The organism is Pseudomonas sp. NPDC089758 (assembly GCF_044748705.1).
GTDB classification, from domain to species: domain Bacteria; phylum Pseudomonadota; class Gammaproteobacteria; order Pseudomonadales; family Pseudomonadaceae; genus Aquipseudomonas; species Aquipseudomonas putida_X.
On sequence record NZ_JBIVGN010000003.1, the window covers coordinates 113,606 to 228,948 of the forward strand.

Below are 115,343 nucleotides of genomic sequence, written 5' to 3' on the forward strand. Positions count from 1 at the left end.
AAGTCATCGAGTAAGGGATAGTGCCTGCCATGCATCAATTGACCCTGGCCGAGATCGCCCGCGGGCTCGCCGACAAGTCGTTTTCTTCCGAAGAGCTGACCGGCGCCCTGCTGGCGCGCATTCAGCAACTCGACCCGCAACTCAACAGTTTCATCAGCGTCACCGAGGAGCTGGCCCTGGGCCAGGCCCGTGCCGCCGACGCCCGTCGCGCCGCCGGTGAGACCGGCGCACTGCTGGGCGCCCCCATCGCCCACAAAGACCTGTTCTGCACCCACGGCGTACGTACCAGCTGCGGCTCGAAGATGCTCGACAACTTCAAAGCGCCGTACGACGCCACCGTGGTCGCCAAGCTGGCCGAGGCCGGCATGGTCACCCTGGGCAAGACCAACATGGACGAATTCGCCATGGGGTCTGCCAACGAATCCAGCCACTACGGCGCGGTGAAGAACCCCTGGAACCTCGAACACGTGCCTGGCGGCTCGTCCGGTGGCTCCGCTGCGGCCGTGGCCGCCCGCCTGCTGCCGGCGACCACCGGCACCGATACCGGTGGCTCGATCCGACAGCCGGCGGCACTGACCAACCTCACAGGCCTCAAGCCGACGTACGGTCGTGTTTCGCGCTGGGGCATGATCGCCTATGCCTCCAGCCTCGACCAGGGTGGCCCGCTGGCCCGCACCGCTGAAGACTGCGCGCTGCTGCTGCAGGGCATGGCCGGTTTCGACGCCAAGGACTCCACCAGCATCGACGAGCCGGTGCCGGACTACAGCGCCAACCTCAATGCCTCGCTGCAAGGCCTGCGCATCGGCCTGCCAAAAGAATACTTCGGCGCCGGCCTCGACCCGCGCATCGCCGAATTGGTACAAGCCAGCGTCAAGGAGCTGGAAAAGCTCGGCGCAGTGGTCAAGGAAATCAGCCTGCCGAACATGCAGCACGCAATCCCTGCGTACTACGTGATCGCGCCGGCCGAAGCCTCTTCCAATCTGTCACGCTTCGACGGCGTGCGCTTCGGCTACCGTTGCGACGCGCCCAAAGACCTGACCGACCTGTACAAGCGCTCCCGTGGCGAAGGCTTCGGTGCCGAAGTCCAGCGCCGCATCATGGTCGGCACCTACGCCCTGTCGGCAGGCTACTACGACGCCTACTACGTCAAGGCGCAGCAGATCCGCCGCCTGATCAAGAACGACTTCATGACCGCCTTCGAAGGCGTCGACCTGATCCTTGGCCCGACCACGCCGAACCCGGCCTGGAAGCTCGGCGCCAAGAGCAGCGACCCGGTCGCGGCATACCTTGAAGACGTCTACACCATCACCGCCAACCTGGCGGGCCTGCCGGGCCTGTCGATGCCAGCCGGCTTCGTCGATGGCCTGCCGGTCGGCGTGCAGCTGCTGGCTCCGTACTTCCAGGAAGGCCGCCTGCTCAATGTCGCGCACCGCTACCAGCAGGTCACCGACTGGCACACCCGCGCCCCCAACGGCTTCTGAGGAATTCACACATGCAATGGGAAGTTGTGATCGGGCTGGAAATCCACACCCAGCTGGCCACCCAGTCGAAGATCTTTTCCGGCAGCGCCACCACCTTCGGCTCCGAGCCGAACACCCAGGCGAGCCTGGTTGACCTTGGCATGCCTGGGGTATTGCCGGTACTGAACCAGGAAGCCGTGCGCATGGCCTGCATGTTCGGCCTGGCGATCGATGCCCAGATCGGCAAGCGCAACGTGTTCGCGCGCAAGAACTACTTCTACCCCGACCTGCCCAAGGGCTACCAGATCAGCCAGATGGACCTGCCGATCGTCGGCAAGGGCCACCTGGACATCGCCCTGGAAGACGGCACCATCAAGCGCATCGGCGTAACCCGCGCGCATCTGGAAGAAGACGCAGGCAAGAGCCTGCACGAAGACTTCAGCGGCTTTACCGGTATCGACCTGAACCGGGCCGGCACGCCGCTGCTGGAAATCGTCTCCGAACCGGACATGCGCAGCGCCAAGGAGGCCGTCGCCTACGTCAAGGCGATCCACGCGCTGGTGCGCTACCTGGGCATCTGCGACGGCAACATGGCGGAAGGTTCGCTGCGCTGCGACTGCAACGTCTCGATCCGGCCCAAGGGCCAGGCCGAGTTCGGCACACGCTGCGAGATCAAGAACGTCAACTCGTTCCGCTTCATCGAGCGTGCGATCAACAGTGAGATCCAGCGCCAGATCGACCTGATCGAAGATGGCGGCAAGGTGGTTCAGGAAACCCGCCTGTACGACCCGAACAAGGACGAGACCCGCTCCATGCGCAGCAAGGAGGAAGCCAACGACTACCGTTACTTCCCCGACCCGGACCTGCTGCCGGTGGTGATCGAGGACAGCTTCCTCGAGACCATCCGTGCCGGCTTGCCGGAGCTGCCACCGCAGAAGGTCGAGCGCTTCCAGAGCCAGTATGGCCTGTCGGCCTACGATGCCAACGTGCTGGCCTCCAGCCGTGAACAGGCAGACTACTTCGAGCAGGTGGTGAAGATTGGCGGTGACGCCAAACTGGCAGCCAACTGGGTCATGGTCGAACTGGGCAGCCTGTTGAACAAGCTGGGCATCGAGATCGACCAGGCACCGGTCAGCGCCGAGCAACTCGGTGGCATGCTGCTGCGTATCCGCGACAACACCATCAGCGGCAAGATCGCCAAGACCGTGTTCGAGGCCATGGCCGCCGGTGAAGGCGATGCCGACAGCATCATCGAGAGCAAAGGGCTGAAACAGGTCACCGACACCGGCGCGATCGACAAGATGCTCGACGAAGTGCTTGCCGCCAACGCCGAGCAGGTCGAACAGTACCGTGCTGCCGACGAAGCCAAGCGCGGCAAGATGTTCGGCTTCTTCGTTGGCCAGGCGATGAAGGCCTCCAAGGGCAAGGCCAACCCGGGGCAAGTGAACCAATTGCTCAAGGCTAAGCTCGAAGGGTGAGCTGAAACCAGCGGCGAGGGCTTTGCCCTCGATCGCCGACAAGCCGGCGCCCACCTGTTCAACGCCGCCCCATGGGACGGCGTCTTGCTGTGGAAGCCGGCTTGCCGGCGACGGGCCGCACAGCGGCCCCACTCGCAGCACCGGAGCTCCTGATTTGCTAAAACGATCCCTCGGCACCCTGGCCCTGTTTTCCCTGTTGGCCGGCTGTGCCAGCCACGACATCGATCCCCGAGGCTACAACCAGACCGGCACCGCCTCCTATTACGGCGCCCGCCACCACGGCAAACGCACCGCCAGCGGCGAAGCCTTCAACCAGCATGGCTTGACCGCCGCGCATCGCAGCCTGCCCTTCGGCAGCCGGGTACTGGTCACCAACCTCGCCAACCAACGCAGCGTGGTGGTCCGCATCAATGACCGCGGCCCGCACACACGCGGCCGGCTCATCGACCTGTCGCGCGCTGCAGCAGAAAAAATCGGCATGATCCGTAGCGGAACGGCGCGCGTGCGGGTACAAGGTCTAAGCGACTGACGCAACGGAGTTACAACCATTTTCGACCTGGCCACCCTCCCCACTTTCAGCCTCCTGCAACTGGGCATAGCACTGCTGTTGCTGGTGGCCGGCGCCGAACTCCTGGTGCGTGCCGCCCTTCGCCTGGCCCAGCGCGTGCACGTACGCCCGCTGATCATCGGCCTGAGCCTGGTGGCATTCGGTAGTACAGCGCCACAGCTGACCGTCAGCCTGCAGGCCGCCTATCAGGGCGCGCCCGATGTCGCCGTCGGCAGCGTGATCGGCAGTAATATCTTCAATGTCCTGGTGATTCTCGGCCTGGCGGCTTTGATCATCCCGCTCCGCGTCTCGCGCCAACTGGTGCGCCTGGACATCCCCCTGATGATCGTCGCCAGCGCACTGGTCTACGCGCTGGCCGCGAACGGCCACCTGGGGCGGGTGGAAGGGTTGGTGCTGCTCTCGGGCCTGTTGGGCTATCTGGTCATGCTCTGGCACCAGTCGCGCCACTATGCCCGCACCTACCCTGCGCCACGTGCACTGGCCAGCAGCGCCGGTCGCTTCTGGACCGGTACGCTGCTGCAAGTGGCGTTCGGCTTCGGCCTGCTCAGCCTGGCCGGCCACTTGCTGCTGGAAGCGGCGGTCGAAGTCGCGACGGACCTCGGTTTGTCTGAACGCATCATCGGCCTGACCGTTGTCGCGGTGTGCACGTCCCTGCCCGAGCTGGCTGCGGCGCTGATTGCCGCTCTGCGAGGAGAACGGGAGATCGCTGTGGGCACGGTGATCGGCAGCAACCTGTTCAACCTGCTGGCAGTGCTCGGCCTGACCGCACTGACCGCACCCGAGCCGCTGACCATATCGCCAAACGCACTGGGCTTCGACCTTCCGGTGATGCTCGGCGTCGCGGCGCTGAGCCTGCCGGTGTTCTACTCCGGGTACCGGATTACCCGCGCCGAAGGGTTGGTATTCCTTTGCCTGTACCTTGCCTACGGGCTGCACGTGGTGGCGTTCACCACGGGCATGCCGCTGGCCGGCCGCCTGGAACGGCTGATGCTGTTCTATGTATTGCCAGTGCTTGGCCTGGTGCTGCTGTACACCACCGTGAGGGCATGGCAGCGACAGCACTAACGGCGGGAAGGTCGTGGCGCGGCAAAGGGCATGTTGCGGGTAGCGCGCCTGGCCACCCACGACAGGCCCCATGACTCAAGCCTGCCGAGCTTTCTTCAAGCGGAACGCCACCCACAGCAGCGCAATCCACCCGGGGATCAGCATCACTGAAATACGGATCGGCGGGGTCAGGTACATCACCACCAGAATCAGCACGATGAATGCCAGGCACAGGTAGTTGGTGAACGGGTGCCCCCAGCTTTGATAGAACGGGGTAATACCTGCCGCCAGCTTGGCCTTGCGGAACTTCAGGTGGGTGATGCTGATGCTCGCCCAGTTGATCACTAGGGCCGACACCGCCAGCGCCATCAGCAGGCCGAATGCCTCACCCGGCATCAGGTAGTTGATCACCACGCACATGCCCGTAGCGAATGCCGACACGCCCAACGCAGTCAATGGCACGCCGCTGCGGCTGACCTTGAGCAACTGACGTGGTGCATCGCCCTGGCTCGCCAGGCCGAACAACATGCGGCTGTTGGCGTACACGCAACTGTTGTAGACCGACAGCGCAGCCGTGAGCACCACGATATTGAGGATGGTCGCCACCAGATCGCTGTCCAGTTCGTGGAAGATCATCACGAACGGGCTGCCACCCTGAACGACCTTCTGCCACGGGTACAGCGACAACAGCACGGCCAGCGCGCCGATGTAGAAAATCAGGATGCGGTAAACCACCTGGTTGGTAGCCTTGGGAATGCTCTGGCGCGGGTTGTCCGCTTCGGCGGCCGTGATACCTACCAGCTCCAGGCCACCAAAGGAGAACATGATCACCGCCAGGGCCATCACCAGCCCGGTGACGCCATTGGGGAAGAACCCACCGTATTGCCACAGGTTGGCCACACTGGCGTCCGGGCCGCCATGACCGCTGCTCAGCAGCCAGGCGCCGAAGCCGATCATGCTGACGATGGCCACTACCTTGACCAGTGCGAACCAGAACTCCATCTCGCCATAGACCTTCACCTGGGTCAGGTTGATGAGGTTGATCACCACGAAGAAGATCGCCGCCGTGGCCCAGGTCGGAAACTCCGGCCACCAGTACTGCACGTAGATGCCCACGGCGGTAAGCTCGGCCATGCCCACGAGCACATAGACCACCCAGTAGTTCCAGCCCGAGACGAAGCCTGCGAACTCACTCCAGTACTGGTGTGCGAAGTGGCTGAAACTGCCGGCGACCGGCTCTTCGACCACCATTTCGCCCAACTGGCGCATGATGAAGAAAGCCATCAGGCCAGCTATGGCATAGCCCAGCAAAACGGAGGGGCCCGCCAGCTGGATGGTCTGGGCGATGCCCAGGAACAACCCGGTACCGATGGCACCCCCCAGCGCGATCAGCTGGATATGGCGATTCTTCAGCCCGCGCTGCAACCGCTCGGGCGTGCTCTGGTCTTGCATGAAGTGTCCTTAAGCTCAGTGAGGCAGTGTTTTTGTGATGTATGCAGTCAAGGATCTAGATCCATCCGCCCCACTGCAAGATGAAAATACCAATATTGGTGGTGATCGCCGCCATTAGCGTAGTAATCACGATGATCGAGGCCGCCAGTTCGTGGTTGCCGTTGGCTGCCCGTGCCATGACATAACTGGCCGCCGCCGTTGGGCTGCCGATGTACAAGAACAGAATGCCCAGCTCGGCCCCGCGAAAACCGCAGAGCCAGGCACCGAGCGTGCCGAACAGCGGCAACCAGAGCATCTTCACCAGGCTGACGTCGATGGCCAGCTTGCCGCTGTCGCGCAGGGCGTTGAGCGACAAGGTGCCACCGATACAGATCAGCGCCAGCGGCAGGGTCATCTGCGCGAGGTAGTCACCCGAGGTGAGCAACCAGTTGGGCAGGGGTACCTGGCCGTAGGCCATGGGCGTGGCCAGCAGCACGCTGATGATCAGCGGGTTGCTGATAATGCTCTTGCAGATGCTCCACGGGTCGGATTTCAGGTCCGGGCTGTATACCGCCAGCACGATGGCTGAAAGTGAGTTGTACAGCAGGATCACCAGGCCGGCGAGCACTGCCCCCAGGGAGATACCGTAGTCCCCGTAAAGGCTCGCGGCCAGGGCCAGGCCGATCACGCCATTGTTGCCGCGGAACGCCCCCTGGGTGTAGATGCCGCGGTCGGCCAGCGGGCTGCGCCAGATGGCCAAGCCCCAGGCCAAGGCGAAACCGACCAGGGTGGCAGCGACGAAATAGAGGATGACCCCCGGTTTGACCGCCGCTGCCAGGTCGGCATGGTAGATGCCGAGGAACAGCAACGCAGGCATGCAGACGTTGAACACCAGTTGCGAGGCAACACGGTTGAAATTGTCGTCGATCAGGTGAATGCGTTTGAGCAGCACGCCCAGGAACAGCATGGCGAAGACGGGCGCCGTGATGTTCAGCGTCTGGATAAGAAGGGCGAGCATGCGCTAGCGATCCTGAGGAGGTTGCCGTTAGGGGGCTAATGATACGCCAACAGGCCAGGAGTTGCGGGGATCAGCTGCAATATAAAGAAATTTCTGCAAGGCCCTATCGCCGGCAAGCCGGCCCACACCATGGACTGCCCCCAGGAAGTTGAACACCAATTCACTAGCTTGGGGCAGCCCACTATGTCAAAGCCTGCGCCGCACCTGTGGGAGCCGGCTTGCCGGCGATAGGGCCGGCACTGCCAGAAATAAGCTCAGCGCCGCACAGGCCGCTTCTGCAGTTTGCGCTGCAATGTGCGCCGGTGCATGCCCAGCGCCCGCGCGGTCGCGGAAATATTGCCCTCGTGCTCGCTGAGCACGCGCTGGATGTGCTCCCACTGCAGGCGGTCCACCGACATGGGGTTTTCCGGCACCAACGTGTCCAGGTCCGTATGCTCCGAGAGCAGTGCGGCCAACACATCATCGGCATCGGCGGGTTTGCACAGGTAGTTGCATGCCCCGCGCTTGACCGCCTCGACCGCCGTGGCAATGCTCGAATAGCCGGTGAGGATCACCACGCGCATTTCAGGGTCCAGTTCCAGCAGCTTTGGCAGCAGTACCAGGCCGGAGTCGCCTTCCATCTTCAAGTCCAGCGTGGCGTAGTCCGGCAGGTCGTTCTGCGCCAGGGCCAGGCCTTCCTCGGCGGAGCCGGCAGTGCTCACACGGAAACCGCGACGGCTCATGGCACGGGCCATGACCCGCGTGAAGGTGGCATCGTCATCCACCAGCAGCAGGTGCGGCAGCTCTTCGCTTTCGACCTGGTTTTCTTCGCTCATCATTCATCTCCTCGCTTGCCACGGGGCAGGCGCAGTTCGGTCAGGGTGCCACCCTGCTCATGACTATAGAGTTTCACCGAACCACCCGCACGGGTCACGCTGGCTTTGCTCAAGAACAGGCCCAGGCCGAAGCCTTTGCCTTTGGTGGTAATGAAGGGTTTGCCGATCGCTTCGGCAATGGCCGGCGGCACGCCGGGGCCATGGTCGCGGATGCTGATGACGATATCCTGGGCGTCCCAGTCCAGGCGCACCTCCAGATCGTCAGGGCACGCATCGGCGGCATTGTTCAACAAGTTCAGCAGTGCCTGGGTCAGGTCCGGTGGCGGGGTCAGGCGCGGTACCTGGCCATCGCGCAGACGCTGGAAGCGGTAGCTGGCTTCGGGGCGCATCAGGTGCCAACGGTTCAGCGCCTCATCCAGCCATTCGGTCACGTCCTGCTCCACCACCGCAAGGCGGCGGTTGGCTTCGGCGGCACGCACCAGCTGCTGCAGGGTTTCCTTGCACAGCTTGACCTGGTCCTGAAGGATCTGCAGGTCCTCCTGCAACAATGGGTCGGCGTGGTCCTGGCGCATTTCGTTGAGCAACACGCTCATGGTCGCAAGCGGCGTGCCCAGCTCGTGGGCCGCACCGGCGGCCTGGGTGGCCACGGCCAACAGTTGTTCGTCGCGCAGGCTTTCTTCGCGCCGTTCAGAGCGCAGTTTTTCCTGGCGGCGCAGCTCTTCGGCCATGCGCGCGGCAAAGAAGGTGATCACTGCAGCCGCCAGCGCGATGCTCAACCACATGCCGTAGACCTGCATCTTGTCCCGCGCCATCGGCAGCCCCTCGAGCGGGTAGAACTGGACCAGCAACAGGCTGTAGGCGGTCAGGGCGATACCCGAAAGAATCAGCGAGTAGAGCCAGGGCAAGGTCACGGCGGCGATGGCCAGCGGCACCAGGTAATAGGAAACGAAAGGGTTGGTCGAGCCGCCCGAGTAATACAGCAGCGCGCTGTGGATCAGCAGGTCGCAGGCCAGCTGCAGCGCGTATTCCAGTTCGGTGACCGGCAGCGACAGGCGCAAGCGCAAGGCGGTGAAGGCGCACAGCAGGGACGACAGGGCCAGGGTCGCAGCCAGGGAAAACCACGGCAGCGGCAGCAGTTCGGTCCAGTAGGCGACGCCCACCGAGCCTGCCTGAGCGGCCAGGACCAGAACGCGAATGACAGTCAGACGCCAGAGGTTCTGGCGGGTAGCGGACAGCGGTTGTGCGGCGGCGAGCATGAGCTCTCCTGATGAGTGCTCCAGGACAATCGGCTGGAGTATACCGAAGCCAGGCGCCGAGCTGCAGCGATGCGGCAAAGCGCCACAGTTTGTCACAGGTTCATGATGGCACTTTTGAACCCACTACACTGATCCCGGTCTCATGGGCCATGCGTGGGATGGATGGCCAGAACCCACGCCTTTCATTGCCAAGGAGTATCACATGCCTAACCCTCGTCGCGGCGCTGCCCTGATCCTTTCCTGCGGCCTGCTTGCCAGCCTGCCGGCGCTGGCGGCTGATGAGCCGCGCTACAACCAGGTATCGCTGCGTGCCGAAGTCAGCAAGGAAGTGCCGCGCGACCTGATGGTCGTGACCCTTTATAGCGAAGCGCAAAACACCGACCCGGGCAAGCTTGCCAAACAGATCACCGAAACCATGAACAAGGCCGTGCAGCAGGCCCGCCAGGTCAAGGACGTGAAGATCAGCCAGGGCAGCCGTAACAGCTACCCGGTCTATGACAGCAAGGGGCAGAAGATCACCGGCTGGCGCGAGCGTGCCGAAGTGCGCCTGGAAAGCGCCGACTTCCCGGCCCTCTCTCAGCTCAGCGCCGACCTGCTGCAGGACCTGAAGATGGGCGGCATGGACTTCTCTATCGCCCCAGCCACGCGCAAGGCCAGCGAAGACGCCTTGCTCAAGGATGCGGTCAACGCCTTCAAGGCGCGCGCGCAACTGGCGACCGAAGCCTTGGGTGGCAAGGGCTATAAGGTGGTCAGCCTGAACCTCAACAGCAGTGGCTACCCACGCCCCTATCTGCGCAGTGCGCCGATGGCCATGAAAGCCATGGGTGCCGACGAAGCAGCACCGGCGCCGGATATCGAGGCAGGTACCAGCGAAGTCAGCATGAACGCTGACGGCCTGATCGAAGTGCAGATGCCTTGATCAACGCTGGCGATTCACGGGGCGCTTAGCGCCCCAGCAGCACCAGTAAAGGTATTTCCTACGCACTGAAATAGTGCTTCCTACAAATTCCCTCCCGCGAAACATCCTGCAAAAAGCCATCATTTCGCCCTCGCAAACGTTCAACTTCATCGAAAGTTATACAAATGCGACATCCATGTACGCTCGTACTACTTTTCTGACGCCAACTATCCTTAGCAGTGTTGCATTGGGAACACACCCTGCATAAGTATCCGCAGGTCGGCTCACGAGGCCACCTCGAACCAGAAAAATGACAACAATGAGGCCACCATGCTCAAACACGCAGTCATTCCGTTCCTGCTCGGCGCAGGCTTGCTGACCGGCGCTCCGCTCGCCCACGCCGCGTCCAACCTGGTGTTCTGCTCCGAAGGCAGCCCCGCCGGCTTCGACCCGGGGCAATACACCACCGGAACCGACTTCGACGCCTCGGCCGAGACCGTGTTCAACCGCCTGACCCAGTTCGAACGTGGCGGTACCGCTGTCATCCCGGGCCTGGCAACCAAATGGGAAGTGTCCGACGACGGCAAGACCTACACCTTCCACCTGCGCGAAGGGGTCAAATTCCACACCACCGACTACTTCAAGCCAAGCCGCGAATTCAACGCAGACGACGTGCTGTTCACCTTCAACCGCATGCTCGACAAGAACCACCCCTTCCGTAAGGCCTACCCCACTGAATTCCCCTACTTCACCGACATGGGCATGGACAACAACATCGCCAAGGTGGAGAAACTCGATGAACACACCGTCAAGTTCACCCTCAACCAGGTGGACGCAGCGTTCATCCAGAACCTGGCCATGAGCTTTGCCTCCGTGCAGTCGGCCGAGTACGCCGACCAGTTGCTCAAAGAAGGCAAGGCTGCAGACATCAACCAGAAACCGATCGGCACCGGCCCCTTCGTGTTCAGCAAGTACCAGAAAGACGCCCAGATCCGCTTCAAGGGCAACAAGGACTACTGGAAGCCAGAAGATGTGAAGATCGACAACCTGATCTTCGCCATCACCACCGACGCCTCGGTGCGCATGCAGAAGCTGAAGAAGAACGAGTGCCAGGTGACCTTGTTCCCGCGCCCTGCCGATATCGAGCCGCTCAAGGCCAACGATAAGCTGCAGATGCCGCACCAGGCCGGGTTCAACCTGGGGTACATCGCCTACAACGTGATGGACAAGCTCAAGGGCAGTGACCAACCCAACCCGCTGGCTCAACTGAAGGTGCGCCAGGCACTGGACATGGCCGTCGACAAGCAGAAGATCATCGAGTCGGTGTACCAGGGCGCCGGTCAGCTCGCCGTCAATGCCATGCCGCCGACCCAGTGGTCCTACGACGACAGCATCAAAGACGTACCGTACGACCCGGAAAAGGCCAAGCAACTGCTCAAGGAAGCCGGGATCAAGGAAGGTACCGAAATCAGCCTGTGGGCCATGCCGGTGCAGCGCCCGTACAACCCCAACGCCAAGCTGATGGCCGAGATGCTGCAGGCTGACTGGAGCAAGGTCGGCATCAAGGCGAAAATCGTCAGTTACGAATGGGGCGAGTACATCAAGCGCTCCAAAGGCGGCGAACAAGGCGCCATGCTGATCGGCTGGAGCGGCGACAACGGTGACCCGGACAACTGGCTAGGCACCCTGTATGGCTGCGATGCGGTCGACGGCAACAACTTCTCCAAGTGGTGCTACAAGCCCTACGACGACCTGATCAAGCAGGCCAAGGCCACGCCTGACCAGGCCAAGCGCACCGAGCTGTATCAGAAAGCGCAACATATCCTCAAAGAGCAGGTGCCGATCACGCCGATCGCCCACTCCACGGTCTACCAGCCGATGAGTGCCAAGGTTAAGGACTTCAAGATCAGCCCGTTCGCACTGAACTCCTTCTACGGCGTCAGCGTGGAGAAATAGCGCCGGGCACTCGCAGCACCCTCGCCCACTTCTACTGTTCACACTCACCCCGGCGCTACCCGCGCCGGGGTTGGGGGCCTGTTGCCGCATTTCGTATCCCGAAGCGGCAAAAACAGACGGAAAAAAGGATTTGCCATGCGCCATACCTCACTGGTTTCCACACTGCTCGCCTTGGGCCTGCTAAGCCAGGCGCCGGCCCTTCAGGCCGCTAACCTGGTGTTCTGCTCCGAGGGCAGCCCGGCTGGGTTCGACACCGCTCAATACACCACTGCCACCGACAACGATGCGGCAGAACCGATCTACAACCGCCTGGTGGAATTCGAACGCGGCGGTACCGCTGTGCACCCCGCTTTGGCAACGAAGTGGGAAGTATCCGATGACGGCCTGCGCTACACCTTCCACCTGCGCGAAGGGGTGAAATTCCACGCCAACAAGGCATTCACACCCAGCCGCGACTTCAACGCCGATGACGTGCTGTTCACCTTCAACCGCATGCTCGACCGCGAGCACCCGTTCCGCCAGGCCTACCCCACCGAGTTCCCCTACTTCGTCAGCATGGGCCTGGACAAGAACATCGCCGGCATCGAAAAGACCGGCCCGATGACCGTGGTGTTCACCCTGAACAAGGTCGATGCCGCTTTCGTGCAGAACCTGGCGATGAGCTTCGCGTCGGTGCTGTCGGCTGAATATGCCGAGTATCTTTTGGCGAGCGGGCGCCCCAGCGACATCAACCAGCAGCCCATCGGCACCGGCCCATTCGTGTTCCAGCGTTACCAGAAGGATTCGCAGATCCGTTTCAAAGGCAACAAGCACTACTGGGCACCGGATGAGGTGAAGCTCGACAACCTGGTGTTTTCGATCAACACCGACCCCTCGGTGCGCATCCAGAAGCTGCGCCGCGGCGAATGCCAGGTCACCCTGCACCCACGCCCGGCCGACCTGCCAGCACTCAAGCACGACAGCAAGCTGCAGGTGCTGCAACAACCAGGTTTCAACCTCGGCTATATCGCTTACAACACCCAGCACCCACCGTTCGATCGCCTGGAGGTACGCCAGGCCCTGGACATGGCAGTGAACAAGCAAGAGATCCTGCAAGCGGTGTATCAGGAGTCCGGCCAACGCGCAGTCAACGCCATGCCACCGACCCAATGGTCTTACGACGACAGCGTCAAGGACGCCCCCTACGACCCTGAAAAAGCCCGCCAGTTGCTCAAGCAGGCGGGGGTCAAGGAAGGCACCGAAGTCACCCTGTGGGCCATGCCTGTGCAGCGCCCGTACAACCCCAACGCCAAGCTCATGGCCGAGATGCTTCAGGCCGACTGGAGCAAGCTCGGCTTGAAGGTGCGCATCGTCAGTTATGAATGGGGCGAATACATCAAGCGCATGAAAAGCGGCGAGCACGACATCGCCCTGATCGGCTGGACCGGAGACAACGGCGACCCGGATAACTGGCTGGGCACCCTCTACAGCTGCGATGCCATCGGCAGCAACAACTACTCGCAGTGGTGCGACCCGCAGTACGACAGCCTGGTCAGGCAGGCCAAGCAGGTAACCGACCGTGAGCAGCGCACGGTGCTGTACCAGCAAGCCCAGCAACGCCTCAAACAGCAGGTGCCGATCACCCCGGTGGCGCACTCCACCGTGAACCAGCCGCTCAGCGTCAAGGTGGCCGGGTTCAAGGTGAGCCCCTTTGGCCGCAACGACTTTTCCGGAGTGAGCGTCGATTGAACGCTAGCCCGTAACGGCCCGTTGGCCGGCAAGTCGGCTCCCACACACATTGCACCAGGCCGGGGATCTCTAGCGATCCCCGTGGGATCCGGCTTGCCGGCCAACGGGCCAGCACTGGCCACACAGCTCCACCCGATTGGCCCGGCAACCCCGGGCAACCCAGGCAACACCGTAACAACCCGGCCCACAAGGCCAGGCAATAACTAAAAGAACAGAAAGGGAGCTTTCAACTTGAGACTATTCACGCTTACCGCACTGGCGTTATCCATCGCCACCTTCAGCGCCGTGGCCCAGGCCGACACCCAAAGCCAGGACTACGTACCGTTCAGCCTCAAAGGCACCAGCGAACAGGATGACGCCAAAGGTTTCATCGACGGCCAGAGCCTGTCCGGCAGTACCCGCAACTGGTACGCCCGCGAACGCGCCACCCGCGCGCCGTTGTTCAAGTACTACAAAAGCGACGGCACACGCCATGACAGCCACAGCCGCGACAACTGGCTGCAGGGCACCATCCTCAACTACAGCTCGGGCTTCACCCAAGGCACCGTAGGCTTTGCCGTGGAAGCAGCCGGCTACAACGCCATCGCCCTGGAGCAAGGCCGTGCCGCAGTCGCCGGGCCGAACAACCGTACCCTGACCCATAGCGATGGCGACCCCATCGGGCAGTGGAGCAAGATGGGCCTGGCCAACGTCAAGGCCCGGGTGTCCAACACCACCCTCACCGTCGGCCGCCAGTCGGTGGACACGCCCATGATCGCTTACATCGGCAACCGCGCCCTGCCCTCAAGCTTCCAGGGCGCATTCCTGCACAGTGCCGAGTTCGACAACCTGTCATTCGACCTGGGCACCTTCGACCGCGTCTCGCCGCGTACCGAACAGAGCCTGAGCAAGTTCCGCAGCGAGTATGGCGCCGCTGGCGTGGAAACCGACCGTGCCAGTACCGCGGGGGTCAACTACCAGCCGCTCAAGAGCCTGACCACCAGCCTGTACGCCACCAAGGTCGACGACTTCTGGAACCAGTACTACTTCGGCGCCAGCCACGTGCTGGGCGATAGCGCGGTGCTGAGCCTGACCACCGGCCTGAACTACTACAAGACCGTGGACGCAGGCAGCCAGAAGATGGGCGATATCGACAACGACACCTACAGCCTGTCGTTCGGCCTGACCCACCAGGCCCACACCCTCAGCGCTTCGTGGCAGCAGGTCAACGGTAACGAGTACTTCGACTACCTGCACGAAACCAACGGCATTTATCTGGCCAACTCCCTGCTCTCGGACTTCAACGGCCCGAACGAGAAATCCCTGCAGATTTCCTACGTGCTGAACATGGCGCCGTACGGCGTGCCGGGCCTGAAGTTCAACCTGTACAACGCCCGCGGCTGGGGCATCGATGGCAGCCACTACCGCGGCACGGCCTATGACGTGAACGGCCTGGATGGCGAAACCCACTATGAGTGGGGTATCGGCACCAGCTACGCGGTGCAGAGCGGGCCGCTGAAAGACACCAGCATCCGCGCTACCTACACGGCGCATCGCGCCAGCAAGGCACAGGCCGATGGCAGCCTGGACGAGTTGCGCGTGGTGACCACCATTCCGTTCAACATTCTCTGACCACGTGCGCCCAGGCCCGCTTCAGCGCGGGCCCGGGCGGCTACGCTGGAATCATTGCAAGCAAGGAGGACACATGACATCGCTACCGCTCCGCGCTGCCCTGGCAGCAGTCATCCTGGGCGCCGCCAGCAACCTGGCGGCCAAGCCGCTGGTGGTGTGCACCGAAGCCAGCCCGGAAGGCTTCGACATCGTTCAATACACCGCGGCGGTCACTGCCGATGCCTCGGCTGAGACGGTGTTCAACCGCCTGGTCGACTTCAAGCCAGGCACCACCGACATCCAGCCAGCCCTGGCCGAACGCTGGGACGTCTCGGCCGATGGCCTGACCTACACCTTCCACCTGCGCCAAGGGGTGAAGTTCCACACCACCGACTACTTCAAGCCTACCCGCGATTTCAATGCCGACGACGTGCTGTGGAGCCTGCGCCGTCAGCTCGACCCCAACCACCCGTGGCACGCCAAGACCAGCGTCGGCTACCCGTATTTCGAGAGCATGGCCTTCAAGGACCTGCTCAAATCGGTGGACAAGACCGACGACCACACCGTGGTCATCACCCTGACCCGCCCGCAAGCACCGTTCCTGCGTGACATGGCCATGGCCTTCACCTCGATCTACTCCGCCGAATACGGCGACCAGTTGCTCAAGGCCGGCAAGACCGGCGACCTCAACAGCAAGCCGGTTGGCACAGGCGCGTTCATCTTCCAGCGCTACAACAAGGACGCCCAGGTGCGCTTCAAGGCCAACCCGGACTACTTCCGCGGCAAACCGCCGGCCGACACGCTGATCTTCGCCATCGCCACCGACAACAACGTGCGCCTGCAGAAGCTGCGCGCCAACGAATGCCAGGTGGCCCTGTACCCGAAGCCGGACGACGTGCCATCGATCAAGGCGGACCCCGCGCTGAAGGTCGCCGAGATCGAGGCCCTGGTCACCGGCTACATCGCCATGAACACCGAGCACAAATACCTCAGCGACGTGCGCGTGCGCAAAGCCATCAACATGGCCTTCGACCGCCAGACCCACGTCGACCAGCTGTTCGGCAAGGGCAATGCGCTGGTGGGCGTAAACCCTTACCCGCCGACCATGATCGGCTACAACAATGACAACCAGAACCCACCCCGTGACCTGGCCAAGGCCCGTGAGTTGCTGCAGCAAGCCGGCGTGCCGCAAGGCACGGTCATCACCCTGTTCACCCGCAACGGCGGCGGCCCGACCAACCCCAACCCGCGGTTGTCGGCGGAAATGCTCCAGTCCGACCTCGCCAAAATCGGCCTGAAGCTGGACATCCGTGTGATGGAGTGGGCCGAGATGCTGCGCCGTGCGAAAAACGGCGAGGCCGACCTGGTCTCCACTGGCTGGGCCGGCGACAACGGCGACCCGGACAATTTCCTCAGCCCCCTGCTCAGCTGCGAGGCTGCCAAAAGTGGCGAGAACTACGCCCGCTGGTGCAACTCGAAGTTTCAGGACCTGATCACCCGTGCCCGTGAGGTGATCGACAATGACGAGCGTGCCAGGCTCTATGCCGAGGCATTGAAGGTGTACGATGACGATCAGCCCTGGATCAGCATGGCGCACCCGAAGATGTTCACTGCCATGCGTGACAACGTGGAGGGTTATGTGATCAACCCTCTGACCAACAACAACTTCGCCACCACCAAGGTGAAGTAGAACAACAACGACCGCCGGCAACCCACACGGGCACCGGCGGCACCGCCGTACAACGGCTGATGAGGTAACCCTGACAATGTTGAGTTTTATTGCCCGGCGCCTGGGCCTGCTGATACCGACGTTTTTCGGCATCACCTTGCTCACCTTCGCGCTCATACGCCTGATCCCCGGCGACCCGGTGGAAGTGATGATGGGCGAGCGCAGAGTCGACCCCGAAATGCATGCCCAGGCCATGGAGCGCCTGGGCCTGAACAAGCCACTGCCCGCTCAGTACCTGGATTACGTGGGCAAGCTCGCCCAGGGGGACCTTGGCGAGTCGCTGCGCACCCGTGAAAGCGTATGGCGCGAGTTCCTCACCCTGTTCCCCGCCACCCTGGAGCTGGCCTTCGCCGCGCTGCTGTTCGCCGGCATCGTTGGCCTGCTGGCCGGCGTGATCGCTGCGCTCAAGCGGGGCTCGCTGTTCGATCACGGGGTCATGGGTATCTCCCTGGCCGGCTATTCGATGCCGATTTTCTGGTGGGGCCTGATCCTGATCATGTTCTTCTCGGTGAGCCTGGGCTGGACGCCGGTCTCCGGGCGTATCGACCTGCTGTACGACATCGAGCCGAAAACCGGCTTCATGCTCATCGACACCCTGCTCAGTGACGAAGAAGGCGCGTTCAAGGATGCGGTGATGCACCTGATCCTGCCAGCCATCGTCCTCGGCACCATCCCCTTGGCGGTGATCGCCCGCATGACCCGCTCGTCCATGCTCGAAGTGCTGCGCGAAGACTACATCCGCACCGCGCGCGCCAAAGGCCTGTCGCCAGCCCGGGTGGTGTTCGTGCACGGCCTGCGCAATGCGCTGATCCCGGTGCTGACCGTGTTCGGCCTGCAGGTGGGCACGCTGCTGGCCGGTGCGGTGCTGACCGAAACCATCTTTTCCTGGCCGGGCATCGGCAAGTGGCTGATCGAAGCCATCGGCGCCCGTGACTATCCCGTGGTCCAGAACGGCATCTTGTTGATCGCCTGCCTGGTGATCCTGGTCAACTTCGTCGTGGACATCCTCTACGGCCTGGCCAACCCACGCATCCGTCATCAGCGCTGAGGCCTTCGTCATGACTAGCCCGATTCCCAATTCCGTGACACCGGCCAGCCCGGTGGACCAAAGCTTGCTCTACCCCTCGCCCTACAAAGAATTCTGGCATGCCTTCTCGCGCAACAAAGGTGCGGTGATGGGCCTGGCCTTCATGTGTGTGGTGGTGTTCTGCGCACTGTTCGCCCCATGGGTAGCGCCGCATGACCCGAGCGAACAGTACCGTGACTTCCTGCTGACCCCGCCGGTATGGCTCGAAGGTGGTACCTGGCAATTTATCCTCGGCACCGACGAACTGGGCCGTGACATGCTCTCGCGGCTGATCCAGGGCGCCCGGCTGTCGTTGCTGATCGGCCTGTCGTCGGTGGTGATGTCGCTGATCCCGGGCATCCTGCTGGGCCTGTTTGCCGGCTTCTTCCCGCGCTTGCTCGGCCCGTCGATCATGCGCCTGATGGACGTGATGCTGGCCCTGCCGTCGCTGCTGCTGGCCGTGGCGATCGTCGCCATCCTCGGCCCTGGCCTGATCAACACCGTGATCGCCATCGCCATCGTCTCGCTGCCGTCCTACGTGCGCCTGACCCGTGCTGCCGTGATGGGCGAACTGAACCGCGACTACGTGACCGCCGCGCGCCTGGCTGGCGCAGGGTTGCCACGGCTGATGTTCGTCACCGTGCTGCCCAACTGCATGGCGCCGCTGATCGTGCAGGCGACCTTGAGCTTTTCCTCGGCCATCCTTGACGCCGCTGCGCTGGGCTTCCTGGGCCTGGGTGTACAACCCCCGACCCCGGAGTGGGGCACCATGCTGGCTTCGGCCCGGGACTACATCGAGCGCGCCTGGTGGGTCGTGAGCCTGCCTGGCCTGACCATCCTGCTCAGTGTGCTGGCAATCAACCTGATGGGCGACGGCCTGCGCGATGCGCTGGATCCGAAACTCAAGAACGCCGCCTGAGGAGAACGCCATGCCACTTTTACAGATCGACAACCTCAACGTGCGCTTCGGCGATGCCAATGCGGTGCCCGTGGTGGACGGCCTTGACCTGATGGTCGACGCCGGCGAAATCCTGGCGATCGTCGGTGAGTCCGGCTCGGGCAAATCGGTCACCATGATGGCCCTGATGGGCCTGATCGAGGCCCCCGGGCGCATCACCGCCGACGCCCTGGCATTCGACGGCACCGACATGCTCAAGCTCAGCGGCCGTCAGCGGCGCAAGGTGGTGGGCAAGGACATCGCCATGGTCTTCCAGGACCCGATGACCGCGCTTAACCCCAGCTACACCGTAGGCTTCCAGATCGAGGAAGTGCTGCGACAGCACCTGGGCCTGAAGGGCAAGGCTGCGCGCCAGCGTGCGCTGGAGCTTTTGAAGAAGGTCGAGATCCCGGCCGCCGAAAGCCGCCTGGACGCTTACCCGCACCAACTGTCCGGTGGCATGAGCCAGCGGGTGGCGATTGCCATGGCCATTGCCGGCGAGCCGAAGCTGCTGATCGCCGACGAGCCGACCACGGCGCTGGACGTGACCATCCAGGCGCAGATCATGGAACTGCTGGTCAACCTGCAGCAAGAGCGCAACATGGCGCTCATCCTGATCACCCATGACCTGGCCGTGGTCGCCGAAACCGCCAAGCGCGTCTGCGTCATGTACGCCGGCCAAGCCGTGGAAGTGGGCCAGGTGCCTGAGCTGTTCGACGTGCCCGCGCACCCGTACAGCGAAGCGCTGCTGGCGGCGATCCCTGAACACAGCATCGGCGCCGAACGCCTGGCCACGCTGCCCGGCATCGTCCCCGGCCGTTACGACCGCCCGGCCGGCTGCCTGCTGTCGCCACGCTGCCCATACGTGCAGGACAACTGCCGGCGCCAACGCCCGCCCCTTGACCCTCAGGCCCATAGCCTGGTGCGTTGCTTCTACCCGCTGAACCAGGAGGTGGCGTGATGAGCGTCGTTCTAACCGCTCGGGAGCTGACCCGGCATTACGAAGTGTCCCGCGGGCTGTTCAAAGGCCACGCCCTGGTACGCGCACTCAATGGCGTGTCATTCGAACTGGAAGCCGGCAAGACGCTGGCCGTGGTGGGTGAGTCCGGTTGTGGCAAGTCCACGCTGGCGCGCGCACTGACATTGATCGAAGAGCCCTCCTCCGGCTCGTTGCAGATCGACGGCACCGAGGTCAAAGGTGCCAGCAAAAGCGAGCGAAAGCAGCTACGCCGCGACGTCCAGATGGTGTTCCAGAGCCCCTATGCCTCGCTCAACCCTCGGCAGAAAATCGGCGATCAGTTGGCCGAGCCGCTGCTGATCAACACCTCGTTGAGCAAGGCCGAGCGCCGCGAAAAAGTGCAGAAGATGATGGAGCAGGTGGGCTTGCGGCCTGAGCACTACCAGCGCTACCCGCACATGTTCTCGGGCGGCCAGCGCCAGCGCATCGCCCTGGCCCGGGCGATGATGCTGCAACCCAAGGTGCTGGTGGCCGACGAACCGACCTCTGCGCTGGACGTATCGATCCAGGCGCAGGTGTTGAACTTGTTCATGGACCTGCAGAAGGAGTTCAACACCGCCTACGTCTTCATCTCGCACAACCTGGCGGTGGTGCGGCATGTGGCGGACCAGGTGCTGGTGATGTACCTGGGGCGGCCGGCAGAGATGGGGCCGAAGGAAGATATCTACGAAAAGCCGCTGCACCCGTATACCCAGGCACTGCTTTCCGCGACACCGGCGATTCACCCGGACCCGTTGAAGCCGAAGATCCGCATTGCCGGTGAGCTGCCCAATCCGCTCAATCCTCCGGATGGGTGCGCATTTCACAAACGCTGCCCGTATGCGACCGAGCGATGTGGCAAGGAAGAGCCAGCGTTTCGGCAGGTGGGGAGCCGGCAGGTGGCGTGTCATTATGCCGAGCAGTTTCTTTAACCGTTAGAAAACTGGGTAGCCATCACTGCGGAAAACAGCAGTTGGTGCGCTGCCCAGTCATGTTTCCTGACAGGAGGTTGCGCCGGGATAGCATTCAAGAAACTCTGGAGCGAATGATGACATATTACATACAACTAACTTGGTATTTCCCTGCATCTACATGCCTACAGCTAAAAAAAACGCCACGGGTACAGCCACCAACAAACATGCATTTTTGTATACCACAAAGTGTCACCCAAACAGATGCAGAAGCAGAGCCCCTGACAACACTAAGCTAACACCAGCGATCTGGATGCCTGACAGCCGCTCGCGAAAAAAATGCACCCTAGAATCGCGGCAATACCACCCGACAAAGTGCTGATGACGGTGACGACGGAAACCGAGCCATTCAGAGCCCCAAAAGAAAACGCTGAAAACCCTCCCAAGTTAAAAAGACTGGCCCCACACAGTGAGCCATAGGTTTTCAGCATTATGGTCGTATGGTCCCGCAGGAACTTGACGGCTTCGGGGATCAGGAACATGACCCCTACTGCGTACCCTAGCGCCAGCATGTTCACCGGCCCCAGCGCCGGCAAGGCGAATTTCCCCTGAATCCAAAAGCTGATCCCGTAAAGCATGGCCGCCAACAAGGCAAACCACACAGACATCGTGCTGGTGACCTTCCGATCGAAGCTGCTGCCGTTATCGCTGCGGCAAGCCAACAGCACGCCGAAAAAGCAGATAAGGATACCGACCACCTGCCAGGCTGAGAGGGCGTCGCCACTCAACCAAGCCAGTAGCGTCGTAAAAACACCATACGAAGTGACCAGAGGCGCCACGACTGCTGTCTTGCCGATAGCGAAAGCTTTCGAAAGCGCCAGCGCACCTACTACGGTGCATAGAGAGGCGACAATTCCTAACCCGATAGCATGCCAAGGCGCAAATAAGAGCTTTTGCCACTGATCGACTGAAATGGCGATAATGATCACCATCAATATAAAACCTAGCAACTGACCGAAAAATACCGCCCGCTTCACTCCGACCGCTCTTGCATTCACGCCGACCAAGAAGTCGGTCGCTCCCCAGAACACCGCAGCCAGCAACCCCATGAATACGTCCATAGTAATGGCCCTTGAATAAGGAACAAAAAATTATCACGGGGAAAAATCTAAAATCAAGCAATAATATCCGGTAACTTTTCCGTAGGAAGTGCCTTACAAGTAGTGTTAATTGTTATGTTTCACCCACCGCATAGAGAAGCGCAGTAAATCCCATACGTCACCTGCGCTATAGCACATAGAAACAAAAAATCTCAAACTTACCCATCCACATTAGGCTTCTTATCTCACTACGATCCGAACATCCCCCAACCAGCATGGACATCAGGAATGAAGCAAGTGCCAGTTGCAGATAAACCACATTCATAAAAATCAAAAGGTTTGCCGTGCAAAACCCAAAGTGCTGGTGGCCGACGAACCGACTTCTGCGTTGGACGTATCGATCCAGGCGCAGGTGTTGACTTGTTCATGGACCTTCAGAAGGAATTCGACACCGCTTACGTATTCATTTCGCACAACCTGGCGGTGGTGCGGCATGTGGCGGGCCAGGGGTTGGTGATGTACCTGGGGCGGGCGACAGGTGGCGTGTCACTATGCCGAGCAGTTTCTTTAAACGCGCTTAACCTCCATCGCCGCAAGCCAGCTCCAGATAGTGCACTGCTTCTTCAACAGCGCTGGACCTGGAGCTGGCTTGCCGGCGATGGGCCGCACTGCGGCCCCTAATGCCTCAATGCATGAATATCGCGATCAGAATGATCACCGGAATCGGTACCCCAAGCATCCACAGCAGTATCGAGCGCATAGTGATTCTCCTTGTTTAACGTTGAACGGTGCGGTGTGGAACGTAGTCGCCCTCAACCCACTGCACCCGGTCACGCAGACGACCGCCATACAAGGCAGCCAAGCTGGCGAAGAAGGCCCCACACAGCAACGCGACGAAGGTCCACAGCGCTGTCCAGGCAGCGACCTTGGCAGCGGTGTCGGCTGCTTGTTTGGCATCGGTCTTCAGTTGTTGTACCTGGGCCATCACCTGGTCCACGCGCGCTTCAGCTTCGGCCTGGCTCAGGCGGGTACGCTGTGCGACCAACTGCGCCAGGTAGGCGCGGTCCTCGGAGGGCAACGCACCGTCTCCTGCAATACCCTTAGCCAGAATGCGTGCCGCTACGCCATTCGCAGCATCCTCGCTGACCGGCGCCGGACCGTCGCCACGGAACAGGCTATCGACGAAGTAGCCCATCGAGTCATTGTCACTACTGGTGGCCGACGAAGCACCTGCGGCGGCAGATACGGTGGCCGCCTGGGAAGCCGCACTGGCACCTGCGCCCACCAGGTTACCGGCAGCACCCAGTATCAGCATCGCTGCTACCAAAGTGGCCACCGCCCAGGATAGGAAGCCATGGGCGGTATCACGGAAGTACACTTCATCGCCGTGCAAGTTTGCCCACTTCACACGCAGCCGACCCGCGATGTAACCGCCGAGGCCTGAAGCAATGATCTGGGTCACCAGCAGCCAGACGATGGTCGAAACGCCCAGCGCTTTTGCACTCGCGCCTTCGTCAGCCCACGGCGAGGTGGCCGCAAAGCCAAGGCCAGCGCCCAGTACCACAAGTATCAGGGACACCGACGCAGCGGCGGCCGCGCCAGCGAAGATCGCCGCCCAGGAAACACCAGAGCGGCTTTGCGTATCTACAACGGGATAGTCGGCAGGGGTGATCATGATGTGTGCGCCTTTATGTTGTTAGCGAAAATTCCATTCGCGCATTAACCATTGCAGCGGCTGTGCCAGTTGTGTCAAAAAATGACATGTAGCCAAATCAATGGCTTAGCTCAAGCGCGCGTCCTAGGACCGTGCAAAACACCCGAATCGAGGCACGCGACTCAGGGTTTATGCAACGCTCGCGAAGACCGGCCACACGCATTCCAGGGCCCACAGGCTTGCCTGCTTGCCCCCTCCCCGGCACTATCGCCCCATGACCCCAATCCTCCTTGCCGACGGCCCTGAGCAAACGCCCATCACCGCCGAAACCGTCCTGCGCTACCACCTGTGCTGGAAGCACCGCGACCTCGACGGGGTGATTGCGCTGTATCACCCGGACGTGCAGTACCACGACTTTTTCCAGAACCGCGTACTCGGTTACGACGCGTTGCGTGACTACGTCCGCGCCAGCCTGCCCCACGAGGCTGGCGAGGACATCGTCCATGGTGACCGCATCCGCGTAGACGGCAGCACGGCATTCATCCAGTACCAGGTCACGGTGCAGGGCGGTGAAGGCTTGGTGGCCTTTCAGTCCAGCGAAGCGATCACGGTCAAGGACGGGCTGATCTGGCGGGTCAACGAGTACGCCACCCTGGTGCGCCATGGCAACACTGCCACGGTCAGCCATGGCCCGCGCCCGGCGACCAGCCGCCTGGGCCTGTCACCGCGGCAGCTGTCGACCATGGCCCAGGACCTGGAGCACTACTTCCAGCGCCAGCGCCCCTACCTTGACCCAGACCTGGACCTGCAACAGGTCGCCGACGCCAGCGGCTACAGCCGCAACCAGATCTCCTACCTGCTCAACCAGGTGCTGGGGCAAAGCTTCTACCGCTACGTCAACCAGGCCCGGCTGCAGCACCTGATGGCCAGCCTGGATGACGCAAGCGTCGAGGCGCCGATCGACGACCTGGCGTTCAGCGCGGGCTTCAACTCCCTGTCGGCGTTCTACAAGTGCTTCCGCGAACATACCGGGCTTACGCCCAAGGCCTATCTGAAGCAAATTTCCCTGCGTGCACGCACGTAAGACAGCCATCCCCCAACGCCACTAGGATCGCCCACAGACCTTGACGGATGTGGAGCCGAACCCGATGCAACCTTTGCGCACGCTCAGCCTGTGGATGGACCAGCTCGAAGAGCCGCTGTGCGCCCGCCCCGCCCTGCGCGAAGACCTCGACGTCGATGTGTGCATCATCGGCGCGGGCTACACCGGGCTGTGGACCGCCTACTACCTCAAGCGCCAGGCGCCACAGCTGAACATCGCCGTGATCGAGGCCAACATTGCCGGCTTTGGCGCCTCTGGGCGTAATGGCGGCTGGCTGATGGGCAACATGCTCGGTGAAGACCGCCTGCTTGCCACCCTGTCGCCGCAACAACGCCGCGCCAGCATCGACCTGCTGCATGGCATCCCCGACGAAGTCCACAGCGTGCTGCAACGCGAAGGCATCGATTGCGACTACCGCAAAGGCGGCGTGCTGTACTGTGCGGCGCGCTACCCGGAACAGGAGCGCAGCCTGCGTGCGTACCTCGATGACCTTTACCGCCAAGGCATGACCGAGGATGACTACCGCTGGCTGCGCCCCGAGCAACTGGACCTACAGCTGCGCGTGAGCAACGCCTACGGCGCGATCTACAGCCCGCATACCGCGACCATCCAACCGGCCAAGCTGGTGCGTGGCCTGGCCCGGGCGGTGGAAGCGCTGGGCGTACCGATCTACGAAAACACCCCCGCCGTCGACTGGCAGCCCGGTGAAGTCCGTGCCCCCCTGGCGCGCATCCGTTGCCAGTGGATGGTCCCTGCTGTGGAGGGCTACGCTGCCAGCCTACCACCGCTGGGCAAGCATCAACTGCCGGTGCAGAGCCTGCTGGTGGCCACCGAGCCCTTGCCCGAATCGACCTGGGAGCAGATCGGCCTGTCCCAGGGCCAGGCCTTCAGCGAAAGCAGCCGCCAGGTCACCTACGGCCAGCGTACCGCCGACAACCGCCTGGTATTCGGCGCCCGCGGTGGCTACCGCTTCGGTGGCAGGCTGCGTGAAGACTTCACCCTGACTGAGGCCGAAGTCGAACTGCGCCGCTACCTGTTCAGCGAGCTGTTCCCACAACTCAAGCATGTGCGTATCACCCATTCGTGGGGTGGCAACCTGGGCATGGCCCGGCGCTTCCGCCCGCACATGCTGTGTGACCGCCAGCGCGGCATTGCCCTGTCCGGCGGCTATGGCGGAGAAGGTGTCGGCGCCACCAACCTCGGTGGGCGCACCTTGGCCGCGCTGATCCTCAACCAGCACAACGAGCTGACCGCACAACCCTGGGTACTCGACAACCGCCCGCTGTCGAGCCTGGCCAGCTGGCCGCCCGAACCCTGCCGCTGGCTGGGCTACAACGCGATCATCCAGAGCTTCGTGCATGAAGACCGAACCCTCGCCAACCCCGCCACAGTGCCATGGCGGCGGCGCCTGGCCAGCTCGCTGGCGGACTTCATGGAAGGCTTCATGCGCTGACTTTCCTTTCAACCACACAGGATCCAACGGTAATGAGCATCACCCAGTTCAAACACACCGAAAGCGCCGTGCTGGACAGTTCCAACCCGGTTGCGGTGCCGCTTGGCGACCCCGTGGCAGTGACCTCGGTCACCTGCGTGGAGCGCAGCGATGGCGTGGAAACCGGCATCTGGGAATGCACGCCCGGGCGCTGGCGGCGGCAGATCGCGCAACAGGAGTTCTGCCACTTCATCAAGGGCCGCTGCACGTTCACCCCCGACGGCGGCCAACCCCTTCACATAGAAGCCGGAGACGCACTGATGCTACCGGCCAACAGCATGGGCATCTGGGATATCCAGGAAACCGTGCGCAAGACCTACGTACTCATCTTCTGATCCGCTGATCGCCTGCCTTCGAAAACAACAGACAAAGCAAGGTACTCCCGACATGCGCACCCTCCTCCTCGCTCCACTGATGCTGGCCGCCAGCGTGGCCAATGCCGCCGACTCGGTAAAAATCTACAACTGGTCCAGCTACGTGGCCCCCGACACCTTGCAGAAATTCCAGCAAACCACCGGCATCACCCCGACCTACGACGTGTACGACAGCAACGAAACCCTCGACGGCAAGCTGATGACCGGTAACTCAGGCTACGACGTGGTGTTTCCCTCCAACCACTTCATGGCCCGACAGATTCAGGGCAAGGCGCTGAAGAAGCTGGACAAGTCGCAGCTCCCCGACTGGAAAAACCTCAACCCGGTGCTGCTCAAGGCGCTGGAGGTCAACGACCCTGGCAACCAGTACGGTTTTCCATACCTGTGGGGCAGTACCGGGATCGGCTACAACATCGACAAGGTCAAAGCCGTGCTCGGTGACAACGCCCCGGTGGATTCGTGGGACCTGATCTTCAAGCCCGAGTACATGAGCAAGCTCAAGAGCTGTGGGGTTGCCGTGCTCGACAACGGCCCTGAACTGCTACCCATCGCCCTGCACTACCTGGGGCTGCCGCACCACAGCAAAGACCCGAAGGACTACCAGAAGGCCAAGGACCTGCTGATGACGGTGCGCCCGTACATCAGCTACTTCCATTCTTCCAAGTACACCGGTGACCTGGCCAATGGCGATATCTGCGTGGTTGTAGGGTTCTCGGGTGATGTGCTGCAGGCGAAGAACCGCGCCGATGAAGCCAAGAATGGGGTGAAGGTCGGCTACTCGATCCCCAAGGAGGGCGCGCCGATGTGGTTCGACATGGTTGCCATGCCAGCCGATGCACCGGATGAGAAGGCGGGCTATGCCTACATGAATTACCTGTTGCAGCCGCAGGTGATGGCCAACATCAGTAACCATGTGCAGTACGCCAACGGCAACCTCAAGGCCGACGCCCTGGTGGACCCGAGCCTCAAGGGCAATACCATGATTTATCCGAGCGAAGAGATGATGGGCAAGCTGTACGCGCTGGAGGCGATGCCGGCAAAGATCGACCGCATTCGTACGCGGATCTGGACCAGCATCAAGGCCGGGAACTGACGGCAGCGGCAAGCTGCAAGCTGCAAGCGGCAAGCGGCAAGCGGCAAGCGGCAAGCGGCAAGCGGCAAGCTGCAAGCTGCAAGCTGCAAGCTGCAAGCTGCAAGCTGCAAGCTGCAAGCTACAAGCTGCAAGCTGCAAGCTGCAAGCTGCAAGCGGCAAGAAAAGCGGGCCAACGCAGGCTCGCTTCCTCTTGCAGCTTGAAGCTTGAAGCTTGCCGCTGCCCTTAGTGGTGCTCGCGAGTGGCGCGGAACTTGACGTCCGGCCAGCGTTCTTCCATCAGCGACAGGTTGACCCGGGTCGGGGCCAGGTAGGTCAGGTGACCGCCACCGTCGATCGCCAGGTTTTCCATGGCCTTGACCTGGAAGTCTTCGAGCTTCTTCTTGTCGTCGCAGCTGATCCAGCGTGCCGACCACACGGTGATAGGCTCGTAGGCGCACTCGACCTTGTACTCTTCCTTCAGGCGGCTGGCGACCACGTCGAACTGCAGCACACCCACCGCACCGAGGATGATGTCGTTGCTGCGCTCAGGGAAGAACACCTGGGTCGCACCTTCTTCGGCCAGCTGTTGCAGGCCCTGGCGCAGCTGCTTGGATTTCAGCGGGTCCTTCAGGCGCACGCGGCGGAACAGTTCCGGGGCGAAGTGCGGGATACCGGTGAAGCCCAGCGCCTCGCCTTCGCTGAAGGTGTCGCCGATCTGGATGGTGCCATGGTTGTGCAAGCCGATGATGTCGCCGGCATAGGCTTCTTCGAGCTGCTCGCGCTCGGACGAGAAGAAGGTCAGCGCGTCACCGATACGCAAGTCCTTGCCGGTACGCACGTGACGCATCTTCATGCCCTTCTCGTACTTGCCCGAGCAAATGCGCATGAAGGCGATACGGTCGCGGTGTTTCGGGTCCATGTTCGCCTGGATCTTGAACACGAAGCCGGTGAACTTCTCCTCGACCGGCTCCACGGTACGCTCGTGGGCTACGCGGGCCAGCGGGCGCGGCGCCCAGTCGACAACGGCGTCAAGTACATGGTCGACACCGAAGTTACCCAGTGCGGTACCGAAGAACACCGGCGTCAGCTGGCCATTGATGAACTCGTCCTGATCGAACTCATGGCAGGCGCCCTGCACCAACTCGAGCTGCTCGAGGAAGCGGTCATACTCGTCACCCAGATGAGCACGGGCTTCATCAGAGTCGAGTTTCTCGATGATCTTCGCCTCGGTACGCTCATGGCCGTGGCCCGGGGTGTAGACAATGATGTAGTCGCCGGCAAGGTGGTACACACCCTTGAAGTCGCGATAGCAACCGATCGGCCAGGTGATCGGCGCCGCCTTGATCTTCAGTACCGCTTCGATCTCGTCGAGCAGTTCGATCGGGTCGCGGATGTCACGGTCGAGTTTGTTGATGAAGCTGACGATGGGCGTGTCGCGCAGGCGGCAGACATCCATCAGGGCGATGGTCCGCGGCTCTACACCTTTACCGCCGTCGAGCACCATCAGCGCCGAGTCCACCGCAGTCAGCGTGCGGTAGGTGTCTTCCGAGAAGTCTTCGTGGCCGGGGGTGTCGAGCAGGTTGATCATGTGCTCGCGGTACGGGAACTGCATCACCGAGGTGGTGATGGAAATACCGCGCTGCTTCTCCATTTCCATCCAGTCGGAGGTGGCGTGGCGGTCGGACTTGCGCGACTTCACGGTACCGGCGACGGCAATGGCCTTGCCCATCAGCAGGAGTTTCTCGGTGATGGTGGTCTTACCGGCGTCGGGGTGGGAAATGATTGCGAAAGTGCGGCGCTTCGCGACTTCGGCGGCCTGGTTGGTCATGGGAAATCGCCTGACTGGGGGATTCAAAAAGGGGCGATATCATACCTGATGTTGGGCAGGGACCAAAATCTGATCCCCGCCGTTGGTCAACGATGCTCGATCGGGCGCGATTCGCCTGCTGGTCAGAAAAGTTATCCAGCGTCACAGGTGGGGCTGATAGCAGGTAAACCAACGCCTTTAGGCAAGATTCACGTTGTTTTTTAGTACGAAAAAACACTCGCCCCAGTGATTAACACTGGCCAAATGCCGCCCCAGATGGGAACCTTTACGCCCTCGGAGACGTCCACTCCCCTGCAACCCGCTTCGCTTGGGGACTGGTTTGATCAGCATTTTCGGGCCCGACGGGGTTCGGCTCATGGTCTGATTGCTGCCTTGCGCAAGCGTCACGCTGCTAATCGCGAACACACCACTCGCCGCCAGCCATGGCCGGCCATAAAAAGAGTGTGCTCGCCGACAACACAAGGAGTCCACCTGTGGCTACACGCTACGGAAAAGGGCTGTTGGGATGGGCCGCCGTGCTCGTCATCCTGGCCCTGCTGATCCACTGGATCGGCATCGACACGATCGCGCGTTATCGCGACGATCTTGGGTTCTACCTGCAAGCGCACCTGGTATTGGTGCTGGCTTCGATGGCGGCGGCGTTGGCCGTGGGCATCCCCGCCGGCATTGCCTTGAGTCGACCGCACCGGGTCGACAAAGCCGAGCGCTTCATGCAGTTCTTCAACGTTGGCAACACCATTCCCCCTCTGGCCGTTCTGGCCATCGCGCTCAGTGTCCTGGGCATCGGCGCCGGGCCGGCAATCTTCGCGCTGTTCCTCGCCTCCCTCCTGCCAATCGTACGCAACACCTACGAAGGCCTGAAAAACGTCCCCGCCTCGCTCAAGGAAGCCGCCACCGGCATCGGCATGACCCCGCGCCAGCGACTCTGGCAAGTGGAACTGCCCAATGCGGTACCGATCATCGTCGGTGGAGTGCGCGTGGCTCTGGCGCTGAACGTGGGCACTGCGCCCCTGGCGTTCCTGATCGGTGCCAACAGCCTCGGCAGCCTGATCTTCCCCGGCATTGCCCTGAACAACCAGCCACAGCTGCTGCTGGGCGCGGCCTGCACGGCGTTGCTGGCCCTGGCGCTGGATGCCGCGGTGAGTTTCTCCAGCAAGCGCTGGCTGGAACGTGGCCTGGCCCAATAAAAAGAGGGAACGTATGAAGAAGAGAATCGCCTTGCTACTGGGCGCGGCCCTGCTGTTCGCAGGCTTTGCCCAGGCGGCGGAAAAACCCGTGGTGCGCATCGGCGCACGGGTGTTCACCGAACAGACCGTACTCGCCGAAATCACCGCCCAATACCTGCGCGCCAATGGCTTCGATGTGCGCGTCACCGGCGGCCTTGGCAGCAGCCTCGCGCGCCAGGCCCAGGAGACTGGCCAGCTGGACTTGATGTGGGAGTACACCGGCGTGTCGCTGGTGTCCTACAACCACATCGAGGAGCGCATGCCCAGTGCCGAAGCCACCTACGCCAAGGTCAAGGCGCTGGACGCCAAGAAAGACCTGATCTGGCTGACCCCGACCAAGTTCAGCAACACCTACGCCCTGGGCCTGCCTGAACAGGTCGCTGAGGCCTACCCACAAATCAACACGATCAGTGACCTCAATCAGGTGCTGCGCGACGAACGCGAGCGCAACCACCTGATCGCCCTGGACACCGAGTTCGCCAACCGCCCCGACGGCTTGGTCGGCCTGAAGGAGATGTACGACCTGCAAGTCGGCCGTGCCAACATCAGGCAGATGGATGCCGGCCTGGTCTATACCGCCATGCACAACAACCAGGTGTTCGCAGGCCTGGTCTACACCACGGACGGCCGCCTGAGTGCGTTCAACCTCAAGCTGCTGGAAGACGACAAGCACTACTTCCCCGACTACACCGCAGCCCCGGTGGTGCGCAAGGCCGTGCTCGACGCCAACCCGCAACTGGTCGCCCTGCTCAAGCCACTGGCCGAGCAGCTCGATGACCAGACCATGCGCCAGCTCAATGCCAAGGTCGACGTCGAACACCAGAGCCCGACGGCCGTGGCGGCAGCATTCCTGCGTGAGCACCCACTCAAGGAGGTGCAGCCATGAGCCTGCTCGATACGTTCGCCCACCTCGACTGGGCCCTGGTGCTGCAACTGACCTGGCAGCACATCATGCTGGTCGGCATTGCCGTTGGCCTGGCAATCCTGGTCGGCGTGCCGCTGGGCATCCTGATGACCCGCTTCCCGGTGGTGGCCGGCCCACTGCAGGCCAGTGCCACAGTGCTGCTGACCATCCCGTCGATTGCCCTGTTCGGCCTGCTGCTGCCGTTCTACTCCAAGTTCGGCCAGGGCCTGGGGCCATTGCCTGCGATCACCGCGGTGTTCCTTTATTCACTGCTGCCCATCCTGCGCAACACCTACCTGGCCCTGACCAACGTCGAGCCCGGCATCCGTGAAGCCGCACGCGGTATCGGCATGACCTTCGGCCAGCGCCTGCGCATGGTCGAGCTACCGATTGCCGTGCCTGTCATCCTCGCCGGCGTGCGCACTGCCGTGGTGATGAACATCGGCGTGATGACCATCGCCGCGACCATCGGTGCCGGTGGCCTGGGCGTGCTCATCCTCACCTCCATCAGCCGTAGCGACATGTCGATGCTGCTGGTTGGCGCCGTACTGGTCAGCCTGCTGGCAATCATCGCCGACCTGCTCCTGCAAACCCTGCAACGTGCCCTGACTCCAGAAGGACTGCGCTCATGATCGAACTCAAGAACCTCAGCAAAACCTTCAACGTCAACGGCAAGGACGTCAAAGCCGTCGATGCGGTCAGCCTGACCGTCAACGAAGGCGAAATCTGCGTGTTCCTCGGCCCCTCGGGCTGTGGCAAGAGCACCACGCTGAAGATGATCAACCGCCTGATCACGCCAACCTCCGGGCAGGTGTTCATCAATGGCGAAGACACCAGCGGCCTGGACGAAGTGACCTTGCGCCGCCACATCGGCTATGTGATCCAGCAGATCGGCCTGTTCCCCAACATGACCATCGAGGAAAACATCACTGTGGTCCCGCGCCTGCTCGGCTGGGACAAGCAAAAGTGCCACGACCGGGCCCGCGAGCTGATGCACATGATCAAGCTCGAGCCCAAGCAGTATCTGCAACGCTACCCGCGTGAACTGTCCGGTGGCCAGCAACAGCGCATCGGGGTGATCCGTGCGCTGGCTGCAGACGCGCCGGTGCTGTTGATGGACGAGCCGTTCGGCGCCGTCGACCCGATCAACCGCGAAATGATCCAGAACGAGTTCTTCGAGATGCAGCGGGCGCTGAACAAGACCGTGATCATGGTCAGCCACGACATCGACGAAGCGATCAAGCTGGCCGACAAGATTGCTATCTTCCGCGCCGGCAAGTTGCTGCAGCTGGACCACCCGGACACCTTGCTGGCCCACCCGGTCGATGACTTCGTCAGCAACTTCGTGGGCCAGGACAGCACCTTGAAACGCCTGTTGCTGGTGCGCGCCGAAGATGCGGCGGACAACGCCCCTTCGGTAAGCCCACAAACGCCGGTGGGCGATGCGCTGGAGCTGCTGGACGAGCACGATCGCCGCTATGTGGTGGTCACCGATGCGCAGAACAAGGCACTGGGGTATGTACGCCGGCGCGACATGCACCGCCAGCAAGGTACCTGTGCAGACTTCCTGCGCCAGTTCAATGCAACGGCTTCGCACGATGAGCACCTGCGCATCCTGCTGTCGCGGATGTACGAGTTCAACCGCGCGTGGTTGCCGGTGCTGGATGCCGAGCAGGTGTTCCTGGGCGAGGTGACGCAGGAGTCGATCGCGGCTTACCTGAGCTCGGGGAGATCGCGCGGGGCCAAGACCAGCATCGTGTCACCGGCCGAGGCGGTGGTTTCCTGATCAACGGGGGCGCTTCGCGCCCCAATCGCCGGCAAGCCGGCCACCCTGACCGCGCAATTCTTCAGGGCTGTGCTTTACCTGTGCAAGCAACCGTCTTGCCCATTTTCTAAAAGCCGGCGCAATCCATGTGGCCGGCTTGCCGGCGATTGGGGCGATGGGGATATCAGAACCCTAAACCGGCCTGCCCAAAGGCTTGTTGAAGAAGTGCTTTACCCCCGCCGCCAATCTCAGGTTGACCATATTCGGTCCGTAGCCCATGGCGAAAATTAGTAGTGCTCCTCATAAAACGCAGGAGATCCGCCAGTCGGTAACAAAAAATTTATGGGGAATTTCAGGCACTGCAGTAGCCATGACCGTGGCCATTAATATGAACACCTCCGGTTTTTTTTGCAGGCCAGGCCACTTTGCAGAAAGCCCGCCAAGCCTATGGAAACGGGCTTGCCCGAAATGGGCCAAAGACGGTCTATTCCACAATTTTTTACGCCTGCCAGGGTTCAGGGAACATCTGCTGGTCACACGAGTCGGTTATTCAAGTGGCAGCGCGACGATCGTGGGTCGACACGCCCCGATTGCCTGTTGATCTTGGGTTCTTCACGCCCTAAAGTGCGCGCCGAACGTCCATGCTGGAAACGATCCATCCGGCTCAAGTACTGAGTAGGCGAACCAAAGTGGGGATACGGAGGACGTTCAGTTTGCAGCCACTTATCTTTTCAGTTTGCCCATGGAGTCCCTGAGCATGTCGATCCAGGTCGAAGACTATTTCGCGCGTGACACCTTCCAGAAAATGAAGGCGTTCGCCGACAAGCAGGAAACCCCGTTCGTACTCATCGATACCCAGATGATCAGCCAGGCCTACGACGACCTGCGCGCCGGTTTCGAGTTCGCCAAGGTCTACTACGCGGTCAAGGCCAACCCGGCGGTCGAGATCATCGACCTGCTCAAAGAGAAAGGCTCGAGCTTCGACATCGCCTCGATCTATGAGCTGGACAAGGTCATGGGCCGTGGCGTCAGCGCCGACCGCATCAGCTACGGCAACACCATCAAGAAGTCCAAGGACATCCGTTACTTCTTTGAAAAAGGTGTGCGCCTGTACGCCACCGATTCAGAAGCCGACCTGCGCAACATCGCCAAGGCCGCCCCGGGCTCCAAGGTCTACGTACGCATCCTGACCGAAGGCTCCACCACCGCCGACTGGCCGCTGTCGCGCAAGTTCGGCTGCCAGACCGACATGGCCATGGACCTGCTGATCCTGGCCCGCGATCTGGGCCTGGTGCCATACGGCATTTCCTTCCACGTGGGTTCGCAACAGCGCGACATCAGTGTGTGGGACGCCGCGATCGCCAAGGTCAAAGTGATCTTCGAGCGCCTGAAGGAAGAAGACGGCATCGAGCTGAAGCTGATCAACATGGGTGGCGGCTTCCCGGCCAACTACATCACCCGCACCAACAGCCTGGAAACCTACGCTGAAGAGATCATCCGCTTCCTGAAGGAAGACTTCGGCGACGACCTGCCGGAAATCATCCTTGAGCCAGGCCGTTCGCTGATCGCCAACGCCGGCATCCTGGTCAGCGAAGTCGTGCTGGTTGCGCGCAAATCGCGTACCGCTGTCGAGCGCTGGGTGTACACCGATGTGGGCAAATTCTCCGGCCTGATCGAAACCATGGACGAGTCCATCAAGTTCCCGATCTGGACCGAAAAGAAAGGCGAGATGGAAGAAGTGGTCATCGCCGGCCCGACCTGCGACAGCGCCGACATCATGTACGAGCACTACAAGTACGGCCTGCCGCTGAACCTGGCGATCGGTGACCGCCTCTACTGGCTATCGACCGGTGCCTACACCACCAGCTACAGCGCAGTGGAATTCAACGGCTTCCCGCCGCTGAAGGCTTACTACCTGTAATGCAGAACGGGGCCGAAAGGCCCCGTTTTCATTGGTGCCTGGCTTGGCCCCATCGCCGGCAAGCCGGCTCCCACTCCGACCGCGCAGCTCCTCAGGCCTGCGCTTCACCTGTGGAAGCAATTCCTAATGGCCGGCGCAAACCCATGTGGAAGCAATTTCTAAAGGCCGGCGCAAATCCATGTGGGAGCCGGCTTGCCGGCGATGGGGCCAGTGCCGACACCATCACACCTGGCGCTGTTCTATCTCAGCGGCATACCGCGCCGCAAAGGCCATCAACCCTGGCCCAGCCCCCTGCAAGGTCACCAACGCACTGCGCAAAAAATTCAGGTTGCCCTCAACCCGCGCCCGCTCCAGCCACGGCCCCACTTCGGCCATCTGGCCACGCTCGGCCAGCACCATCGCCAAACTGAACATCCCACGAAAATCCCCCGCCTCGGCCGAGCGCCGATACCAGCGCACCGCCCGCACCGGACTTGGCGCCGTAGCGATACCCTGCTCCAGGTAACGCCCATACAGGTTCATCGACTTGGCATGCCCCAGCTGCGCAGCCTTCTCGTAGCACATCAATGCCTGCGCCTGATTGGCCGGCACCCCACGCCCGGTAGCCAGCAGGTTGCCCAGGTTATACAACCCCCAGTCCAGCCCGGCATCGGCCGCGCGGGCATAGTGAACCGCAGCCTGCACCACATTCACCTCGCCACCCCAACCATGCTCCAGGCACCGCCCGAGCATATTGTGCGCCATGGCGCTGCCACCCTGGGCGGCAATACCGAACCAACGCCGGGCCACTCCGGCATCCGCTTCGATGCCGCGGCCGTCGAGCAGGATCTGCCCGAGCAGCAACTGGGCCTCGATCACGCCCTGCCCTGCCGCCGCGAGAATGGCTTGGGCGGCTTTGCCCGGGCTATCTTCGAGCATGGCCTTCAGGCCGGCGACATCCACCACTTCTTCACGGCGCAACGGATAGGACACGGCTCAGACCTCTGCCCAGCGGCGCAGCAGGTTATGGTAGGTGCCAGTCAATTGCAGCAACGAGGGGTGCTCCGGCACATCGGCAGTGAGTTGCTGGATGGCATTGTCCATCTCGAACAGCAACGCACGCTGGCTGTCCTCCCGCACCAGGCTCTGGGTCCAGAAGAACGCCGCATAACGCACGCCGCGCGTCACCGGGTTGACCTTGTGCAGGCTCGTGCCCGGGTACAGCACCAGGTCACCGGCCGCCAGCTTGACCTGTTGCTCGCCATAGGTGTGTTGAATCACCAACTCGCCACCGTCATAGCTGTCCGGATCGCTGAGAAAAAGCGTAGAGGAAAGGTCAGTGCGCACCCGCTCCGGGCTGCCTTTGGGCTGGCGCAGGGCATTGTCGATGTGGAAGCCGAAGTTGCCACCCTCACGGTAGCAGTTGATCAGCGGCGGAAAGACTTTGTGCGGCAGCGCCGCCGACATGAACCGCGGCGTTTTCCACAGGCGGTCGATCAGCGCGCTACCGATTTCCTTCGCCAGCGCGTGGCCTTCTGGCAGCTGCAAGTTGTGCTTGGCCTTGGCCGACTGATAGCCGGCCGTGACCTTGCCATCGGCCCAATCAGCCTGCTCCAGTGCCGCGCGAATGCGGGCAAGCTCGTCGGCGTCGAACAGGCCGGGAATATGAAGCAGCATGGCGGCAGTACCGTAAAGAGTGTAAAGAAGTCAATGATATTGATTCCCTTTTACGCCGCACAAGCCCTTTCTGCAGCCGAGACGTTTCAGCTTCCTTTGACCGTAAAGAAAATTTGTAAAGATTGTAAATTCGCAGTGAATGGTAACGACTCTCAATTGTGACCTACAATCACTTGCATTATGATCCGCGGCCTTCACACCTTGGGGAAGGTCCATAACAATGCGTCAATACGTGCCATCTGCAGTGAGTTCGCCACGCCTGATCGTGTCCGCCATCGGCGTCGCCCTGAGCGCTTCGTCCGCCTATGCCGCCGATCCCGCTACCAGCAGCGCCATTACCCTCGATGCCACCAGCGTCAACGGCAAGGCCGAACAGGCCAGCACCGATTACAAGGTCGAGAAGGCCTCCTCGCAGAAGTACACCGCACCGTTGGTGGACACCCCGCGCTCGGTTACCGTCATCCCCCAGCAAGTCATCAAGGACACCAACGCCCTGAGCCTGCAGGATGCCCTGCGCACCGTACCAGGCATTACCTTTGGTGCAGGCGAAGGCGGCAACCCGCAAGGCGACCGCCCGTTCATTCGTGGTTTCGACGCCCAGGGTGACACCTACCTGGACGGTGTCCGCGATACAGGCGCGCAAACCCGTGAAATCTTCGCCATCGAATCGGTGGAAGTGGCCAAAGGCCCCAACTCGGCCATCGGTGGCCGCGGCGCGGCAGGCGGCACCATCAACCTGGTGAGCAAGCGTGCACACCTGGGCAACTCCCTGGACGGTGCCTGGACCTGGGGCAGCGACCAGACCCAACGCTACACCTTCGACGGCAACTACCAGTTCAGCGACACCGCTGCCGGCCGGCTCAACCTGATGACCCACGAGAGCAACGTTGCCGGCCGTGACAAGGTCAACTATGACCGCTGGGGTATCGCCCCCTCCCTGGCCTTCGGCCTGGGCACGCCAACCCGCGTCAACCTCGACTACTACCACCTGGAAAGCGACGACCTGCCGGATTCGGGCATCCCGTACAGCATCCCGACCGGAGGCAGCGGCGCACGTACCTCGGCGCACCCGAGCAAGCCGATCGACGGCGGCGACAGCGACAATTTCTATGGCCTGACCGGTCGCGACTTCCGCAAGACCCGTGTGGACATCGCCACTATCGCCGTGGAACACGACCTGAGCGAATCGTTGACCATCAAGAACACCCTGCGTCATGGCAACAGCATGCAGGACTACATCCTGACCCAGCCAGACGATAGCATTGGCAACGTCAACAACAACGGCGTATGGCGGCGTGCCAACACCCGTGTGGGCAACACGGCCACCACCACCAACCAGACCGACCTGTTCGGTGAATTCTTCGTGGGCGGTTTCAAGAACAGCTTCTCCACCGGGGTCGAGTTCAGCAAGGAGGACTCGGACCGCCAGAGCTACGCGGTGTCGCCAAACAGCAAGCTCACCTGCACCGGCCCGAGCAATGGTGGCAGCTGTACATCGCTGAGCGACCCGAACCCCGACGATGTCTGGGATGGCACCATCTCGCGCAACTACGCCGGCACCAAAACCAGCAGCAAGACCCGTGCAATCTACGCCTTCGACACGCTGGAACTGACGCCTGAGTGGTTGTTGAACATGGGCCTGCGTTACGACCACTTTGACACGAAGTTCCGCACGTACGATGCCTCGGGCGCGACAGTGGTGAACAAGAACGGCGTCCAGACCAAAGGCCGCGACACCAGCGAGTTCTTCACCGGCCAGCTGGGCCTGGTCTGGAAACCGGCTGAGAACGGCAGCATCTACGTTTCCTATGCCACTTCCGCCACCCCGCCCGGGGCGATGCTCGGCGAGGGAACCGAAGGCAACCCGCTGTCGGGCACCACCGACCGTGGTGGCAACATCCTGGCCAGCGACATGGAGCCGGAAGAAACCACCAACTACGAAATCGGCACCAAGTGGGATCTGCTCGACGAGCGCCTGTCCCTGGCCGCCGCGTTGTTCCGCACCGAAAAGGAAAACGCCCGTGTGCAGGTGGACACCACCACCTACGAAAACGTCGGCGAAACCCGCGTGCAAGGCATCGAACTGTCGGCCAGCGGCAAGCTTACCGACAAGTGGCAAGTGTTCGCCGGCTACACCTACCTGCAGGCCCGCCAGGTCGACGGCGGCCCGCTGGGCAAGGCCAACGACGGCAACCAGTTGCCCAACACGCCGAACAACAGCGCCAGCCTGTGGACCACGTACTCGATCACCCCGAAACTGACGGTCGGCGGCGGCGCGTTCTATGTGGATGACGTCTACGGCAACGTGGCCAACACCACCATGGTCGACAGCTATGTACGTTACGACGCCATGGCTGCCTACAAGCTGACCAAGAACATCGACCTGCAACTGAACGTGCAGAACCTCACCAATGAGGTGTATTACGACAAGGCGTTTTCCACCCACTTCGCCAACCAGGCGGCGGGCCGGACCGCATTGCTGACCACCAGCGTCCACTTCTGAAGCAATACCCCGGAGCCCCGTTCATTCCTGTGAGCGGGGCTTTTGCGTATCAAGGCATAATGCACGCCGCGCCAGGCGCGGCAGCAATACAAGGTGATCGATGTGGTGAAGAAGACACTGTTCCAATTGCACTGGTTCTTTGGCATCACCGCCGGCCTGGTGCTGGCCTTGATGGGCATTACCGGGGCGCTCTATTCGTTCCAGGAAGAACTCCTGCGTGCTTTCAACGCCGATGTCTTGAACGTCGAGGTCCGCGCCGAGGGTGTGCTGCCTCCGGCTGAGCTGGTGCGCCGGGTCGAGGCCGCTCAAGGCGACAAAGTGTCGATGCTGTGGGTAGATGTACGCGAAGGCAACGCCGCACGGGTGTTCTTCACACCACCACCGGGCGAGCGCCGCGGTGAGCTGCGCTATGCCGACCCCTATACCGGTGAGCTCAAGGGCCAGGCCGCAGGGCAAGACTTCTTCAAACTGATGCTCACCCTGCACCGGTTCCTCGCCATGGGTGACACGGGCCGGCAAATCACGGGCGCCTGCACCCTGATGCTGGTGTTTTTCTGCCTCTCCGGCCTGTACCTGCGCTGGCCGCGCAAAGCCCTGAACTGGCGCACCTGGCTGACCTTGGACTGGGCCAAAAAAGGCCGCGCCTTCAATTGGGACCTGCACGCCGTTGCAGGCACCTGGTGCCTGCTGTTCTACCTTCTGTTCGCGCTGACCGGGCTGTTCTGGTCCTACGAATGGTACCGCGAAGGCCTGAACAGGCTGCTGGCCGACGCCCCTGCCGCAGGGCAGCAGCACAAGCGCGGCGAAGGCCGTGGCCGCCATGGGCCGCAGAAGGTGGACAAGAACGCGCCGCCGCTGGTGGTCGACTACGACGCCATCTGGGCCAGCCTGAAAAACGCTGCCGGCCCACGCCTTGCCATGTACAACCTGCGTCTGCCGCCTGCTGGGGGCCAGCCCGCCAGCCTGTTCTACCTGCTCGACAGCGCTGCGCACCCACGCGCCTTCGATACCCTGACCCTGGACCCGGCCACCGGCCAGGTGAAAAGCCACGAGCGCTACAGCGAAAAGTCCTTCAAGGCCCAGCTGTTGCAAAGTGTCTATGCCTTGCACGTGGGTGAATACTTCGGCCTGCCGGGGCGGATCATCGTCACCCTCGCCAGCCTGACCATGCCGCTGTTCTTCGTCACCGGTTGGCTGCTGTACCTCGATCGCCGCCGCAAAAAACGCCAGGTCCGCGCCGCCCGTGGCAGTGTCGACAGCACTGCCAGCAGCGGCGACAGCTGGTTGATCGGCTTTGCCAGCCAGAGCGGTTTCGCCGAGCAATTGGCCTGGCAGAGCGCCGGCCAGCTGCAGGCGGCAGGCTTGCCGGTGCAAGTACGTGCGCTTGCCGATCTGGGCGAAGAGGACCTGCGCCAGACGCGCCGCGCGCTGTTCGTCGTCAGTACGTTCGGTGACGGCGAGGCGCCTGACAGCGCCCGAGCCTTCGAGCGCAAGGTGCTGGGCCAGCCTTGGGCGCTGAACGGCCTCAGCTATGCCGTGCTGGCGCTCGGTGATCGCCAGTACCCGCACTTCTGCGGCTTTGCCCGGCGCCTGCAGGCATGGCTCAGCGAGCGCGGTGCCAGCACGGCGTTCAGCCCGGTGGAGGTGGACAACGCCGACCAGGCGGCCCTGCAGCACTGGCAACAGGAGCTGGCGCAGCTGACTGGCGCCCAGCCCGTCGCTGCCTGGCAACCGCCAAGTTTCGGCAACTGGACCTTGGTCAGCCGCGAACGGCTCAACCCTGGCAGCCAAGGGCAAGCGGTCTACCTGATCGGCCTGCGCTGCGAAGCGCCCGCCAGCTGGGAGGCCGGTGACCTGGTTGAAATTCTGCCGCTCAATGGCCAGCCACGCGTGGATGCATTCCTCAGCGGCCTGGCCGTCGACGCCAACGCTACAGTGCAGCTTCACGGCCTGAACGAAACCCTCGCACAGGCCCTGGCAAGCCGCCAGCTACCCACCCAGCGGGAGCACCTGATCGGCTTGCAGCCACAAGCCCTGATCGATGCGCTGGTACCGATCGGCAGCCGCGAATATTCCATCGCCTCGATCGCCAGCGATGGTGTGCTGGAACTGATCGTACGCCAGGAGCGTCACCCCGATGGCACCCTTGGCCTGGGCTCTGGCTGGCTGACCGAATACCTGCCAGTCGCAGGCACCCTTGGCCTGCGCCTGCGCCGCAACAGTGGTTTCCATTTGCCCGAAAGCGCCGCGCCGATGATCCTGATCGGCAACGGCACTGGCATTGCGGGCCTGCGCAGCCTGCTGCGGGCGCGGGTCAATGCCGGCGAGCAGCGCAACTGGCTGTTGTTCGGCGAGCGTAACCGCGCGCATGACCTGCTGTGTGGCGATGAGCTGCAAGGCTGGCTGGCTAACGGCGACCTGGCGCGGCTGGACCTGGCGTTCTCGCGCGATCAGGCCGAGAAGGTGTATGTGCAGGATGTATTGCTGCAGCAGGCCGAAGCGTTCAAGCGCTGGGTTGCCGATGGGGCTTATGTGTATGTCTGCGGCAGCCTGCAAGGGATGGCGGCCGGTGTCGATGCGGCGCTCAAAGGCATGCTCGGCGAAGCGGTTGTCGAGCAGTTGATCGAAGATGGGCGTTATCGGCGGGATGTTTACTGATCAGGGGTTGATGCAGCCAGCACCGGCCCCATCGCCGGCAAGCCGGCTCCCACTCTAATGTGGACTGCCCCAAGAAGTTGGACAGCAATCCAATGTCTTGGGGCAGTCCACTATCTTGAAGCCTGCGCCGCACCGGTGGGAGCCGGCTTGCCGGCGATTGGCCGTGCAGACTCAGTGCAACTCGAAGGTATCGGCATCCAGGTTGGCCGGGAAGCGGGTGCGGTAGTTGGCGAGCTCCGCTGCCCGCAGCACCACCGTGAACACACCATCAGCCTCACCTGCGCTGAGCAGGCTTTCACCCTGAAAATCCAGCACCTGGCTGTCGCCTGAATACGCGAAACCCTTGCCATCGGTGCCCACCCGGTTCACCGCGGCCACGAAGCACAGGTTTTCGATACCCCGCGCCGGCAGCAGCCGGTTCCAGTGCTGGCGGCGCGCGGCCGGCCAGTTCGCGGTGTACAACAGCAGGTCGGTATCCTGGGCATCGCGGCTCCACACCGGGAACCGCAGGTCGTAGCAGATCAGCGGGCGTACCCGCCAGCCCTTGATCTCGAACTGCACCTGACGCTCACCCGGGGTGTAATGCTTGTGTTCACCGGCCATGCGGAACAGGTGGCGTTTGTCGTAGAAGAGGATCTCGCCGTCCGGCCGCGCCCACAGCAAGCGGTTGCGGTGGCTGCCATCGGCGGCCTGGATGATCACGCTGCCGGTAACCACGGCGTTGATGCGCTTGGCCTGCGCCTTGAGCCATTTGTACGTCGGGCCGTTCTCAGGCTCGGCCAGGCTTTCCGATTCCATGGAAAAACCCGTGGTGAACATCTCGGGGAGGATCACCAGGTCGGCATCTCCAGCCTGGTCGAGCAAAACCTCGAAATGAGCGTAATTGGCCTCGCGGTCGTGCCAGGCCAGGGCCGTTTGCACCAAGGCGATTTTCAGGTTGGGCAGTGCACTCAGATCGCGCATAGTTTTTCCGCTGCCTGACGCAGCGTCTCCTCACGTTTGGCAAAGCACAGGCGTATCAGGCGTTGCTCGGGGATGGGTCGCTGGTAGAACACCGACACCGGAATGGTCGCAACGCCGTGTTCACGGGTGAGCCAAAGGGCCATGTCGACGTCGTTCAGGTCTGGCCGGATCTGCGAATAGTCCACCAGCTGGAAATAAGTGCCCGCCGTGCGGGTAAAGTTGAAACGCGAACCCTCCAGCAAACCGCAGAACACGTCACGCTTGCCCTGGTAGAAGGCCGGCAACTCGTCGATATGCTCGGGGTGCTCGGCCATGAAGTCGGCCAGGGCGCACTGCAGCGGCGTCACGCCACAGAAGTTGACGTACTGGTGCACCTTGCGCAGCTCTGCACTCAACGCCGCAGGCGCGATCACGTAGCCGGTCTTCCAGCCAGTGACGTGGTAAGTCTTGCCGAACGAGCTGACCACAAAGGCACGTTGATACAGCTGTTCGTGGGCCAGCACGCTGGCGTGGCGGACGCCGTCGTAAACCAGGTGCTCGTAGACTTCGTCGCTGATCAGGTAGATATCGCGGTCGGCAACGAGCGTTGCCAACTGCTCAAGGTCTTCGCGGGTGATCAGCGCGCCACTGGGGTTATGCGGCGAATTGAGGATGACCATGCGGGTGCGCGGGCTCAGGGCATCGCTGAACTTCTGCCAGTCGATACGGAAGTCGCCGTCGCTCAGTTGCACATGCACGCAGCGACCACCGGCCAGCTCCACCGAAGGCTCATAGCTGTCGTAACACGGGTCGAAGACAATCACCTCGTCACCCGCATGCACCACTGCCTGGATGGCACAGAAAATCGCCTCGGTGGCACCGGGGGTGATGGTCACTTCCTGGTCGGCATCCACCTGCGCGCCGTACAGCCGCGCCACTTTGGCAGCCACCTGCTGGCGCAAGGCCGGCAGGCCGGTCATTGGCGAATACTGGTTGTGCCCGGCAGCCACGTGCCGGCCCACTGCATCGAGCAGGGCCTGCGGGCCATTGAAGTCAGGGAAGCCCTGGGACAGGTTGAGCGCGCCCGTCTGCACAGCGAGCTGGGACATGCTGGTGAAGATGGTCGTGCCGACGTTCGGCAGTTTGCTGCGGATCATGGAGCCCTCTTTCCTGCGGGACGGAGAGCTATAAGCTACAAGCTCCAAGCCACAAGAAAAAGCGACATGTATCAGCGTCCGCTCATTCTTGTGGCTTGCGACTTGAAGTCTGCCGCTTGTCAGCGCTTGTCGCGGCGCTTCTTCTCGGCTTTCTTGTGGTGCGACATCAAACGGCGCTTCTTGTTGACCTGGCGGTCGGTGAGGGTGTTCTTCTTGCCCTCGTACGGGTTCTCACCGCCCTTGTACTCGATGCGGATCGGCGTACCGACCAGTTTCAGCACGCGGCGGTAGGTGTTTTCCAGGTAACGCGAGTACGACTTGGGGATCTTCTCGGTCTGGTTGCCGTGGATCACGATCAGCGGCGGGTTGGCACCCCCGAGGTGGGCATAGCGCAGCTTGATGCGGCGGCCATTGACCAGCGGAGGCTGGTGCTCACTGACGGCGTCTTCGAGGATCTGCGTCAGACGGCTGGTTGGCCAGCGGGTGACCGCCGATTTGAACGCGGCCTGCACCGACTTGTACAGGTGACCCACGCCGGTGCCGTGCAGCGCCGAGATGAAGTGGATGTCGGCAAAGTCGACGAAGAACAGCCGGCGCTCCAGCTCGGTCTTGACGTAGTCGCGCTCACCCGGCTCCATGCCGTCCCACTTGTTCAGGGCGATGACGATGGCGCGGCCCGCTTCCAGGGCGAAGCCCAGCAGGTTGAGGTCGTGGTCGACCACCCCCTCGCGGGCATCCATGACGAAGATCACCACGTTGGCGTCCTTGATCGCCTGCAGCGTCTTCACCACCGAGAACTTTTCGACTTCCTCGTGGATCTTGCCGCGCTTGCGCACACCCGCGGTGTCGATGAAGGTGTACTTCTCGTTATCGCGCTCGAACGGGATATAGATACTGTCACGGGTGGTACCCGGCTGGTCGTAGACCACCACGCGCTCTTCGCCGAGCATGCGGTTGACCAGGGTCGACTTGCCCACGTTGGGGCGGCCGATGATGGCGATCTTGATGCCATCCTTTTCGCTCGGGCCGGGGATGCGTACCGCTTCCTCGCCTTCGGCAACCTCCTGGTCGAGGGCTTCTTCCTCAGCATCGCGAGGAATATGGCCCAGCACCGACTCCATCAGCTGATTGATGCCACGGCCCTGGGAGCCCGCCACCGGAATGGCATTGCCCATACCCAGCGGCGAAAACTCGGCGCGGGCGACGTCGGCGTCGATGTTGTCGATCTTGTTGGCCACCAGAATGGCCGACTTGTTCCGCTTGCGCAGGTGCTCGGCGATCATCTGGTCGGCGGCAGTCATTCCGGCGCGGGCGTCGACCAGGAACAGCACATAGTCGGCTTCTTCGATAGCCATCAACGACTGCTCGGCCATCTTCTCGTCCATGCCCACTTCGTCACCGGTGATACCACCGGTGTCGATCAGGATGAAGGAGCGACCCTGCCAGCTGGCATCACCATACTGGCGGTCACGGGTCAGACCCGACAGGTCACCCACGATGGCATCGCGGGTTTTGGTCAGGCGGTTGAACATGGTGGATTTGCCGACGTTCGGCCGTCCCACCAGGGCGATTACGGGAACCATGCGGCTCTCCACTCTTGAATTCTTGAAAATGCAAAGGCCGCTGCAAGGCAGCGGCCGGAGTTCGGGCGGCGTGTCCTACGCCGCAACTCAAGACCTGTCGTGGTCTTGAGCATAGCTTCAGCGGATGGTCAGTGCCTCGAGCTTGCCGCTGTTGCCAAAGACATAGATGGTGTCGCCGACCACCAGGGGCCGGGCGCGCAGGCCATCGCTGTCGATACGCTCACGGCCGACGAAACGGCCGTCGACCTGGCTGAGCAGGTGCAGGTAACCTTCGAAGTCACCTACAGCCACGTAACTGGAGAACACTTCCGGCGCCGACAATTGACGGCGGGCCATCGAGTCGTTGGTCCACAGGGCGCTGGAAGAGCGCTCGTCGACACCTTCGACACTGCCTGAGGCCTCGCTGACATAGACGTTGCCGAAACCTTGGGCGACACCCACGTAGCTCGACGCATCACGCTGCCACAGCACACGGCCGCTCTCCAGGTCCAGGCCCGCTACGCGGCCCTGGTAGGTGCTGACGTACAGCGTGCCACCGGACAGCAGCAGGCCGCCGTCGATGTCGACCACACGGTCCAGCTCGGAACGGCCCTGCGGGATGGCCACACGGCTCTCCCACACTGGCACGCCGTTGTTGATGTCGACCGCCACCACTTTACCGGTGGAAAGGCCGGCGACGGCCAGACGGTTAGTGACGATCGGCGCACCGGTGCCCCGCAGGGTCAGGACAGCCGGAGTGCTCTCGTAGATCCAGCGGCGGTCGCCGGTAGCGGCATCGAGCCCGATCAGGCGGTCGTCCTGGGTCTGCACCACCACAACGTCACCGTTGTTGGCAGGCGGCGCCAGCACTTCACTGGTGACGCGGGAGCGCCAGCGCTCTTCACCGGTGCTGGAGTCCAGGGCAATCACCTCACCCTTGAGCGTGCCGAGCATGACCAGGCCATAGCCAACGCCGACGGCGCCGGAAACCGGCAGCTCCAGGTCCTTCTTCCACACGACGTCGCCCGTGATGCGGTCGAGGGCGAAGACTTCGCCATTGACGTCGCTGGCGTAGATGCGGTCGTTCTCGATGGCGGGTACCAGGGTATTGTAAGTCTCGCCCTGGCCGTCACCGATCGAACGGCTCCACTGTTTTTTCAGTACCACTTCTTCGGTGAACTTGGTCAGTTCGGCCGGAGGCAGTTCCTTCTTGCTGTTGCTGCTGCAACCTGCGGCCAGTACGGCCAGGGTCAGCACTGCTGCTTGTTTCCAACCGATCACGTCACGCGTCCCCTTTGGCCAAGTCATCCAGCTTCAGTTGCAAGCCACCGACCGCCGCCTCATCGGACAGCGCGGCCTTGGCTTTTTCATAAGCGCTGTGAGCATCGTCGGCACGACCCAACTGCACCAGCAGGTCGCCCTTCAATTCTTCACGGCTGGCCAGAAACGCCTTGTCAGCGTCACCGTCGAGCAGCTTGAGCGCATCTTCGGCCTTGTTCTGAGCCGCGAGCACGCGTGCCAGGCGCTGGCGCGAAATTTCGCCCAGGGTGTCGTCAGCAGGCTTGTCGAGCACATTCTTCAGCTCGGCAGCGGCGTCGTCGAGCTTGCCGCTCTCGACCGCGACCTTGGCCACGAACAGGCTGCCGTATTGGGCGTAGGCGGTACCACCAAACTCGCTCTTGAGCTTGCCGGCCAACTCAGCGACCTTGGCCGCGTCCGGCTGCCCGCTCGGCGTCAGGCTGGTTTCAAGCAGGGCCTGATACAGCTGCGATGCGCCTTGCGACTGGTTGTCCTGGTACTTGTGCCACGCGTTCCAACCCAAAACCACCACGCCCGCCAGCAGTGCACCGGTCAGCAGTGGCTTGCCGTTGCGGCTCCACCAGTCCTTGAACCCTGCCAGGTCATCATCATCGGTACTCGACACCCCAATACTCCTTTTCGCCTATTCGCTTGTTGAACCGCGTTACGCCTGAGCGATCGCGGTTTCCAGGTGCTCAGCCAGAGCATCCCAGGCAATGTTCTGTTGTTCGCCCTGACCACGCAGGGGCTTGAGGCCAATCTCTTGCTTGGCCAGCTCGTCGTCACCCAGGATCAGGGCAAACAACGCGCCGCTCTTGTCGGCTTTCTTGAACTGGCTCTTGAAGCTGCCGCCACCGGCGTTGACCGCCAGGCGCAGGCCCGGCAGACGGTCGCGCAGGCTTTCGGACAAGCGCAGGCCAGCCAGCTCCGCCTGTTCGCCAAAGGCGCACAGGTACACATCGATCTGGCGGTTGATGGATTCCGGGACCTTGCCCAGGGTCTCCAGCAGCAGGATCAGGCGCTCGATACCCATGGCGAAACCAACGCCGGTGGTCGGCTTTCCACCCATCTGCTCTACCAGGCCATCGTAGCGGCCGCCTGCGCAGACAGTGCCCTGGGCGCCAAGCTTGTCGGTGACCCACTCGAACACGGTCTTGCTGTAGTAGTCCAGGCCACGCACCAGCTTGGTGTTGATCACGAACGGAATACCGGCAGCATCCAGACGGGCTTTGAGGCCCTCGAAGTGCACCCGGGAGTCTTCGTCGAGGTAGTCTTCCAGCTTCGGCGCGCCGACCAGCACCGCTTGAGTATCAGGGTTTTTGCTGTCGAGGATGCGCAGCGGATTGCTCTTGAGGCGGCGCTGGCTGTCTTCGTCGAGTTGCTCCAGGCGCGCCGAGAGGAACTCGACCAGCGCGTCTCGGTAGCGGGCGCGGGCCTCGCTGGTGCCCAGGCTGTTCAGCTCGAGCTTGACCGCATCCTGGATGCCCAGCAGGCCCCACAAACGCCAGGTCAGCATGATCAGCTCGGCATCGATGTCCGGGCCGTCCAGGTTGAACACCTCGACGCCAATCTGGTGGAACTGGCGGTAGCGGCCCTTCTGCGGGCGCTCGTGGCGGAACATCTGGCCGATGTACCACAGTTTCTGCACCTGGCCGTTGCCGGTGATGCCGTGCTCGAGCACGGCACGTACGCAGGCAGCCGTGCCTTCAGGGCGCAGGGTCAGCGAATCGCCGTTGCGGTCCTCGAAGGTGTACATCTCTTTTTCGACGATGTCGGTGACTTCACCGATGGAGCGCTTGAACAGCTCGGTGAACTCGACGATCGGCGTGCGGATCTGGCTGTACCCATAGGTGTCCAGCAGCCCGGCGACGGTGCCTTCGAAGTAGCGCCACAGCGGCGACTGCTCTGGCAGGATGTCGTTCATGCCACGGATGGCTTGCAGCGATTTGCTCACGAAAAGTCCTTACGAATCTGTGTGTCAGCCGCGGGCGATCAACGCCGCGTCGGCCTCGACCTTTTCGGCCGCTTTCTGGCGGATGAGCTTTTCCAGCTCATCGACCAGGTTGTCATTGGTCAGCTTCTGCGCCGGCTTGCCATCGATGTAAATCAGGTTCGGCGTGCCGCCGGTCAGGCCCACGTGGGCTTCCTTCGCTTCGCCAGGGCCGTTGACCACACAACCGATCACCGCCACATCCAGCGGTACCAGCAGGTCTTCCAGGCGCCCTTCCAGTTCGTTCATGGTCTTGACCACATCGAAATTCTGCCGCGAGCAGCTCGGGCAGGCGATGAAGTTGATGCCACGCGAACGCAGGTGCAGCGACTTGAGGATGTCGTAGCCGACCTTCACTTCCTCGACCGGGTCGGCCGCCAGCGAAATGCGGATGGTATCGCCGATGCCTTCGGCCAGCAGCATACCGAGGCCGACGGCGGATTTCACCGTGCCGGAGCGCAGCCCACCGGCCTCGGTGATGCCCAGGTGCAGCGGCTGGATGATCTGCTTGGCCAGCAAGCGATAGGCTTCGACGGCCATGAACACGTCGGAGGCCTTGACGCTGACCTTGAAGTCCTGGAAATCCAGGCGATCGAGGTGCTCCACATGGCGCAGGGCCGATTCGACCAACGCCGCCGGGGTCGGCTCGCCGTATTTCTTCTGCAGGTCCTTTTCCAGGGAGCCTGCGTTGACACCGATACGGATCGGAATGCCACGGTCACGAGCGGCATCGACCACAGCACGAACACGGTCCTCACGGCCGATGTTGCCCGGGTTGATGCGCAGGCAGTCGACGCCCAGTTCGGCCACGCGCAACGCGATCTTGTAGTCGAAGTGGATGTCAGCGACCAGCGGTACGCTGACCAGTTGCTTGATTTTGCCGAACGCCTCGGCGGCGTCCATGTCCGGCACCGAAACACGGACGATGTCTACACCGGCATCGACCAGGCGCTGGATCTGGCCCACTGTGGCGGCGACATCATTGGTGTCGGTGCTGGTCATGCTCTGCACCGCAATGGGGGCATCACCACCCACCGGTACATTGCCGACCCAGATTTTGCGGGATTCGCGACGTTTGATCGGAGATTCGCCGTGCATGACTTACTGTCCCAACTTCAGGCGAGCGGTTTCGCCACTGGTGAACGGGGCGACATCGACGGCTTGGCCGTTGTAGCTGACCTGGGCGCCGCGGGCAAAGCCCAGGCGTACCGCGAACGGCGGCTTGCCGGTCAACTCGAGGTTGTCGCCCTTGCGCTTGATGGCGCTGAACAGCACCTTGCCGTTGCCATCGGACACCTGGGTCCAGCAATCGGCGGTGAACTGGATGGCTACCTTGGCGCTGCCGGCAGGTACGGCGGCAGGCTCGGCGGTACTGGCCGGCACGCTGGCCTCGGGCGCAACGGGGGCGGCCTGGGCTACGGGTGCGGTTGGCGAGGCCGATGCAGCCGGTGCGGCTGCCGTTGTCGGCGCGGGCGCTGCAGCTTGGGCAGGTGCCTGCTGGGCCGGTGCGGGTGCTGCGGCGTCAGGGGCGGCGGCACTGGCGGCCTCGGGGGCGGCCCCGGCCACCGGCTCGGCAGGTGCCTGCTCCAGCGGCAGCGGCGCGCTTTCGCCCTGCTGGCCCAAGGTAACGGCCTGGTCTTCAGGCTCGTCCAGCGGGTGGATCTGGGTGGTACCGTCGGCGCTTTCGACCTCGACGTGCTCCAGGGCGATCTTGGCCAGGTCCTTGCCGCGCAGGCTGCCCTGGTCCTGCCACCACAGGAAGCTGCCACCGACCACCACAAGCAGCAGCAACAGGCTGACGCCGCGCAGAATGTTGTGCGAAAGGCGCACCGGCTCTTCGATGCGGCCCAGTGAGTGCACGTCGCTGCCCTTGGCATGGGTGCCGGTGTACTGGTCGAAGGCCTCGACCAGCGGCGCCTGGTCCATGTCCATCAGCTTGGCGTAGGCACGGATATAGCCACGGGCGAAGGTGTGCCCTGGCAACTTGTCGAAGGCACCGGTTTCCACGTGGTTCAGCGAACTGACGGTGAGGTTGAGCTTGCGGGCCACCTCGGCTTGCGACCACTCCCGTCTTTCGCGGGCCTGGCGCAACAATTCACCGGGGTTCTGGCCAGTCGCTGCTGCTACTTCGGGATGCGCGGCTTTCATCGTTGCTCCGACAGGTATTGCTGATATTCCGGCGTACCGGGATAAAGTCGTTGTAGTTGCTGGCCCAATTCGGCCTGTGTGCCCTGCTCGTCGAACACCCGGGCAAGACGGCTGCCCAGCAGGAGACTACGGGCATTGTGATCGCTCAACTGGCTGAAACGATCGTAGAAACCCCGGGCCGGCACATAATGCCTGTTTTCGTAGGACAACTCAGCCATTTCCAGCAACGCCCTGGGTTGCCGCTGATTGAGTTGCAGAGCCTTGCTCAGGTACGCCTGCGCCTGGTCACGGTTGCCGAGCTTCAGGGCTGTCAGGCCGAGGTTCTCGTAAACGCGCGAACGTTCAGGATACAGGGTATCGGCGCTGGCGAGGCGAAACATCTGCTCGGCTTCGGCGAAACGCTGCTGAGCATATAGGAAACTGCCGTAATTGTTGCGAATTCGCGTGTCACCGGGGCGTGCCGACAACGCTTTCTGGAAGTGTTGCTCGGCCAGCGCAGCTTCACCTTGGGCCTGGAACACCAGCGCCAAAGCCGCGTGCGCATCGGCATCCTTGGCATCCAGCGCCAGTGCCCTGGCCAACGGCGCCTTGGCCTGCTCGGTCAAACCTTGTTGCAGATAGCCAAGCCCGAGCTGCACGTAAGCGCGCCCCGCCTCCACTCGCCCCTGGTGCGTGGCCAGTGGGTCGCTCGCACCACCCGACACGCAGCCGGCCAGCAGCGAAAGTGCAAGGATCGACAGCGCGGCGCGCAGGCTCATGGCGGGCCCGGACTCAGTGGCGCACAGCGCTGTCTTGCAGCTCGGCGTCGGCAGACAGCTGACGTACGGCGATGTAGCGCTCGCTGCGGCGGGTACGGTCATTGACCTGGCCGACCAGCTGGCCACAGGCGGCATCGATGTCATCGCCACGGGTGGTACGGGTGGTGACGTTGAAGCCACCATGGTGCAGCAGGTCCTGGAAGCGGCGGATAGCGTTGTTGCTGGGGCGCTCGTAACCGGAATGGGGGAACGGATTGAACGGGATCAGGTTGATCTTGCACGGTACATCGCGCAGCAGTTCGATCATCTGCGCGGCATGCTCTGGCTGGTCGTTGACGTCCTTGAGCAGGGTGTACTCGACCGTCAGCACGCGCTTGCCACCCAAGGTGGCCATGTAGCCCATGCACGACTCCAGCAGCATCTTCAACGGGTACTTCTTGTTGATCGGCACCAGCTGGTTGCGCAGCGCGTCGTTAGGCGCATGCAGCGACAGGGCCAGGGACACGTCGATGTGCTTGGCCAGTTCGTCGATCATCGGTACCACGCCGGAGGTGGACAAGGTGACGCGACGCTTGGAAATGCCATAGCCCAGATCATCCATCATGATCTTCATGGCAGCGATGACATTGTCGAAATTCAGCAGAGGCTCGCCCATGCCCATCATGACCACGTTGGTAATGGCGCGGTCGATCTTGGCCGGGACGGTCCCGAAGGATTTGTTGGCAAGCCACACCTGGCCGATCACTTCGGCGGCGGTGAGGTTGCTGTTGAAGCCTTGCTTGCCGGTGGAGCAGAAACTGCAGTCCAGGGCACAGCCGGCTTGCGACGACACGCAGAGGGTGCCGCGATCGTCGGTTGGGATGTAGACGGTCTCGACGCAGCTGCCGGAGGCAACGCGGATCACCCATTTACGGGTGCCGTCTGCGGAAATGTCTTCACTGACCACTTCCGGAGGACGAATTTCGGCAACGGCCTCGAGCTTTTCGCGCAAGGCCTTGCCGACGTTCGTCATGGCGGCGAAATCATCGACGCCAAAATGGTGAATCCATTTCATCACCTGGCCGGCACGGAAGCGCTTCTCCCCGATAGAGTCGAAGAATTGTTCCATTTCCGGCTGGGTCAGGCCCAACAGGTTGATTTTGCCAGTAGATGTCGTCATGGATTCACCCTCACCCGTAAGCTTTCGCTTAGCGAGTGGTTACCTCGGTAGCAGCGAAGAAGTAAGCGATTTCGCGAGCAGCAGCAGCTTCGGAGTCCGAACCGTGAACGGCGTTGGCGTCGATCGACTCGGCGAAGTCAGCACGGATGGTGCCGGCAGCAGCTTCTTTAGGGTTGGTAGCGCCCATCAGCTCACGGTTCAGAGCGATGGCGTTTTCGCCTTCCAGAACCTGAACGACAACCGGGCCGGAAGTCATGAAGGCAACCAGGTCACCGAAGAAGCCGCGCTCGCGGTGCTCGGCGTAGAAACCTTCGGCTTCGGCTTTGGACAGTTGCTTGATTTTCGAAGCAACGATTTTCAGGCCGGCTTCTTCAAAGCGAGTGGTGATCTTGCCGATGACGTTTTTGGCAACTGCGTCAGGCTTGATGATCGAGAAAGTACGTTGAACAGCCATGGAAAACTCCAGAATATGAGTGTTGCGAAAAATTAAACCCGCGAATTATACGCGGGTTCCAGGGGATTGCCTAACCTGCAGCGTCACGCTTAGTCGGCTTCGTCTATCCAGGCCGCCTGGATGGCCTCGAGCACTTTCTCACCGCCGCGTGACGGATCGTCGCTGAATTCCGGCAAGGCCAGCACCCAGCGATGCAGATCGACGAAATTCACATAACGAGGATCGACGTCCGGCTTGCTTTCTGCAAGCTGGATAGCGATCTCAAGTACATCAACCCATTTCAGACTCATTGAAAAATCCTCAGTGGGGCGCTTCGGCAGCGTGGTTGAGCGAATATTTCGGGATCTCGATGGTCAGGTCCTGATCACCGACGACCACCTGGCAGCCGAGACGCGATTGCGCCTCCAGGCCCCAGGCCTTGTCCAGCATGTCCTCTTCGAGTTCGTCGGCTTCTTCAAGCGAATCGAAACCCTTGCGCACGATGCAGTGGCAGGTGGTGCAGGCCTTCACGCCACCGCAAGCGCTTTCCATCTCGATGTGATGGTCGTGGGCCAGCTCCAGGATATTGGTCCCGGGCTCGACCTCCACGCTCAGCCCCTCTGGGCAGAACTTCTCATGCGGCAGGAATGTCACCAGCGGCATCGGTTACTCCTCGATCTCATTCAGGTTGCGCCCGGCCAGTGCGGCTTTGACCGTCGAATCAAGGCGACGGGCGGCAAATGCATCGGTCACCTGCGACAGACGCTTGGTCTGTTGCTCGATGGCAGGGCCATCGGTGCCGTTCAGCAAATCACGTAGTTCTTGCATCTGGAATTCGATGGCTTCGCGCTCTTCACGGCTGAGCAGTCGCTCGCCATCAGCGTCCAGGGCGCCCTGCACAGCTTCAAGCAGGCGCTCGCCGTCAACTTGGTGTTCACGAAGCTGACGCGCCTGCTTGTCGGAGCCGGCATGCTCGAAGGAGTCCTTGAGCATGCGCGCGATCTCGCCGTCGGTCAGGCCGTAGGATGGTTTGACCTGGATGCTTGCCTCTACGCCAGAGCCCAGCTCACGCGCCGCGACGCTGAGCAAACCATCGGCATCGACCTGGAAGGTCACGCGGATTTTCGCGGCGCCGGCAACCATGGCCGGAATACCACGCAGCTCGAAGCGCGCCAGCGAACGGCAGTCGCTGATCAGCTCGCGCTCACCCTGCAGAACGTGAATCATCATGGCCGACTGGCCATCTTTGTACGTCGTGAATTCCTGCGCGCGGGCCACTGGGATGGTGGTATTGCGCGGGATCACCTTTTCCATCAGCCCGCCCATGGTCTCAAGACCAAGGGACAGCGGAATGACGTCGAGCAGCAGCAGCTCACCGCCTTCGCGGCGGTTGCCGGCCAGGGTGTCAGCCTGAATGGCAGCGCCGATGGCGACCACCTGGTCGGGGTCGATCGAGGTCAGCGGGGTACGGCCGAACAGCGTGCCGACCGCTTCACGGACACGCGGTACGCGGGTCGAACCACCGACCATGACCACCGCACCCACCTCCTCCAGTTCGACGCCACTGTCGCGCACGGCGCGGCGGCAAGCCTTGAGGCTACGGGCAATCAGCGGTTCGATCATGGCTTCGAAAGTGGCGCGGCTGAGCTCGCCCTGCCAGGCGCCATGGCTGACGCTGACCAGGTCGGCGTCGGTCAGGGCTTCCTTGGCGGCGCAGGCAGCCTGAAGCAGCTGGCGCTGGGTAGCCGGGTCGAGGTCGGCGGACAGCCCGGCCTGCTCGATGATCCAGCTGGCAATGGCGTGATCGAAGTCATCCCCGCCAAGGGCCGTGTCACCGCCGGTGGCGAGCACTTCGAATACACCTGCGGTCAGGCGCAGGATGGAAATATCGAACGTACCGCCGCCCAAGTCATAGATGGCCACCAGGCCTTCGGCATTCTGGTCCAGGCCATAGGCAACGGCAGCGGCGGTCGGCTCATTGAGCAGGCGCAGCACGTTGAGGCCAGCCAGTTTGGCGGCATCCTTGGTCGCCTGGCGTTGGGCATCGTCGAAATAAGCCGGCACGGTGATCACCGCGCCCACCAACTCGCCACCCAAGGTCGCTTCGGCGCGCTCGCGCAGCACCTTGAGGATATCGGCGGACACTTCCACCGGGCTCTTTGGCCCCTGGACAGTCTCGATGAACGGCATGTGCGACTCGCCGCCAATGAAGCGATACGGCAGCTGCTCACCCAGTTGCTTGACGTCGGCCAGACCACGCCCCATCAGGCGCTTGACCGAAAGCACGGTGTTCAGTGGGTCGCTGGCGGCAGCTTCTCGCGCTGCCAGGCCGACCTCATTGTGGCCAGCCAGATAGCGCACTGCGGAGGGCAGAATGACGTTGCCCTGCGCATCGGGCAGGGGTTCGCTGCGACCGCTGCGCACGGCAGCGACCAGAGAATTGGTAGTACCCAGGTCAATGCCCACCGCCAGGCGACGCTGGTGCGGCTGGGGGGTTTGACCGGGTTCGGCGATCTGCAGTAGGGCCATGCTTATCTGAATACCTTAGGCGTCATCACGGGCAACGCCGGGTTAATCGTCGAGGCGCTCTTCTAGTTGGCGCACTTCCTGGGCGAGCTTGTCGAGGAACTGCATGCGGCGCATCAGGCGCTCGGCCTTGTCGCGCTCGGCAGGCACATCCCAGCAGGCGGCGAAATCCTCGTTGAGCGTGTCCTGAGCAGCCTTCAGGCGCTTCTTGAACACGGCGACACCGTCGAGGTCGGCTTCGTCCTGCAGCTCTTCGAGTTCCTCGCGCCACTGCATCTGCTGCAGCAGGAAGTCAGGGTCGTGGACCGTGACTTCCTGCGGCACCTCGTGGCCACCGATGGCCAGCAAATAGCGGGCACGGCGCGGGGCACTGCGCAACGTCTGGTAGGCGTCGTTGAGGGCGGCGGATTTTTCCAGCGCTACCCGCTGCTCTCGCTCGGAAGCGTCGGCGAAGCGGTCAGGATGAACCTCGCGGGCCAGCTCGCGATAGCGAGTGGCCAGCTTGTCGAGGTCCAACCGGAAGCACGGCTGGAGGTCGAACAGAGCGAAATGACAAGGAGTACCCACAGCCAGCCTCAGACGTTGAAGCTTTCGCCGCAGCCACACTCACCGCGTACGTTGGGGTTGTTGAACTTGAAGCCTTCGTTCAACCCTTCCTTGACGAAGTCCAGCTCAGTGCCGTCAAGGTAAACCAGGCTCTTGGGATCGATGATCACCTTGACGCCATGGTTTTCGAACACGGTGTCCTCGTCCGCCAGTTCATCGACGAACTCCAGCACGTAGGCCAGGCCCGAGCAACCGGTGGTGCGCACGCCCAGGCGGATGCCCTCGCCCTTGCCGCGCCCTTCGAGGGAACGCCGCACGTGGTTGGCGGCGGCTTCTGTCATGCTGATAGCCATCGGTACTTATTCCTCAACGTCGGTACTTCGCAACAGGCGACTTAGATCAAGCCTTTCTTCTGCTTGTAATCGCGAACGGCTGCCTTGATGGCATCTTCGGCGAGTACCGAGCAGTGGATCTTGACCGGCGGCAACGCCAGTTCTTCCGCCAGCTGGGTGTTCTTGATGGTTTCGGCTTCGTCCAGGGTCTTGCCCTTCATCCACTCGGTGGCGAGGGAGCTGGAAGCGATGGCCGAACCGCAGCCGTACGTCTTGAACTTGGCATCTTCGATGATGCCTTGCTCGTTGACCTTGATCTGCAGACGCATCACGTCACCGCACGCTGGGGCGCCGACCATGCCGGTACCGACATCCGGATCCTCGGCATTCATCTTGCCGACGTTACGTGGGTTTTCGTAGTGGTCGATGACCTTTTCACTGTATGCCATGGTGCAATTCCTTCCTCATCAGGGAGCCGCTCTTGCTGGCGACTGCTTAGTGGGCGGCCCACTCGATCTTGGAGATGTCAACGCCGTCTTTGTACATGTCCCACAGCGGCGACAGCTCACGCAGTTTGTTTACAGCCTCGCAGACTTTCTGCGCGGCGTAGTCGACTTCTTCCTCGGTGGTGAAGCGGCCGAAGGAGAAGCGGATCGAGCTGTGCGCCAGCTCGTCGTTGCGGCCCAGAGCGCGCAGTACATACGACGGCTCGAGCGAAGCGGAGGTGCAAGCCGAACCGGACGATACCGCGATGTCCTTGAGCGACATCAGCAGCGACTCGCCTTCGACATAGTTGAAGCTCAGGTTCAGGTTGTGCGGTACGCGGGCAGTCTGGCTGCCGTTGACATACAGCTCTTCGAGGTCCGAGACCTGCTTGAAGAAGCGGTCGCTCAGGGCCTTGATGCGCTGGTTTTCCGCGGCCATTTCCTGCTTGGCGATGGCGAATGCTTCGCCCATGCCGACGATCTGGTGGGTCGGCAGGGTGCCCGAACGCATGCCGCGCTCATGGCCACCGCCGTGAATGATCGCTTCCAGACGCACGCGAGGCTTGCGGCTGACATACAGCGCGCCAATGCCCTTCGGGCCGTAGACCTTGTGCGCGGAGAACGACATCAGGTCGACTTTCAGCTTCTGCAGGTCGATCTCGACCTTGCCGGCCGACTGGGCGGCGTCAACGTGGAACAGCACGCCGCGCGAGCGGGTCAGTTCACCGATGGCGGCGATGTCGTTGATCGAGCCGACTTCGTTGTTGACGTGCATCAGCGAGACCAGAATGGTGTCGTCGCGCAGCACTGCTTCGACCTGGGCCGGGGTGACGATGCCGTCTTCACCGGGCTCCAGATAAGTGACTTCGAAACCTTCACGCTCGAGCTGGCGAGCGGTGTCCAGGACCGCCTTGTGCTCGATCTTGGAGGTGATGATGTGCTTGCCCTTGGTCTGATAGAAGTGCGCCACGCCTTTGAGGGCGAGGTTGTCGGACTCGGTTGCACCGCTGGTCCAGACGATCTCGCGGGGGTCGGCGTTGATCAGCTCGGCAACCTGGCGACGGCCGTTTTCGACCGCTTCCTCGGCCTTCCAGCCGAACACGTGGGAGCGCGAAGCCGGGTTACCGAAGTTACCGTCGACCAGCAGGCAGTCGGCCATCTTCTGGGCGACACGGGGATCGACCGGGGTGGTCGCGGAGTAATCGAGGTAGATCGGCAACTTCATTGAGTATCTCCTATCAGGCGGTGGCGTCGCTCGTCACTGTAAAAGGTCAGTCGACGGCGGACGTCTCAATCTTGTCCAGCTGGGCAGAACGGCCTGCGACACGACGCAGGTCCTGGCGCTGGGCGACTTCCTGCACCTCACGGCGCATGACGAGGTCAGCCAGGCTGATGCCGCTGAGGAATTCGTGGATCTGCTGGCTGAGGTCGCACCACAAGTGGTGGGTCAGGCAGGTGTCACCGGCATGACAATCCCCAAGCCCCTGGCAACGGGTGGCATCGACCGATTCGTTGACCGCGTCGATGACCTGGGCCACCTGGATGGTTTCCATGCCACGAGACAGCTGGTAACCACCGCCCGGGCCGCGCACGCTGGATACCAGGCTGCTGCGGCGCAGCTTGGCGAACAGCTGCTCCAGATAAGAGAGGGAAATGCCCTGGCGCTCGGAAATGTCGGCCAAAGACACAGGCCCATGCTGCGCGTGCAACGCCAGGTCAAGCATGGCTGTCACGGCGTATCGGCCTTTGGTAGTCAGTCGCATGGCTAAATGGATACCACGAGAGTTACAGGATGTGAGCGAGTATGCGATTCCCGAGCATTTAAGTCAACTATTAGACCTACTGCTTTAGTCGGGTTTGCATCTGGGAGGCGGGCGCGATTGTAGCAGCAAAGGGGCGTGAGCACACGCCCCCTATGCCAACCTGCCGTCACTGTGGCGCGATCAATGCGACCGAGCGTCGCGCGGGGCCGCTGCCGCGGTCTCGCTGAAGTCGTCTTCAGGAAGGGCCGGCAGCTCCTTGGCGCAGTAGTCACTGCCCATCTTGGTCAGTGCGCCGCACATCCCTTCCAGGCGCTCGTCGACAGCCTGCAGGTGGTCGAGCATCTGGCCGATGGCGCGCGCCACCGGGTCAGGCATGTCGCCACTGACACCGTAGGCATCGAAGCCGATCTTTTCCGCCATGGCCTTGCGTTTGGCCTCGACTTCGCTGTCTTCGCGCTTGACGATGATGCGCCCCGGGATGCCGACCGCCGTGGCACCTGCCGGCACCGCCTTGGTCACCACCGCGTTGGAGCCGATCTTGGCCCCGGCACCGACGGTGAACGGGCCGAGCACCTTGGCCCCTGCACCCACCACCACGCCGTTTTCCAAGGTCGGATGGCGCTTGCCTTTGTTCCAGCTGGTGCCACCCAGGGTCACGCCCTGGTAAAGCGTGACGTCGTCACCGATCTCGGCGGTTTCGCCGATCACGATACCCATGCCGTGATCGATGAAGAAGCGCCTGCCGATGGTGGCGCCGGGATGGATCTCGATACCGGTCATCCAGCGGCCGAAATTCGACACCAGGCGAGCCAGCCACTTGAAATCGCGCCTCCACAAGGCATTGCCCAGGCGATGCAGCCAGATGGCATGCATACCCGGGTAGCAGGTCAGCACCTCGAAGGCATTGCGCGCCGCCGGGTCCCGATGGAAAACGCTTTGAATATCTTCACGCAGACGTTCGAACATCTGTCAGTCCTTCCTTTTATGCGGCTCGCCCCGCGCGACCTTCTGGGTCTCGGTGAGGATACCGCGCAAAATGCTCATCTCCGGACGCTCCACCGAGCTGCGCCCATACAGCCGGCGCAGGCGCGCCATCAGGTGCTTGGGCTTCGCGGGGTCAAGGAAGCCGATGTCCACCAGGGTTTTCTCCAGGTGTTCATAGAACAGTTCCATTTCGTCCATGGTCGCCAGCTCGCTGGCGTCGACCTTTTCGACTTTCTGCGCCGTGCCTTCAACCGCCAGCCAGGCCATGCGCACCTCATAAGAGAGCACCTGGACCGCTGCGGCCAGATTCAGCGAGCTGAAGTCGGGGTTCGAGGGAATGTGCACGTGGAAGTGACATCGCTGCAGTTCTTCGTTGGTCAGGCCGGCGTGCTCACGCCCGAACACCAAGGCGATCTCCTCTCCCCCGACGGCATGCTCCACGGCCTTGGCCCCGCATTCACGGGGGTCGATCAACGGCCAGGGAATACTGCGCTCACGGGCGCTGGTGCCCATGACCAGGCTGCAGCCGACCAATGCCTGCTCGAGGCTGTCGACCACCTGGGCACCGGCCAGCACATCGTCGGCACCGGAGGCCCGCGCACTGGCGTCCGCGGCGGGGAATTCTTTTGGCTGCACCAGCACCAGACGCGACAAGCCCATGTTTTTCATGGCTCGCGCAGCGCCGCCGATGTTGCCGGGGTGGCTGGTATTGACCAGAACAACACGAATATTTTGCAGCAAGGTGTTGTGCTCACAGATGCGGGTTTTGGGGGATCCGATCTTACAGAACCGACCAGCGTAACGCCATGAAAGCAAATGTGACACTTCTGCCGCCAAACTTTTCTGCTAGAATGTTCGGCTTTCTTCTTTAACATCTCCAGGTGACCCGCCCATGCAGCCTATGCTGAATATCGCCCTGCGCGCCGCTCGCAGCGCCAGTGAACTGATTTTCCGCTCCATCGAACGCCTGGATAGCATCAAGGTGGACGAGAAAGAGGCTAAGGACTACGTTTCCGAGGTTGATCGCGCCGCCGAGCAGAGCATCGTCAACGCCCTGCGCAAGGCTTATCCGAACCACTCCATCCAGGGTGAGGAAACCGGCCTGCACGCGGGCTCCGGTGAAGAAGGCAAAGACTACCTTTGGGTCATCGACCCACTGGACGGCACCACCAACTTCCTGCGTGGCATCCCGCACTTCGCCGTCAGCATCGCCTGCAAATACCGTGGCCGCCTCGAGCACGCCGTGATCGTCGACCCGGTACGCCAGGAAGAATTCACCGCCAGCCGTGGCCGTGGCGCCCAGCTCAATGGCCGCCGCCTGCGCGTCAGCTCGCGCACCAGCCTGGACGGCGCCCTGCTGGGCACCGGCTTCCCGTTCCGTGACAACCAGATGGCTGACATGGACAGCTACCTGGGCATGTTCCGCGCCCTGACTGGCCAGACCGCCGGCATCCGCCGCGCCGGCTCCGCCAGCCTGGACCTGGCCTACGTGGCTGCCGGCCGCTTCGACGCCTTCTGGGAGTCGGGCCTGTCCGAGTGGGACATGGCAGCAGGCGTGCTGCTGATCCAGGAAGCGGGCGGCCTGGTGAGCGACTTCAACGGTGGCCACGACTTCCTCGACAAAGGCCACATCGTTGCCGGCAACATCAAGTGCTTCAAGGCCGTGCTGACCGCTATCCAGCCGCACCTGCCAGAGCACATGAAGCGCTAAGCGCAGATTGCAGGCACAAAAAAAGCACCTCGCGGTGCTTTTTTTGTGCCTGCAATCTCATTGCTGCCCGGCGTCACTCAGGATCAGCTTGCCGTTCTTGTCCAGCGGGATGGTCGAGCCCGGCTCGCGATCCATCTTCACCTTGCCCACCTGGCCATCGATTGAATAGGTCACGGTGTACCCAACGACCTTCTCACTGACATCATTGACCGTGTTGCAACGGGTTTGCGTGGTGGTATAGGTGTCACGCTGCTGCATGCCCTCCTGCACCTTGTTACCGGCATAGCCACCACCGACAGCACCGGCCACGGTGGCGATCTTCTTGCCGGTGCCGCCACCGATCTGATTGCCCAGCAAGCCGCCCGCCAGGGCGCCTACCACAGTACCGGCGATCTGATGCTGATCCTTGACCGGCGCCTGACGCGTCACGGCCACGTCCTTGCACACTTCGCGAGGGGTTTTCACCTGCTGCTTGATCGGCTGCACGTCGGTGACCTGGGCGTATTCGGGGCCTTTGTTCACCAAGCTGTAGGTCGCCACAGCACCTCCGGCAGTCACACCGACAGCACCCAGTACCGCACCCACCAGCATTGATTTATTCACATTGAACCTCCTGATTCATACCCGCGGGGTAAACCCGCCTGCTCCCAGCCTTGGAGCAAAAAAAAAGGCGCGAGTTCAACACTCGCGCCTTTTCGATCGCCGAACGGCGTAGGGCTAAGCCTTAAGGGCGGTCATCCACACCGTCGGTCTTGGCCGGCGGAATGAGGTCTTCGCTGTTCAGGTTCAGCCAGATCAGCACCACGTTGGCGATGTAGATCGAGGAGTAGGTACCCGCCATGACACCGATGAACAGGGCCAGGGAGAAGCCGAACAGGTTGTCACCGCCGAAGAACAGCAGCGCAGCGATTGCCAGCAGGGTCGATACCGAAGTGGCCACCGTGCGCAGCAAGGTTTGCGTGGTCGAGATATTGATGTTCTCGATCAGCGAGGCCTTGCGCATCACGCGGAAGTTCTCACGCACCCGGTCGAACACCACGATGGTGTCGTTGAGCGAGTAACCAATGATCGCCAGCACCGCCGCCAGTACCGTCAGGTCGAAGGTGATCTGGAAGAACGACAGGATACCCAGCGTCACCACCACGTCGTGGATCAGCGAAATGATCGCGCCCACGGCGAATTTCCACTGGAAGCGGAAAGCCAGGTAGATGAGGATGCCGCCCAGCGCCAGGAGCATGCCGAGGCCACCCTGGTCGCGCAGCTCTTCACCCACTTGCGGGCCAACGAACTCGACGCGCTTGACCGTCGCCGGGTTGTCACCGCCAACCTTCTGCAGGGCTTCGGCCACCTTGTTACCCAGCATCGGATCATCGCCAGGCATACGCACCAGCAGGTCGGTGGTAGCGCCGAAGCTCTGCACCACGGCCTCGTGGAAACCGGATTCGACCAGCTCGGCACGCACCGCCTTGAGGTCGGCCGGGCGCTCGTAGGTCAGCTCGATCAGCGTACCGCCGGTGAAGTCCAGGCCGAAGTTCAGGCCCTTCTGCCACCAGCTGAACAGTGCCAGCACGGTAAGGAGCACGGTTACGGCGAACGCGACCTTGCGCACACCCATGAAATTGATGGTTTTCATCGTCGCCCCCTCAAACCCACAGCTTCTTGATGTCACGCCCGCCACAGGTCAGGTTGACCAGCGCACGGGTCATCATGATGGCGGTGAACATCGAGGTGAAAATCCCGAGGGACATGGTGACCGCAAAGCCCTTGACCGGGCCGGTACCCATGGCAAAGAGGATGCCGCCGACCAGCAATGTGGTCAGGTTGGCATCGACGATCGCCGAATACGCGCGGTTGAAGCCTTCATGAATCGCCCGCTGCACCGACATGCCGGCAGCGATCTCTTCACGGATACGCGAGAAGATCAGTACGTTGGCGTCGACGGCCATGCCCATGGTCAGCACGATGCCGGCGATGCCTGGCAAGGTCAGGGTGGCGCCCAACAGCGACATCAACGCCAGCAGCAAGACCATGTTGCCCGCCAGGGCGATGGTCGCCAGCACGCCGAACGCGCGGTAGATGGCGATGATGAACAGCGAGACGAACAGCATGCCCCACAGCGACGCATCGATACCTTTGGTGATGTTGTCGGCACCCAGGCTCGGGCCGATGGTACGTTCTTCAGCGAAGTACATCGGCGCGGCCAGGCCACCAGCACGCAGCAGCAGAGCCAGCTCGGACGATTCGCCCTGCCCGTTCAGGCCGGTGATGCGGAACTGGCTGCCCAGCGGCGACTGGATGGTCGCCAGGCTGATGATCTTCTTCTCTTCCACGAAGCTCTGTACCGGCACGTCCTTCTCGACGCCGTTGACAGTCTGCTTGACGTAGCGGGTAATCGGCTTCTGCTCGATGAAGATCACCGCCATGCTGCGCCCGACATTGCTGCGGGTCGCGCGACTCATCAGCTCGCCACCGTGGCCGTCCAGGCGAATGTTCACCTGCGGCCGGCCATGCTCGTCGAAGCTGGCCTGGGCGTCGGTAACCTGGTCACCGGTGATGATCAGGCCACGCTCGACCTGGGCGGAACGGCCGCCCTCACGGAACTCGAAGACGTCGGTAGTGGCCCTGGACGCACCCGGCTCGGCGCCGAAGCGGAACTCCAGGTTGGCGGTCTTGCCGAGGATACGCTTGGCTTCGGCAGTGTCCTGCACACCTGGCAGTTCGACCACGATGCGGTTGGCGCCCTGGCGCTGAACCAGCGGCTCGGCGACGCCCAGCTCGTTGACGCGGTTGCGCACGGTGGTGAGGTTCTGCTTGATCGAGTACTCGCGGATCTCGGCGACTTTCGCCTGAGTCAGCGCCAGACGCAGCACAGCGGTTTCATTACGTTCGCTGGTGGTCAGGTCGAAATCACTGAAATTCTTGCGGATCAGGGCACGTGCCTGTTCGCGGGTTGCATCGTCGGCGAAGCCCAGCATGATGCCGCCATCCTGCTGAGGCAGGCTGCGGTAGCGGACGCGCTCTTTGCGCAGCAAGGTCTTGACCTCGCCTTCGTAGACTTTCAGGCGGGCGCTCATGGCCTTGTCCATGTCCACTTCCAGCAGGAAGTGCACACCACCGGACAGGTCCAGGCCCAGCTTCATCGGGCTTGCACCCAGGTTACGCAGCCATTGCGGAGTGGTTTGGGCCAGGTTCAGGGCCACGACATAATCATCGCCCAGTGCCTTGCGCACCACATCCTTGGCTGGCAACTGGTCTTCCTGGTTGCTCAGGCGCACCAGCGCACTGCCCTTCTCACCCAGGCTCGCACCTTTGACGGTGATACCGGCTTCGGTCAGCGCCTTGCTGACGCGGTCGAGGTCGGCCTGGTTAACCTGCAGCGCCGAGCTGGCACCGCTGATCTGCACCGCCGGGTCATCCGGGTAGAGGTTGGGAGCGGAATAAATAAAACCGATCGCCAGTACCATCACGATCAGTGCGTATTTCCACAGAGGGTATTTGTTCAGCATCACGCCGCCCGTTCAAGACGCGGGGCGCGTTGCGCGCCCCGACTGGAAAAAAAACCGGTAACTCAGATAGCCTTGAGCGTACCTTTTGGCAGGGTCGCGGCAATGGCGCCCTTCTGGAACTTCAGCTCGACCGTGTCGGACACTTCCAGCACCACGAAATCATCGGAAACCTTGACGATCTTGCCAGCGATGCCGCCGTTGGTGACAACTTCATCACCTTTTTGCAAGTTGCTCAGCAGGTTCTTCTGCTCTTTGGCACGCTTGGCCTGCGGGCGCCAGATCATCAGGTAGAAGATGACCAGGAAACCGACCAGGAAAATCCACTCGAAGCCGGTGCCGGCTGGGCCAGCGGCGGGTGCAGCAGCGTCCGCATAGGCGGCGGGGATCAAGAAGCTCATTGGGCACTCCAGTTGCGTAAGTTTTAATTAGATGGTGCGAACAATCAGTCCAAAGGCGGCACAGGTAGCCCGCGCTTGGCATAGAAGGCGTCGACGAAGGCGGCCAATTTACCCTGTTGAATAGCCTCGCGTAAACCGGCCATCAAGCGCTGGTAATGGCGCAAGTTGTGGATGGTATTCAGCATGCTGCTCAACATTTCGCCGCACTTGTCCAGATGATGGAGATAGGCGCGGGAGAAGTTTGTGCAGGTGTAGCAATCACAGGTCGGATCCAGCGGCGAATCATCGTGGCGATGGAACGCGTTGCGGATCTTGATCACCCCTGTATCGACGAACAGATGGCCGTTGCGCGCATTACGCGTCGGCATCACGCAGTCGAACATGTCGACGCCGCGGCGCACACCCTCAACGAGATCTTCAGGTTTGCCTACCCCCATAAGGTAACGAGGTTTGTCAGCAGGCATCTGATCTGGCAGGTAATCCAGCACCTTGATCATTTCATGCTTGGGCTCGCCCACCGACAGACCACCGATGGCCAGGCCGTCGAAGTCGATATTGACCAACGCTTCCAGCGAGCGCATGCGCAAGTCCTGGTACATGCCGCCCTGAACGATGCCGAACAGCGCCGCGGTGTTGTCCCCGTGGGCATTCTTCGAGCGTTGCGCCCAACGCAGCGACAGCTCCATGGAGGTGCGCGCCACATCGTGCTCTGCAGGGTACGGTGTGCACTCGTCGAAGATCATCACGATGTCCGAACCCAGGTCGCGCTGCACCTGCATGGACTCTTCAGGGCCCATGAACACCTTGGAGCCGTCCACTGGGGAGGCGAAGGTCACGCCCTCCTCCTTGATCTTGCGCATGGCGCCCAGGCTGAACACCTGGAAACCACCCGAATCGGTCAGGATCGGGCCTTTCCACTGCATGAAATCGTGCAGGCCGTTGTGCTTCTTGATCACCTCGGTGCCCGGGCGCAGCCACAGGTGGAAGGTGTTGCCGAGGATGATCTCGGCACCAATGGCCTCGATGTCACGCGGCAGCATGCCCTTGACCGTGCCATAGGTGCCCACCGGCATGAACGCCGGGGTCTCGACCGTGCCACGGGGGAACGTCAGGCGGCCACGACGGGCCTTGCCGTCGGTGGCCAGCAGTTCGAAGGACATTCGACAGGTGCGACTCATGCTTGATCCTCTGGGCCGCGTGGCGCCGGATTGCGGGTGATGAACATGGCATCACCGTAACTGAAGAAGCGGTACCCCTGCTCGACCGCCGCCTTGTAGGCAGCCATGGTCTCGGGGTAACCGGCGAATGCCGAGACCAGCATCAGCAGCGTGGACTCCGGCAGGTGGAAGTTGGTGACCAAGGCATCGACCACATGGAACGGCCGGCCTGGGTAGATGAAAATATCGGTATCGCCGCTGAAGGCCTTGAGCACGCCATCGCGCGCAGCGCTTTCCAGCGACCGTACGCTGGTGGTGCCGACCGCAACCACACGGCCACCCCGGGCCCGGCAGGCCTCGATGGCATCGACCACATCCTGGCTCACTTCGAGCCACTCTTTATGCATGTGGTGGTCTTCGATCTTGTCGACCCGCACCGGCTGGAAGGTGCCCGCGCCGACATGCAGGGTGACGAAGGCACGCTCCACGCCCATGGCGGCGATCTTGTCCAGCAGCGCTTCGTCGAAGTGCAGGCCCGCGGTCGGTGCGGCTACGGCACCAGCGCGTTCGGCGTACACGGTCTGGTAGCGCTCACGGTCGGCGCCCTCGTCCGGGCGGTCGATGTAAGGCGGCAGCGGCATGTGCCCAACACGTTCGAGCAACGGCAGCACCTCTTCGGTGAAGCGCAGTTCGAACAGCGTGTCGTGGCGGGCAACCATCTCGGCCTCGCCACCGCCGTCGATGAGGATCACCGCGCCTTCTTTAGGGGCCTTGCTGGCGCGCACGTGGGCGAGCACGCGGTGGCTGTCCAGTACCCGCTCGACCAGCATCTCCAGCTTGCCGCCGGAGGCTTTCTGGCCAAACAGCCGCGCCGGGATGACCCGGGTGTTGTTGAACACCATCAGGTCGCCGGGGCGCAGGTAGTCGAGCAGATCGGTGAATTGTTTGTGCGCCAGCGCCCCGCTTGGCCCATCGAGGACCAGCAGTCGGCTGCCATGGCGCTCGGCCAGCGGGTGGCGGGCGATCAGGGAATCGGGGAGTTCGAAGGAAAAATCGGCGACGCGCATGATGATGTTCGGGTTCGGCAGGGCCGGGAAGTTTAGCCCAATGTGTGAAAATTGACCATGAAAGCCGATTGACCGACCAGAGGTAGCTCTCTATACTGCGCGCCACACGCCCTGATGGCGGAATTGGTAGACGCGGCGGATTCAAAATCCGTTTTCGAAAGGAGTGGGAGTTCGAGTCTCCCTCGGGGCACCAAAATCCGGAAAAAACCGACCGTATGGTCGGTTTTTTTATGCCTGCGGTTTGACCAGCAAGCTCCTGGCCCAGTGCATCGTCATACGCCCAAGCAAACGCCGAGTATCGCTACACAGGCAAATGCCTTGGCGCAGCACACTACGCGCCCGTTACCATCTTGCAGGCACGGGGCATAGGTTCACTAAGCAGGCCCGTGAAATCATGAGGGTCGCCCGGCCTTGATCCATTCCGTTACCTGCCTCATGGTCAGCCGATACCTGGCGCAGTTGTGCAGCGCCAGGATATCCAGTTCAGCCTGCAACAGAGGCTGAAACTGCCTTTTCTCGTCCTCTGAAAAAGGCAGCCCGGCTACCACCGAGCGGACAGTGAGCCTGTCGCGTACGACGGCACCAATCGTCTCGTTCAACACCTCTCGATACTGCAGGCGCACAGGGTCTGGAACCCCCATTGCTTCAAGCATCACGCCATACTTGCTGATCGACCTGCGATAGACCCAGACAAACAGATCCGCTGCCATCGCCATATCACGCTGCTCATACACCCCCATCATCGCCAGCGCATAGTCCTGCGGGTTTACGTCCAGGAACGACAAAGGCGAGCAGTTATAGAGCATCAGCGGTATGTTCGCCGCCAAACGACTTGTGCGCTTGTTGCCATCTTCGAAGGGTTGCAGGTAGGCCAGGTTTATCCACAAGAAGAATGCCGCCTCGATGGGATTCTTGATCTGCCGCGCCTTGTCGAGTATCAAGTCGAACATCTCTTCCAGCAGTGAGGGCACCTGGGTTGGGAAGTAGGTAGTCCCGCTGATGTTCACGACTGTCTGGCGAATACTGCCCAAGGCATTGCTGTCTGCTAGCAGATCCTGCATCAGCAAGCCATGCAGGTTGCGGATGACGGCTGAGTTGAGCCCGTATTCAGGTACTGCATCAACCATGAATTCGATGGCCGCCTTGTGATTGAGCAACATCACCGCATCGAGATCTCCCTGCGTCACACCACTTTCGAACAGCTTCTTGGTGTCGAGCAGCGTATAGCGGTTGCCTTCCAGACGTGAAGAAGACCATGACAGGTCAATCAACAAAGGTTCGAGTACTTTGCGCGCGTAGGTGCCGGCTGGCTGCTGCCCCCTCATCCGGCCTTCAGCCTCTAGCGCAGCCGTCAAGCTGGGTGGCAGCCAGGCAGTCTGGTTCGGCTCGTAGCTGTCTACAAGGTCGCGCTGATAGGTGACGACTTCGCGCATTGCCAATGGACGGGTCAACGACTTGCGCAGGGCGAGGCTCGCAGGCGACCAAGGCAGATCAGCGGAAGGAGACTGCGCAGGCGCACTGTCTGGCAATTGAGCATCTGCCGTGACCAGCCGGTAACGCGTGATGCGTCCGTCCTTCTCGCGCTGAACCTGGCCCGCCTCCAACAACGCATCGAGGTGACGCTTGACTGTGGCCCAACTTGCATCGAGACGCTCGGCGATCTCACGCGATCTTAGGCTCCGATCCTCCTGAAGCAGTTTCAGAATCTTGTTCAGCAATGTCATGGCGTCTCCGGATGCAGCTCAATGCAGCTCAATGCAGCTCAATATAGCTCAATCCAGCTCAATCCAGCTCAATCCAGCTCAATCCAGCTCAATCCAGCTCAATCCAGCTCAATCCAGCTCAATCCAGCTCAATCCAGCTCAACGAGCTGAGGCCATTTCACTTTTGAATGCAAGCCCTTTTCAACCCGCACTTTTGACGCCACCCCAATGGCCACGGGCTCTCCAGCCATGCCTGGAATCTATTGGCCAGCACCTTTGCCCCCACCTAAGATGTCATTCGTCGGATATACACAGAAAGTATTGATGGCGTAATAGCACTTCGCCATAGTCGCGCTCCCATTTCTCGATATCTGTGCCAATCATGAAATCAACTGTGCCTTGCCTGGCAGCAATGATGCTGCTCAGTGGGTGCAATGGAGTGCCAACGTCCTACGTGTCGGACCCAGTCTACGATCAGGCATTCGTGGTCACCTCCGGTGCACCGCTGCCGATGCTGCTGATGGCCACCGCCATCCAGTGGAACGAAGACTACGCAGTAACCGCCAAGCACACCCCCTTCCTGCGCAACGTGGTCCATGAAGGCCTGGGTGATGTAGTGTTCTTCAAGCACAAGGCGGCGCAGGTGCCGCTCTGGCGGCAGTACGTGCCAGGCGAGTCTGTGACAGCGGTCGGCTTCAACAGCCTGATGATGCCCGTGCAGGGCAAGGGCCACACCCTGGCTTCGCTGGTACGCCTGCAGGGCACGCCAGGCAGCGTGTTCTATTCGGTGCACGACGGCCCGATGGTCAAAGGCATGTCCGGTGGCCCGGTGTTCGCCGACGACGGCAAGGTTGTTGGGATCAATGTCGCTTTCATCGCCAAAGATGAAATCGATGCGCGCAGCCGGCCGGACCTGGCCGACAAAGAGCGTGTCAGCGTGTTCATGTCGTATAGCGAAATCGACAAGGAATGGCGCCGCTTCCAGTACCTGGCCGATAAAACCAAGCCCAAGGCCGCGCCTGCCGCGATCAAAGGGTATGTCGCTGTCGCCGCCAAACCTTGAATTGAACCTGGGCTCAGGCCAGCACGACTCATGCAAACGGGCCTGCCACGGCAGGCGCAGAAGGGCAAGAGGGTCGCGCTGGCGAGATCAAAACGTCTTGCAACAACCACCCGCGAACCTTCTTCGACCCTCGACGTCCGATCCTGCATCCCCCTTTCGAGGTTCCCCGCGTGAAAGAGATCATCGCCCGCAAGTATCGCCTGGTGGTGAAGACCTTCGGCTACATCGGCTGGTCGCTGTTCTGGCTGCTGATCTGGGACGTGCTGGTCACCATCGATTTCATGCTGTTCTTGAACAGCAAATTCACCCTGCCGTTGATCCCGCTGACACTGCTGGGTTCGGCACTGGTAGTGCTGGTGAGTTTTCGCAACAGCAGCGCCTACAACCGCTGGTGGGAGGCGCGCACCTTGTGGGGCGCGCTGGTGAACAGTTCACGCAGCTTCGCCCGGCAGACGCTGACGCTGATCGACGACACCGACGACGGCCTGAACCCGGTCAAGGCCACCTTGTTGCGCCGGCATATCGCTTATGTGAACTGCCTGGCAGCACACCTCAAAGGCGAAGCCTGCCCAGACGAGCTGATGGCGTTCATTCCCCCAGGAGAGTTCGAGCGACGCAACCGTTCGAACAATTTCGCCAACGATATCCTCAGCGGCTCGGCGACCCTGCTCGCCCGCGAATACAAGGCCGGGCGGCTGGACAGCATCCGCCTGGCGCGGCTGGAATCGACGCTGGTGGACCTGTCCAATGCCCAAGGCGGCATGGAGCGTATCGCCAACACGCCGCTGCCCTACCCTTACGTGTACTTTCCGCGGCTGTTCATCTCGTTGTTCTGCCTGATCGTGCCTGTGGGCCTGGTCGAGTCGCTGGGCTGGTTCACGCCACTGGCGTCTACCGTGGTGGGGTTCATGCTGCTCGCCATCGAGCGGATCGGCACCGACCTGCAGAGCCCGTTCCGCTTCAGTGAACACCAGATCCAGATGGACGCCATTTGCGAGACCATCGAGCGCAACCTGGAGTCGATGCAACGTGAAGCGCAGTGCGGGGAGTTAGGCGCTGAGGCGTTCAGGCCCGCACATAACGCTGGCGCATGACATCACTGAATACGTCCACCAACAGCACCAGGACCAGCATGGCCAGGATCACCGTGCTGGCCTGGGCCTCCTGGAACAGGCTCAGCGTGGTGTAGAGCATCTGCCCCAGCCCCCCAGCGCCAACGAGGCCAAGCACACTGGCCATACGGATGTTGTTTTCCCAGCGGTACAGGCTGTAAGCCAGCAACTGCGGCCACAGGTTGGGCAAGGTGCCGAAGCAGAACGCCGCCAGTTGCCCGCCACCTTGCAGGCGGATCGCCGCCGCCGGCTCGGCCGGGGTATTTTCCAATGCCTCGGCGTACAACCGGCCAAGCACACCTGCCGTGTGCAGAGCCAGTGCAAGCGTCCCGGCATTGGGGCCAAGCCCTGCGGCCAGTACCATCAGCGCCGCCCATACCAGCTCGGGAATGGCCCGCAGGGCATTGAGCAGCAGGCGCGCCGAAGCCTGCAGCGGCCAACCGAAACGCCCCGCTGCGGGCAATGCCAACAGCATGCCCAGCACCATTGCCAGCAGCGTACCCAGCCCGGACATGGCCAGGGTTTCCAGGGCACCGCGCGCCACGGCTTGCAGATGTTCGGGGGTAACGTCCGGCTGCAGAAAACGCCCGGCATACTCGGCCATCTGCCCCAGCCCGCCGTTACCCACCAGCGCCTGCAGGTCCAGGTCCAGGTAGCTGAACGAGGCGACTACCGCGCCAACCAGGGCAGCCATCACCAGCAGATTGATCACGCGGCTCATGCCAACCGCCCCCGCAGGAAGCGGCTGAGCAGGTCCGCCAGCAGCACCAGGCCAAAGAAGGCGAGCAGCATGCTTGCCACCTCACCGCCTGCGAACATGCGCATCGACAGGTCGATCTGCTGGCCCAGCCCCCCAGCACCCACGAAACCCATCACCACCGAGGCGCGCACCGCGCACTCCCAGCGGTAGACGGTGTACGACACAAGCTCGGTCCCAGCACTGGGCAGGATGCCGTAGAAGAAGGCGGTCAGCCGGCCACTGCCCGCTTGCAGCAGGGCATGCGCCGGGCGCTGGTCGACCGACTCGAAAATTTCGGCATAGACCTTACCGAGCATACCGCTGTAGGTGATGGCGATGGCCAGCACCCCCGCCGTTGGCCCCAGCCCTACCGCGCGCACGAACAGCAACGCCCAGACGACCTCGGGGACACTGCGCAGGAAAATCAACAGCCCCCGCACCGGCATCCTGAGCAGGCGGGACCAAGCGCCGGAACGACCGCCGCGAGAGGCTGCGCGCAACGACAAGGCGCGGCTGGCCAGCAAGCTGGCCGGGACTGCCAGCAGCAGCGCAAGCACCATGCCGGCAGTGGCCACCGCCAACGTCTGCAGGGTCGCCTCGTAGAGCAATTTGAGGAACTCGCCATCATGCGCCGGCGGCCAGAAGGCGCTGGTGAAGCTAGCGATCTGCTGGCGGTTTTCCGCTTGCAGCAGCACACCCGGGTTCAGCTCGCTCAACTGCGCCCCAGGCCACAGCAGGGCCAGCGCAACCAGGGCGACGAACAGGCGCGGCACAAATGCCGGATCCCGGGCGCTGGCCTTCAGCATCGCGGAATCTGCACAGCCAAGGTCGGCGCCTGGGGCAGTGGCGACCCCAACTGCTCGTTGGCGTAAAGCGCATCGAGCATCTGCTCGGTCACAGCCTCGGCAGAGCAGTCGAACGCCACCCTGCCCTCACGAATGCCGATAACCCGCGGGAAATGCGCCAAGGCCAGGTCCACTGCATGCAGGCTGGCTACCAGCGTCACGCCGTGAGCTTGAGCATGGCGGTTGAGCAGGGCCAGACTGTGCTCGGCCAGCACGGGGTCCATCGCTGACACCGGCTCATCGGTCAGCAGTACCTCGGGCCGCTGATACAGCGCGCGCGCAATGCCGACGCGCTGCAACTGGCCCCCGGAAAGCTGCCCGCACTGGACGAACAGCTTTTCCGCCAAGCCCAGCTCGGCCAGCACCTGGCGTGCCCCCTGCACATCGGTGGGGTACACGAGGTTGAGCAGCGAACGCAACGTACCCCACTGCCCCAGGCGCCCGGCCAGCACCGCAGTCACCACCCGCTGGCGAGGCGGCAAGGGCGGCGCCTGATGTACCAGGCCAACCCTGGCGCGCAGCCGCTGGCGAGCCTTTGCCGACAACGCCCAAGGCTGCTCACCCAACAAATCCAGGCGCCCTGCGCTGGGCTGTACGGCCGTGGCCATCAGGTGCAGGAGGCTGGATTTGCCGGCCCCTGAAGGGCCGATGATCGCAACACGCTCACCCTGGGTGATACGCACAGACACCGAGTCAAGCGCGCGAACCTGGCCGTGGCGCAGCCCCGCGTCGAGCAGCGTGATAGTCACTTGAGCAGGCCGGCCTCACGTGCCGCCTGCTCGGTGCCCTGGTAGTTCTCAGGCTTGGTTTCGATGAAACGGCTGGCGGCCTGCAGGTCGAGGATCTTCTTGTGCTCCGGGTTCGAAGGGTCCAGGGCGAGGAAGGCTTGCTTGATCTTGTCTTTGAGCGCTGGGTCCATGTTGCCGCGCACGGTCCAGTTGTAGTCATAGTAGGTCGGGGTGGTCGCAAACACCTTGACCTTGCTGGTATCGACCTTGCCGGCATCGACCAGCTTCTGCCAGACGCTGGCGTTGAGCACGCCACCATCGACCTTGCCGGCCTGGACCCAGGCCACGGTTGCGTCGTGGGCTCCGGAGTAGGCGACGCGGCTGAAGTAGCCCTCAGGCTTGATGTTGTCTTGCTTGAGCATGAAGTAGCGCGGCATCAGGCTGCCAGAGGTGGACGAAATCGAACCGAAGGCGAAGGACTTGCCCTTGAGGTCGGCCAGGCTCTTCACCTGTGGGTTGGCGGTGATGAACTTGGAGGTGAACTGGGCATCCTGCTCACGCTGCACCAGAGGCGTGGCGGTCGGGTCTTTGAGGTGCACCTGAACGAAGGTGAAACCACCCAGCCAGGCGAGGTCCAGACGGTCGCTGGCCAGCGATTCAACCACTGCCGGGTAGTCGGCTACCGGCACGAACTTCACCTGCATGCCCAGTTGCTGGGACAGGTATTTGCCCAGCGGCTCGAACTTGCGCAGCAGCTCGGTCGGCGCTTCGTCGGGAATGGCACTGACCCGCAAGGTGTCAGCGGCCTGCGCTACAACGGCACAGCAGGACATCACGAGGCCGGCGGCGAGCGCCAGAGGGCGTTTGAGCATGGGATTCTCCGGTTCAATAGCGGGGAAAGTGTCAGCGATAGGCAGACGGAGATGGATTATAAGTGGCACGGACGCAAAGGCCAGCTTTGCTACAATCGCCCATCACGAAAAATGAGGTGCGTAATGAGCGAGCCGATTCGCCTGACCCAATACAGCCATGGTGCTGGCTGTGGCTGCAAGATCTCCCCCAAGGTGCTGGATGTGATCCTGGCCGAAAGTGGCGTCCAGGCCCATGACCAGAACCTGTGGGTCGGCAACGCATCGCGCGATGATGCCGCCGTGTACGCCCTGGATGATGAGCGCGGCGTGGTTTCCACCACCGACTTTTTCATGCCCATCGTCGATGACCCCTACGACTTCGGCCGCATCGCCGCCACCAACGCCATCAGCGACATCTACGCCATGGGCGGCGACCCGTTGATGGCCATCGCCATCCTCGGCTGGCCGGTCAACGTGCTGCCGCCCGAAGTGGCCCGTGAAGTTATTCGCGGTGGCCGCGCCGTGTGCGCCGAAGCCGGCATCCCCCTGGCCGGCGGGCATTCGATCGATGCCCCCGAGCCGATCTTCGGCCTGGCTGTCACCGGCGTGGTCAGCAAGCGCCACCTCAAGCGCAATGACACCGCGACAGAGGGTTGCCGCCTGTACCTGACCAAGCCCTTGGGCATCGGCATCCTCACCACCGCCGAGAAAAAGGCCAAGCTGCGCGAACAGGACCAAGGCCTGGCCCGCGACTGGATGTGCACGCTCAACACCCCCGGCAGCCGCTTTGGCAAGCTCGACGGTGTCAAGGCGATGACCGACGTGACTGGTTTCGGCCTGCTCGGCCACCTGGTCGAATTGGCCGAGGGCAGCGGGCTGACCGCACACCTGGACTACGCCGCCGTTCCGCGCCTGCCGGGCATCGAGCACTACATGGCCGAGGGCTGCATCCCCGGCGGTACCCTGCGCAACTTCGACAGCTACGGGCACAAGATCGGTGCGCTGACCGACGATCAGAAGCACCTGCTGTGCGACCCGCAAACCAGTGGCGGCCTGCTGGTGGCGGTCACCCCCGAAGGCGAGCAGGCGTTCCTTGCCGTCGCCGCCGAACTGGGCCTGGACCTTGCGCCGATCGGCCTGCTGGCTGAGCGACAGAGCCACGCAGTCGAGGTGAACTGATGCGCCACGACTGCACCGACTTCCGCCAGTTGTTCCTCAACGATGTGCCGATGATGGACATGCGTGCGCCCGTCGAATTTGCCAAGGGCGCCTTCCCCGGCGTGGTCAATCTGCCGCTGATGACCGACCAGGAGCGGCAAAAGGTCGGTACCTGCTACAAGCAGCAGGGCCAGGCCGCCGCCATCACCCTCGGCCATCAACTGGTCAGCGGCACCCTCAAGCGCGAGCGCCTGCACGCCTGGGCCAGCTTTGCCAAGGCCCACCCCGATGGCTACCTGTACTGCGCCCGCGGCGGCCTGCGCTCGCTGATCGTTCAGCAGTGGCTGCGCGACGAAGCGGGCATCGCTTACCCGCGTGTCAAGGGTGGCTATAAAGCCATGCGCACGTTCCTTTTGGAAACAACCCAGCAGGCCGTGGAGCAATGCGATTTCGTTCTGCTCGGCGGCCTGACCGGCACTGGCAAGACCGATGTGCTGCACCAGCTGAGCAACGTGATCGACCTTGAAGGGCATGCCAACCATCGAGGTTCGAGCTTCGGCAAACGTGCCACCGGGCAGCCGGCGCAGATCGATTTCGAGAACAAGCTGGCCATCGACGTGCTGAAAAAACGCGCCCGCGGTATCGAGCAATTCGTGCTGGAGGACGAGGGCCGTATCGTCGGCAGCTGCACCGTGCCCCTGGAGCTGTACCAGGGTATGCAGCAGTACCCATTGGTATGGCTGGAGGACAGCTTCGAAAACCGCGTGGAACGCATTCTGCGCGACTACGTGGTTAACCTGTGCGCCGAATTCGTCGCGCTCCATGGCGAAGAGCTCGGGCGCCGGCTGTTCGCTGAGCGCCTGTTACAGAGCATGAGCAACATCCACAAGCGCCTGGGTGGCGAGCGCTGTCAGCGCCTGTCAGAGATCATGCGCCTGGCGCTGGATGAGCAGCAGCGCACCGGGGGTATCGATTTACACCGGGGGTGGATCGAGGGGTTGCTGAAGGAATACTACGACCCGATGTATGCCTACCAGCGTGATGCCAAGGCGGACCGGATCGAGTTTGCAGGGGATGCTGTGGAGGTGCGCGAGTACCTCAAGGCTCGCCATCGCTAGGGCCGCTTTGCGGCCCATCGCCGGCAAGCCGGCCACAGGGACCGCGTCAGCTTCTAGGCATTTCTAAAAGCCGGCGCAATCCATGTGGGAGCTGGCTTGCCAGCGATGGGGCCCGCAGGAGCAACATCATTGCCCGGGGCTTAGCACCCGCTCCAGTTCTGCCGCCCGCTCGCGGGTCATGTCCATCATGCACATCCCGCCCTCCAGCTGGGCCATCGTGCCGCCGCTGGCTTGCACGTGGAATTTGCAGTTGCCATCCCGGTAAGCGATCCACTGGCGCTGAACATCGCGCAAGCTCTTCTTAGGCCCCGCCTCGAGCTTGCCCATCAGTTGTTTGTAAGCCCGGTTCAACCGCGCGTCCTGCAGCTGGGTCTCGGCCTGGATGCAACTGCTCATCGCCACCGTACTGGAAGCCTTGTCCATGCACTGGGTGTAGCTCGGCGAGGTGTCCTCGGCCATCGCCACAGGCATGCAGCAAGCCAAGCCCAACCCCATCAAAAACTGCTTGTTCATCACCCTCTCCTGGTCAATTTCAAAAAGCCTGCGGCTGCTCGGGAGGCATCAGTACCTTGCCCGGCACAAAACGCAGCGACGGCATTTGCGTGGCGGCATACACCGCCAGTGCCAGTGCTGCAATCAACGCAACGTCCAGCCAGCGCCAACCCGGCATGTCTTGTGCGCCTTGCGCCTTCCAGACATGCCATGCCTGCCCCGCGCAGAACACCACCATAGATGCCAGCCAAAGGTAAAAACCCGCACCAAAGCCAATGCGGTCCTGAAACGCGTAGCTGATGTTATCCGGCAGCCGTTCGATGCCAAAACTGCTGGCCGCCAGGTACAGCGCTGCCAACCCGGCGACCAGCGCCAAACGCCGAAAACGCCGGTGGGCAAGCACTGCGATTGCCAGCAGCGGGTTGGCAAACCACTGGAACAGACCGAACGGAACACCCCAAGGCCCGTACAGCAACATCTGCAAGGCCGGCATGTGCCTGCCGGCGCTCATCAGCGCGCCATCGAAACCCAGGCCGAGCAAATACAGGGCAAGGCTGAACGTGACGTAGAAAGCCGTCATGCAACAGGTGGCTCGAGCAACAACCCGTAAATGCCCGAGTCGGACAACTCACCCGCCACGCACCAGCGTGCGCGCAATGTGCCTTCAAGGACGAACCCCTGACGTTCCAGCGTGCGTGCCGAGCCATTGTTGCGGGGGTCGATCTCTGCCTCCAGGCGACGCATGTGCAGGGTATGGGCGAGGTAGTCGATGAAGCAGGTCAGCGCCTCGTCCATGTAGCCCCTGCCCTGCACCGCGCTGGCCAGGCAGTAGCCAATCTCGCCACGACGGGAGGTGTCGTCGATGTTGAACAGCTGGACCATGCCAATCAGCTCGCCAGTGTCACGGCGGTACATGCCCAGCTTGAGCTGGTCACCATTGGCATAGGCCTCCCGGTCGGCAGCCAGGGCGCTTTGTGCCTCGGCCAGGTCCTGCCAGGGGGCATGGTGCCAGTAACGCATGACCTCGGGGTCGGCCATGATCGTCAGCCATTGCTGGGCATCGGCGTGGCGCATCGGGCGCAGCTGCAGACGCGGGCTGTCGAGGCAGAGGTCGGTGGGGAAACTTCGGGGTGGGGTCACGCCGCATCTCCTGTCCATTGCTGGGGAGATGACAGTTTAACGTCATGTGCGAGGGCTGGGGCATGCCTGGCGTATCAGGCTGTGCCGGAGACTGAGCGCCGCGCGGGCGGCGCCCACTCTCAAGAGCGCTGCAGCACCCTTGGCCAACACGCTTCAGGCACCGCGTTTCAACCCCACCTCCATGTCATTGATCAGCGCCTTGGCCATGGCACTCAGGATGCGCGCGGCGCTGCCCGCAACGAGGTTTCCCTCCATCTCCGCTTCCTCACTCAAATGCCGAATGCAGCCAAGCAGAACAGAAAGTTCGTCAAACGCGTGATCGAGCGGCACGCCCGGCTGGATGGCATACAGCCCGAGAAAGGTCTCTCGACCCGCCGTGGTTCGCGCTTTGAGGTCATCACTCATGCTCCCTCTCCAGCGTGGTCATGTGGCTGAAAAGGGCCCGCAGAAGATCGGTGAGGATGCCCATGTTGTCCAGCACCACCCTGCGTTGGTCTTCGCCCACGGTGCTGAGGTAGAGCTCGATGGTGCTCGAAAGGCTATCCATGAGCGCGGCGGCGTGAGCCTTGGCGTCTTCAAGGGAAAGGTCGGCGATTATCGTGATGTAGGGAATGGGGCAGCTGTCGGGTGGATCGGGAACGAGCTTTTTCATAGTCACTTCTCTCGGTAGAGGTTTCAGAAGCAACCACTCACATCCTTCTCACAGATTGGGTGGCAGCCATGCGCGAGGTGAGAAGACCGTGTCCGAGATCACCACGGCCAGACCGAAGCCTGCACGCGCACAGCTGCCATATCTGGCAAGCGATCTCAAACTACAGGCTTCTCACACCCGGTCGCCAAACCACAGCGACCGCGAAAAGTTACCTATGAGGTACAGGCTTGCCTATCAGACGGCATCCGACAGGGCTCGTAAGATAATTCGCCAAGCCCGTCTTTCTGAAGCATTTGGTTTCAGGTTCAGAAACTTCTTACAACGGCCTGCGGCAGTTACGCCGCAGGCCGCCGCAAAGGGCTCAAGCCACCTCGGCCCCATCATCCGGCCAATGCGGCTCATTGGCCCCCGGTGGCGTCAGCGGTGGCAAGCCATAAGCAGCACGTGCATCGTCGCAACTGGGGTTGTGCACGCCGCCCTCCCACGACGCTTCGAACTCACGGCAAGGGCTGGAACGGTTGGCGTAGATGGTGCACGCCACTTCGCTGCCGATTTCGCCCTTGAGGCTGACGCAACGGCAGGGCTTGGCATCGGTGCCGATCATGGCTACCCGGGTTGGGTTGATCTGCACCACCAGGTCATCGGGCACAAGGCCACCGGCTGACTGGCATTCGCCCCAGAAGAAGGACACACGGAAGTACCCGCAGCAGGCGCCGCAGTCAAGGCAAGGGTTGTATTCGGACATGATGGCACGGAAGGGGAAGGTTATTGTTATCGGGGCTGGCCCGCGGCGCCATTTGTAATCGAAGCCAGGTCGGCTGAGAAGAGGGGCAATGAAAAATAGTTTGCCGTCGATCCGGCAAACATCAGGGGCCGCATCGCGGCCCCTGAAACTGCGCTATTTACGGCTCAGGCCATCAGCCCGGAACATCTGCCGGATGCCCCGGATCGCCTGGCGAATCCGGTCCTGGTTCTCGATCAGGGCGAAGCGCACGTGGTCATCACCGTAATCGCCAAAACCGATACCCGGCGAGACACACACCTTGGCTTCAGCCAGCAGCTTCTTGGCAAACTCCAGCGACCCCAGGTGGGCGTACTGCTCGGGGATCTTGGCCCAGACATACATCGACGCCTTGGGGTTCTCGACCATCCAGCCCAGCTCGTGCAGGCCTTTGACCAGCAGGTTGCGGCGCTGGCGGTACTGTTCGGCGATGTCGCGCACGCATTGCTGGTCGCCTTCCAGCGCGGCGATGGCCGCCACCTGCAGCGGGGTGAAGGTGCCGTAGTCGTGGTAGCTCTTGATCCGCGCCAGGGCGCTGACCAACTCAGGGTTGCCCACCATGAAGCCGATCCGCCAGCCAGCCATGTTGTAGCTCTTGGACAAGGTGAAGAATTCCACCGCAATGTCCTTGGCCCCCGGCACCTGCATGATCGAGGGCGCCTTCCAGCCGTCGTAGACGATATCGGCGTAGGCCAGGTCGTGCACCACCAGCACGTCGTACTGCTTGGCCAAGGCCACCACGCGCTCGAAGAAGTCCAGCTCCACGCACTGGGCAGTGGGGTTGGACGGGAAGCCCAGGATCATCATCTTCGGCTTGGGGATGGACTCGCGGATCGCCCGCTCCAGTTCGTTGAAGAAGTCGACACCGGGCACCAGCGGCACCGAACGCACCTGGGCACCGGCGATCACTGCGCCGTAGATGTGGATCGGGTAGCTCGGGTTGGGCACCAGCACCGTGTCGCCTTGATCGAGCGTGGCGAGCATCAGGTGGGCCAGGCCTTCCTTGGAGCCGATGGTGACGATGGCTTCGCTGTCCGGGTCGATGTCGACCTCGTAGCGCTGCTTGTACCAGTTGGAAATCGCCCGGCGCAGGCGCGGGATGCCGCGAGAGGTGGAATAGCCGTGGGTGTCTTCACGCTGGGCAACCTGCACCAGCTTCTCGACGATGTGCGGCGGCGTCGCGCCATCAGGGTTGCCCATGCTCAGGTCGATGATGTCCTCACCACGGCGGCGGGCAGCCATCTTGAGCTCGGCAGTGATGTTGAAGACATACGGGGGGAGACGATCGATGCGCGCGAAGCGGCGCGGCGAACCTTGGTCGGCCATGGTTTCCTCTACGAAACGTAAGCGCCCGGAACCGTCCGAGCGACGCTGGCCGCTGCGGCGGCCTGATTCAGAAGATAGTGCCGAGCAGGCGTATGTGTAAAGGATAATTTCCTGATTACTTAGAACTTTTCAGGCTTATTTTTTGAATTACCAGGATTTTCATTGTTTGCACTGCCCTCTTCCAAGCTAAAGCCCCTCACACGGTTGCCGTTTGCACCCCAAAGAGGCCAGCACTGACTGACACCCATAAAAAAACCCTGGCACCAAGGCCAGGGTTTTCGATGTTGCAGGCGACTGTATCAGCGCGCGTAGGTCATCAGCACGTCGGCGGCAGTCTGGCTGTCCACCGACATCATCACGCTCAGGGCGGTGACGGTGAGGATGGAGAAGCCAAATACCTTGCGGGCCCACTTGCTGTCGTCCTCGGCCTTGTAACCACCCCAGGCCATGTACAGCCAGTACAGGCCCATGGCTGCTGCCACGGCCAGGTAGCCGAGGCCGGCGTAACCGCCGAGGGTGAGCATCAGGGTCGCGAGCACGAAGGCCAGCACGTACAGCACGATCTGCTTCTTGGCCGCAAGAATGCCGCGCGCCACCGGCAGGACCGGAATGTTGGCAGCGCTGTAATCCTTGAAGCGGAAGATTGCGATCGCGAAGCTGTGCGGCATCTGCCACAGGCTGAACATCACCAGCAGGGTCACTGCCGCCAGGTCGAAGCTGTTGCTGACGGCGCAGTAGCCGATCACCGGAGGCATGGCACCGGACAGGCTGCCGACCAAGGTGCCGTGCACCGATTTGCGCTTCAGCCAGAGGCTGTAAAAACCGACGTAGACGATGAACCCGATCAGCGCGCAGAACGCCGACAGCGGGTTGGCCTGGACATACAGCAGGCTGAAGCCCGCCACCCCGAGGAGGGTGGCGTAGACCAGCGCGAGGGTCAGCGACATGCCGCCCTGGACCATGACGCGGTTCTTGGTGCGTTCCATCTTGATATCGATGTCGCGGTCGATGCAGTTGTTGAACACGCAACCGGACGCAACCACCAGGGACGTACCTATTACCACCGCCAGGAACAGGGCGAAGTCTACATGGCCCTTCGAGGCAAGGAAGAAACCGCCTGCCACGGAAAGCACGTTACCGAAAATGATCCCCGGTTTGGTGATTTGGATAAAGTGCTTAACGGACATGCAGTCTTACCTCACTTGGCCATCATTTCGTAGTGGATGCTGAACATGATCCACAGCGACAGGCCGACCAGCAGTGCAATCACCATGGTGGTGAACAGGAACGTCGACACGTTGGAACGCTGCTCTTTCGAGCGGTCCATGTGCAGGAAGTACACGAGGTGCACTACCACCTGGATGACGGCCATGGCCACCACGATCAGGACGGTCAGATTCTTCGGCAGGCTCGGGTACATCACCAGGCCGAACGGGATCGCGGTCAGGATGATCGACAGTACAAAGCCGATCATGTAGGACTTCACGCTACCGTGGTTACCTTCGTGATGAGTGTCGTGTGCGTTAGCCATTACAGAACCCCCAGCAGGTAAACGACGGTGAATACGCAGATCCAGACCACGTCCAGGAAGTGCCAGAACAGGCTCAGGCAGCTCATGCGGGTCTTGGCGGTCGGCGTGATGCCGTGCTTGTTGATCTGGTACATCATGATTGCCATCCAGATCAGGCCGGCGGTCACGTGCAGGCCGTGGGTGCCTACCAGGGCGAAGAAGCCCGACAGGAAGCCACTGCGCTGCGGGCCGTAGCCCTCAACGATCAGGTGATGGAACTCGTAGATTTCCATCGCGATGAACGCAGCACCGAACAGGAAGGTCACTGCCAACCAGCCCAGCACGCCTGCTTTCTTGCCGTCGAACATCTTCAGCATGGCGAAGCCGAAGGTGATCGAGGACAGCAGCAGGAACAGTGTTTCTACAGCTACGAAATCGAGCTGGAAGATGTCATGACCCGACGGGCCGCCGGCAAAACTGCCGGACAGCACCGCGTAGGTGGCGAAGAGCGACGCAAACAGGATGCAGTCGGTCATCAGGTACAGCCAGAAACCGAGTACGGTCATCTGGCCCGAGTCGTGGTGGTGATCGTCGTGCCCATGGTCGTGACCATGAGCATCGCCGTGGATTACTTGACTGGACATTGATTACACCCGCTCAAACGATTCGACACGTGCGCCGGCAGGCAGAGCACCTGCTTTGGCCAGCGCTTTCATGCGCTCGCCTTCGATGCGCGCCACTTCTTCGGCCGGAACCATGTAGCCCTGGTCGTCACGCGCAGCGTGGCGAACGAAGACAGCGATGGTCGCAACCAGGCTCGCACCCACCAGCCACCAGATGTGCCAGATGAAGGCGAAGCCGAAGACGGTCAGGAACAGGCCCATGAACAGACCGGTAGCAGTGTTGCTCGGCATGTGGATGGCTTCGTACTTGGCCGGAGCCTTGTACGCAACACCGGCTTCCTTGGCTTCGTGCCAGCAGTCCAGACCAACTTTCTCAGGCATGTGAGCGAAGTTGTAGAACGGAGGTGGCGACGAAGTCGACCATTCCAGGGTACGGCCGCCCCATGGGTCGCCGGTCACGTCCAGGTTCTGGTTGCGGTCGCGGACCGAAACGTAGATCTGGATCAGCTGGCAAGCGATACCGAACAGGATCAGCACGGCGCCGGCGACGGCAACGTACAGGTAGGGTTCCCACAGCGGGTTGTCGGAGTGGTTCAGACGACGGGTCATGCCCATGAAGCCCAGGGCGTACAGCGGCATGAACGCTACGTAGAAGCCCGAGATCCAGAACCAGAAGGCAGCTTTGCCCCACTTCTCGTTCAGGGTGAAGCCGAAGGCTTTCGGGAACCAGAAGGCGAAGCCGGCAATGTAGCCGAATACCGCACCACCGATGATCACGTTGTGGAAGTGGGCGATAACGAACAGGCTGTTGTGCAGCACGAAGTCAGCACCTGGAACAGCCAGCAGAACGCCGGTCATGCCACCGATGGAGAAGGTGATCATGAAGCCCAGGGTCCACATCATCGGTGCGGTGAAGCGCACACGGCCCTGGTACATGGTGAACAGCCAGTTGAACAACTTCACACCGGTCGGAATGGAGATCAGCATCGTCGCCAGGCCGAAGAAGGTGTTGACGCTGGCGCCGGCACCCATGGTGAAGAAGTGGTGCAGCCATACGGCGAAGCCCAGGATGGCGATCGCGCCCGATGCGTAGATCATCGAGTGGTGGCCGAACAGACGCTTGCCGGAGAAGGTCGAAGTCACTTCCGAGAACACGCCGAAGGCCGGCAGGATCAGGATGTAAACCTCAGGGTGACCCCACGCCCAGAACAGGTTGACGTACATCATCGGGTTCCCACCAAGCTCGTTGGTGAAGATGTGGAAGTCCAGATAACGGTCAACAGTCAGCAGTGCCAGTGCAGCGGTCAGGATCGGGAAGGAAGCGACGATCAGCACGTTGGCCCAGGTGCAGGTCCAGGTGAAGATCGGCATGTCCATCAGTTTCATGCCAGGTGCGCGCATCTTCATCACGGTGACGAGGAAGTTCACACCGGTAAGCGTCGTACCCAATCCGGATAGCTGTAGCGCCCAGATATAGTAATCGACACCCACCCCAGGGCTGTACTGAATGCCCGCGAGCGGCGGATAGGCAACCCAGCCGGTCTTGGCGAATTCACCAACGCCCAGCGAGATGTTGACCAGCAGCACGCCTGCCAGCAGCAGGTAGAAGCTCAGGGAGTTCAGGAACGGGAAGGCAACGTCACGTGCACCGATCTGCAGAGGAACCGCCAGGTTCATCAGGCCGGTGAAGAACGGCATCGCCATGAAGATGATCATGATCACACCGTGCGCGGTGAAGATCTGGTCATAGTGTTCAGGCGGCAGGTAGCCTTCGGAGCCGCCGGTAGCAGCAGCCAGCTGGGTACGCATCATGATGGCGTCGGCAAAGCCGCGCAGCAGCATGACCATCGCGACGATGATGTACATCACCCCGATTTTCTTGTGGTCGACCGTGGTCAGCCACTCGGTCCACAAGTAGGTCCACTTGCGGAAATAGGTGATAAGACCGACGACAGCGATACCACCGAGCGCGATCATGGCAAGCGTCACCATGACTATCGGCTCGTGATAGGGTATCGCCTCCAGGCTTAATTTACCGAACATCTCTTACTCCTCTGCACCGGCAGCTGGTTGCATACTCGATTCCACACCCTTGGTAGTGGCCAGATCTTTGCTGCCTGCTTCTTCGTGGCTCGGACGACCGCGGTTCATGCCTTCGTACTTGTCGACGATGATCTGGAACTGGTCAGGCGAGGCCTCGCTATACAGCGCGACTGGGTTGTTTTCGCTTGGTTTGGCCAAGGCGTCGTATTCGGCCTTGTCCAGCTTCTTCGGCGACTGCTTGACCTCGGCGACCCACTTGTCGAAGTCTTCCTGGGAGGTTGCAGTGGCCTTGAATTTCATGCCGGTGAAGCCAGCACCGCTGTAGTTGGCGCTGATACCGTCAAACACGCCGTTTTCGTTGGCGATCAGGTGCAGCTTGGTGGTCATGCCGGCCATGGCGTAGATCTGACCGCCCAGGCCCGGGATGAAGAACGAGTTCATCACGGCGTCGGAGGTGACGCGGAAGTTGACCGGGGTGTTAGCCGGGAAGACGATCTTGTTGACCGTGGCGATGCCTTGTTCCGGGTAGATGAACAGCCACTTCCAGTCCAGTGCGACCACGTCGATCTGAATCGGCTTCACGTCCGAATCCAGTGGACGGTAGGGGTCCAGCTTGTGGGTGGACTTGTAGGTGACATAACCCAGGGCAATGATGATCAGGATCGGGATGATCCACACCGCAGCCTCGATCTTGGTCGAGTGCGACCAATCTGGGGTGTAGGTGGCCGCCTTGTTGGAAGCACGGTACTTCCAGGCGAACGCCACGGTCATGATGATGACCGGGATCACCACCAGCAGCATCAGGCCGGTAGCGATGAGGATGAGGTTCTTTTGCTCAATGCCGACCTGACCTTTCGGGTCGAGCAGGGTCCAGTTGCACCCGCTGAGTAAAAGCATGCCTAAAAAGGGCAATATGCCAAACAGTCTGGGGTAACGCTTTTTACTCATCTCACGACCTCTAGATCAGCTTGCTTCAATGCAATTTGTGTTTTGGTAGCCAACACTTCGTCCTGCCAAGTGAGGCATTTCGCGCCCGAATACGCTCCTGCCTGGGGCCCGACTGCAGGACCTTGGCTCAAGCGTGTTAGCGGTGCTTATGGTTTCGTAGGCAACAGGCCTGTACTTCAGACCAAGTCCGTTTGGTGCGGGAAAACGCGGAGGGGTATCCGCCCGGTATCGCCGCTGGGCGAAACTTGACGAAGTCAGCAAAAGAAAGCGCTGGGGCTTCCTTCAATCCTGCGACTCGCAAGCAGTGCCGAACGGAAATTGGGGGCGATTGTAGTGAGGTCGCCAACCCTTGACTATGACTTATTGAGCAACAGTCTTTTACAGAATGCGTAACAATAGTGGTTGGAAATTCAACTTCGCGACAGTTTGTCGCACCCCGCTTGATAGGCCTCAAACCCGCGTCCTGCAAGGCTTTGTGGTTGATCTGGATCAAGCGGTGGGCGACTTTTCCCTCTTCTCTGTGGGTGCAAAAGACCACAGCAAAATCGGGACTTATGTCTAAGGCTGGCGCCTGTTGCGATAGATGCCCAGCGGTACCAGGATGGCCGTCAGCACGAACGCCATCAGTGCCCATTGCGCCAGGGACAAGCCGAGGATCGGCGGGTATGGCGTGCTGCAGAACCCGTCGACCTGGAAGGCGAGCGGCCAGAGCTTGGCCAGTGGCAGGTCGTCGACGATCGGCTGCAGGGTGTCGATACCGCAACTGACCATGGGGTTGGCGAGTATATACACATGGTTGCCGGCCGCAACGATTCCGCCAATTGCGCTAAGCACCACCAGCCCCTCGAACAGCGTGAGGCTGCGCCGCCCGGGCATCGCGGCGGCGATGAAGGCAAACACGGCGATGAACAGCAGGGCATAGCGTTGCAGGATGCACAGCGGGCAGGGCGCTTCGCCGAGCACCACCTGCATGTACAAAGCGCCACCGATCAGGGCGAGACAGATCACCCCCAGTAGCACCAGAAAGCGCCGTTCCCGATTCAGGCGCGATGTTTGTTCGTTCATTGCCGGTTCCTTCGATGGATAGGGGCAGCGTGGTCCACCTGCCTGGCGCGATTCTACACGCAGGTCTGACCGTTAGCGTGTCGAGGAAGCGGCAAGACAGCACTGCGAGGGCTATCCGGAGTGGGCTTGAGACCGGCGGGCGTGCCGTCGGTTCAACGCCGGCCGGTAAAAAAGCAGCTGCCCGGATGCCGCGCAGAGGCAAGCCCCTCGACACCCGGGAGTGAAGGATACAGTGATTAAAGGACGATTAAGGATGAAAGATGGCCGGCGTGGTTCATCTCTCCTTTATATGAGAAATCGACGATACGCCGCCGGCCCTGAGACCGGCAGCGTGCCTGGAGGGAGGTTTGTAGCGGGGATGACCTTTGTGGGGGTTCATTTGAGCCTTGCATGGGATGTACCGGCCCCATCGCCGGCAAGCCGGCTCCCACAAAGTACCCCACTGCCCTCACGCTCAGCGCAGGCCTTTGAAGGCCCCCCCTGCCCCAAAGCCAACCGCGAACCCGGTGGGAGCCGGCTTGCCGGCGATGGGGGCAGCCCGGTCAATACATCATTCCAAGGCTGCCGCTGGCCCGAAGAACTCATAGCGGCTCTGCTGCGGCGGCACGCCCAGCGCTTCCAGGTAGCGCTTGATCACCGCCATGAAGCCCTTGGGCCCAAGGAAATACGCCTCCACATCACGCTCACTCGGCATCCATTCAGCCAACAGCTCCTGGCTCAACAGCCCAACCGCATTGGCATCGCGCGACCCATCATCCTCGGCATAGCAATAGAAGCGCTTGAGTTGAGGATGCTGCTTGGCCAGCCCATCCACCCACTCGCTGAAGGCATGCACCGCACCATTGCGTGCACAGTGGATGAAGTGCACCGGGCGCTGGGTCTGAAGGGCCGCCTCCAGCATCGCCAGGGTCGGCGTGATGCCCACCCCACCACTGATCAGCACCAGCGGCTTGTCACTGCTGGCAAGGGTGAAGTCGCCGGACGGCGGAAACAGTTGCAGTGTGTCACCGACCATCATTTCATGATGCAGGTAATTGGACACCTTGCCGCCCGCCTCACGCTTGACGCTGATGCGGTATTGCTTGCCATCGCACAACGCCGAGAGCGAATAATTGCGACGCTGCTCGGCGCCGTCGATGAACAATTGCAAGCCGATGTACTGGCCCGGTTCAGCCTTGAGCACCGGTTTGCCGTCCACAGGAGCGAAGTAGAACGAAACGATCTCGCTGCTTTCCTGCTCGCGGCGCACCAAGCGGAATTCGCGGGTACCGCGCCAGCCACCGACGGCCTCTTCCTTCTGTTTGTAGAGGCCTTCCTCGGCGCCGATGAGGATCTCGGCCAACTGCCCGTAGGCCGCGCCCCAGGCTGCGATCACCTCGGCAGTGGCGATGTCCTTACCGAGTACTTCCTCGATGGCCCGCAACAGGCAGCTGCCAACGATCGGGTAGTGCTCCGGCAGGATCTGCAAGGCGACGTGCTTGTTGATGATCTGGCCGACCAGGCCGCCGAGCTGTTCCAGCTGGTCGATGTGCCGGGCGTACATCAGCACGCCATTGGCCAGGGCGCGCGGCTGGTCGCCACTGGCCTGATGGGCCTGGTTGAACAGTGGGCGCACCTGCGGGTACTCGCTGAGCATCAACTTGTAGAAGTGGGTAGTCAGCGCTTCTCCACCGGTTTCCAGCAGCGGGACGGTGGCTTTGATGATTGCACGTTGTTCGGCATTGAGCATTTGCAACGACTCCTGAACCAGGGGCTTGGAAAGGTTGCATGTGCAGTATCAGTATTCGTGCCAAACTTTAATTACAGCAAAATCAAGTGCTTAGACTATTCGATGTCAAAAAGACCAGCCGCGGAGTATAGTCATTTAGACCAACAGGAGTCCTTATGACCGCAAAGCCGTTGCTCACCGCCCTGCTCCCCTTGGTCAGCGACCTGTCCCGCGACCTGCCCGACCAGGAACGCTACCGCCGCCTGCTGCAAGCCATGCGCGGCCTGCTACCCTGCGATGCCGCTGCGCTGTTGCGGCTGGATGGCGAATGGCTGGTGCCACTGGCTGTCGACGGGCTGTCTGCCGATACCCTGGGCCGGCGCTTCAAAGTGAGCGAGCATCCGCGCTTCCAGGTGCTGCTCAGCCGCGCCGAGCCTACGCGCTTCCCCAGCGATTCCCAGTTGCCCGACCCCTATGACGGCCTGGTCAATGCCCACGACGTCGACCTTCACGTGCATGACTGCATGGGCTGCCCGCTGATGGTCGACGAGCGCCCCTGGGGCCTGGTGACGCTCGATGCCCTCACCCCTGGCCAGTTCCAGAGCCTGGAGCTGGATGCCCTGCAGGCTTTCGCCAGCCTGGCAGCCGCCACGGTCACGGTGGCCGAACGCATCGAACACCTGGCCCTGCGCGCCGAGGATGAGCACCAGCGCGCCGAGATCTACCGCCAGGCCAGCGGCCAGGACAAAGAGCTGATTGGCCAAAGCCCGGCGCACAAGCGCCTGCTGGACGAAATACGCCTGGTCGGCGGCAGCGACCTGACGGTGCTGATCACCGGTGAAACCGGGGTGGGCAAGGAACTGGTGGCCCAAGCCCTGCACCAGGCCAGCCACCGTGCCCACAAGCCACTGATCAGCCTCAACTGCGCCGCGCTGCCCGACACGCTGGTGGAAAGCGAACTGTTCGGCCATGTACGCGGGGCCTTCACCGGCGCCCACGGTGAGCGCCGCGGCAAGTTCGAACTGGCCAATGGCGGCACGCTGTTTCTCGACGAAGTGGGCGAACTGCCGCTGGCGGTGCAGGCGAAGCTGCTGCGGGTACTGCAAAGCGGGCAACTGCAGCGTCTGGGCTCAGACCGCGAGCACACAGTCGATGTGCGCCTGATCGCAGCGACCAATCGCGACCTTGCCGCCGAGGTACGCAACGGCAACTACCGCGCCGACTTCTACCACCGCCTGAGCGTGTACCCGCTGCAGGTTCCGCCCCTACGCGAGCGTGGGCGTGATGTGCTGCTGTTGGCGGGGTACTTCCTCGAACAGAATCGATCACGCCTGGGCCTGAACAGTCTGCGCCTGAGCAACGACGCGCAATCATCGCTCCTGGCTTACGGCTGGCCCGGCAACGTGCGCGAACTGGAACACCTGATCGGCCGCTCAGCCCTCAAGGCACTGGGCCAGCACCCGGACCGGCCACGTATTCTCACACTGCAAGCCAGTGACCTGGACCTGCGTACCGAGGCGGGCGTGGTACAGGCCCCCGCCCCGGCGCCCTTGCCGGCGCCGGCGCTGGCCGAAGGTGGCTTGCGCGAGGCTGTCGACGGCTACCAACGCCAGGTGATCGATGCCTGCCTGCAGCGCCATCAGGACAACTGGGCCGCCGCCGCCCGCGAGCTCGGCCTGGACCGGGCCAACTTGAACCGCCTGGCGCGGCGCTTGGGCCTGCGCTAGACGCGTTTCGTACAAAAGGATTAACCCAGAAAGCCTCTGGTTGCTTTCCGTTGGGCTGCTATATCTCCCTTACCACCGGTAACAGGACCGTTAGACGACCGGGCTGCGTGCTACTGCACAAGCGGTTGCGCCAGCAGGATCGCTTACGCCGACCCTGTGTACCGCAATCAGCAGGGAGCCTCCATGGACAATATCGTCGTTGCCGATAAGCAAACCACCGTCGCCACCCAGAATGCCTGGGGCAATATCACGCTCAACGGCCCAGGCGTGGTGCAGATGCCCGTTGCGCCGGACCAGGTGGCAACCGTGACCCGGCGGGGTCAGGACCTGATCGTCACCCTCAAGTCTGGGGAAAAGGTCACCGTCGGCAACTTCTTTGCCGTGGACCAGGCAGGTGTGGGCAGTGACATGGTCTTCGTCGGCGAAGACGGCACCCTGTGGTACGCCAACTACGATGCCGAAGCCTTCACCGGTTTCACCTTCCAGGAAGTCGACTCGCTCGATGACCTGGTCGCCGGCATCGGCGTCGCGGGCAGCGAAACCCCAACCTGGGCGATTGCCGGGTTGAGCCTGCTGGGCGTTGGCGGCGCTGCCGCCGCCGCAGGCAGCGGCGGCGGTGGCGGTAGTAGCGGCGGCTCCGCCCCAGGTGACACCACGCCACCCGCCACACCTATCGACCTGCTGGTATCGCCCGATGGCTTGCGCCTCACCGGCCGCGGCGAAGCAGGCGCCACGGTGAACGTGCGTGATGCCGCTGGCAACCTGTTGGGCACCGGTACCGTGGACGCCGACGGCACCTTCACCGTCACCTTGAACCCACCCCAGGTCAATGGCGAAAGCCTGGACGTCAGTTTGACCGACGCGGCTGGCAACATCTCGCAGCCGGGCAACGTGACCGCGCCAGATGCAACCGCCCCCGTGGCGCCCACCGAACTGGCCGTGAACGAGCAGGGAACCACACTCACCGGCCGTGCCGAACCTGGGTCCACCGTGCAAGTGCGTGCCGCCGACGGCACCGTGCTGGGTACCGCCGTGGCAGGCGCCGACGGCTCGTTCAGCATTACCCTGCAACCCCCACAAACCGATGGGCAGGCGCTGCAAGTCACTGCCAGCGACGCCGCCGGGAACACCTCACCTGCAGCAGCCATCAACGCACCCGATGACGGGGTTGGCAACCCGCCCGACACCACCCCGCCCGCGCCACCGACCGACCTGGCGGTCAGCGCTGACGGTAGAGTCGTCAGCGGCCGTGCCGAACCCGGGTCCACCGTGCAAGTGCGTGCCGCTGATGGCACCCTGCTGGGTACCGCCGTGGCAGGTGCCGACGGCCTGTTCAACGTCACCCTGCAACCCCCACAAACCGATGGGCAGGCGCTGCGAGTCACTGCCAGTGACGCCGCCGGCAACACCTCCACTGCCGGCACCGTCAACGCGCCGGACATCGATACCGGCGGGGGTGACACCACTGCGCCGGCGCCCGCCACTGACCTGATCATCAGCGGCGATGGCCGTACCGTATCGGGGCGCGGTGAAGCAGGCGCAACGGTAACCGTAACGAACGACCAGGGGCAGGTCGTGGGCACCGGGACGGTGCAGCCTGATGGCACCTTCACCCTACAGCTGACCACGCCCGTGACCAATGGCTCGTCGCTGCAAGTGACCTTGACCGATGCCGCTGGCAACGTATCACCGACAAGCCCACTGACGGCACCAGACCTGGTAGCCCCCGGGCAACCGACCGGGCTGGCGCTCACCGACGGCCAAACGCTGACCGGCAGCGCCGAACCCGGTGCACGGGTAGAAGTGCGCGACAGCTCCGGCGACCTGATCGGCAGCGCTATCGCCGGGCCGGATGGCCGCTTCAGCCTCACCCTCGACCCTGCTCAGGCCAACGGCCAACCCTTGGCCATCACGGTCACAGATGCCGCTGGCAACAGTTCCGCACCACTGGCGTATACCGCGCCGGACATCACGCCCCCGGCACTGATCACCGGCGTGATAGTGGGCGCCGGCAGTGTCGTGATCGCGGGCCGCGGTGAAGCGGGTGCCACCGTGCAAGTGCTGGATGCCGACGGCAATGTGATCGGCAGTGGCACGGTGGCAGCCAATGGCACCTTCCTGATCGAACTGGATGCTCCGGTGGTGGCGGGCGAAAGCATCGTGCTGGTGCAAACCGACGCTGCCGGCAATGCATCGCCTGAGCTGAGCATCACCGTGCCGCAGACGCCCGTACCGGAAGGCCCGGCCGGGCTGGTGGTGGCCCCCGATGGCTCGTCCGTCAGCGGCACGGCGCCTGCAGGCAGCTTTGTGGAAGTGCGCGATGCCCAAGGCAATGTGCTGGGCAGCGTGCAAGTGGGCAATGACGGCACCTTCACCGTCGGCCTGACCCCCCCTCAAGCCAATGGCGAACTGCTCGATGTGGTGGCCCTGGACGCAGACGGCAACAGCTCGCTGCCGACCCAGGTCGGCGCACCGGACATCACCGCGCCCAACCTTGCCAGTGACCTGGCCCTGAGCGCCGATGGCGTCACCCTCACCGGCCGCGGTGAACCCGGGGCCACCGTGCAGGTCAGCGATGCCGAGGGCACAGTGCTCGGCACGGCAGTAGTGGGTGCGAACGGCGTCTTCACCGTCACCCTGACACCGGCCCAAACCAATGGCCAGATGCTCGACGTGGCGCTGAGTGACGCTGCCGGCAACACATCGACCGCAACCCTGACCGCGCCGGATCTGGACGGCCCGTTGCAGCCTTCCGCGCTGGCCATCGACAGCACAGGCCTGCACCTCACCGGCCAGGGCCAGAGCGGCTCGATCGTCACGGTGCGCGCGGAGGACGGCACCGTACTGGGCACCGCGACAGTCGGCGCCGACGGGCGCTTCGATGTCACCCTCGACCCGCCACAGCGCAACGGCCAGAGCCTGACCGTAGAGGCCACCGACAATCTGGGCAACAGTGCCGGGCCGGTCGACTTCACCGCTCCCGACAGTACCCCACCGCAAGTCGTCGGCAACCCGAGCATCGACGACAGCGGCACCACCGTCAGCGGCACTGGCGAACCGGGTGCCACCGTGATCGTGCGCAGCCCCGACGGTACTGTACTGGGCAGCGTCGAGGTGGCCGGCGACGGTACCTTCGAGCTCACCCTTGCCCCGCCGCAGACCAATGGCCAGGCCTTGACCGTGGAGCAACGCGACCCAACCGGTAACGTGTCTGCAGCGGTCGGCCTGCCAGCCCCGGACACCCAGGCGCCGGACACCCCCACCGGCCTGGCCCTCTCCGCCGATGGCAGCGTGCTCACCGGTAGCGGCGAGCCCGGCGCTCAGGTGCGTGTCATCGGCACCGGCGGCGCAGTATTGGGCACTGCCGTGGTGGAGGCCGACGGTAGCTTCCGGGTGACCCTCGACCCACCGCAGCTCAACGGCCAGACGCTGTCCGTCACCCAGGCGGACGCTGCGGGCAACACCTCCACTGCCGACACCGTCACCGCCAACGACCTGGAAGCACCGCAACCTGCACAAGGCCTGGGGCTGAGCGCCGATGGCAGTGTGTTGAGCGGGCAAGGTGAGCCAGGCGCCACCGTAGAAGTGCGCGATGCTGGCGGGCAATTGCTGGGCGATGCCCAAGTGCAACCCGACGGCAGCTTCACCGTCACCCTCGCCCCTGCCCAGACCAACGGCGAAGTTCTGTCGGTGGTGCTTGTCGACGATCAGGGCAATACCTCGCCATCGGCCACCTTCACCGCTGACGATTCAACCGGCCCTGCCACCCCGACCGGCGTGCAAGTCAGTGCCGATGGCACAACCCTGCAGGGCAACGGGGAGGTCGGCTCCACCGTTGAAGTGCGCAATGCCAACGGCGACCTGCTGGGCACGGTCGTGGTGCCGGTGGGCGGCAACTTCAGCGTGCCGCTGTCGCCAGCGCAACTGGATGGGCAGAGCCTTGAGGTGACCCTCACCGATGCTGCCGGCAACACCTCCCTCGCTGCCCAGGCCACTGCGCCAGACCTCACGCCGCCTGCGCTGCCGACCGATGTAGACGTCAGCCCGGATGGCACCACGGTGACCGGCAACGCCCCCGGGGCCAGTACGGTCACGGTGACCGACCCCAGTGGCAATTCCACCACCGTTGCAGTGAACGGTGACGGCAGCTTCAGCGTGCCGCTTGATACCCCGCTCACCAATGGCGAGACCCTGACCGTGGTGGTCAGCGACGGGGCCGGCAACGACTCTGGCGCATCGACCGTTACCGCGCCGGACACCACACCGCCTGATGCGGCCACCGACATCACGATCAGCCCGGATGGCGGGACCATCGGGGGTACTGCCGAACCCGGCGCCACCATCATCGTTCGCGACGGCCCCACTGAACTGGGCGCCGCAACCGCCGGGCCGGACGGCACCTTCGTGGTCGAAGTCGACCCACCCCTGGTTGCCGGCGACACCGTGCAGGTGGTGGTCCGGGACGACGCTGGCAACGAGACCCCAGTAAACGTGGACGGGCCAGACGGCACCGAAGTCGCCACACCAACGGCGCTGACCATCAGTGCCGACGGCTTCCTCCTGACCGGCGAAGGCACCGTGGGCTCGCTGATCACCGTGACCTCCGGCGGCACCACGCTGGGCACCGCGACGGTCGGCAGCGACGGCATCTTCCGCGTGTTCTTCAGCGACGCCCAGCTCAATGCCCAGACCCTGCAGGTCAGCGCACGCCTTTCAGCCGGCGGTAAACCTTCCGTACCGGCCACAATCGTGGCCGAAGACAATACCGCCCCGGATGCCCCCACCCAGCTTACCCTCAACGGCAGCGGCAGTACCCTCACCGGCCAGGGCGAGGTGGGTGCGACCGTGCGCGTGGTCGATGCCCAAGGCACCGAACTGGGCACCGCCATCGTTGGCAGTAACGGCTTGTTCAGCGTCACACTGACACCCCAGCAAGCCAACGGCCAGAACCTCACCGTCACCCAGAGCGATGCTGCGGGCAATAGCTCGCTGGCCGCAACCTTGCAGGCGCCTGACCTGCAAGCACCTGATGCGCCCGCCGGCCTGAGCCTGAACAGCGCGGCAACCGTCGTCAGCGGCCAGGGTGAGGCGGGCGCCACGGTGACAGTGCGCGATGCCAGTGGCGCGGTACTGGCCACCGGCACCGTCAACCAGAGCGGCGAGTTCCAGATCACCCTGCCAAGTGCGCAAACCACCGGCAGCGCCTTGCAGGTCACCCTCAGCGATGCCGCTGGCAATGTCTCTGGCCCGGCGAGCCTGGCAACACCGGACCGCACGCCACCGGCGGCGGTCGGCAACCCCGTGCTCAGCGCCGATGGCAGGCAGCTGTCAGGCAGTGGCGAAGCCGGCGCCACCGTGCAGGTGCGCAACGCCGCCGGCACTGTGGTCGGCACCGCGACCGTAGGTGCTGATGGGCGGTTCACGGTCACCTTCGATACGCCACAGGCAACTGGCCAGGCGATCGGTGTGAGCCAGCTGGATGCAGCTGGCAACACCTCGCCTGCTGTCACCCTCAGTACACCCGACCTCACCGCACCAGCCCCGCTGACCAATGTGGTGCTCAACAACAATGGCCTGACCCTCACCGGCCTGGGTGAAGCGGGTGCCAGCGTGACGGTGCGCGGCCCCGATGGCACCATCATTGGCACCGGCCAGGTGGCCGCCAACGGCAGCTTTACCCTCACCCTGACCAGCGCGCAACTCAACGCCCAGAACTTGAGCGTGACCCAGACCGACGCGGGCAACAACACCTCGCCGCCCGTTGCGGTAACAGCGCCGGACCTCACCCCACCCGCGGCGCCAACCGACCTCGCCCTGGCCAGCAGTGGCGTGCAACTGAGCGGCAGCGCCGAAGCAGGCAGCACCGTTACCGTGCGTGATGCCGCAGGCAATATCCTGGGTACCGCCGTGGCCAGCAGCAATGGCACCTTCCAGGTCACCCTGAGCAGCGCCCAAACCAACGGTCAGACCTTGCAGGTTACGGCCACCGATGCCGCAGGCAACGTGTCGCCTGCCGCGCCTTACACCGCAGCCGATACCACACCGCCCACCGCCGTCGCCAACCTGGCCGTCGCTGCCGACGGCGCCAGCCTGACAGGTACCGGCGAAGCCGGCGCCACGGTCACCGTGCGCGCGCCCGACGGCACCTCGCTGGGGACCGCCACGGTCGGCAGCGATGGCCGTTTCACCGTCGCGCTCAGCCCTGCAGCGATAGCCGGCGAAAACCTCAGCGTGACCCAGGCCGATGCCGCGCAGAACACCTCGCCGGCACAGACCGTGACCGCGCCGGGCGACCTGGCACCGGACATTCCGGACAACCTGACGCTCTCAGCCGATGGCCTGGTGGTTACCGGCAGTGGATCCCCCGGCAGCACCGTCAGTGTGTATGGCCCTGACGGCGTGCTGTTGGGCACTGCGCCAGTGGGCAATGACGGCAGCTTCACAGTCAACCTCGACAGCGTTCAGGCCAACGGCGAAGTCTTGCAAGTCAGCGCCGTGGGCACCGATGGCAGTGTTTCGTTACCTGCGACCCTGCAGGCACCGGACACCACCGCTCCACAAGCGCTGACCAACCTGGTGCTGAGCGCCGATGGCCTGACGCTCACCGGCCGAGGTGAGCCGGGCGCCACGGTGACTGTGCTCGGCGAAGGCGGTGTCGACCTGGGCACCGCCGTGGTCGATGCCGATGGTAATTTCAGCATTGGCCTGAGTACCGCACAGATCAATGGCGAGCAGCTCAGTGCACAGCAGAGCGACGCCGCGGGCAATGAGTCCGACAGTGTCAGCCTGACTGCGCCCGACCGCGTGGCACCCGATGCTGCTGGCAACCTGGCATTCGCCGGCGGCGGCAGCGTGCTCAACGGTACTGGCGAGGCCGGCAGCACCGTCAAAGTGCTGGCTGCCGATGGCAGTACACTGGGCAGCGCAGTGGTCCGCGCCGACGGTACCTTCCAGGTCACGCTCAGCGCGCCACAAGCCAACGGCCAGCAGGTGCAGGTGGTACTGACCGATGCCGCCGGCAACCAGTCCGACCCCAGCCCCATCACCGCAGCCGATACCACCCCTCCAGCCGCCCCCACCGAGCTTGCGATTTCCAGCGACGGGGTTACCCTCACCGGCCGCGGCGAGCCCGGCGCACAGGTGAGTGTGACCAACGCTCAGGGCGACGAAATCGGCACGGCAGTGGTCGATGCCAGCGGTAATTTCACCGTCACGCTCAACCCGGCACTGGGCAACGCCGAACTGCTCAGCCTCAGCCAGGCCGACGCAGCCGGCAACGTGTCGGCGGTCGCCACCTTGCAAACGCCCGACTTCACGCCGCCGGCCATCCTCACAGAGGTGGCCATCAATGCCGATGGCAGCGTGGTCACCGGCCAGGGTGAACCAGGCGCTACCGTCACGGTGACCAATGCCGCAGGCGTAGTGCTCGGTACGACCATTGTGCTCACCGACGGCAGCTTCTCTGTAGAACTGTCGCCCGCCCAGATCAACCAGCAAGTGCTGTCGGTACAGCAGGCCGACCCACCCGGCAACATCAGCGCGCCGGTCACCGTCGATGCCCCCGACCTCACGCCACCTGCAGCGGCGACCGAACTGCGCTTCAATGCTGCAGGCGATCAGCTAAGCGGCGTCGGCGAAGCGGGCACCACGGTACGGGTGTACCTGGGTACCACTGAAATCGGCACCGCCACCGTGGGGGCCGACGGTACCTTCGTGGTCGATCTGAGCTCGGCGCAGCTCAACGGCCAAACGGTCCAGGTAACCCTGACAGACGACAGCGATAACGTATCGCCCATCAGCTCGGCCACCGCAGCCGACACCACGCCGCCGGCCACGGTGGTCGCGGTGCTCAACGACAGCGGCACCCAGCTCACCGGTAGCGGCGAAGCAGGGGCGCGCATCACCGTGATGAACGACCGTGGCGACATGGTCGGCCAGGGCGTGATCGACCCTGATGGCACCTTCGTGCTTGACCTCACCACCCCACAGATCGACGGCCAGGTACTGACCGTGGTCGCTCAGGACGCCACCGGCAACCCTAGCGCGCCACTCGAAGTGACCGCACCGGACCTGGTGCCACCGGGGCAACCCACCGGCCTGGCGCTGGACGCGACGGGCACGCTGCTGACCGGTAGTGCCGAACCCGACAGCATCATCACCGTGCGCGGCCCGGACAACACCGTTCTCGGCACCATCCAGGCCAACCAAGACGGCACCTTCAGCGTGACGTTGAGCCCGGCGCAGGACAACGGCCAATTGCTGACCGTGGTCGCCCTTGATGAGGCGGGCAACGCTTCGCTGCCAGCCACTTACCAGGCTGGCGACACGTCGCCACCTGCACCGGTGACCAATCTGGCCATCAATGCCGACTACGACGTGCTCACCGGGCGCGGCGAGCCCAACGCTACAGTGACTGTCAGCCTGGGAGGCGCTGTGATCGGCACCGGCGTGGTCGATGCCAATGGCAACTTCTCCATCGGCCTCGACCCCGCACCTGGCGCAGACGTCACATTGGAAGTGATCCAAAACGACGGTACCAACCCCTCGCCAGTACAGACCTACCTCACCCCGGATGTTCCACCCTCAGCGCCCCCGACCAACGTGGTGCTGGACGCTGACGGCCTGACCCTCACGGGTAACGCCACCAGCGGGGCGTCCATCACTGTCTATGACAGTGAGGGCAATGTGATCGGTAGTGGTACAGCGGACGGCAACGGCGACTTCAGTCTGCAGCTCGACAGCGCCCAGTTGAATGGCCAATCGCTGTCGGTCACTGCCGAGGCGGTGGCGGGCACTGAGTCGCAACCGGTGTTCGTGCAGGCGGCAGACAGCACGCCGCCGGCCAACCCGGTGGTCACTGCGCTGTCCGCCAATGGCCTGGTACTGACCGGCACCGGTGAAGCCAATGCCACAGTCACCGTGCGCGATGCCAATGGCAATGTGCTCGGTACCGGCGTGGTCAACGCGGGCGGCGTGTTCAGCATCAACCTGGCCAGCGCGCAGCTCAACGGCCAGGTACTCGGTGTGACGCAGGTCGACGCGGCAGCGAATCCCTCGGGCAGCACCAGCTATACCGCGCCGGACACTCAGGCGCCGGCGGCACCGACCAACCTGGCCGTGGGCGGCGCAGGCACGGTGCTGACCGGTGTCGGCGAGCCCGGCGCGACAGTCACCGTCACCGGCCCGGGCGGGCCGCTGGGCAGCGCCGTGGTGCAACCCAATGGCAGCTTCACCGTCAACCTCTCCACCACGCAAAACGACGGACAGTTGCTCACCGTGCGCCAGTCCGATGCCGCCGGCAACCAGTCCGGCAGCGCCAGCGTAACAGCCCCCGACACCACGCCACCCGCGGCGCCAGTGGCCGCCATCAACGCCAACGGCACCACGGTCAGCGGCTCTGGCCAGATCGGCAGCACCGTCACCGTGCGCGACGCTGCAGGCACCGTGCTCGGCACCGCCACAGTCGGCAGCAACGGCCTGTTCGTGGTCAGCCTGGCGGCGGCGCAGATCGACAACCAGGCCCTGACGGTCACCTTGACCGACGCCAGCGGCAACGCCTCGACCGGCACCGCACTGACCGCTCCAGACCTCACCCCGCCAGCGCTGGCCAGCAACCTGGTGATCAGCGCCGACGGCAGCACGCTGACCGGCAGCGGCGAGGCTGGCGCCACGGTCACGGTGCGCAGCGCCAACGGCACCGTCCTGCAAACCGGCACGGTGCAGCCCGACGGCACCTTCTCCGTCACCCTGACACCTGCCCAGGACAACGGCCAGAGCCTGTCGGTGTCGCTCACCGACCCCCGCAACAATGTCTCCGGCAACGTCACCATCACCGCGCCGGACGTCGACGCCAATGCACCGGTGATCGCCAGCGACAACCTGGCGAGCGCCACCGTCAACCTGGCACCGGTTGTCGCCACGCAGACCTACACCGACAGTTTCACCACACTGCTGGCGGGCTTCAGCAAGACCTACACCTGGACGGTCGGGGCCGGCACCACGGTTGACCCTACCTTGACGCTGACCACAAGCAGTGCCCTGGCCCTGCTCGACAACACCACCTTCACCTTGCAGGTAAAAAATGCTGCCGGGGCCTGGGTCACGGTGGCGACCGGTAACAGCCAAGGCCTGCTGGACCTGGTCCTGCTGCCTTTGGGCCAAGGGGTGCGCGTCGACATCGGCGAGCTGCAAGCCGGTGAGTACCGGCTGACCGTCGCCAGTGGCGGGATCGGCCTGGTGACCAACGTGACCACCACGCTGGACGTAGAAACCACCAGCCTGACCCAGTTCACCGGCACTGGTACCCCCACTACCGGCAACGTCATCACCGACCCCGGGGTCGACGGCACCACCGATGCCCGTGGCCCGGACAGCAGTGCCGTGCTGCAAGTGCTCAAGAACGGCAGCTACGTCACCGCCGGCAGTGCCACCGAAGTACAGGGCCTGTATGGCACCCTGGTGATCCGCGCCGATGGCAGCTACACCTACACGCCCAACGGCACCCCCGCCAGCGTCGGCAAGGTGGACGTGTTCAGCTATCAACTGGTGCACGGCAACGGCCTGACCGATGTCGCCAACCTCTATGTGCGGATCGACAGCCCGCAAGCCACGGAGGTCTGGAGCGACAGCAACCTCAGCGCGCCCGCCACGGTGGTCGATGCCGTCAACGACATCGACAGCACCAACATCAGCCTGGCGAACCGGGTGGACACCGCCAGCGCCACACTGGGCACACTGTCCCTGCCGCTGATCGGTTCGCGGCAGGCGGCCTACACCACCACCGTTGCCGCTGACACCACCGCCAACCTGCAAGTGGTACTCAACTCCGCCAACCTGCTGGGCCTGCTCAACGGCACCACCCTCGGCCTTTACAAACTCAACACGGCTACCGGCCAGTACGTCCTCGTGCAGTCTGTGCCCGGTGGGTCGCTGGTCAGCCTGCTCGGCGGCGGTTCGGCCTACACCTTCCAGAACCAGGGCGCCGGTACCTACGAGATCCGTGTCAGCGCAGGTGGCATTGGCCTGGCCAGCTCGATCACCACCAGCCTCAACACCACCACCACGTACACCAACGAGTTCGTGGTCAGCGGCTACACCCCCGTGACCGGCAACCTGCTGACCGACACTGCCGGGGGCGGAGCCGACAACCTCGGTTCGACGCTGACCGTGCTCAGCGTGCTGGTAGCGGCCAACACTTACGCCATCCCCGGTTACAACGGCGTCAGCGTGGCCGGCACCTACGGTACGCTTCTGGTGAACGCTGACGGCAGCTACACCTATACCCTCAAGGAGGGCCTGACCTCGGCAGTGATCGGCCAACAGGACACCTTCACCTACGAACTGACGCACCCCAACGGCACCACCGATACCGCAACGCTGACCATCAACCTGGACAACGCCACCGGGTTTACCGCGACCACCTCGCTGCTGGCTGAAAGCGGTGACGAGGGGGCGGCCTTGGCCAGTGTGGCCGCGGCCGCATCGACCGAGGTGATTGCCGGCAGCGATGGCAATGACCACCTCGATGGCAGCCAGGGCGGGCACATCAGCCTGCAAGGCGGGGCCGGCGACGACACCCTCGTGGTGGTCGACCAGGCCTTTGCCAGCGTCGACGGCGGCAGTGGTACCGACACCCTGCTGTGGGGCGGCGGCGATGCCAGCATCGACCTGAGCTCTCTGGCCGAGCGTGTCCACGACATCGAAATCATCGACCTCAACGACACCAGCGCGGTGGCCCTGACGCTGAGCCTGGCGGATGTGGTGGCCGTCACCGAAAGCGGCAGCAGCACGCTGCTGATCAAAGGTGACGACAAGGATTCGGTGCACATGACCGATAACTGGAGCCTGACCGGCAGCCAGAGCGCCGACGGCATCGACTATAACCAATACACGGCCCAGGAGGATCCGAGCCACCACCTGTGGGTGCAGAACGGCATCCATGTCGTCTGAGGCCGCAGTAACCCGCCGGGCGCCATGCCCGGCGGCAAGGACGATCAGCAGTAAGGGAATTATGTGAAGCGAAGCAGTCCGCTGTCACCGCTGTTGCCGGGAGCCGTCGCGCTCCTGGTATTGATTTGGAACCCGGTTGCGCAGGCAGCCGATGACATAGACCCCTCGCTACGCACCATCGGCCCGTCACTGCTACGCGATGCCCCCGATGCCATCCCTGCCCGCCCCGCGGCAGGCCAGGCCGCCACCCATGGCGATCGGCTCGGGCTGGCCGAGGCGGTGCTGGCCGCTGCGCAGTGGCACCCCAGCATCGCTGAAGCCGTCGGCAACCTGTACAAGCAAGGCGAAGGCATCAACGTGGCGCGCGCCGGTTACTACCCGCAGCTTTCCGGCGGTATCCGCACCGGCTATGACAGCGGGAATGGCGGCGACCGCAGCAGCCAGGCGCTGAACCTGTCGCTCAAGCAGATGCTCTACGATTTCGGCAAGGTCGACAGCGCCGTCGACGCTGCCAAAGCCGCTGCCGCCCGAGCCCAGGCCAACATCCTGCTGGTCATCGACGACCTGGCCCGCGATACCGCCTACGCCTGGATCGAAACCCGCCGCTACGAGCAGCTCATGGTGATTGCCCGTGAGCAGATCAACGGCGTCAACGCTATTGCCGGCATGGCGCGCCTGCGCAGCGACATGGGCGCCAGCACGCGCTCCGACGTGGTCCAGGCCGAGTCCCGGGTGGAAGGCGCGCGCGCGACCCTCGAGGAGTATCAGGCCCAGTACCAGCGCTGGCGCTCTACCCTCGCCGCCCTGCTCGGCCGCGTCTCACCGCCGGCCCTGGCCGAAGAAACGCCCCCCGAACTCGACCAGGCCTGCAAGCGCCCACCGCAGGGCGACGATCGCCTGCCTGCAGTGCTCATGGCCCTGGCCCTGCGCGCACAATCCCAGGCCGAACTGGCACAGGCCAAGGCCGAGGCCTACCCGACGCTGTCGCTGCAGCCGCAGGTCAACCACTACCTGGACAACGACTACGACCGCGACAACAACCGCCTCGACCGCACTCAGGCGGGCATTTACCTGAACCTCGAAGTGCCGATCTACCAAGGCGGTGCCATCAGCGCCCGCAGCCGCGCGGCCGGGTATGCCCTGACCGCTGCCGACTCCGCCGAAGACGCTGCACGCCTGCAGGCCCGTCGCGGCCTGGCCGAAGCCATGGCGCAAACCTCGGGGCTGGGCCGCCGGCTGAGTTCGCTCCAGGCGCGCCAGGCCAGCATCAAGGAGGCACGCATGCTCTACGGCCGGCAATACCTGGACCTGGGCACACGGCCGCTGCTCGACCTCCTTAATGCCGAGCAGGAAATCTACCAGTCGCGCTTCGAACTTGCCGGCACCCGTTCCGACCTGCTGCGCCTGGATGTCGACTGCCTGTACAACACCGGCGCCCTGCGCATGGCCTTGGGCCTTGAAGGGCGCAACCTGCAAGGGGTGGAGATCGAGCCATGAACGATACGCTCAACCTGAGCCAAGCCACGCAGCAGCAAAACCCGGAGCAAGCTGTCGTCCATCGGCCGGACCTTGGCCCTTGGCTTGAAGTCATGCTGCAGGTCGCCCACCACTACCGGTTGGATGTATCGCCCCAGCGCATCCGCCTGGCGGCCGTCGAAGATGCCCGGCCGCTGGATGAAATTCTGCGCCACATGGCGCGCCAGGCCGGCCTGTCCCTGCGCTTCGTGCGCTTCGATGCCAAGGCCCTGCGGCAATGGCGTACCCCCCTGGTGCTGGAACTCAACGATGGCCAGCTGGCTGTGGTCGAAGCCGTGACCGAGGACAACCAGCTGGCCGTGGTGTTCGCCGGCGACCAGGGCCTCACCTCGCGCCTGCCCCGCGAAGCGCTCGAAGGGCGCATCAACCGCGTGGCACTGATGCGCCCGGCACGGCCATTGCGCGACGTGCGTACCGATGACTACACCGCCCCGTACGACCGCCATTGGTTCGCCCGCATCGTGCTGAGCGACCTGCGCCCGTACGGGCAGGTGATGGTCGCCTCGCTGGTGGCCAACGTGCTGGCCCTGGCCGGCGTGCTGTTCTCGATGCAGGTGTATGACCGGGTGATCCCCGCCGAATCGCTGCCCACCCTGTACGTGCTGTTCGGCGGTGTGGTGCTGGCGCTGGTGTTCGATTTCAGCATGCGCCTGCTGCGCCTGAAGGTTACCGACCTGCTCGGCAAACGCGCCGACCTGCGCGTGTCGGACCTGGTCTACGGCCATGCCCTGCGCCTGCGCAACTCGGCGCGGCCGAAATCCACCGGCTCGTTCATTTCGCAACTGCGCGAGCTGGAGTCGATCCGCGACCTGATCACCTCCAGCACCGCCACCGCGCTGGCCGACCTGCCGTTCTTCCTGTTGTTCCTGTTCGTGTTCTGGCTGATCGGCGGCGTGCTGGTGTTCATCCCGCTGCTGGCGCTGCTGGCCATGCTCCTGCCTGGTTTGCTGGCGCAGCGCCGGCTGGCACGCCTGGCCAATGCCTCGATGCGCGAATCGTCCCTGCGCAACGCCATGCTGGTGGAAAGCGTTCAGGGCCTGGATGAAATCAAGGCACTGCAGGCCGAAGCGCGCTTCGAACGCCAGTGGAACCAGTACAATGCAGCATGCGCGCACACCAACCTGCATCTGCGCACCCTGACCAACGGCCTGGTGACCTGGACCCAGAACGTGCAAGGCGCGGTGTTTGCCGTGGTCATCGTCATCGGCGCGCCGATGGTGATTGCCGGCGACCTCACCACCGGTAGCCTGGTGGCCGCCTCGATGCTGTCCTCGCGGATGATGGCGCCGCTGGCGCAGCTCACCCATGTGCTGACCCGCTGGCAACAAGCCAAGGTGGCGCTACAGGGCCTGGACAAACTGATGCAGGCGCCGGTCGATCACCCCGAAGGCGAAGCCCGGGTACACCTGCCGGCCATCCGCGGGGAGTACCGGCTGCGCCAGGCCAACTTCCGCTACGACCCCGAGGCACCACCGGTGCTGAACATCGGCCAGCTGGACATCCGGCCGGGCGAACGCATCGCCGTGCTGGGGCGCAATGGCGCCGGCAAGTCGACGCTGCTGCAGGCGCTGGGCGGTGCCATGGACCTGGTGCAAGGCGAGGTCACGCTCGACGGCATTGCCCTGGCCCACCTGGACCCGGCCGACCTGCGCCGGGACGTCGGCTTGCTGGCGCAGTATGCGCGGCTGTTCCACGGCACCCTGCGTGAGAACCTCACCCTCGGCGCCGGCCAGGCCAGTGACCAGGAGCTGGTGGCCGCGCTGGCCGCCACGGGCGCCTTGGAGTTCGTGCGCCGCCTGCCCAAAGGTATGGACCACCTGATTCTGGAAGGCGGCCTGGGCCTGTCCGGCGGGCAGCGCCAGGCATTGGTGCTGGCACGTTTGCTGGTGCGCCAGCCGCAGGTACTGCTGCTGGATGAACCTACCGCCTCGCTGGACGACACGACCGAACGCAAGCTGCTCGATAACCTCGACCGCTTCTGCCAAGGCCGCACCTTGGTGATCGCCACCCACCGGTTGAGCGTGCTGCAACGGGTGGAGCGGATCATCGTGCTCGAAGGCGGGCGCATCGTCATTGACGACAGCCGTGACGCCGCCCTGGCCAAACTGCAAGGAGCGCAGGCATGAGCAACCATGAACTCCCCGCGTCCTACCTCGATGGCCAGGACGATCAGGCCGTGCTGCGCGCCGGCCGCGTGATCACCGTGTGCGCACTGATGCTGGCCGCGTTCCTGGCCTGGGCTGCCTGGTTCGAAGTCACCGAAGTCTCTACCGGCACGGGCAAGGTGATCCCCAGCTCGCGCGAGCAAGTGATCCAGTCGTTCGAAGGCGGCATCGTCGCCGAGATGAACGTGGCCGAAGGCGATCTGGTCGAGCGCGGCCAGGTGCTGGCCCAGCTCGACCCGACCAAGACGGCCTCCAGTGTCGGTGAAAGCGAGGCCAAGTACCGTGCCGCCACCGCCAGCGTTGCCCGCTTGCGCGCCGAGGTCACCGGCAAGCCGCTGGTTTTCCCTGACAGCCTGCGCGACTCGCCGGAGCTGATCGACGCCGAAACCGCACTGTACCAGACCCGCCGCCGCGGCTTGGAGCAGACCCTGGCGGGTATCGAGGACTCGCTGCGGCTGGTGCGCAGCGAACTGCAGATTACCGAGAACCTCGCCAAGATGGGGGCCTCCAGCCGGGTCGAAGTGATCCGCCTCAACCGCCAGCGCTCGGAACTCGAGCTCAAGGCCAATGAAGCGCGCTCCGATTATCTGGTACGCGCCCGCGAAGAACTGGCCAAGGCCAGCGCCGAAGCCGACAGCCTATCGGAAGTGATCCGCGGGCGCAGCGATTCGCTGTCACGCCTGACCTTGCGCTCGCCGGTGCGGGGCATCGTCAAGGACATCGAGGTCAACACCCTGGGCGGGGTGGTACAGCCTGGTGGGCAGGTGATGAAGATCGTGCCGATGGACGAACGCTTGCTGATCGAGACGCGCATCGCCCCCCGCGACATCGCCTTCATCCACCCCGACCAGGCGGCCAAGGTGAAGATCAGTGCCTATGACTATTCGGTGTATGGCGGGTTGGAAGGCAAGGTGGTGGGCATCTCGCCGGACACCCTGCAGGATGAGGTGAAACCGGAAATCTATTACTACCGGGTGTTCATCCGTACCGAGCAGGACAGCCTGCAGAACAAGGCCGGCAAGCGCTTTGCGATCGTGCCGGGGATGATTGCCACGGTGGATATCCGCACCGGTGAGAAAACCATTCTCGATTACCTGATCAAGCCGCTGAACCGGGCCAAGGAAGCCTTGCGCGAGCGCTAGGGGCCGCTGCGCGGCCATCGCCGGCAAGCCGGCTCCCACCGGGACCGTGTCAGCTTCCAGGTGCTGGGTAAGACAGCTGCCGGACTGCGCCCAAGAAGTTGGACGCCAATCCAATGTCTTGTGGAGGTCCATCTGGTGGGAGGGGTCATGTCAGCTTCCAAGTCTTGGGTAAGGCAGCTCCCGAACTGCCCCCAGGAAGTTGGACACCAACCCAATGTCTTGTGGAGGTCCACTTTGTGGGAGCCGGCTTGCCGGCGATAGGGCCAGCGAAGGCGACCGCCAAGTTAAAGCCTGGCCCGAACAGGCCGATAACCGGTTATCCCCTGTCTTCCATGAAGGTCACCATGGCCACGCAAAATGCCCGCGCGGACGCGTTGTCCCTGCTGCTGTTCACCCTGCGCAGCGGCAAGCTGATGGCAATCAACCTGCTCAAGGTCAGCGAGATCATCCCTTGCCCGTCGCTGACCAAGTTGCCCGAATCGCACCCCCACGTGAAAGGCGTGGCGACCCTGCGCGGCAACCCGCTGTCGGTGATCGACCTGTCGCGGGCCATCGGTGAACGCCCACTGGCCGACCCCGACGGTGGCTGCCTGATCGTCACCGAGATCAGCCGTTCGCGCCAGGGCCTGCATGTGCAGGCTGTGAGCCGCATCGTCCACTGCCTGAGCACCGACATCAAACCGCCGCCCTTTGGCTCAGGCAACCGCTCGTTCATCACCGGCGTGACCCGCGTCGACAACACCTTGGTGCAGGTGCTGGACATCGAAAAGGTGATCCACGCCATCGCCCCGCCGGAGCCGGAGCCTGCTCCGGGCAAACTGAACGAAGAAGACGCCAGCCTGCTGGCCGCCGCCAACATCCTGGTGGTGGACGACAGCCAAGTGGCGCTGCAGCAGTCGGTGCACACCCTGCGTAACCTGGGCATCGACTGCCACACCGCCCGCAGTGCCAAGGATGCGATCAACGTGCTGCTGGAGCTGCAAGGTACTGCGCAGGAGATAAACATCATCGTGTCCGACATCGAGATGTCGGAGATGGACGGCTATGCCTTCACCCGCACGCTGCGCGAAACACCGGACTTCCAGCACCTTTACGTGCTGCTGCACACCTCGCTGGACAGCGCGATGAGTGCCGAGAAGGCCAGGCTGGCCGGGGCCAATGCCATCCTCACCAAGTTCTCCTCCCCGGAGCTGACCGATTGCCTGGTGGTGGCGGCGCGCACGGTAGTGTTTGCCGAACGATGAAGGCCGTGCTGTCATATCCAGCGACAAACTCCCTGGCCTGTTGCCAGGGATGAGTCGGTCATACTTCGCCACCCTCGAACGTTTCACGGTATAGCGTATGAAGTTTTTCAGCTCTCTCCTGATCGCCTGCGCCGTTTTCAGCGGTGTTGCCCAGGCCTCCAGCAGCCAGGCCTGGAACGAACAACGCCAGCAGATGCTCAAGGCCTGCCTGGCTGCCAGCCAGTTCAAGGATGCCCACGCCCGCGGCAAACCTGCGGAGTTCGATGACCAGGTGGGCTTCAGCGCCCTGGTCATCGAAGGGGTGTATCCACAAAAGCACATGCAGCGACGCACCGGCTCCGAGCTGTGCCTGTACGACCGCCAGCAGCAGCGGGCCTTCGTCAGCGAATGGAACCTGGGCGCCAAGTGAACGACTCTTTGCGTTTTGCCTGTACCGGCTGTGGCAAGTGCTGCACCGGCCACCATGTGCCACTGACCTTGGCCGAGGCGCGCCAGTGGGCGGCCTCCGGTGGCCAGGTGGTGGTGCTGATCGAAGCCTTTGTGGAAGACGGCCCGGGGATGCCGGCAGACCAGCGTGAGCATGTGCTGCGCCGCTCGCACCCGGTGCCTTGTGGCGACAGCGAGGTGCGGGTTTCGGTGACCTTTGCCGCGTTCAACCCTGGGCGCTGCCGCAACCTGGACGAAAACGACCTGTGCACCATCTACGAGAGCCGGCCGCTGGTTTGCCGCATCTACCCGGTGGAAATCAACCCGCACATTCCACTCCGGCCAGAGAACAAGGACTGCCCGCCCGAGGCTTGGGAGCAAGGGCCTGAGCTGATTCATGGTTCATTGCCGGTGGACCCGGCGCTGCAGGCACTGGTGCAGGCGTCCCGGCAGGCAGATCGCGATGACATCGCGGCCAAGGTTGCCGTGTGCCAGGCCTTGGGCATGACCATCAGCGCGCTCAAGGGCAATGGCTTCACGGCCTACCTTCCAGATATGGGGGCTTTGGCTGCAGCGCTGGCGGATATACCGGCACCGCACGGTGCGCCGTGGGCCTTGCACGTTCAGGACGCAGCCCTGCTGGCCAGCCTGCAGGCGCAGGGTTTGCAGGCCGGCGACACGCCTTCGCAGTACTACGCCTTCATCGGCTTCTGACAAGCCTGCGCTTTACCTGTGCAAGCGCCCGTCTTGCCCAATTTCTAGAGGCCGGCGCAATCCAAGTGGGAGCCGGGCTTGCCGGCGATGGGCCGCAAAGCGGCCCCACAACCGCTTAGGCGCTGCGGTTCATGCCCATTTCCATGTCGTTGATCAATGCTTTGGCCATGGCACTGAGAATGCGTGCCGCACTGCCAGCGATCATGTTGCCCTCCATCTCAGCTTCCTCGCTCAAATGCCGGATACAACCGAGCAAGACCGACAGCTCATCGAACGCATGATTGAGCGGTATGCCCGGCTGGATGGCGTACAAGCCGAGGAATGTTTCCTTACCGGCTGTGCTGCGCAATTTCAGTTCATCACTCACGGTTGATCTCCTGCATCGCCATATGGGCGACAAGGACACGCAGCAGTTCAGTGAGGATGCCGAGGTTTTCCAGCAGCGCGTAGCGATGGTCTTCGGCTTCGGTGTCGAGGTAGACCTGGCTGGTTTTGCAGAAGCAGTCCATCAGCGTGGCAGCGTGAGCCTTGGCGTCCTCGGCGGAGAGGCCGGCGATTATTGTGATGTAAGGGATAGGGAATGAGGTCGGTGGATCGGGAACGATCTTCTTCATGACTAAATCTCTTAGGGATTTACCTGAATAGCGACCACCTTCTCTTTCTCACGGATAGGGTGGCAGCCGTACGCGAGGTGAGAAAACCGCTCCCCATCTGCGGCCAGACCGAAGTCTCACGCGCACGGCCGCCATGACATGAAGCCATGACGAGGGGAAGACCGCAGCTTCTCACAGCCGCTCGCCGTTGTGGCGAACCGCGAAGTTATCGCTGAAGCATTTCCCCGACTATCAGACGCCATCCGACAGAGCGCGTAGGATAATTCCTCATGGCCGCACTCTTGAAGCATCTGGTTTCAGATTCAGAATCTTCTTACGCGCTAAGGACTGCCAGCTAAGCCACCCAACCTGTCAGCGCTGTCAGCCAGCTGTCACGCTGCCGACCCGGTCACAGCGCTATAAGCTTCAATACAACCTCCCTCTTGGCCAAGGTGCCCGCGCCGATGCGACGTCCTACCCGCCCTCTCCTGCTGGCTACCACCGCCCTGCTCGCCCTCGCAGCCTTGGGCATCTGGTATGGCCAGCGCCAGGAGGCGCCGGTTGCGCGCGCGCAAAGCGCCATCCCGGTGCGCGTGGTCAGCGTTGCCCAGCAGGACGTGCCGCGCTACGCCAGCGCCATCGGCTCAGTGCTGTCGCTGCACAGCGTCGAAATAAAACCGCAGGTCGAAGGGGTGCTGACCCGGGTACTGGTCAAAGAGGGCCAGTGGGTAAAGCAAGGCGACCTGCTGGCAACCCTTGACGACCGCAGCATCCGCGCCAGCCTGGACCAGGCCCGCGCTCAGCTCGGCCAGAGCCAGGCGCAAATCCAGGTCGCCGGTGTAGACCTCAAGCGTTACCGCCTGCTCAGCAGCGATGACGGCGTGTCCAAGCAGACCCTCGACCAGCAACAGGCGCTGGTCAATCAGCTGCAGGCCACCGTAAAAGGCAACCAGGCCGCCATCGCCAATGCCGAAGTGCAACTCTCCTACACGCAGATTCGCTCCCCCGTCACCGGGCGCGTTGGCATCCGCAACATCGACCCCGGCAACCTGGTGCGCGCCAGCGATACGCAGGGCCTGTTCAGCGTGACCCAAATCGACCCCATCGCGGTCGAGTTCTCCTTGCCGCAACAGATGCTGCCAACCCTGCAAGGCCTGCTCAAAGCGTCGGCCCCTGCATTGGTGCAGGCCTACATGGACGCCGATGGCGAACGCACCCTGCTGGGTGAGGGCCACCTGGCCTTGATCGACAACCAGATTTCAGCCAACACCGGGACGGTGCGGGTCAAGGCTGAATTCGACAACAAGGACGGCCGGCTGTGGCCAGGGCAACTGGTGACCATCCGTTTGCGCACCGCCGTGCAGGAGAACGCCCTGGTGGTGCCACCGCCGGTGGTGCAGCGCGGCGCCGATGGCCACTTCGTCTACCGCCTGGACGGTGACAAGGTCACCAGCGTGCCAGTCAAAGTGCTGTACCAGGACAGCGGGCTGAACATCATTGCCGGGGTCAAACCGGGCGAGCGTCTGGTGCTCGATGGCCAGTCGCGGCTCAAGCCCGGCTCGCGCGTGGAGGTCGCCCCGGACGCACCGCCACCGTCGGAAATGGCCGACGGCCGGGGCCAGCCATGAACAGCCGCAACAGCGTATCGGCCTGGTGCATCGACCACCCCATCGCCACATTGCTGTTGACCTTCGCCCTGGTACTGCTAGGCGCCATCGCCTTTCCACGGCTGCCCGTGGCGCCCTTGCCGGAAGCCGACTTCCCGACCATACAGGTCACCGCCCAGTTGCCTGGGGCCAGCCCGGAAACCATGGCCTCTTCGGTGGCCACGCCGCTGGAGGTGCAGTTCAGCGCCATCCCCGGCATGACCCAGATGACCAGCAGCAGCGCACTGGGCTCCACCACCCTGATCCTGCAGTTCACCCTGGACAAGAACATCGACACTGCCGCCCAGGAAGTCCAGGCGGCCATCAACACGGCTACCGCGCGCCTGCCCCGGGACCTGCCCAACCCACCGACCTGGCGCAAGGTCAACCCGGCCGACAGCCCGGTGCTGGTACTCACCGTCAGCTCCGCGCAGATGCCTGGCAATGACCTCAGCGACTATGCCGAGACATTGCTGGCACGCCAGCTGAGCCAGATCGAAGGCGTCGGCCTGATCAACATCACCGGCCAGTTGCGCCCGGCCATCCGTGTGCAGGCGCAGCCGGAAAAGCTCGCTGCCATGGGCCTTACGCTCGCCGACCTGCGCCAGGCCATCCAGCAGACCAGCCTGAACCTGGCAAAGGGCGCCCTGTATGGCGAGCACAGCGTGTCGACCATCGCCGCCAACGACCAGCTGTTCCACCCCGAGGACTACGCCAGGCTGATCGTCTCTTACCGCAACGGCGCACCGGTGCACCTGCAGGATGTGGCCAAGGTGATCGACGGTGCCGAAAACGCCTACGTCAAAGCCTGGTCCGGCAACCAGCCGGGGCTGAACCTTGTGGTGTTCCGCCAGCCTGGCGCCAACATCGTCGAAACCGTGGACCGCGTGCTCGGCGCCTTGCCCAAGCTGCAGGAGATGCTGCCGGCCTCGGTCGAGGTGTCGGTGCTGCAGGACCGTACCCAGACCATCCGCGCGTCGCTGCATGAGGTGGAACTGACGCTGATGATCGCCGTGGCCCTGGTGATCGGGGTGATGGCGCTGTTCCTGCGCCAATGGTCGGCCACCCTGGTTGTCTCCAGTGTGCTGGCCGTGTCGCTGATCGCCACGTGCGCACTGATGTACGTGTTCGGTTTCAGCCTGAATAACCTGACCTTGGTGGCCATCGTCATTGCTGTCGGCTTCGTGGTGGACGACGCCATCGTCGTGGTGGAAAACATCCACCGCCATCTGGAAGCCGGCGAAGACAGCCGCACGGCAGCGCTCAAAGGGGCAGGCGAGATCGGCTTCACCGTGGTGTCGATCAGCTTCTCGCTGGTTGCCGCGTTCATTCCGCTGCTGTTCATGGGCGGGGTGGTTGGCCGGCTGTTCAAAGAGTTCGCCCTGACCGCCACCGCTACCATCCTGATTTCGGTGGTCGTATCGCTGACCCTGGCACCGACCCTGTGCGCCCTGTTCATGCGTCGCCCGCCCTCGGAACATCAAGGTGGCTTCGGCGAGCGGCTGGTGAAGTGGTACGAAAAAGGCCTGGACCGGGCCCTGGCCCACCAACGCCTGACCCTCGGCGTGTTCGGCCTGACCCTGGCCCTGGCTGTGGTGGGTTACGTGGCCATCCCCAAGGGCTTTTTCCCCCTGCAGGACACCGGTTTCATTCTTGGCACCACTGAAGCGGCGGCAGATGTGTCATACCCGTCGATGATCGACAAGCACCTGGCACTGGCGAAAATCATCGAAGCCGACCCCGCCGTGAGGGCCTTCTCCCATTCAGTGGGCGTTACCGGGAGCAACCAGACCATCGCCAACGGCCGTTTCTGGATCGCCCTCAAGCCCCGCGGCGAGCGCGATGTTTCGGCCAGCGAGCTGATCGACCGGCTGCGCCCAAAGCTTGCGCAGGTGCCTGGCGTGGTGCTGTACATGCGTGCCGGCCAGGACATCAACCTCAGCTCCGGCCCGTCACGCACCCAATACCAGTACGTGCTCAAGAGCAACGACGGCGTCGCCCTCAACCTGTGGACCCAACGCCTGACCGAGCGCCTGCGCGAAAACCCGGCGTTGCGTGACCTGTCCAACGACCTGCAACTGGGCGCCAGCGTTACCCGCATCGACATCGACCGCCAGGCGGCGGCCCGTTTCGGCCTGACCACCACCGACGTCGACCAGGCGCTGTACGACGCCTTTGGCCAGCGGCAGATCAGCGAATTCCAGACCGAGACCAACCAGTACAAGGTGATCCTGGAACTGGACGCACAACAGCGCGGCAAGGCCGAAAGCCTGAATTTCTTCTACCTGCGCTCGCCCCTGACCAACGAAATGGTGCCGCTGTCGGCCTTGGCGCATGTCGCCGCGCCCAGCACCGGGCCGCTGTCGATCAGCCATGACGGCCTGTTCCCGGCCGCCAACCTGTCGTTCAACCTGGCCCCTGGCGTGGCCTTGGGCGATGCGGTGGCGATCCTGGAGCGCACCCAGCGCGAGCTGGGTATGCCCGACTCGATCAGCGGCAACTTCCAGGGCGCGGCGCAGGCGTTCCAAAGTTCGCT

96 protein-coding genes, 1 tRNA gene and 2 pseudogenes (2 of these 99 running past the window's edge) are annotated in these 115,343 nt (G+C 62.9%); 42 read left to right on the forward strand and 57 right to left on the reverse strand.

What is annotated here, in order from left to right:
- The 5 genes from gatC to ACIPZH_RS05185 all read left to right on the forward strand — a co-directional run.
- Positions 1-14, forward strand: partial view of an Asp-tRNA(Asn)/Glu-tRNA(Gln) amidotransferase subunit GatC gene (gatC, locus tag ACIPZH_RS05165; protein ID WP_241804222.1) — the end only. 274 nt of this gene lie to the left of the window's left edge; 14 of the gene's 288 nt are visible here — the last part of the coding sequence; the start codon falls outside the window, past its left edge; the stop codon is at positions 12-14.
- 15 nt (positions 15-29) lie between these two features.
- Positions 30-1,481, forward strand: coding sequence for an Asp-tRNA(Asn)/Glu-tRNA(Gln) amidotransferase subunit GatA (gatA, locus tag ACIPZH_RS05170; protein ID WP_241804221.1), 1,452 nt, complete (start codon positions 30-32; stop codon positions 1,479-1,481).
- 11 nt (positions 1,482-1,492) lie between these two features.
- Positions 1,493-2,938, forward strand: coding sequence for an Asp-tRNA(Asn)/Glu-tRNA(Gln) amidotransferase subunit GatB (gatB, locus tag ACIPZH_RS05175; RefSeq protein WP_241804220.1), 1,446 nt, complete (start codon positions 1,493-1,495; stop codon positions 2,936-2,938).
- A gap of 154 nt (positions 2,939-3,092) precedes the next feature.
- Positions 3,093-3,467 carry a septal ring lytic transglycosylase RlpA family protein gene (locus tag ACIPZH_RS05180; protein ID WP_241804219.1) on the forward strand — a complete coding sequence of 125 codons (375 nt, stop codon included), beginning with the start codon at positions 3,093-3,095 and terminating at the stop codon, positions 3,465-3,467.
- A gap of 60 nt (positions 3,468-3,527) precedes the next feature.
- Positions 3,528-4,571, forward strand: coding sequence for a calcium/sodium antiporter (locus ACIPZH_RS05185; protein ID WP_400635615.1), 1,044 nt, complete (start codon positions 3,528-3,530; stop codon positions 4,569-4,571).
- Positions 4,572-4,646: 75 nt separating this feature from the next.
- Here ACIPZH_RS05185 and ACIPZH_RS05190 read toward each other — a convergent pair whose 3' ends face one another.
- The 4 genes from ACIPZH_RS05190 to ACIPZH_RS05205 all read right to left on the reverse strand — a co-directional run bounded on the left by ACIPZH_RS05190 (position 4,647) and on the right by ACIPZH_RS05205 (position 9,070).
- Positions 4,647-6,002 carry an amino acid permease gene (locus tag ACIPZH_RS05190; protein ID WP_241804218.1) on the reverse strand — a complete coding sequence of 452 codons (1,356 nt, stop codon included), beginning with the start codon at positions 6,000-6,002 and terminating at the stop codon, positions 4,647-4,649.
- Positions 6,003-6,057: 55 nt separating this feature from the next.
- On the reverse strand, positions 6,058-6,999 hold the full coding sequence (locus ACIPZH_RS05195; protein WP_241804217.1) for an AEC family transporter: 942 nt from the start codon (positions 6,997-6,999) through the stop codon (positions 6,058-6,060).
- A gap of 254 nt (positions 7,000-7,253) precedes the next feature.
- A complete protein-coding gene (locus tag ACIPZH_RS05200) occupies positions 7,254-7,814 on the reverse strand; it encodes a response regulator transcription factor (RefSeq protein WP_241804216.1) in 561 nt (186 codons plus the stop codon).
- Positions 7,814-9,070: an ATP-binding protein gene (locus tag ACIPZH_RS05205; RefSeq protein ID WP_241804215.1), complete on the reverse strand. Its 1,257-nt coding sequence runs from the start codon at positions 9,068-9,070 to the stop codon at positions 7,814-7,816. Before ACIPZH_RS05205 ends, ACIPZH_RS05200 begins: the two co-directional genes overlap by 1 nt.
- Positions 9,071-9,272: 202 nt before the next feature.
- Between ACIPZH_RS05205 and ACIPZH_RS05210 the strand changes: the two genes are divergently transcribed.
- From ACIPZH_RS05210 to ACIPZH_RS05250, 9 genes are all read left to right on the forward strand, one after another.
- Positions 9,273-9,989, forward strand: a complete 717-nt coding sequence (locus ACIPZH_RS05210) for an SIMPL domain-containing protein (protein ID WP_241804214.1) — start codon at positions 9,273-9,275, stop codon at positions 9,987-9,989.
- Positions 9,990-10,298: 309 nt separating this feature from the next.
- Positions 10,299-11,924, forward strand: a complete 1,626-nt coding sequence (locus ACIPZH_RS05215) for an ABC transporter substrate-binding protein (RefSeq protein WP_267818539.1) — start codon at positions 10,299-10,301, stop codon at positions 11,922-11,924.
- A gap of 135 nt (positions 11,925-12,059) precedes the next feature.
- Positions 12,060-13,652: an ABC transporter substrate-binding protein gene (locus tag ACIPZH_RS05220; protein WP_241804212.1), complete on the forward strand. Its 1,593-nt coding sequence runs from the start codon at positions 12,060-12,062 to the stop codon at positions 13,650-13,652.
- Positions 13,653-13,883: 231 nt separating this feature from the next.
- Complete coding sequence (locus ACIPZH_RS05225) at positions 13,884-15,263, forward strand: OprD family porin (RefSeq protein WP_400635416.1); 1,380 nt, start codon at positions 13,884-13,886, stop codon at positions 15,261-15,263.
- 73 nt (positions 15,264-15,336) lie between these two features.
- Positions 15,337-16,932: an ABC transporter substrate-binding protein gene (locus tag ACIPZH_RS05230; protein ID WP_400635418.1), complete on the forward strand. Its 1,596-nt coding sequence runs from the start codon at positions 15,337-15,339 to the stop codon at positions 16,930-16,932.
- Between the two features lie 76 nt (positions 16,933-17,008).
- Complete coding sequence (locus ACIPZH_RS05235) at positions 17,009-18,019, forward strand: ABC transporter permease subunit (protein ID WP_241804209.1); 1,011 nt, start codon at positions 17,009-17,011, stop codon at positions 18,017-18,019.
- Between the two features lie 10 nt (positions 18,020-18,029).
- The gene (locus tag ACIPZH_RS05240) at positions 18,030-18,956 is read left to right on the forward strand and encodes an ABC transporter permease subunit (RefSeq protein WP_241804208.1); all 927 of its coding nucleotides are present in this window, start codon (positions 18,030-18,032) and stop codon (positions 18,954-18,956) included.
- Between the two features lie 10 nt (positions 18,957-18,966).
- Positions 18,967-19,935: an ABC transporter ATP-binding protein gene (locus ACIPZH_RS05245; RefSeq protein WP_400635419.1), complete on the forward strand. Its 969-nt coding sequence runs from the start codon at positions 18,967-18,969 to the stop codon at positions 19,933-19,935.
- Positions 19,935-20,903: a peptide ABC transporter ATP-binding protein gene (locus ACIPZH_RS05250; RefSeq protein WP_039603794.1), complete on the forward strand. Its 969-nt coding sequence runs from the start codon at positions 19,935-19,937 to the stop codon at positions 20,901-20,903. Before ACIPZH_RS05245 ends, ACIPZH_RS05250 begins: the two co-directional genes overlap by 1 nt.
- Positions 20,904-21,134: 231 nt before the next feature.
- Here ACIPZH_RS05250 and ACIPZH_RS05255 read toward each other — a convergent pair.
- Positions 21,135-22,003 (reverse strand): annotated as a pseudogene (locus tag ACIPZH_RS05255) (DMT family transporter).
- A gap of 328 nt (positions 22,004-22,331) precedes the next feature.
- Between ACIPZH_RS05255 and ACIPZH_RS05260 the strand changes: the two are divergent.
- Positions 22,332-22,513: pseudogene (locus tag ACIPZH_RS05260) on the forward strand (dipeptide ABC transporter ATP-binding protein); the annotation flags it as partial.
- 244 nt (positions 22,514-22,757) lie between these two features.
- Here the strand turns inward: ACIPZH_RS05260 and ACIPZH_RS05265 are convergent.
- On the reverse strand, positions 22,758-23,657 hold the full coding sequence (locus ACIPZH_RS05265; RefSeq protein ID WP_400635420.1) for a hypothetical protein: 900 nt from the start codon (positions 23,655-23,657) through the stop codon (positions 22,758-22,760).
- Positions 23,658-23,910: 253 nt separating this feature from the next.
- On the opposite strand from ACIPZH_RS05265, the gene ACIPZH_RS05270 reads away from it, so the two are divergent.
- The 4 genes from ACIPZH_RS05270 to ACIPZH_RS05285 all read left to right on the forward strand — a co-directional run bounded on the left by ACIPZH_RS05270 (position 23,911) and on the right by ACIPZH_RS05285 (position 27,697).
- Positions 23,911-24,720: a helix-turn-helix domain-containing protein gene (locus ACIPZH_RS05270; RefSeq protein WP_400635421.1), complete on the forward strand. Its 810-nt coding sequence runs from the start codon at positions 23,911-23,913 to the stop codon at positions 24,718-24,720.
- A 64-nt stretch (positions 24,721-24,784) separates the two neighbouring features.
- Positions 24,785-26,191 carry an FAD-binding oxidoreductase gene (locus ACIPZH_RS05275; protein ID WP_241804204.1) on the forward strand — a complete coding sequence of 469 codons (1,407 nt, stop codon included), beginning with the start codon at positions 24,785-24,787 and terminating at the stop codon, positions 26,189-26,191.
- A 32-nt stretch (positions 26,192-26,223) separates the two neighbouring features.
- Positions 26,224-26,565, forward strand: a complete 342-nt coding sequence (locus tag ACIPZH_RS05280) for a cupin domain-containing protein (RefSeq protein WP_400626091.1) — start codon at positions 26,224-26,226, stop codon at positions 26,563-26,565.
- A 52-nt stretch (positions 26,566-26,617) separates the two neighbouring features.
- Positions 26,618-27,697: a polyamine ABC transporter substrate-binding protein gene (locus ACIPZH_RS05285; protein WP_241804202.1), complete on the forward strand. Its 1,080-nt coding sequence runs from the start codon at positions 26,618-26,620 to the stop codon at positions 27,695-27,697.
- A 223-nt stretch (positions 27,698-27,920) separates the two neighbouring features.
- Here the strand turns inward: ACIPZH_RS05285 and ACIPZH_RS05290 are convergent, their stop codons facing one another.
- The gene (locus ACIPZH_RS05290) at positions 27,921-29,504 is read right to left on the reverse strand and encodes a peptide chain release factor 3 (RefSeq protein ID WP_400635423.1); all 1,584 of its coding nucleotides are present in this window, start codon (positions 29,502-29,504) and stop codon (positions 27,921-27,923) included.
- Positions 29,505-29,977: 473 nt separating this feature from the next.
- On the opposite strand from ACIPZH_RS05290, the gene ACIPZH_RS05295 reads away from it, so the two are divergent.
- From ACIPZH_RS05295 to ACIPZH_RS05315, 5 genes are all read left to right on the forward strand, one after another.
- Positions 29,978-30,691: an ABC transporter permease gene (locus ACIPZH_RS05295; RefSeq protein WP_241804200.1), complete on the forward strand. Its 714-nt coding sequence runs from the start codon at positions 29,978-29,980 to the stop codon at positions 30,689-30,691.
- Between the two features lie 13 nt (positions 30,692-30,704).
- Positions 30,705-31,616, forward strand: a complete 912-nt coding sequence (locus ACIPZH_RS05300) for a glycine betaine ABC transporter substrate-binding protein (protein ID WP_241804199.1) — start codon at positions 30,705-30,707, stop codon at positions 31,614-31,616.
- On the forward strand, positions 31,613-32,266 hold the full coding sequence (locus tag ACIPZH_RS05305) for an ABC transporter permease (protein ID WP_012316120.1): 654 nt from the start codon (positions 31,613-31,615) through the stop codon (positions 32,264-32,266). The genes ACIPZH_RS05300 and ACIPZH_RS05305 overlap by 4 nt, the downstream gene beginning before the upstream one ends.
- Positions 32,263-33,420: a betaine/proline/choline family ABC transporter ATP-binding protein gene (locus ACIPZH_RS05310; RefSeq protein WP_400635425.1), complete on the forward strand. Its 1,158-nt coding sequence runs from the start codon at positions 32,263-32,265 to the stop codon at positions 33,418-33,420. The genes ACIPZH_RS05305 and ACIPZH_RS05310 overlap by 4 nt, the downstream gene beginning before the upstream one ends.
- 736 nt (positions 33,421-34,156) lie before the next feature.
- Positions 34,157-35,320, forward strand: a complete 1,164-nt coding sequence (locus ACIPZH_RS05315) for a type III PLP-dependent enzyme (protein WP_012316125.1) — start codon at positions 34,157-34,159, stop codon at positions 35,318-35,320.
- 222 nt (positions 35,321-35,542) lie between these two features.
- On the opposite strand, the gene ACIPZH_RS05320 is transcribed toward ACIPZH_RS05315, so the two are convergent.
- A complete protein-coding gene (locus ACIPZH_RS05320) occupies positions 35,543-36,292 on the reverse strand; it encodes a tetratricopeptide repeat protein (RefSeq protein ID WP_400635427.1) in 750 nt (249 codons plus the stop codon).
- 3 nt (positions 36,293-36,295) lie between these two features.
- Positions 36,296-36,976 carry a Fe2+-dependent dioxygenase gene (locus ACIPZH_RS05325; protein ID WP_241804196.1) on the reverse strand — a complete coding sequence of 227 codons (681 nt, stop codon included), beginning with the start codon at positions 36,974-36,976 and terminating at the stop codon, positions 36,296-36,298.
- 220 nt (positions 36,977-37,196) lie between these two features.
- Here ACIPZH_RS05325 and ACIPZH_RS05330 point away from each other — a divergent pair, with 220 nt between their 5' ends.
- Together ACIPZH_RS05330 and ACIPZH_RS05335 are read left to right on the forward strand one after the other, a co-directional pair.
- The gene (locus ACIPZH_RS05330; RefSeq protein ID WP_400626079.1) at positions 37,197-39,479 is read left to right on the forward strand and encodes a TonB-dependent receptor; all 2,283 of its coding nucleotides are present in this window, start codon (positions 37,197-37,199) and stop codon (positions 39,477-39,479) included.
- Between the two features lie 102 nt (positions 39,480-39,581).
- Positions 39,582-42,137 (forward strand): PepSY domain-containing protein, encoded by a 2,556-nt coding sequence (locus tag ACIPZH_RS05335; RefSeq protein WP_400635428.1) that lies wholly within the window; start codon positions 39,582-39,584, stop codon positions 42,135-42,137.
- A 171-nt stretch (positions 42,138-42,308) separates the two neighbouring features.
- On the opposite strand, the gene ACIPZH_RS05340 is transcribed toward ACIPZH_RS05335, so the two are convergent.
- From ACIPZH_RS05340 to trmJ, 21 genes are all read right to left on the reverse strand, one after another.
- Positions 42,309-43,100: an amidohydrolase gene (locus ACIPZH_RS05340; protein ID WP_267818572.1), complete on the reverse strand. Its 792-nt coding sequence runs from the start codon at positions 43,098-43,100 to the stop codon at positions 42,309-42,311.
- Entirely contained in the window at positions 43,088-44,236 is a 1,149-nt protein-coding gene (locus ACIPZH_RS05345) for a pyridoxal phosphate-dependent aminotransferase (RefSeq protein ID WP_400635429.1), read from the reverse strand. Before ACIPZH_RS05345 ends, ACIPZH_RS05340 begins: the two co-directional genes overlap by 13 nt.
- 119 nt (positions 44,237-44,355) lie before the next feature.
- Positions 44,356-45,819, reverse strand: a complete 1,464-nt coding sequence (der, locus tag ACIPZH_RS05350) for a ribosome biogenesis GTPase Der (RefSeq protein ID WP_241804191.1) — start codon at positions 45,817-45,819, stop codon at positions 44,356-44,358.
- Positions 45,820-45,936: 117 nt separating this feature from the next.
- A complete protein-coding gene (gene bamB / locus ACIPZH_RS05355; RefSeq protein WP_241804190.1) occupies positions 45,937-47,079 on the reverse strand; it encodes an outer membrane protein assembly factor BamB in 1,143 nt (380 codons plus the stop codon).
- A 1-nt stretch (position 47,080) separates the two neighbouring features.
- On the reverse strand, positions 47,081-47,722 hold the full coding sequence (locus tag ACIPZH_RS05360) for a tetratricopeptide repeat protein (protein WP_241804189.1): 642 nt from the start codon (positions 47,720-47,722) through the stop codon (positions 47,081-47,083).
- Positions 47,723-47,761: 39 nt separating this feature from the next.
- Positions 47,762-49,051: a histidine--tRNA ligase gene (gene hisS / locus ACIPZH_RS05365; protein WP_241804188.1), complete on the reverse strand. Its 1,290-nt coding sequence runs from the start codon at positions 49,049-49,051 to the stop codon at positions 47,762-47,764.
- A gap of 24 nt (positions 49,052-49,075) precedes the next feature.
- Complete coding sequence (ispG, locus tag ACIPZH_RS05370; RefSeq protein ID WP_400635431.1) at positions 49,076-50,185, reverse strand: flavodoxin-dependent (E)-4-hydroxy-3-methylbut-2-enyl-diphosphate synthase; 1,110 nt, start codon at positions 50,183-50,185, stop codon at positions 49,076-49,078.
- Between the two features lie 3 nt (positions 50,186-50,188).
- Positions 50,189-51,235 carry a RodZ family helix-turn-helix domain-containing protein gene (locus ACIPZH_RS05375; RefSeq protein WP_349974817.1) on the reverse strand — a complete coding sequence of 349 codons (1,047 nt, stop codon included), beginning with the start codon at positions 51,233-51,235 and terminating at the stop codon, positions 50,189-50,191.
- Positions 51,232-51,993, reverse strand: a complete 762-nt coding sequence (pilW, locus tag ACIPZH_RS05380) for a type IV pilus biogenesis/stability protein PilW (RefSeq protein ID WP_400635433.1) — start codon at positions 51,991-51,993, stop codon at positions 51,232-51,234. Before pilW ends, ACIPZH_RS05375 begins: the two co-directional genes overlap by 4 nt.
- 13 nt (positions 51,994-52,006) lie before the next feature.
- Positions 52,007-53,152, reverse strand: a complete 1,146-nt coding sequence (rlmN, locus tag ACIPZH_RS05385) for a 23S rRNA (adenine(2503)-C(2))-methyltransferase RlmN (RefSeq protein ID WP_241804184.1) — start codon at positions 53,150-53,152, stop codon at positions 52,007-52,009.
- A gap of 28 nt (positions 53,153-53,180) precedes the next feature.
- Entirely contained in the window at positions 53,181-53,606 is a 426-nt protein-coding gene (gene ndk / locus ACIPZH_RS05390; protein ID WP_241804183.1) for a nucleoside-diphosphate kinase, read from the reverse strand.
- Positions 53,607-53,695: 89 nt separating this feature from the next.
- Positions 53,696-53,896, reverse strand: coding sequence for a Fe-S cluster assembly protein IscX (gene iscX, locus ACIPZH_RS05395; RefSeq protein WP_024762959.1), 201 nt, complete (start codon positions 53,894-53,896; stop codon positions 53,696-53,698).
- Positions 53,897-53,906: 10 nt separating this feature from the next.
- Positions 53,907-54,248, reverse strand: a complete 342-nt coding sequence (fdx, locus tag ACIPZH_RS05400; protein ID WP_039604293.1) for an ISC system 2Fe-2S type ferredoxin — start codon at positions 54,246-54,248, stop codon at positions 53,907-53,909.
- 3 nt (positions 54,249-54,251) lie between these two features.
- The gene (gene hscA / locus ACIPZH_RS05405) at positions 54,252-56,114 is read right to left on the reverse strand and encodes a Fe-S protein assembly chaperone HscA (protein ID WP_400635435.1); all 1,863 of its coding nucleotides are present in this window, start codon (positions 56,112-56,114) and stop codon (positions 54,252-54,254) included.
- Between the two features lie 42 nt (positions 56,115-56,156).
- A complete protein-coding gene (gene hscB / locus ACIPZH_RS05410) occupies positions 56,157-56,678 on the reverse strand; it encodes a co-chaperone HscB (RefSeq protein WP_027920280.1) in 522 nt (173 codons plus the stop codon).
- Between the two features lie 8 nt (positions 56,679-56,686).
- Positions 56,687-57,010: an iron-sulfur cluster assembly protein IscA gene (gene iscA, locus ACIPZH_RS05415; protein WP_008092567.1), complete on the reverse strand. Its 324-nt coding sequence runs from the start codon at positions 57,008-57,010 to the stop codon at positions 56,687-56,689.
- 41 nt (positions 57,011-57,051) lie between these two features.
- Positions 57,052-57,438, reverse strand: a complete 387-nt coding sequence (gene iscU / locus ACIPZH_RS05420; protein WP_007929523.1) for a Fe-S cluster assembly scaffold IscU — start codon at positions 57,436-57,438, stop codon at positions 57,052-57,054.
- Positions 57,439-57,484: 46 nt separating this feature from the next.
- Positions 57,485-58,699: an IscS subfamily cysteine desulfurase gene (locus ACIPZH_RS05425; protein ID WP_241804181.1), complete on the reverse strand. Its 1,215-nt coding sequence runs from the start codon at positions 58,697-58,699 to the stop codon at positions 57,485-57,487.
- 46 nt (positions 58,700-58,745) lie between these two features.
- Positions 58,746-59,237 carry a Fe-S cluster assembly transcriptional regulator IscR gene (gene iscR, locus ACIPZH_RS05430; RefSeq protein ID WP_042111731.1) on the reverse strand — a complete coding sequence of 164 codons (492 nt, stop codon included), beginning with the start codon at positions 59,235-59,237 and terminating at the stop codon, positions 58,746-58,748.
- 180 nt (positions 59,238-59,417) lie between these two features.
- Complete coding sequence (gene cysE / locus ACIPZH_RS05435) at positions 59,418-60,203, reverse strand: serine O-acetyltransferase (protein WP_241804180.1); 786 nt, start codon at positions 60,201-60,203, stop codon at positions 59,418-59,420.
- Positions 60,204-60,206: 3 nt separating this feature from the next.
- Positions 60,207-60,962 carry a tRNA (cytosine(32)/uridine(32)-2'-O)-methyltransferase TrmJ gene (trmJ, locus tag ACIPZH_RS05440; RefSeq protein WP_267818598.1) on the reverse strand — a complete coding sequence of 252 codons (756 nt, stop codon included), beginning with the start codon at positions 60,960-60,962 and terminating at the stop codon, positions 60,207-60,209.
- A gap of 151 nt (positions 60,963-61,113) precedes the next feature.
- Between trmJ and suhB the strand changes: the two genes are divergently transcribed.
- Complete coding sequence (gene suhB, locus ACIPZH_RS05445) at positions 61,114-61,932, forward strand: inositol-phosphate phosphatase (RefSeq protein ID WP_400635437.1); 819 nt, start codon at positions 61,114-61,116, stop codon at positions 61,930-61,932.
- 57 nt (positions 61,933-61,989) lie between these two features.
- Here suhB and ACIPZH_RS05450 read toward each other — a convergent pair whose 3' ends face one another.
- The 6 genes from ACIPZH_RS05450 to queA all read right to left on the reverse strand — a co-directional run bounded on the left by ACIPZH_RS05450 (position 61,990) and on the right by queA (position 68,060).
- Entirely contained in the window at positions 61,990-62,535 is a 546-nt protein-coding gene (locus ACIPZH_RS05450) for a glycine zipper 2TM domain-containing protein (protein WP_267818600.1), read from the reverse strand.
- 121 nt (positions 62,536-62,656) lie between these two features.
- Positions 62,657-63,565 (reverse strand): protein translocase subunit SecF, encoded by a 909-nt coding sequence (gene secF, locus ACIPZH_RS05455; RefSeq protein WP_400626061.1) that lies wholly within the window; start codon positions 63,563-63,565, stop codon positions 62,657-62,659.
- A gap of 10 nt (positions 63,566-63,575) precedes the next feature.
- Entirely contained in the window at positions 63,576-65,438 is a 1,863-nt protein-coding gene (secD, locus tag ACIPZH_RS05460; protein ID WP_400635439.1) for a protein translocase subunit SecD, read from the reverse strand.
- A gap of 62 nt (positions 65,439-65,500) precedes the next feature.
- Entirely contained in the window at positions 65,501-65,836 is a 336-nt protein-coding gene (gene yajC, locus ACIPZH_RS05465) for a preprotein translocase subunit YajC (protein WP_008092587.1), read from the reverse strand.
- Between the two features lie 44 nt (positions 65,837-65,880).
- Positions 65,881-66,996 (reverse strand): tRNA guanosine(34) transglycosylase Tgt, encoded by a 1,116-nt coding sequence (gene tgt / locus ACIPZH_RS05470; protein WP_241804434.1) that lies wholly within the window; start codon positions 66,994-66,996, stop codon positions 65,881-65,883.
- A gap of 14 nt (positions 66,997-67,010) precedes the next feature.
- The gene (queA, locus tag ACIPZH_RS05475) at positions 67,011-68,060 is read right to left on the reverse strand and encodes a tRNA preQ1(34) S-adenosylmethionine ribosyltransferase-isomerase QueA (protein ID WP_400635441.1); all 1,050 of its coding nucleotides are present in this window, start codon (positions 68,058-68,060) and stop codon (positions 67,011-67,013) included.
- 108 nt (positions 68,061-68,168) lie between these two features.
- Between queA and ACIPZH_RS05480 the strand changes: the two genes are divergently transcribed.
- Positions 68,169-68,253: transfer RNA gene (locus tag ACIPZH_RS05480), tRNA-Leu, on the forward strand.
- Positions 68,254-68,452: 199 nt separating this feature from the next.
- On the opposite strand, the gene ACIPZH_RS05485 is transcribed toward ACIPZH_RS05480, so the two are convergent.
- Complete coding sequence (locus ACIPZH_RS05485; protein ID WP_400635443.1) at positions 68,453-69,784, reverse strand: Fic family protein; 1,332 nt, start codon at positions 69,782-69,784, stop codon at positions 68,453-68,455.
- Positions 69,785-70,178: 394 nt separating this feature from the next.
- Here ACIPZH_RS05485 and ACIPZH_RS05490 point away from each other — a divergent pair, with 394 nt between their 5' ends.
- Both ACIPZH_RS05490 and ACIPZH_RS05495 read left to right on the forward strand, forming a co-directional pair.
- Positions 70,179-70,826 (forward strand): trypsin-like peptidase domain-containing protein, encoded by a 648-nt coding sequence (locus ACIPZH_RS05490; protein ID WP_267824095.1) that lies wholly within the window; start codon positions 70,179-70,181, stop codon positions 70,824-70,826.
- A 170-nt stretch (positions 70,827-70,996) separates the two neighbouring features.
- The gene (locus ACIPZH_RS05495) at positions 70,997-71,920 is read left to right on the forward strand and encodes a bestrophin family protein (protein WP_400626055.1); all 924 of its coding nucleotides are present in this window, start codon (positions 70,997-70,999) and stop codon (positions 71,918-71,920) included.
- Here the strand turns inward: ACIPZH_RS05495 and phnE are convergent.
- The 4 genes from phnE to ACIPZH_RS05515 are packed head-to-tail and all read right to left on the reverse strand — an operon-like array spanning position 71,892 to position 75,122.
- Positions 71,892-72,659, reverse strand: a complete 768-nt coding sequence (gene phnE, locus ACIPZH_RS05500; RefSeq protein ID WP_241804159.1) for a phosphonate ABC transporter, permease protein PhnE — start codon at positions 72,657-72,659, stop codon at positions 71,892-71,894. The genes ACIPZH_RS05495 and phnE overlap by 29 nt on opposite strands.
- The gene (locus ACIPZH_RS05505) at positions 72,656-73,483 is read right to left on the reverse strand and encodes a PhnE/PtxC family ABC transporter permease (protein ID WP_400626051.1); all 828 of its coding nucleotides are present in this window, start codon (positions 73,481-73,483) and stop codon (positions 72,656-72,658) included. Before ACIPZH_RS05505 ends, phnE begins: the two co-directional genes overlap by 4 nt.
- Complete coding sequence (locus ACIPZH_RS05510) at positions 73,477-74,271, reverse strand: phosphonate ABC transporter ATP-binding protein (RefSeq protein WP_241804157.1); 795 nt, start codon at positions 74,269-74,271, stop codon at positions 73,477-73,479. Before ACIPZH_RS05510 ends, ACIPZH_RS05505 begins: the two co-directional genes overlap by 7 nt.
- Positions 74,268-75,122 carry a putative selenate ABC transporter substrate-binding protein gene (locus ACIPZH_RS05515; RefSeq protein WP_400635445.1) on the reverse strand — a complete coding sequence of 285 codons (855 nt, stop codon included), beginning with the start codon at positions 75,120-75,122 and terminating at the stop codon, positions 74,268-74,270. The genes ACIPZH_RS05510 and ACIPZH_RS05515 overlap by 4 nt, the downstream gene beginning before the upstream one ends.
- A 123-nt stretch (positions 75,123-75,245) precedes the next feature.
- On the opposite strand from ACIPZH_RS05515, the gene selD reads away from it, so the two are divergent.
- Complete coding sequence (selD, locus tag ACIPZH_RS05520; RefSeq protein WP_400626049.1) at positions 75,246-76,280, forward strand: selenide, water dikinase SelD; 1,035 nt, start codon at positions 75,246-75,248, stop codon at positions 76,278-76,280.
- Positions 76,280-77,377 (forward strand): tRNA 2-selenouridine(34) synthase MnmH, encoded by a 1,098-nt coding sequence (mnmH, locus tag ACIPZH_RS05525; protein WP_400635447.1) that lies wholly within the window; start codon positions 76,280-76,282, stop codon positions 77,375-77,377. Before selD ends, mnmH begins: the two co-directional genes overlap by 1 nt.
- A gap of 126 nt (positions 77,378-77,503) precedes the next feature.
- Here mnmH and ACIPZH_RS05530 read toward each other — a convergent pair whose 3' ends face one another.
- The 14 genes from ACIPZH_RS05530 to hmpA all read right to left on the reverse strand — a co-directional run bounded on the left by ACIPZH_RS05530 (position 77,504) and on the right by hmpA (position 89,686).
- Positions 77,504-77,890, reverse strand: a complete 387-nt coding sequence (locus ACIPZH_RS05530; protein WP_267818627.1) for a lysozyme inhibitor LprI family protein — start codon at positions 77,888-77,890, stop codon at positions 77,504-77,506.
- A 19-nt stretch (positions 77,891-77,909) separates the two neighbouring features.
- Entirely contained in the window at positions 77,910-78,449 is a 540-nt protein-coding gene (locus ACIPZH_RS05535; protein ID WP_400635450.1) for a hypothetical protein, read from the reverse strand.
- Positions 78,446-79,009 (reverse strand): GNAT family N-acetyltransferase, encoded by a 564-nt coding sequence (locus ACIPZH_RS05540; protein WP_012316174.1) that lies wholly within the window; start codon positions 79,007-79,009, stop codon positions 78,446-78,448. Before ACIPZH_RS05540 ends, ACIPZH_RS05535 begins: the two co-directional genes overlap by 4 nt.
- A gap of 153 nt (positions 79,010-79,162) precedes the next feature.
- Positions 79,163-79,414, reverse strand: a complete 252-nt coding sequence (locus ACIPZH_RS05545) for a DUF3077 domain-containing protein (RefSeq protein ID WP_400635453.1) — start codon at positions 79,412-79,414, stop codon at positions 79,163-79,165.
- Positions 79,407-79,661, reverse strand: coding sequence for a hypothetical protein (locus ACIPZH_RS05550; protein ID WP_241804150.1), 255 nt, complete (start codon positions 79,659-79,661; stop codon positions 79,407-79,409). Before ACIPZH_RS05550 ends, ACIPZH_RS05545 begins: the two co-directional genes overlap by 8 nt.
- Positions 79,662-80,022: 361 nt before the next feature.
- Positions 80,023-80,406, reverse strand: coding sequence for a YkgJ family cysteine cluster protein (locus tag ACIPZH_RS05555; RefSeq protein WP_241804149.1), 384 nt, complete (start codon positions 80,404-80,406; stop codon positions 80,023-80,025).
- Positions 80,407-80,559: 153 nt separating this feature from the next.
- Complete coding sequence (gene alaC / locus ACIPZH_RS05560) at positions 80,560-81,768, reverse strand: alanine transaminase (protein ID WP_241804148.1); 1,209 nt, start codon at positions 81,766-81,768, stop codon at positions 80,560-80,562.
- A gap of 299 nt (positions 81,769-82,067) precedes the next feature.
- Positions 82,068-82,955: a heme o synthase gene (cyoE, locus tag ACIPZH_RS05565; RefSeq protein ID WP_241804147.1), complete on the reverse strand. Its 888-nt coding sequence runs from the start codon at positions 82,953-82,955 to the stop codon at positions 82,068-82,070.
- An 11-nt stretch (positions 82,956-82,966) separates the two neighbouring features.
- Positions 82,967-83,299 carry a cytochrome o ubiquinol oxidase subunit IV gene (cyoD, locus tag ACIPZH_RS05570; protein WP_012316180.1) on the reverse strand — a complete coding sequence of 111 codons (333 nt, stop codon included), beginning with the start codon at positions 83,297-83,299 and terminating at the stop codon, positions 82,967-82,969.
- The gene (gene cyoC, locus ACIPZH_RS05575) at positions 83,299-83,922 is read right to left on the reverse strand and encodes a cytochrome o ubiquinol oxidase subunit III (protein ID WP_241804146.1); all 624 of its coding nucleotides are present in this window, start codon (positions 83,920-83,922) and stop codon (positions 83,299-83,301) included. The genes cyoD and cyoC overlap by 1 nt, the downstream gene beginning before the upstream one ends.
- A gap of 3 nt (positions 83,923-83,925) precedes the next feature.
- Positions 83,926-85,944 carry a cytochrome o ubiquinol oxidase subunit I gene (gene cyoB / locus ACIPZH_RS05580; RefSeq protein ID WP_241804145.1) on the reverse strand — a complete coding sequence of 673 codons (2,019 nt, stop codon included), beginning with the start codon at positions 85,942-85,944 and terminating at the stop codon, positions 83,926-83,928.
- A 3-nt stretch (positions 85,945-85,947) separates the two neighbouring features.
- Positions 85,948-86,892, reverse strand: coding sequence for a ubiquinol oxidase subunit II (gene cyoA, locus ACIPZH_RS05585; RefSeq protein WP_241804144.1), 945 nt, complete (start codon positions 86,890-86,892; stop codon positions 85,948-85,950).
- Between the two features lie 558 nt (positions 86,893-87,450).
- Entirely contained in the window at positions 87,451-87,957 is a 507-nt protein-coding gene (locus tag ACIPZH_RS05590) for a disulfide bond formation protein B (RefSeq protein WP_039601973.1), read from the reverse strand.
- 550 nt (positions 87,958-88,507) lie between these two features.
- Positions 88,508-89,686: an NO-inducible flavohemoprotein gene (gene hmpA, locus ACIPZH_RS05595; RefSeq protein WP_400635454.1), complete on the reverse strand. Its 1,179-nt coding sequence runs from the start codon at positions 89,684-89,686 to the stop codon at positions 88,508-88,510.
- 155 nt (positions 89,687-89,841) lie between these two features.
- On the opposite strand from hmpA, the gene norR reads away from it, so the two are divergent.
- The 8 genes from norR (at position 89,842) to ACIPZH_RS05635 (ending at position 110,568) form a co-directional block, all read left to right on the forward strand.
- Positions 89,842-91,392 (forward strand): nitric oxide reductase transcriptional regulator NorR, encoded by a 1,551-nt coding sequence (gene norR / locus ACIPZH_RS05600; protein ID WP_400635456.1) that lies wholly within the window; start codon positions 89,842-89,844, stop codon positions 91,390-91,392.
- 183 nt (positions 91,393-91,575) lie between these two features.
- Positions 91,576-103,341: a BapA/Bap/LapF family large adhesin gene (locus ACIPZH_RS05605; RefSeq protein WP_400635458.1), complete on the forward strand. Its 11,766-nt coding sequence runs from the start codon at positions 91,576-91,578 to the stop codon at positions 103,339-103,341.
- 63 nt (positions 103,342-103,404) lie between these two features.
- Positions 103,405-104,838 (forward strand): TolC family outer membrane protein, encoded by a 1,434-nt coding sequence (locus ACIPZH_RS05610; RefSeq protein WP_400635460.1) that lies wholly within the window; start codon positions 103,405-103,407, stop codon positions 104,836-104,838.
- Positions 104,835-107,003: a type I secretion system permease/ATPase gene (locus tag ACIPZH_RS05615; protein ID WP_400635462.1), complete on the forward strand. Its 2,169-nt coding sequence runs from the start codon at positions 104,835-104,837 to the stop codon at positions 107,001-107,003. The genes ACIPZH_RS05610 and ACIPZH_RS05615 overlap by 4 nt, the downstream gene beginning before the upstream one ends.
- The gene (locus ACIPZH_RS05620) at positions 107,000-108,184 is read left to right on the forward strand and encodes an HlyD family type I secretion periplasmic adaptor subunit (RefSeq protein ID WP_241804139.1); all 1,185 of its coding nucleotides are present in this window, start codon (positions 107,000-107,002) and stop codon (positions 108,182-108,184) included. Before ACIPZH_RS05615 ends, ACIPZH_RS05620 begins: the two co-directional genes overlap by 4 nt.
- Before the next feature lie 344 nt (positions 108,185-108,528).
- Positions 108,529-109,428, forward strand: coding sequence for a chemotaxis protein (locus ACIPZH_RS05625; protein WP_241804138.1), 900 nt, complete (start codon positions 108,529-108,531; stop codon positions 109,426-109,428).
- 97 nt (positions 109,429-109,525) lie between these two features.
- Complete coding sequence (locus ACIPZH_RS05630) at positions 109,526-109,837, forward strand: hypothetical protein (RefSeq protein WP_241804137.1); 312 nt, start codon at positions 109,526-109,528, stop codon at positions 109,835-109,837.
- Positions 109,834-110,568, forward strand: a complete 735-nt coding sequence (locus tag ACIPZH_RS05635) for a YkgJ family cysteine cluster protein (RefSeq protein WP_267818650.1) — start codon at positions 109,834-109,836, stop codon at positions 110,566-110,568. Before ACIPZH_RS05630 ends, ACIPZH_RS05635 begins: the two co-directional genes overlap by 4 nt.
- A gap of 115 nt (positions 110,569-110,683) precedes the next feature.
- Here the strand turns inward: ACIPZH_RS05635 and ACIPZH_RS05640 are convergent, their stop codons facing one another.
- Both ACIPZH_RS05640 and ACIPZH_RS05645 read right to left on the reverse strand, forming a co-directional pair.
- A complete protein-coding gene (locus ACIPZH_RS05640) occupies positions 110,684-110,935 on the reverse strand; it encodes a DUF3077 domain-containing protein (RefSeq protein WP_241804135.1) in 252 nt (83 codons plus the stop codon).
- Positions 110,928-111,182, reverse strand: a complete 255-nt coding sequence (locus ACIPZH_RS05645; RefSeq protein ID WP_400635464.1) for a hypothetical protein — start codon at positions 111,180-111,182, stop codon at positions 110,928-110,930. Before ACIPZH_RS05645 ends, ACIPZH_RS05640 begins: the two co-directional genes overlap by 8 nt.
- Positions 111,183-111,625: 443 nt before the next feature.
- On the opposite strand from ACIPZH_RS05645, the gene ACIPZH_RS05650 reads away from it, so the two are divergent.
- Both ACIPZH_RS05650 and ACIPZH_RS05655 read left to right on the forward strand, forming a co-directional pair.
- A complete protein-coding gene (locus tag ACIPZH_RS05650) occupies positions 111,626-112,789 on the forward strand; it encodes an efflux RND transporter periplasmic adaptor subunit (RefSeq protein WP_400635466.1) in 1,164 nt (387 codons plus the stop codon).
- Positions 112,786-115,343, forward strand: partial view of a multidrug efflux RND transporter permease subunit gene (locus ACIPZH_RS05655; protein WP_400635468.1) — the 5' portion only. The gene runs 535 nt beyond the window's last position; the window shows 2,558 of its 3,093 coding nt (coding positions 1-2,558); it begins with the start codon at positions 112,786-112,788; the stop codon falls past the right edge of the window. The genes ACIPZH_RS05650 and ACIPZH_RS05655 overlap by 4 nt, the downstream gene beginning before the upstream one ends.

Excerpts from the sequence above, each read along its gene's own strand:
- gatA (WP_241804221.1), top strand. The coding sequence starts at position 30 with ATGCATCAATTGACCCTGGCCGAGATCGCCCGCGGGCTCGCCGACAAG.
- gatB (WP_241804220.1), top strand. The coding sequence starts at position 1,493 with ATGCAATGGGAAGTTGTGATCGGGCTGGAAATCCACACCCAGCTGGCC.
- ACIPZH_RS05190 (WP_241804218.1), bottom strand. The coding sequence starts at position 6,002 with ATGCAAGACCAGAGCACGCCCGAGCGGTTGCAGCGCGGGCTGAAGAAT.
- ACIPZH_RS05195 (WP_241804217.1), bottom strand. The coding sequence starts at position 6,999 with ATGCTCGCCCTTCTTATCCAGACGCTGAACATCACGGCGCCCGTCTTC.
- ACIPZH_RS05200 (WP_241804216.1), bottom strand. The coding sequence starts at position 7,814 with ATGAGCGAAGAAAACCAGGTCGAAAGCGAAGAGCTGCCGCACCTGCTG.
- ACIPZH_RS05205 (WP_241804215.1), bottom strand. The coding sequence starts at position 9,070 with ATGCTCGCCGCCGCACAACCGCTGTCCGCTACCCGCCAGAACCTCTGG.
- ACIPZH_RS05210 (WP_241804214.1), top strand. The coding sequence starts at position 9,273 with ATGCCTAACCCTCGTCGCGGCGCTGCCCTGATCCTTTCCTGCGGCCTG.
- ACIPZH_RS05215 (WP_267818539.1), top strand. The coding sequence starts at position 10,299 with ATGCTCAAACACGCAGTCATTCCGTTCCTGCTCGGCGCAGGCTTGCTG.
- ACIPZH_RS05220 (WP_241804212.1), top strand. The coding sequence starts at position 12,060 with ATGCGCCATACCTCACTGGTTTCCACACTGCTCGCCTTGGGCCTGCTA.
- ACIPZH_RS05230 (WP_400635418.1), top strand. The coding sequence starts at position 15,337 with ATGACATCGCTACCGCTCCGCGCTGCCCTGGCAGCAGTCATCCTGGGC.
- ACIPZH_RS05235 (WP_241804209.1), top strand. The coding sequence starts at position 17,009 with ATGTTGAGTTTTATTGCCCGGCGCCTGGGCCTGCTGATACCGACGTTT.
- ACIPZH_RS05240 (WP_241804208.1), top strand. The coding sequence starts at position 18,030 with ATGACTAGCCCGATTCCCAATTCCGTGACACCGGCCAGCCCGGTGGAC.
- ACIPZH_RS05245 (WP_400635419.1), top strand. The coding sequence starts at position 18,967 with ATGCCACTTTTACAGATCGACAACCTCAACGTGCGCTTCGGCGATGCC.
- ACIPZH_RS05250 (WP_039603794.1), top strand. The coding sequence starts at position 19,935 with ATGAGCGTCGTTCTAACCGCTCGGGAGCTGACCCGGCATTACGAAGTG.
- ACIPZH_RS05265 (WP_400635420.1), bottom strand. The coding sequence starts at position 23,657 with ATGATCACCCCTGCCGACTATCCCGTTGTAGATACGCAAAGCCGCTCT.
- ACIPZH_RS05270 (WP_400635421.1), top strand. The coding sequence starts at position 23,911 with ATGACCCCAATCCTCCTTGCCGACGGCCCTGAGCAAACGCCCATCACC.
- ACIPZH_RS05275 (WP_241804204.1), top strand. The coding sequence starts at position 24,785 with ATGCAACCTTTGCGCACGCTCAGCCTGTGGATGGACCAGCTCGAAGAG.
- ACIPZH_RS05280 (WP_400626091.1), top strand. The coding sequence starts at position 26,224 with ATGAGCATCACCCAGTTCAAACACACCGAAAGCGCCGTGCTGGACAGT.
- ACIPZH_RS05285 (WP_241804202.1), top strand. The coding sequence starts at position 26,618 with ATGCGCACCCTCCTCCTCGCTCCACTGATGCTGGCCGCCAGCGTGGCC.
- ACIPZH_RS05290 (WP_400635423.1), bottom strand. The coding sequence starts at position 29,504 with ATGACCAACCAGGCCGCCGAAGTCGCGAAGCGCCGCACTTTCGCAATC.
- ACIPZH_RS05300 (WP_241804199.1), top strand. The coding sequence starts at position 30,705 with ATGAAGAAGAGAATCGCCTTGCTACTGGGCGCGGCCCTGCTGTTCGCA.
- ACIPZH_RS05305 (WP_012316120.1), top strand. The coding sequence starts at position 31,613 with ATGAGCCTGCTCGATACGTTCGCCCACCTCGACTGGGCCCTGGTGCTG.
- ACIPZH_RS05310 (WP_400635425.1), top strand. The coding sequence starts at position 32,263 with ATGATCGAACTCAAGAACCTCAGCAAAACCTTCAACGTCAACGGCAAG.
- ACIPZH_RS05315 (WP_012316125.1), top strand. The coding sequence starts at position 34,157 with ATGTCGATCCAGGTCGAAGACTATTTCGCGCGTGACACCTTCCAGAAA.
- ACIPZH_RS05325 (WP_241804196.1), bottom strand. The coding sequence starts at position 36,976 with ATGCTGCTTCATATTCCCGGCCTGTTCGACGCCGACGAGCTTGCCCGC.
- ACIPZH_RS05330 (WP_400626079.1), top strand. The coding sequence starts at position 37,197 with ATGCGTCAATACGTGCCATCTGCAGTGAGTTCGCCACGCCTGATCGTG.
- ACIPZH_RS05340 (WP_267818572.1), bottom strand. The coding sequence starts at position 43,100 with ATGCGCGATCTGAGTGCACTGCCCAACCTGAAAATCGCCTTGGTGCAA.
- ACIPZH_RS05345 (WP_400635429.1), bottom strand. The coding sequence starts at position 44,236 with ATGATCCGCAGCAAACTGCCGAACGTCGGCACGACCATCTTCACCAGC.
- der (WP_241804191.1), bottom strand. The coding sequence starts at position 45,819 with ATGGTTCCCGTAATCGCCCTGGTGGGACGGCCGAACGTCGGCAAATCC.
- ispG (WP_400635431.1), bottom strand. The coding sequence starts at position 50,185 with ATGCACGGCGAATCTCCGATCAAACGTCGCGAATCCCGCAAAATCTGG.
- ACIPZH_RS05375 (WP_349974817.1), bottom strand. The coding sequence starts at position 51,235 with ATGAAAGCCGCGCATCCCGAAGTAGCAGCAGCGACTGGCCAGAACCCC.
- pilW (WP_400635433.1), bottom strand. The coding sequence starts at position 51,993 with ATGAGCCTGCGCGCCGCGCTGTCGATCCTTGCACTTTCGCTGCTGGCC.
- rlmN (WP_241804184.1), bottom strand. The coding sequence starts at position 53,152 with ATGACGACATCTACTGGCAAAATCAACCTGTTGGGCCTGACCCAGCCG.
- ndk (WP_241804183.1), bottom strand. The coding sequence starts at position 53,606 with ATGGCTGTTCAACGTACTTTCTCGATCATCAAGCCTGACGCAGTTGCC.
- iscX (WP_024762959.1), bottom strand. The coding sequence starts at position 53,896 with ATGAGTCTGAAATGGGTTGATGTACTTGAGATCGCTATCCAGCTTGCA.
- fdx (WP_039604293.1), bottom strand. The coding sequence starts at position 54,248 with ATGCCGCTGGTGACATTCCTGCCGCATGAGAAGTTCTGCCCAGAGGGG.
- hscA (WP_400635435.1), bottom strand. The coding sequence starts at position 56,114 with ATGGCCCTACTGCAGATCGCCGAACCCGGTCAAACCCCCCAGCCGCAC.
- iscA (WP_008092567.1), bottom strand. The coding sequence starts at position 57,010 with ATGGCTATCAGCATGACAGAAGCCGCCGCCAACCACGTGCGGCGTTCC.
- iscU (WP_007929523.1), bottom strand. The coding sequence starts at position 57,438 with ATGGCATACAGTGAAAAGGTCATCGACCACTACGAAAACCCACGTAAC.
- ACIPZH_RS05425 (WP_241804181.1), bottom strand. The coding sequence starts at position 58,699 with ATGAAGTTGCCGATCTACCTCGATTACTCCGCGACCACCCCGGTCGAT.
- iscR (WP_042111731.1), bottom strand. The coding sequence starts at position 59,237 with ATGCGACTGACTACCAAAGGCCGATACGCCGTGACAGCCATGCTTGAC.
- cysE (WP_241804180.1), bottom strand. The coding sequence starts at position 60,203 with ATGTTCGAACGTCTGCGTGAAGATATTCAAAGCGTTTTCCATCGGGAC.
- suhB (WP_400635437.1), top strand. The coding sequence starts at position 61,114 with ATGCAGCCTATGCTGAATATCGCCCTGCGCGCCGCTCGCAGCGCCAGT.
- secF (WP_400626061.1), bottom strand. The coding sequence starts at position 63,565 with ATGAAAACCATCAATTTCATGGGTGTGCGCAAGGTCGCGTTCGCCGTA.
- secD (WP_400635439.1), bottom strand. The coding sequence starts at position 65,438 with ATGCTGAACAAATACCCTCTGTGGAAATACGCACTGATCGTGATGGTA.
- yajC (WP_008092587.1), bottom strand. The coding sequence starts at position 65,836 with ATGAGCTTCTTGATCCCCGCCGCCTATGCGGACGCTGCTGCACCCGCC.
- tgt (WP_241804434.1), bottom strand. The coding sequence starts at position 66,996 with ATGTCCTTCGAACTGCTGGCCACCGACGGCAAGGCCCGTCGTGGCCGC.
- queA (WP_400635441.1), bottom strand. The coding sequence starts at position 68,060 with ATGCGCGTCGCCGATTTTTCCTTCGAACTCCCCGATTCCCTGATCGCC.
- ACIPZH_RS05485 (WP_400635443.1), bottom strand. The coding sequence starts at position 69,784 with ATGACATTGCTGAACAAGATTCTGAAACTGCTTCAGGAGGATCGGAGC.
- ACIPZH_RS05490 (WP_267824095.1), top strand. The coding sequence starts at position 70,179 with ATGCTGCTCAGTGGGTGCAATGGAGTGCCAACGTCCTACGTGTCGGAC.
- phnE (WP_241804159.1), bottom strand. The coding sequence starts at position 72,659 with ATGAGCCGCGTGATCAATCTGCTGGTGATGGCTGCCCTGGTTGGCGCG.
- ACIPZH_RS05505 (WP_400626051.1), bottom strand. The coding sequence starts at position 73,483 with ATGCTGAAGGCCAGCGCCCGGGATCCGGCATTTGTGCCGCGCCTGTTC.
- ACIPZH_RS05515 (WP_400635445.1), bottom strand. The coding sequence starts at position 75,122 with ATGCTCAAACGCCCTCTGGCGCTCGCCGCCGGCCTCGTGATGTCCTGC.
- selD (WP_400626049.1), top strand. The coding sequence starts at position 75,246 with ATGAGCGAGCCGATTCGCCTGACCCAATACAGCCATGGTGCTGGCTGT.
- mnmH (WP_400635447.1), top strand. The coding sequence starts at position 76,280 with ATGCGCCACGACTGCACCGACTTCCGCCAGTTGTTCCTCAACGATGTG.
- ACIPZH_RS05530 (WP_267818627.1), bottom strand. The coding sequence starts at position 77,890 with ATGAACAAGCAGTTTTTGATGGGGTTGGGCTTGGCTTGCTGCATGCCT.
- ACIPZH_RS05535 (WP_400635450.1), bottom strand. The coding sequence starts at position 78,449 with ATGACGGCTTTCTACGTCACGTTCAGCCTTGCCCTGTATTTGCTCGGC.
- ACIPZH_RS05545 (WP_400635453.1), bottom strand. The coding sequence starts at position 79,414 with ATGAGTGATGACCTCAAAGCGCGAACCACGGCGGGTCGAGAGACCTTT.
- ACIPZH_RS05550 (WP_241804150.1), bottom strand. The coding sequence starts at position 79,661 with ATGAAAAAGCTCGTTCCCGATCCACCCGACAGCTGCCCCATTCCCTAC.
- ACIPZH_RS05555 (WP_241804149.1), bottom strand. The coding sequence starts at position 80,406 with ATGTCCGAATACAACCCTTGCCTTGACTGCGGCGCCTGCTGCGGGTAC.
- alaC (WP_241804148.1), bottom strand. The coding sequence starts at position 81,768 with ATGGCCGACCAAGGTTCGCCGCGCCGCTTCGCGCGCATCGATCGTCTC.
- cyoE (WP_241804147.1), bottom strand. The coding sequence starts at position 82,955 with ATGTCCGTTAAGCACTTTATCCAAATCACCAAACCGGGGATCATTTTC.
- cyoD (WP_012316180.1), bottom strand. The coding sequence starts at position 83,299 with ATGGCTAACGCACACGACACTCATCACGAAGGTAACCACGGTAGCGTG.
- cyoC (WP_241804146.1), bottom strand. The coding sequence starts at position 83,922 with ATGTCCAGTCAAGTAATCCACGGCGATGCTCATGGTCACGACCATGGG.
- cyoB (WP_241804145.1), bottom strand. The coding sequence starts at position 85,944 with ATGTTCGGTAAATTAAGCCTGGAGGCGATACCCTATCACGAGCCGATA.
- cyoA (WP_241804144.1), bottom strand. The coding sequence starts at position 86,892 with ATGAGTAAAAAGCGTTACCCCAGACTGTTTGGCATATTGCCCTTTTTA.
- ACIPZH_RS05590 (WP_039601973.1), bottom strand. The coding sequence starts at position 87,957 with ATGAACGAACAAACATCGCGCCTGAATCGGGAACGGCGCTTTCTGGTG.
- hmpA (WP_400635454.1), bottom strand. The coding sequence starts at position 89,686 with ATGCTCAATGCCGAACAACGTGCAATCATCAAAGCCACCGTCCCGCTG.
- norR (WP_400635456.1), top strand. The coding sequence starts at position 89,842 with ATGACCGCAAAGCCGTTGCTCACCGCCCTGCTCCCCTTGGTCAGCGAC.
- ACIPZH_RS05605 (WP_400635458.1), top strand. The coding sequence starts at position 91,576 with ATGGACAATATCGTCGTTGCCGATAAGCAAACCACCGTCGCCACCCAG.
- ACIPZH_RS05615 (WP_400635462.1), top strand. The coding sequence starts at position 104,835 with ATGAACGATACGCTCAACCTGAGCCAAGCCACGCAGCAGCAAAACCCG.
- ACIPZH_RS05620 (WP_241804139.1), top strand. The coding sequence starts at position 107,000 with ATGAGCAACCATGAACTCCCCGCGTCCTACCTCGATGGCCAGGACGAT.
- ACIPZH_RS05625 (WP_241804138.1), top strand. The coding sequence starts at position 108,529 with ATGGCCACGCAAAATGCCCGCGCGGACGCGTTGTCCCTGCTGCTGTTC.
- ACIPZH_RS05630 (WP_241804137.1), top strand. The coding sequence starts at position 109,526 with ATGAAGTTTTTCAGCTCTCTCCTGATCGCCTGCGCCGTTTTCAGCGGT.
- ACIPZH_RS05645 (WP_400635464.1), bottom strand. The coding sequence starts at position 111,182 with ATGAAGAAGATCGTTCCCGATCCACCGACCTCATTCCCTATCCCTTAC.
- ACIPZH_RS05650 (WP_400635466.1), top strand. The coding sequence starts at position 111,626 with ATGCGACGTCCTACCCGCCCTCTCCTGCTGGCTACCACCGCCCTGCTC.